The organism is Dyadobacter sp. BE31 (genome assembly GCF_031457695.1).
In the GTDB taxonomy this organism is placed as follows: Bacteria; Bacteroidota; Bacteroidia; order Cytophagales; family Spirosomataceae; genus Dyadobacter.
Genome location: NZ_JAVDXA010000006.1, coordinates 1 through 115343 on the forward strand (window position 1 = coordinate 1; position 115343 = coordinate 115343).

Here is a 115343-nt window from a genome sequence, read left to right on the forward strand (position 1 = left end):
CACCTCTTCCCATCCCGAACAGAGAAGTTAAGCCCGGATCCGCCGATGATACTTGGTTCAAACCCGGTAAAGTAGGTAGCCGCCACAATTATTAATCAAAAAGCCTCGCAGTAATGTGAGGCTTTTTTGCGTTTGGGGCCTGGATGTCCGGATCCGCCGATGATACTTGGACTGGGCGTCCCCGACTGGGCGTCCCCGACTGGGCGTCCCCGATCAAACCCGGTAATAAAGTAGGCGGGGCGCGCAGCCTAGACGCCACAATTATTAAAACAAAAGCCTCGCAGCAATGTGAGGCTTTTTTGCGTTTACACGGGTTTTGAATGTAATCCATACCCCTTTCCATAAACTCCCCGCTGCGTCGATTCCCGCACAATCAGCTCGGTAGGCAATGAGATCGCCTGTTTGGGATAGCTTTGCTTTTGAATATGCCTGATCAGTACCTCGCAACTTTTGCGCCCGATTTCATAGGCAGGCTCAGCAATTGTGGACAATGAAGGCGAAATGATCTTTGAGGTCGGATCGTTAGTAAAGCCTATTACACCTACTTCCTCTCCCACTTTAATGCCTTGTTCGCGAAGCCATAAGATCACTCCGAATCCTTTGCGATCATTAACCGAAAAGATAGCATCAGGGCGGGAAGCGCCACGGAATAATGTACTGATATCCTCTCGCCCGTTTTCATCACTGAAACCGGAGTGGATCACCCCATATGATTCGAGATTGTGTTTTTTTAAGGTGTCGAGATAGCCTTGAAGTCGTTGCTGGGTGAGGTTAAGGCCGGGAGGGCCAGCCAGGTGCGCAATTTTTGAATATCCCTGGGCAATCAGATGTTCGGTGGCCATACATGCCCCGGTGTAATCGTCCTGGACGACTACGGATGTTTTGACGGTCTCCGGTACACGATCAAAAAACACCAGCGGCATATCAGCTTCGACTAATTCTTCGAAATGGCTGAAATCGCTTGTTTCGGACGTAATGCAAGCCAATAGCCCGTCGACGCTGCTCAGCGAAAGCTCTCGAACGACTTTTGTCTCCCAGTAAGCGGAGTCGTTTGTCAGGTACAACATGACCTGATAATTATGTTCCAAGGCATATTCCTGGATGCCGGTGATGACGGTAGAGAAATAATAATTGGTAATTGCCGGAATAATCACGGCTATTTTATGTGTACCGCTTTTGACCAACCCGGTTGCATTGAAATTCGGCCGGTAATTCATTTTTGCAGCCGCATCCAGCACGAGTTTCCTTGTTTCGGCACTCACATCATAAGTGTCCCTCATCGCGCGTGAGACAGTTGCTACCGATATTCCCAGTGCTTTGGCAATGTCTTTAATCGTAGTTAATCTTCTTGTCATTGAACTGCCCGCTTCACGACTTGGAATGAAATTCTGGTTTCGATAACGTTCTCGCTACTATTTAAAGTAAATATCTGGAATGCCGCTATAAAACATTGTAAAATTGTACGATTGCAAACGTTTTTTTGGATTGTACACTGACTCAAAACAAATGAAAAAGCGGGAATTTTTGAAAATAGCCGGTTTGGGCACACTCGGGATGGCAGGAGCCAATGCGAAGGTTATCAGCGAGCCGGGTATCGTGATGCCAGCTGACAAAAAACAGCTCTTCAACATGAGCGGCTTTGCTGCGCCAAAGATTGACGTCGTGCGTATAGGGTATATCGGCATGGGTAATCGCGGGGGCGGGGCTATCAAGCGCATTGTGCACCTGGGCAGCGTGCAGGTGAAGGGTGTCGCCGATATTGTGCCAGAAAAGGCAAACAGCGCGAAGCAGTTTTTGAAAGAAGCGGGGCATAATCCGGACGCCTACTCCGGTTCGCCCGATGCCTGGAAGAAGCTTTGCGAACGGGACGATATCGACCTGATTTACATTTGCACGCCCTGGAACCTGCATACGCCCATGGCATTGTACGCGATGGAGCATGGGAAGCATGTCGCAACGGAAATCCCGGCCGCGACTACGGTCGAAGATTGCTGGAAACTTGTAGAAACTTCCGAGCGAACCAAAAAGCATTGTATGATGCTCGAAAACTGCTGCTACGATTTCTTTGAATTACTCACATTGAATATGGCCCGGCAGCGCTTTTTCGGAGAAATTGTACATGTTGAAGGGGCCTATATTCACGACATTTTTGAATCTCTGTTTCAAAAAGACAAGCGTTACGATTTGTGGCGTCTGAAAGAGAACCAGCGGAACGGTAATTTGTACCCTATGCATGGCCTGGGGCCTATTGCGCAGATTCTGGACATTAACCGCGGCGACAAAATGGACTACCTGGTGTCCATGAGCAGCAACGACTATATGCTGCAAGCCAAGGCTAATGAACTGGCGGCGAAAGACCCGGATTTTAAGAAGTACGCGGGTAAATCGTACCGCGGAAATATGAATACCACAACTATCAGAACGAACAAGGGAAAGACGATCATGCTGCAACACGACGTGTCCTCTCCCCGGCCCTATTCACGTTTGCATCTGATCAGCGGTACCAAGGGTGCTGCGCAGAAGTATCCGTTACCGGAGGATGGTACGCAAGGCCGCATTTCGCAGGGACATGAGTGGGTTAAGCCCGAAGAATTTAAGAAGTTGGAGCAGCAATACCAGCCCGAGATCGTAAAGCGCGTGGGCGAATTGGCAAAAAAAGTAGGTGGACATGGCGGAATGGACTTCCTGATGGACTGGCGGCTGATCGATTGCCTGCGCAACGGCCTTCCTTTGGATCAGGACGTATACGATGCTGCGTCATGGAGTGTAATATCGCCTCTCACTGAATGGTCGGTGGCAAACAGGTCCAATTCTATCGATGTACCTGACTTTACAAACGGTTCGTGGAAGAAAAATAAGCCCGTCGACATTGCATTGAAGGAGGGGGGTAATACGGAAGTAAAATCATAAAAGCGTATGAAAGTTATTATTTCGGAGACAAAAGAGGAGTTGGGGCAAAGTGCCGGGGCTTATGCAGCCATGATTATCAGAGACACAATAACCAGGCAAGGCTATGCAAATGTGATCCTGGCAACCGGAACCAGTCAATTTGAAACACTGAATCAGCTGATAGAGGAAAAGGACATAGAATGGTCGAAAGTCACGATGTTTCATTTGGATGAATACATCGGTTTGCCGGTGACACATCCGGCGAGTTTCCGGAAATACCTGTCTGAGCGGTTTCTATCCAAAGTGCCGTCCCTGAATGCTTCGTATCTGATCGACGGGGAAGGCGATCTTGAAAAAGAGCTGGCATATCTGGCCCAAAACATCGGTGAACATCCGATTGATGTGGCGCTGGTAGGCATCGGTGAGAATGGACATTTAGCGTTCAACGACCCGCCTGCCGATTTTGACACGGAATCGCCGTATCTGGTGGTAAATCTGGATGAGCCATGCCGTCGTCAGCAAATGGGTGAGGGCTGGTTTGAGTCACTCGAAGAAGTGCCGTTGCAGGCGATCAGCATGTCGGTACGGCAGATCATGAAATCGACGCACATCATTTGCTCAGTTCCGGATGAAAGGAAGGCAGTAGCAGTTAAAAACAGCTTGGAAAGTGAGGTGAGTAATGCATTTCCTGCGAGCATTTTACAGCTTCATCCGCATTGCGCTTTCTTCCTGGATAGAGAATCTGCGAGCTTGCTGACAGCCATCGAAACGGCGAACAACGACGTCGAAATGCGCAAATAGCGTTGCGGGTACAGGTAAATGCAGCAGTATAGTGACTTCTATTCCAAATAGTTATCCTAAACCTATGGAAGCACCTTCTATTGTCACTCAAAAGGAAGTCAGGCAATCCCACTCCCCGGGCCGGTTGGCCTCGATTGATGCATTGCGGGGATTTGATATGCTGATGATCGCCGGAGGCGGGCAGTTCATTTCCACGCTGGGCGGGAAAACGGGCATCCCGTTTATTGACGCTGTGGCCGCACAATTCGAACACCCGGCCTGGAATGGCTTTACTTTCTATGATTTTATATTTCCGCTGTTTCTTTTCCTCGCCGGATCATCACTGGCATTCAGCATTACGGGCGGGCTGGCGAAGGGTATTCCGCCGTCGGTGATACGGAACAAGGTATTCAAGCGAATGCTGATCCTGATCGCATTGGGCATCCTCGACAAGAATGCGCCGATGGACATTTTCGATCCCGCGCATATACGCTACGGGAGCGTGCTCGGACGGATAGGTCTCGCGACGTTCATTTCAGCTATATTGTATATGAAATTTGGGACGAACCAGCGCCTGTATATCGGAGTCGGCATTCTCGTTGCTTATTATCTGATTGTAATATTGGTACCGGTTCCCGGTTTTGGCGCAGGCGACCTTTCTTTTGAGGGGAACCTCGTCGGCTGGATCGACCGTAATTTTATGCCGGGAATATTGAAGCAGGGCACGTATGATGAACTGGCACTTCTTACCCAGTTTCCGGCGATATGCCTCACCATTTTCGGTACAGTAGCCGGTGACGTGCTGCTGAAAGAAAGCAATTCAGGAAGGAAGGTTCAGAAGCTTTTTACATTCGCATTGGCCGGCATTGTGATCGGACTAATCTGGAATTTCGTGTTCCCGGTTAACAAACACCTTTGGTCGAGCTCGTTTATCATGCTCACTTCCGGAATGGCCTTTGCAATGCTGGCGCTGTTTTACTGGATTATCGATGTGAAAGGATATCATCAATGGGCATTTTTCTTCCGCGTAATCGGCCTGAATTCGCTCGTCATTTACCTCGCGGTGCGGTTTGTGGATTTCAATGAGTCGTCGCGGCTGCTGTTCGCGGGTATTTATAAACACGCCCCCGAGAACTGGCATGAGGTTTACAATACGCTGGGCGGATTTGTACTGGTTTGGCTGTTCCTCTACTTTTTGTATCGTCAAAAAATATTTGTCAAAGTCTAGCTTATGAAAACCGCCGACACGGACCGCAATGCTGGTGAAATATCGAGAAGATCATTTTTAAGAAACACCGCCGGCGCGGTCGCATTGTCGATGGCGGGCGGGGCGTCGGTAACGGCGGCAGTTCCTATCCTTAACGCAGACAGTATTCATTCCTTTTCTATGGCATCAGAAAAAAGCCTGATTGGCGCTTACGGTCCCTGGGCCGCCTCATTGCTTCCTACGCAGCCCCCGCTTTCATTTCGAAATCCCAAATGGGATAAGATTGACCCCTGGCGGAAGGAGGCTTTAGAGAAGACCAGGCAACTGGTGTCGGCTCCCGTAAAACCTGCATTGCCGAAAGTGACCGTCAAGAAAAAGTATACCTACGACGGGCTGGAAGTAGAAGAACTCTCGTGGCAATTACCTTACGGGCGGCCTACCGAAGCGGTTTTACTCAAACCGGCTGGCGTTACCAAACCTTTGCCGGGCATTCTCGGGCTTCATGATCACGCTGGAATGAAGTATTTCGGGCTAAGGAAAATTGTGAAAACCTCCGACGACCAGCATCCGATATTGAAAGAACATCAGGAAACGGACTACGGCGGCAGGGCTTGGGCCAATGAGATAGCGAAACAAGGTCACGTAGTATTGGTGCACGATACTTATGCATTCGGCAGCCGCAGGGTGTATTATGAGGATACAAAAGGGCTGAACTGGGGCGCTGTGAGCACAGAAGGCAAATCGGATGCGGATCCCGAAAAATCGGAGAATATCCGGACTTATAATGCGTGGTCGTCGGAGCACGAGCATGTGATGTCCAAATCGCTGTTTTCGGCCGGTACCACCTGGCCGGGTGTTTTTTTGATGGAAGATCAGGTTGCACTCGATATTCTGGCAGCCCGGAAAGAGGTAGATGCTAACCGCCTCGGCTGCGGCGGGCTTTCCGGTGGCGGGTTGCGCACGGTATACCTGGCAGGTCTCGATCCGCGCATTAAATGTGCCGTTTGCGTCGGTTTTATGACTACCTGGAAGGATTTGATTTTGAATAAATCATTTAACCATACCTGGATGACCTACACGCCGCTGCTGCCTAAATACCTCGATTTTCCCGAGATTCTGGGTCTGAGGGTGCCGTTACCGACATTGGTTTTAAACAACAACCAGGACGAGCTCTACACGCTTCCGGAAATGAAGCAGGCGGACGCCATTCTGACCGAAGTTTTCAAAAAGGCCGGCGCGTCTGACAAATACAAAGCCAGCTTCTACGACGGTCCGCACAAATTTGACGCGGATATGCAGAAGGAGGCCTTTGAATGGTTCAGGAAGTGGCTTTGAGGTAAATTTCCGCCCAGCGAAGGTCTTCGGGAGTGGTAATCTTGATATTTTCGTAAGCCCCGTCGATAAGCTGGATATTGTAACCCCAGGCTTCCAGTACGCTTGCGCAGTCGGTGAATGATTCGTGGTAGTCGGCGGTGAATGCGGCCTTCATCCAGCTGGATTTAAACGTTTGCGGTGTCTGGATCAGCCGAAAAAGCGTACGGTCCATCGCTTTGTTTCCTTCATTCTGGCCTACAATCCGGATGGAATCTTTCAAAGGCACACTCACTACCGCCGCTCCGTGTAAAGCGGCATTTTTGAAGCTATCGGCAATGATCTCGCGGGATATCATCGGTCTTACACCGTCGTGAACGGCTACGAGGAATTCTTCTTTCTCCACAATGCAGTTCAGCCCGTTTTTGACCGAATGAAAGCGTGTTTTCCCACCTGCTACGAGTTGATGGGGGATAGCGAAACTATGTGTCCTGCACAATTCCTCCCAAAAACCAAACTGCTCCGACGGCAGCACCAGGATAATGCGCAGGTTGGGCGAATAACCGGCAAACGCCCGGATCGTGTGCATCAGCACAGGCAGGCCGTTTACGGACAGAAACTGTTTCGGGATATCACTTTTCATGCGGCTTCCACTTCCGCCGGCAACGATGATGACGTATTCTTGCATTGGATTCAGGACTAACAAAAAATGGTCATTTACGGCTCAGGACAACTAGTCGCTGATCATAAATGACCATTGGATTTCAGGGTTGTATATTAAATGATCAGCATGGCATCGCCGTATGTGAAGAATTTGTATTTCTCCTTGATAGCGATGTCGTAAGCTTTCATTACCAGATCAAAACCTCCAAAGGCGCAAGCGGCCATCAAAAGAATCGATTCAGGCAATTGGAAATTCGATAGCAATGCGTTGGCGATCTTGAAATCGTACGGGGGGAACACGAATTTGTCCGTCCAGCCTTCTACCGGCTTCAAATGGCCACTCGCCGATACCGACGATTCGATCGCCCGCAGCGAAGTGGTACCTACCGCGCAAATGCGTTTTTTACCATCAATCGCCTTGTTCACAACGTCGGCGGTACCTTGTGTAATACGGTAGTTTTCCGAGTCGGTTTTGTGTTTGGTCAAATCTTCCACATCCACGGTACGGAATGTGCCGAGACCTACGTGCAAAGTAACCGGGGCGAAGCTAACTCCTTTAATTTCAAGACGCTTCATGATGGCCTTAGTGAAGTGCATACCCGCAGTAGGAGCTGCTACGGCACCTACGTGCTCTGCGAAAATCGTCTGGAAACGCTCACGGTCGGCGCTCTCTACCTTGCGGCGTGAGATAATTTCGGGAGGAAGCGGTGTCTCACCCAGTTCGTCAACCAGCTTCATGAATGCGTCGTTGTCGCCATCGTAAAGGAAACGGATCGTACGGCCGCGTGAAGTAGTGTTGTCGATTACCTCGGCTACCAGATCACTGTCGCCGAAATACAGCTTGTTACCTACACGGATTTTACGTGCTGGATCAACCAGAACATCCCAAAGGCGCATTTCGCGGTTCAATTCGCGCAACAGGAAAACTTCGATCTTCGCGCCGGTCTTTTCCTTTTGGCCGTAAAGGCGGGCCGGGAATACCTTCGTGTCGTTAATAGCCATTACATCGCCGTCGTCAAAATAATTGATCACATCGGCGAATGTTTTATGTTCAATTTCTCCTGTTTTCCGGTGAACGACCATCAGGCGGGACTCTCCGCGGTCGGAAGGATGAAGTGCGATTAAACTCTGGGGAAGATCAAACTTAAATTCGGATAGCTTCATAGCTGGATATTCTGTGAATTTCTTTGGTCGTAGATAATGTCAGGAAAAAAGGATAAATCCCGATTTCTGGCGGATTCCGGCACTTATTACAACTGAATTATAGCAATTATTAACTAGATAAGCACTCACCTTTCAAAGAAAATTTGATAGCAGGAATACTTGCAGGCGTTTCAAATTGCCCAAAAATTTGTATAATCAGCCCTTATCTAAAATAAGAGCGCAAAAGTAGGAATTTTTTTAAAAAATTTCAAGAAATGCGGCGGTTTTAATGTGCTGCGAAGCGGCGCTCTTTCCATTTCGATGCGTTTACATTCACTTCCTCATTCTGAACAGGTTTGCTTTCCGGTGAAGCATCGCTGAGAAGCGCCGAGATCAGCGCTGCAAGGCCCGCGACTTCGTCATCAGTTTTTGTACTTAACACATCCGGGTTGAAATGCCGGCCGACAAAATTGGTATCGAAGCTGCCATTGACAAATGCCTCATGCTGCATCACAAACCGGCAGAAAGGAAGCGTAGTTTGCACGCCGCTGATCTGGTATTCATCAATGGCCCTGACCATTTTCCGGATCGCCGTTTCGCGGTTTTCGCCGTAGGTAATGAGCTTGGCGATCATCGGATCGTAGTAGATCGGGATTTCCATGCCTTGTTCGAAGCCATCATCCACACGTACGCCATTGCCGTCGGGCTTCACGTAGGTGTACAGTGTGCCAATGTCGGGCAGGAAGTGGTTGGCTGCATCCTCGGCATATACCCTTATTTCAATGGCATGGCCACGGATCTGCAAATCTTCCTGGGCAATAGCAAGCGGCTGCCCCTCCGCAATTTTGATCATCTCTTTCACCAGGTCCACGCCCGTGATCATTTCCGTCACCGGATGCTCGACTTGCAAGCGTGTATTCATTTCAAGGAAGTAGAAGTTCCGTTTCTCGTCCATGATAAACTCCACCGTTCCTGCGCCGTAGTAGTTACAGGAGCGCGCCACATCCACCGCGCAGCGCCCCATTTCCTCACGGATTTCGGGGGTAATGGAAATCGACGGTGCTTCTTCCACCACCTTCTGGTGCCGGCGCTGGATAGAGCATTCCCTTTCAAAAAGATGGATAATGTTGCCGTGGTGGTCGCCGAGAACCTGGATTTCGATGTGCTTGGGCGAGGTAATGTACTTTTCAATGAAAACAGACCCGTCTCCGAATGCTGCCTGAGCCTCGCTCACTGCCCGGTCCATTTGCTCATCGAATTCTGCTTCGCTTTCTACCACGCGCATACCTTTCCCCCCGCCGCCCGCACTGGCTTTGATGAGAATCGGATACCCAATGCTGGTGGCAATGCGTTTGGCCTCGTTGCGGTCGTCGATCGCGTCCGGCGTGCCGGGCACCATCGGAATATGATATTGGGAAGCCGCTTGCTTGGCCGCCAGCTTGCTGCCCATGACTTCTATCGATTCCGGCGAGGGACCAATGAAAATCAGTCCCGCTTCCCGCACACGTCTTGCAAACCCTGCATTTTCGGAAAGGAACCCGTAGCCGGGGTGGATCGCGTCGACTCCGAGATCTTCGCAGACTTTCAGGATTTTATCAATATTTAAATACGATTCAGAAGAAGGCGCCGCTCCTATGCATACGGCCTCGTCGGCGTAGCGCACGTGCGGGGACGTGCGGTCGGCCTCGCTGAACACCGCGACCGTCGCGATGCCCATTTCCCGCGCGGTACGCATGATTCTCAATGCAATTTCGCCCCGGTTGGCGACTAGTATTTTTCGGATTTGGGGCATAAAAATGGTGGTAAGGTTTGGGATACAGCGTGCCGATTAAAGGCACTCTTCCCATTAATTTACTAACTTACCGTAGGTTGCAATGACGAAGGTCTTTTTTAAGTTAAATGTAAATTTTTTATTTTTGCATTTATCTAACATTTAAATCATCAGTTACCCACATAAAAAAAGAGAGAGTGGATATTTTCGAGAAATTGCGCAACAACTCAGGTCCGATCGGAACGCCGGCCAAAATGCTGAACAGCCACCATTATTTTTCGTTTCCGATGCTGGAAGGAGAGCTTGGACCGCGCATGAGATTTATGGGACGGGAAGTGCTGAACTGGAGTCTCAACAATTACCTGGGCCTGGCGAACCATCCGGAAGTGCGTAAAGCGGACGCCGAAGCCGCTGCCAAATGGGGCCTCGCGTACCCGATGGGTGCAAGGATGATGTCGGGGAACTCCGTCCTGCATGAAACTTTTGAAAAGGAACTGGCGCAATTTGTCGGTAAAACAGATGCATTCCTCCTTAACTATGGTTACCAGGGCGTGATGTCCGCTATCGAATGTCTTTGCGACCACCGCGACGTGATCGTGTACGACGCCGAATCGCACGCCTGCCTGATCGATGGTATCCGCCTGCACAAAGCGAAACTGGGCGAATATTACAAGTTCAACCATAACGACATGGTGAGCCTTGAAAAGAACCTGATCCGCGCTACCAAACTCGCAGAAGAGAAAGGCGGCGGCGTGTTGGTGATTACCGAAGGCGTTTTCGGAATGTCGGGCAAAGTGGGCGACCTGAAAGCGATTGCCGAACTGAAAAAGAAATACAACTTCCGTTTGCTCGTGGACGATGCCCACGGCTTCGGTACAATGGGTGAAACAGGCGCCGGGGTAGGCGAGTTGCTGGGTGTTCAGGACGAAATAGACCTGTACTTCTCTACATTCGCGAAGTCGATGGCGGCTATCGGAGCGTTCATCGCTTCCAACGACCCGGAGATCATTATGTTCCTCAAATACAACATGCGTTCGCAAACGTATGCGAAGGCGCTTCCGATGCCTTACGTGGAAGGTTGCCGCAAACGCCTGGAGATGATCAAGCAAATGCCTGAACTCCGAGCGAAGCTTTGGGAAAATGTGAAAGCAATGCAGGATGGCTTGCGCAGCCGTGGTTTCAATATCGGCGAAACCGAGTCGCCCGTAACGCCGGTGTTCCTCCACAGCGAGGGCGGTGTGCCGGAGGTTACGCGTATGGTACGTGACTTGCGCGAGAACATGGGTGTCTTCTGTTCGATCGTGGTTTACCCGGTAGTACCGAAGGGCCAGATCATGCTCCGCATCATCCCGACGGCGTCACATACGCTCGAAGATGTAGAATATACGCTGAATGCATTCACGACGCTCGCCGAGAAACTCAAAAACCGGGTTTACCAAAGCGACGCGGTACAAGAAGTCGTGGAATAGTTATAAAACCGCTTTTTTTGCGTGCAGAGGGCTTTTTTCGAAAGAGCCCTCTTTTTTATTTACTGCTGGACAATAAAAGTTGATGAGTGTAACTACTTGTTATTGAGTGATTTGTGTAGATTTGGGTATTTAATTGTATTTTAGAAGTGTTTTTTTTTGTTTTTTGGGTTGCTTAAATGGTTTTAATTACTAAATTTCGGTCAAAACATGCGTTTTTAGCGTGTGAGAGGCATTTTTTAAAACTAAAAAACAAAGAAAACATGGCAAGATTCGATGAAGTAAAAGAACTGATTCTTTCACTGGAGGGCGATTTTGATAAGTTCTATAACAAAGGCAACCAGGCTGCCGGAACTCGTGTACGTAAAGGCATGCAAGATCTGAAAACGTTGGCTCAGGATATTCGCGCAGAAGTTCAGAACAAAAAGAACGAAGGCGAAAAATAACGAAGCACACGGAAGATTTTCAAAGCCCCGGCGATCATCGCCGGGGCTTTTCCTTTTTAGAATTTTGCTTCGTTCACCATCGTGGCAATGCCACGGACGGCGATCTTTTTGGTGGTGGCGTCGTAAATCTCGGTGGAGATTTCTGCGATATGCTTGGCCGGGTTGATGGACACGATTTTGAAAACGGCCCGATACTCCGTTTCAACATACATCGGGCGCAGAAATTCCACAGTTTGTTTTAGGTAAATGGAGCCGAAACCGGGAAATTGGGTGCCCAGTACCTTCGTGAAAACCGTAATACCCAACATTCCGTGGATGATCGGTTTCTTGAACTGCGTGGTAGCAGCATATTCGGCATCGAGATGCACGGGGTTGTTATCGCCGGTCAGGTCGGCGAATGCCTGTACTTGTTCCTGCGTGAATTTGAAAAGATGGTCGAACGTCGAGTCGACAACAGGTTCTATTTGCATAAATGGGTCATTTACTTGGAATGGAATTTCAAAAATACACCTAAAACGCAAAAAGCCGCCTGGCGGTAGGCGGCTTCCTGGTTCTGGTTGGAGGCTGGTCTATTCTTCTATGTCTTCGGCCAGCACGACTACCCCGTTATCTTCGGATAGTCCGTCAAGGCTTTTCGGAGCCCTGGCATTGTTCCTTTTATTTTTGAATTTTTTAACCTGCATTTTCAGGGTATCTATTGCCAAATCAGTTGCTTCTTCAAAGGTGGTTCCCTGCTCTCTCACAAACATCGTCCCGCCGGGCACGTAGAGCTTCACTTCAAGGAGTTTGGTATGCAACTTAGTATTATCATTCCTGTCGAGCTTAAGGAATACCTCTCCACTGGTGATCCGGTCATAGAACGTATCCAGTTTATCCAATTTTTGCTGAATGAAAGTCAGTAACTTGGGATCGGCATCAAAGTGAATTGCTTGCATCTGCAGTCTCATAAGCACACATCATTTTAAAGTAAAACATATTTCCAACCGCTTTCCAGATTTTCGGACCGGAGGTTTATTCATCTTCGGATAGTTATAAAAAACGTATGCTATCCGGGCTGATCTCCTGGTTGAATCTGCCTTAACGGTAGATTAAATAAAAGGAAATATTAAGTTAATGTCAAGTAATAACCGTGGTTTTTAAGGGACATTTATTTGTGCCGAAAAATAGGTTCTAGGGCCTCAGGCTTCCTCTAAAAGTGTCCTGAAAGAGACATATTGCCCGTTAAAAAGCTCATGGTGACGCTCCTGCAAGGCAGGTTGGAAGTGGGTCTGGTAAGCCAGAAAATCTTCCATCGTCCTGAATGTAAACTGGGTAGTGTAGGTCGATCCTTCGTTCTCGATTTCGGTCAGGAGCCGAAGCAGCTTGCACTCCAGTGGCAGTTCCGTAGCATTGATTTCCGGGAGGTACACCGATTTCATATAATGCAGCCAATCGTTTTCGGCCTGATAGCTGATATTGACTGTGATGTTATAGACGATCATTTTATAAAAATTTATGTTTGCGAGTTACATTTGCATGCATATACTTATTCACCGTAACCAGTATTATCATGAATATTCTTCTACACGCCCATTCGGGCCTCCGTTATGTGGTGTTAGGACTTTTGATTGCAGCGATTTTCACGGCGTACTCCAACTGGCAAAAGGGCAGCCAGGGCGACAGCAAGCTGTACCTCTTTACCCTTATCGCAACCCACACCCAGTTGTTGATCGGACTGGTGCTGTATTTCATGAGCTCCAAAGTTAACTTCGATCTGATCAGCGAGAAAGTATTTCGTTTTTATTCGATAGAACACGTGTTCATGATGCTGATCGCGATCGTGCTCATCACGGTAGGAAGAGTGCGCTCGAAGAAGCTCACAGGTGCCGACAAGCACCGGACAGTATTATACTTCTATGCATTGGCATTGATCATTATCCTGGTAGCTATCCCCTGGCCTTTCCGTAACCTGGGATCGGGATGGTTTTAAGAGTACTTCGGCTTTCGGCAGTCAGCTATCGGCCTTATAGTCAATAGCCGACTGCCGACTGCCGATGGCCGAAAGCCGAAGTATTACCCAAACAGCTCGCTTGACAAGTACCGGTCGCCGCGATCGCAGATAATGAAGACGATCACGCCTTCTTTCAATTCCTTCGCCAGCTCTATGGCGGCCCAGGCAGCGCCTCCGCTGCTCATTCCTGCAAAAATCGCTTCTTCGTTGGCCAGTCGGCGGGTGGTGAGTGTGGCATCGTCCTGCGACACTTCGATCACGCGGTCTACACGCTGTTTTTCAAATATTTTGGGAAGATATTCCACCGGCCATTTGCGGATGCCGGGGATACTCGAACCATCGTTGGGCTGGCAGCCGACGATCTGGATATTGCGGTTTTGTTCTTTCAAATAGCGCGAAACGCCCATAATGGTGCCGGTAGTACCCATCGATGATACGAAATGGGTGATCTGCTGGTTGGTATCGCGGTAAATTTCCGGGCCGGTAGTGCGGTAATGCGCTTTCCAGTTATCGGGATTGGCAAATTGGTTAAGCATGAAATAATCGCCTGCGGCTGCCTTTTCTTCGGCCAGATCGCGGGCGCTTTCCATGGTTTCGGTGAGGATAACTTTTGCGCCGAACGCTTCCATCGTAAGCACGCGCTCGCGGGTGGAGCTCTGCGGCATCAGTAATTCTATTTCAAGGTCGAAAAGCCGGGCGATCATGGCCAGCGCAATGCCGGTGTTGCCGCTGGTAGCTTCCACGAGCTTCATACCGGGTTTCACTTCGCCGCGTTCGAGCGCGCCTTTAATCATGCTGTAAGCTGCGCGGTCTTTCACGCTGCCGCCGGGATTGTTACCTTCCAGCTTGCCGAATATGCGTACGTTGGGATTGGGATTAACTCTTCGTAATTCAACCAGGGGTGTATTGCCTACCAGATCCAGTAATGATGACATGGTGAAAATTCGTGATGTTGTGATTCAAAAAAGGTACGTGTATCAAGAGTTACCGACCGGGCGGCCTCTCTGTGCAAGCGCAAATCAACAACATCGAACGGACCGAAAGAATGCCCGCCGGGATGAAAATGTAAAAAACTTTGTAGTTGAAAGCATATTTACCCTATGAAATTAATGGGATGTAAATATACCATATTATTTATGGCGTTTCGGCAAAAAATGCCTGAGTACCCAGCAGGAATGGTAAGATCGAACTGCTGTGTGTGCCGTCAGTAACCTTGATAAATGTCACATTGGTTGCGCCCAGTTTTTGCATGGCATTGTAGGCATTTTCGGAATTAAAGAAAAACACCAGCGGGTCTTTAGTGCCATGATAGAGCTGTGTCGGGGTTTTGGGCTTAAAATTGTAAACGTCGTTATCGGCAATGGCATCTATGAAACCCTTATCCGTCCCGTCGTTGAGTGCTTTTTTGAATGAGTCGTTCAAGGCCAGATGGAAGCTCTCTGCAATGGAGACATTTCTTCCCGATGCGGCAACTTTGGAAGCATATTTCTCCGTGAAATAATAGGAGGCAGGTTTGTTAAGCTTATAGATGTTGTCGTAGGTAAGCAAAACCCAAAGATAAAGCGAGTTATACCCTGCAATGCCGTCTGTTTTATCGTTGATAATGTGCTTCATGAATGCGGTTTTATCGTACGCGCCCGCCCCGCAGCTGGATGCACGCAGGTTAAATTCCGACGAGGCTTCTTCCTCAATCTTCCGTTGGAGGGACATCGTTGCAAACCCGCCTTCCGAATACCCTGCCACGTACAGTTTTTCGTCCCATTTAACTTCCGTTTGTCCCCGCAGGAACTCCTTTGCTGCTCTGAGCATATCCAATGATGCCGAAGCAAGGCTCGCGCGGTGCTCGTACGGGTGCGGGAGATTGTCGGAAGCCCCATAGCCAATGTAATCGGGATAGGCGATAATGTAGCCCATCGATCCGAACAGCGAGCCGAAAGAGGAGCCCTCCGATCCGTCCTTAAAAAGAGACGGAGCCTCACCGGGATCCGTGATGGTGCCGTGCTGGACGCTGATCATCGACACAGGGGCCGCTGTTACAGGGACGATCAGCGCGCCCGAAGCGGTGATATCCGTACCATCGGTGTTTTTGGTTTTATAAGTGATCTTGTAGACTTTGATATCGTTCTTTACGTATGCCGTAACCAACCCCGACAAACTGCCTGTCTTTTGGATAATCTGCGCCTTGCTGAGGGAAGTAATAGGGGTACTTTCCTTTAAATAGACATTCTCGGTGGGCGGTACCAGCTTGGTGTCTTCGTCCTTACACGAGTTGAGGATCAGCAGGCTCCAAATGAGCAGGAAACCAAGGTGTCGAAATGAAAGGGAAGGGATAGATTTTCGCATAGCTAAAAGATAAACAGGCCATTAGTATATTAGTGGTAACGCATAATGGCCTGTTTTTGATGATGAATTTTCCTTTTTCTTCCGTTAAATTTTACTCATATACCAGTTGATCATCCTTGCGGTAGCATCCGGCCGTTCTACCATGCCCATATGACCGGCCTCGGCGAAGATCAGCGGATAGCTCTTTTTCGGAAATTCAGCGAGCTCGATGACGCTTTCGAAGGGGATGAGCTTGTCTTGCATACCGATAATAAACAGTACCGGAAACGGCAGACTGGCTAGTACCGCGGTGCGGTCGGGGCGGTTGCGCATGGCTGTGATACCGGCGATAAGCGCTTCGGCAGGGAGTTTGCCGAAATGCGCGATATGTTCCTTGATACGCTCGGGGTAAAGCTCCTTGTACCGGTCCCCAAAGAGGTTTGCGGCGGTACTTTTGACGAACGACTCGGTGCCGTAGGTCCTAAGCAGGTCGATCATCTGGCCGCGCTGATGTTTTTTGGCATCATCATCGGCGTAAGCTGTGGAATGAAAAAGCCCGAAGCCTTCGAGCATATCCATGTATTTTTCGGCAAACGCCAGGGAAATATAGCCGCCCATCGAATGACCTATCAGCGTACATTTCTGAATGTTGGCGTTGGTCAGGAAGCGATGCAGTTCATCGGCATATTCCTCTACCGTCTGGCAGGAAGTGAAGAGCGAAATGTTCGGCCTTACTACCGTATAGGTGTCATTGATCGCAGCGTCGAGGCTGTCCCAAATCGTGTCATCTATGCCATGGCCATGTAGTAATACCAAAGTTTTCCGGTGTAGATTCATATAGATTTGCATTCAAGGTTGAGAACTTGTTTGCCTAAATATACTAAACCTTCACCCGTTTGCGGCCCTAATGGCTAACTTTCGCCATTTCTTCCTCGCGCAGCGCGCGGCGGAGTATCTTGCCTACATTGGTTTTGGGAAGCTCTTTGCGGAACTCGATCTGCCGGGGATTCTTGTAGCCCGTGAGGTTTTCCTTGCAATAGGCTTTCACCTTTTCCTCAGTCAGTTCGGGATCTTTTTTGACTACAAAAATTTTCACCATTTCCCCTGATTTTTCGTCCGGAATGCCCACGCAGGCTACTTCCGCAACACCGGGGCATTGGGCTACCACATCTTCTATTTCATTAGGATAAACATTGAAGCCCGAAACGAGGATCATATCCTTCTTACGGTCCACAATCTTGAAAAAGCCGTCGGGGTCCTCGATACCGATGTCTCCGGTCCTGAACCAGCGGCCGCTTTCATCTTCCAGGATCACTTTGGCGGTTTCATCGGGGCGGTTGTAATAGCCGAGCATGATTTGCGGTCCTTTTGCGCAGATTTCACCGCGCTCGCCGATGGGTAGCCATTTGTCGTCTTCGCCGAGGATACGCATTTCGGTACTTGGGAAGGGCAGGCCAATGGTACCCTGCTTGTGTTTGCCGTTCAATGGGTTCACCGAGAGCACGGGTGATGTTTCGGAAAGTCCATAACCTTCCACCAGCGGGCAGCCGGTAGCTTTTTCCCAACGCTCCGCCACGATCTTTTGCAGAGCCATACCGCCCGCGATTGTGATTTTGAGGTTTGAGAAATCAACCGATGCAAATTCCGGGTTGTTCAGCAAACCATTAAAAAGCGTGTTCAGCCCCGGGAAAATATGGAATGTATTTTTTTTAAGTTCTTTAATAAATGCGGGAATGTCTTTCGGATTTGTAATCAGCACATTCAATGCGCCCCATTTGATACCGCACAATCCGTTGATCGTCATCGCAAAGACGTGGTACAGCGGCAATGCGGCAATGAGCGTCAGCTGCCCGGTAGTTTCCGAGTTACGCATTTTGGACATCAGCCATTCATTAATGCCCTCGACGTTGGCGATCAGGTTCCTGTGCGTGAGCATGGCGCCTTTGGATACGCCGGTGGTGCCGCCGGTATATTGGATAAACGCGAGGTCGAGACCCGAAACATTCGGTTTCTGATAGGTAATCCCCGAACCGACGGACAACGCATGGGCGAGTGTTACCGTATTTTTGAGATGGTAAGCAGGCACCATTTTCTTCACGTATTTCACCACCGCATTCACGATCAGCTTTTTGGGAAAGCCCAGCATATCGCCGATTTCGGAAATGATCACGTGCTCGATATTGGTATTGGCAATGACCTTTTCCAGATTGGATGCAAAATTGGCAAGTATAACGATCGCCTTCGCACCCGAATCCTTGAACTGGTGCTGCATTTCGCGCGGCGTGTACAGCGGGTTCGTATTCACGATCGTGAGGCCTGCACGCAGCGAACCCATCATGACCACCGGGTATTGCAGCAGGTTGGGCATTTGCAATGCAATGCGGTCACCCTGTTTCAGGCCAACGCTTTGCAGGTATGCTGCAAAATTTTGTGATAGTTCATCCAGTTGCCCGAAAGTCAGCTTTTTATCCATATTCGTAAAAGCAGCCTTATCGGCATGTTCCCGGAAACTCGACTCCATCAGTTCGAGCAGGGACGAGTACGCATCCGGATTTATTTCATAGGGAATGCCCTCCGGATAGTTTTTAAGCCATGGATAGGTATCCTTCGAGATCGAGACCATAATTTCAGAGCAAAGGGTAAGAATGACTATTTGTGAATTAAGGTAATCAATTAAGCCAAAAAAATATCGAACCAATCCAATTTATTTTTGACCCTAAAAACCTGCGAATTTGTGTTAAATCGCAGACATTCCGATTACCGGCGGCTAATTTCCCAACGCCAGAGCAGCCCTTCGTCGGGGTCGTTAATATCCTCCGTTTGGGCAAAACCCAATTTTTCCAGAATGTGCCCCGAAGCATTCTCTTCCGCCAGCGTGTGCGCGATTACCTTGCGCACGGACGGGTGCTGAAATGCGTGATCCATCAGTCCTTTGGCAGTTTCCGTACCTAATCCCTTCTCCCGGTACGACGGGATGATTTCATAGCCTATCTCCACCATGCCATTCGGGTCGGGCTCGCCTTTGTAGCCGCAGGAGCCGATAAGCATGTTATCGGGGACGTGTATAATGAGGTAAACCCACCAGTCGCGCAGGGGCGGGTGGGCTTTCCAACGGTGATAAGATGGGGTGAAAGTATCGCGAAAGTCCGTCCACTTTTTAGGGACGTTTACGCCCATAACGCGGGCTAATGTGTTGTTCCCCATGCGGATAGCGTCGTAAAGTGTATCGTCGCAGGAGATAATTCTTAAATGGGGGGTCAGAATCATAATAAAGGAAATGAGCCCCCCAATTTAAGAAACTATAAATTGTTTTCGTCAAAGCGGTCGGTGATTGCCTTGCGGATGGCCTGGTGCGGGCGCATTCCGGTGCTGCGCGTACGCGGCACGGCGCGATCGGCGGAGGCATTGGATTTGGCACGTAATGCGAGGTTCGAAACCGTCAGATGGCTGTTACGCCAGGCGTCGTATTCTTCCTCGTTCATCACGTCGCGGGTTACCTGTCCGTGCGCATAACCGTCGCCGAACGATTGAATGCGGCTGTCGGTCAATGCCTGCTTACGTTCGTTTTCCAGCGCCTCTATTTCGGCCCTGATTTTCGCTTCTTCCGCTTTCAGCTCTTCCAGTTTAGGCAACAGCTCGATTTCGTTTTCCAGAACGGTTTTCTGGGTCATATGCTGCGTCACGGTCTGTTGCAACGGCTCCATTTGTTTCAGAATCCGCTTCCTTCTTCTGCGCAGACGCCATAGTTTCGGGTCCACCTGCAACCAGCGGTACCAGAACCCTTGCAGCACCGGTAGCGCCATACCCAGTGAAACGGCACCCGCGATGGCGAACAGCACGCCGCTCAGTACGAACGACAGCAATGCCCACGGACTGTTCACGAGGTCGAGGTTCAGCTGATCGGAGTTTTGTAATGCCTGCTCGATTTTCTTGGTCAATGCAGGGCTATCCACCGGCGCGCCGGTCAATGGGTCCACCGCATTCAATTGCAGGTTTTTAACCGATTTGTTAATCGCCTCTTTCAGCTTGTCGGTGCGGTAGGCCTCATAACGAAACCAGCCCAGCACGATCAGCGTCACAATTGCGAAGATAGACAGTACCAGTTTAAACCCGGCATACCGCGATTTCGCTTTCGGAGACTCGTCTTTGTGGTAAGGCTCCTCTACCAACCGGTCGTAGGCAGGTTTCAGCAATACCGAAAGCATCGCCAAACCGATCGCGAATGCCCATGCTTCGTTAGAGTTCCGGATATTCAGCGCGTAGGCTACGATTTCGTGTGAAATGATCAGGTCACCGGCGATGAAGGAAATACCGGCGGCGAGGAAGATCAAACCGGCGATCAGCGAATAGGATGGCGCTTTATCGGCGCGTTTTTCTTTCAGTTCCTCGGTCTGCGCATCGATTTCGTTGATCGAGCGCTCCATGTCCTTCATTTGCGTAGCTGCATTGTTGAGGCCCATTACCTCATTCTGCAATCTGCCGTACGCGGTCTTGTGTTCCGTCAGCGCCTGCTGGTTCCGCGACCTCGTCTCGCCGAGCTCCTGCTTCTTTTCGTTGAGCCGGTCCTGGATCCAGTCGTGGTTTACATTGCTGGACAAATAATTCTCATATACTTCACGGTCGATACCTTCCATTCCACGCGTGTAGCCGTGTTGGTAATCTCCGTTTTCATTTAGATTTTGCTCGTTCATGACCATTATTTAGGGTTGATCGAATGTGAGTTAGGATAAAAAATCGCGCCATCGGCGCATTTCCTGATCGACTTTTTGCTACTATTTGCCTTTCTGGATCAGGTTAAGCTGCCGGGTAGTCAGCTCGTTTTTCATCCGGCGCGCGAGGTAGAATTCGCTCTCAAAAAGCTTGATAAGCATGTCCCGCTTGGCAAAAAGGCGGTCGCGCTCGGTCTCGGCATGGCTCTGCTCGCGAAGCACCTGCCATTTTTTTACGCGCAGGTCGTCGATCTCCTCCTGCAATGTCTGGCATTCCGACTCCCAGTTGTAGTTATTTTCAACAAAATCCTGGCGGTCGCGACGAATATTTAACCAAACTTGAAGGTCATTACGCAGCACGGTAATGTTGCTGAGCAGCAGTTTCCCTGCAAAAAGGAAGAGGAAAAACACGAAAACGAACAGTGCAAATGCCTGCCACCAGGTTTGGTAGGTAATCACATTCGCGAACACGAACAATGCAGCTGCAAACGGCAGCCCTATTTCTTCCAGCAGTGATTTCCACGTCACTTTCGAATCGGTATCATGGAAAAGCGAAATTCGGCCGAACAGACTGAACATCCCGGCCAGGAACACGCCCAGGGCAATCCATGAGTTATCCGCAAATGCGGGTTTCAGCGACTCGCGGATCAAAAAGAAGTTGCCCACACACATGGCTGCGCATAACGTAATGCCTATGAGCGTGCGCGGGAGGTGATGCTCGCCTTCTGCACGAGCTCCAGGGGTTTTCAGCTTCTCCTGCAATTCATCAATCCGGTTTTGTTTCTGACCGATGAAAAGGTTCAGCTCCTGAATGCGCTCGTTATGCTCTTCGATATTGGCAAGATGCGAGGCCGCCAGGTTCGAGAAGTATTTTTGGATAATGTCGGTTTTCTCGTGCGGGTCCGATTCCGAAAGCCCGAAAAGCACGCCCTCGTCGCGCAATGTGTCTTCGTCTTCGAGCCAGTAGGGGATGGGGACCTCCACTCTTTGTGGCTCAGGAGTTTGTGGAACCGGTTGAGAAGCTGTCACCTGAGGCGGGGCCAGTGTCGGCACGGCTGGCTGAGGTATAAACGGTTGAGGTACGGGCTGTGCTGCCGGTTGCGGTGCCGCCTGCACAGGTGCCTGAAATGCAGGTTGCTGAGGCTGCGGCGCAGCAGCCATTACGGGTTGCCTGTTGTAGGCAACGGTTGGATTGATCGGATTTTGTTCCACTGATTGGGTAGGGGTGTCGTTCGCCTGAACAGGCTCATCATCATAAAATTCGTTTTCGTCGGACTCTCTCGGACGAAACCAGCCGGCAATTAATTCAGTCAGTTTGGCCATAGTTTTTCATGGGTTAGCCTGCGATTATCCATGAAAACAAACAAATTCACTATAATATTGTGATGACCGGCTATTAAAAAAGGTAAGCGCCTGGGGATTAGGACATTTCGAACATCTTCTGTAACGCTTGCCAGAGTTTTTTCTTAAGATTCCGGTCGGCTTCGATCACCACCAGCGGATCGACGAGCAGGAACCAGATACCTTCCAGATTCTTAGGCGTATAAGGCACGAGCAACAGGTCGAGGTGGAGCTTAATCAGCGGTACGCCGAAGGAGATAAAAAAGTTGGTCTTTTTACCGGCAAGTACCGTGCGGGCGTCCTGCCCCGGCATGAAGCTGAAATTAAGGACATCGCTCGTTTCCAGCGAATGGCCGACGGCTTTGAGAATATTGTCGAGGAACAATGCTTCAGACATGAGCATTTCCTGCTGCTTCGGCTCGTCGGTGAGGACGAGTACTTTGTGTTTCAACGCGGGGAACGCGGCGGCAGGTGCCGGAGCGGGCGCATTTACAGGCGGCGGTGTTATTACTGCCGGTGTCTGAGGCAATGTAGGGGCATTGGTCGGTACCGCCGGTATTGCCGGTTGCGATGGTGGCTGTATGGGAACAGCGGGTGTCGCTGGTAATGAGGACGCGGGAGCCTGCACATGCGCAGGTTCGGGTACTGGTGGCGCGAGGGGTGCTTCCGCCGCGGCAGTTGCAGGACGTTCGGTCAGCACACGATCTTCCAGCTGAAACAAAGTTTCATTCTGATAAAGGATCTGAAAAAATGCGACTGACGAATGCTCCATGATTACAAATGTCCGAGTTCCATTCCGGGCTGGGTCCAGATGCCGATTTTCTGTTTGTTGGCGGCTATTTCAAGTTTGGCATATTCCTGGTCGTGCGAATACTTTTTGAAATGCACGGCCAGCCCTTTTTTAACCAATTCCTTGTTCAGCACTTTACCATCCGGCAGTACCACTTCGCCCAGCAATCGACCATATTTATCGAATTCGCCTTTGTGGCGGATACTAACCACCTTACGGAAGCATTTCTCACTGGTAAACTGCTTCGCATTGTTGTAAAAAGGCATATTACGCTCCGGGCAGTTGATATGCAGAAAACGTATCCGCACATTTTTGCCCATCCTGCGTCCTGCCTTTTTCCCTGAATAAATGTATTTCAGCTCGATCGTGTCACCATCCTGGATGCCAATTACTTCGGCTTTAAGGGGGTTTGGTAAATCGCTGTTGTTATTGAACTGTTGACTCTCTTCCGAAGTGAGCGCGCACGAGGCGAGCATGGTCGGGGTGCTTGTGAGAACGAGGAACAGCAGGCTGGAAAATACAAATCGGGAAACGAGGAAACGAAAATCAGGCACGCGGAAAATTCATAAAGTTTGAGTGCCAAAGATAGCTATTGTTTCCGATCAGTTTTGTTCCAGTTTGTACCACTTAATGTCCTTCAATGGCGCTCTCCTTGCGACTGAGGCAGTTGGCGAATAATTTTTTTCCAGATAATCGAGTACCGGTTTCTCGGCGTCGCCCAGTTCCCATAGGTTGTGGTTGGCCTGCATCCAGCGAATCTTCTGCTTCCAGCCGTCGCGGGTGAAGCGGTTGGCGATGATCAGCTTGGTAGAATGGCAATTGGTACATTGCGCTTTCACCATGTACAGGTTTTCATCGGCGATCAGGCCCGTTTCCGGGTCTTTTTTAATGGTATCGGCCACTGCCGTACTCACATTATTATGTTTGGCCGGCGTTTCGGGCAGGGTTTGAAACACAATACCTGCACCGAGCATGGCTATCAAAAAGATCTTCATAAGCTATCGTATTTGCCCGGGAGCATTGTGGTACATTACCCTACTTTTACGGCGATTCTTTCGCAAGCATTGTTCAGATACCCGCCAGGGTTCCAGGCCGGAGCCAGCATCGGCTGCGCAACGCCCGTGTCATCAGTGGCTTTCACCCATATTTCGTAATATCCGTTGGTCGGGAATTTGATATGGGTATTCCAATGCTGCCACGCCAGACGGTTCACCGGGGCTTCGAGTTTACACTCTTTCCAGGTAGCCCCGAAATCAATAGAAACCTCCACTTTTTTAACGGAATGGTCTCCCGCCCACGCGTGCCCCCGCAATGCGAGCTCCTTTGCCGGGTCGATCATCGCACCGGTCTTGGGATACGTGATCAACGATTTCACCGGCATGGATTCGATTATTTTGTAATACTCATCCGTAGCCGGAATTTCAGTGCCGGGCGCTACGGGGTTACGGGGTAGTTTGTAGCTGTGGCCTTCCATTTTAGGGCCGTCGTGTACTTTGTTCCGTACCGAAATGCCGCTCAGCCACTTCCCGGAAACGGAAGCAGGCCAGCCGCCAATTACGAGCCGGAGCGGATAGCCGTGGAACTCAGGAATATCTTTTCCATTCATTTGCCATGCAATGAGCGTCTCGTCTTCCATAGCTTTCGCAATGGGCACGCCACGCGAGATGGATTCCTTTTTGGGATCGCGGCTCAGGTGAAGGTCTTTGCCGTGGTAACCTATATATACGGCATCGCTTTTAATGCCCACATCGTTCAGGATGTCTTTCAGCCGCACGCCCGTCCATTGTGCACAATGCACTGCACCCTGGCCCCATTGGTTACCCGAGGCTTGGGGCTGGTAGCCTGAGCGGCCATTTCCGCCGCATTCCAATACGAGCTGATAGGTATACTGCTTGAATTTCTTTTTGAGGTCGGCCAATGTGTAGGTCTTAGGCGCTTTCACCGACTCGCCGTCGATCGTCAGCGTCCAGTTGGCTACCTCTATTTTCTCCGGAACAAGACCGTTGTTGCGGATGAACATATTTTCAACGGGTGTAACGCGGTCGTCGAGCAAATGTACCGGCGTTTCCACGTTCCATGGTTTGTCGCCCTGCACGATCATTTCCGCACTTTTGCCTTTCAACGCATCCTTCTCATCCAGGAAAATGGGGCGGTACCCGGCGGGCATCCGGTTAGCAAAAACAATCTGGCTGCCCATTGCGGTAGCCAACGCCGTGAGGCTCCCTGTTCTGAGAAAATCTCTTCTGTTTAATTCGGAATTCATCAACTGGTTCAGGAAAACTTGTAAAACATTATTTCCAAATTTACATAAACCGGGCGGCTTAAACCATTATTTCGGGCCAAATTAGGCCGTTTACCTATAAAAAAGAGGTTACCGGCAACGGTAACCTCCTGATACATAATAGTGTGTAGTGAGGCACTTTGAGCCCTGGCTCATTGAAAAGTGCATGTATATGGCTAACAGGGAAAGTTTACGTTAATGGGTGCAGTTATTTTTTGATGAACGGCCCCGCAATCGCGAGGACAGCTTCTTTGGTCAGCGGCTCGTCGAATGCTTCGGTAATGGCGGCGTCGCTCTTGGAAGCGAGCCCTTTGAGGTTTACGCCTCCTTGCGTCATGTTGTCCTCGCCGGCGTAAATGGCAGCTACCGCGCCTTCCTTGCCTGTGATCCAGCCTTTCATGGCAGTATTACCTAGTAATGTGGCTGCGAGCCGCCTTGCTACGGCTGCGTGCCGTGCCTCGATGGAATGCACTTGCAATGCGTATTCGAGGATCTGCGGGTCGGCGATCAATGCGCCGGCCTGGCCTTTGTAGGCACGCACCCCCGTATCTTCAAGCGCGCTCGAAACGGTCACGAAAGTTTTGTAATTGGTGAATACATCGCCGAATGCACCGCCATACTGGAAATCGAAGGTCGGTTTTGCAATGGCTTTGCTTCCGAGCGCTTTCACGAGAAATGCCACGTGCTGCGTTTCGTGCTTACCGATTTGCATGAAAATTGCTTTATCGGATGCCGGAATGAGGTTCGCTGCCGCGTTGCCGGCTTTGTAGAACTCGTCTTCGAGGTATTCGAGCGTCAGCGCGTAGTTGAGCACGTCTACGGCGGCTGCCGACTGTGCGAACGCCTTGTTAACGATTGCCGCAAATGCGGTAGGGATTGCCGCTGAGGCCAGCTTGCTTCCTATTTTGTTCATAAAGTGGCGGCGCGAAGCGTATTCGAGTCTCCCGACTGCATCACCGTCAATTTGCTGAAACTGATCTATGATTTTGAAAATATCCATTGTGTCTGATCCTGTTAGTGTGAATGATTATTTACCTACGTTGGCACCTGTGATGGTATCTTTTACGTAGCCCTTAACTGCCGCGAGAATGTCGGCAGGCGCGATGGCCTTGTCCATTCCGTTGGCGTCGATGATGTCGTCACCGGCAAAATCGGCAGATTTCGGGTTGATCAGGTCGCGGATCACAGCCGCGTGACGGGCCTCCACGGAGACGATCTTTCCTGCAAGCAAAAGGTAGTTCGGGTCCTTGATCAGCTTTCCGGCGCCGTTGTAGGCGGCTACGCCGGTATCTTCGAATAGTTTGGCTGCGCCAAGAACGGCCTCTTTTTTGGAGAAGTCGATGGCAGCGAAGTTAGGGGTGAGCCCTTTGATGGCCTTGTCGCCCAATGCGGCTTTGAAGAAGTCGCGGTGAACGATCTCGTGATCGCGGATGTCGGTCAGGATCGCTTTCTCTGCATCGGTGATACCGTTGTATGGCGTCTGGATCACCTGTGTGTAAAACGCCGCTTCGAGTTGTTCCAGCGCGTATGCATAGTTGAGCACACCAATGTCGCCCGAGCCGAGGTCGACGGTGTCACCAGTGCCGGGGATCATCGGATCGTCGTCATCGTCATTACATCCCGCGGCGATCACGATTGTTCCTAATGATGTGGCTAAACCGGCCGAGCGTAAAAAGAGACGTCTGTTGAAAACCGACGTAATTTCGCCTTCTCCTTTGCCGGAGCTGTTCTTGGTTTCCGTGTGTTTGTTCATAGCAATAAAAGGTTATTGAGGCACTCTCCGTGTGTCGAAAGAGTTTTGAGAGACCTACGCGGGACGGATTGCTTTAGATCAGACGCAGTGAAAAAGGAGGAAGGGAAAAGGGAGGAAAGGCATGAATGGGAAGGGCTTAAAACACAAAAAGAGTCCCTGATGGGGACTCTTGATGCTTTCAGACTAACCGATGGTATTCTTAAATAACGTTGAGTAAATAATGCCTGAGATATAATTCAATATATGAATGTATAGCGTTAAGTCTCTAGCGGTGTGTAGTAGTTATGCTACCTCTTGCAGATAAACAATTTCTACGCAAATATAAGGGAATATGTTCCTCACAAAACAATATTGGATAAAAAAATTTGAATTTTTTTTAGTTTGGTTAATAAGATACGGGTACATGGGTAAAGTGGTTATTAAATTTCACATAACTGGTGTGAAATTCCACAACCTGAGGTACAGCTCCCGTTCCTTCCGGTTACACAGTTGCGAATTAAAATTGGTTAATATCTGATTATCAACTTTTTTTGTAGCATATTTCCATTGGCACGAATATCTCTTTCAGTTTACATTAAAAATTAAATGCCCGATTCATCATGCGAATAACCCCGATAGCCCTCGCACTCTTACTGGCAGCAGTTACCCCGGATGTTGATGCATCCGTGCAATCTCTTGCAGATGTGGTCGTTATTGCCGAGCATAGCAAGGTTGCGGTGCGGCCGGAAGACCTCCCGGAAGCTGTCAAAAGTACCTTGTCCGGCTCTTATGCCGAATGGAAAGTAACCAGTGCTTACCTGGTCACGCGGGACGATAACTCACAGTATTACGAAGTAAATATCAAACGAGCGGAAGAAACATCTACACTTAATCTGGACAAGTACGGGAAGAAGATCGACTAGCAAAAGGCCGTTCCCGGCGTCTGAAAGGCTCATAATGAAAAGCCGGAGACTTCTCCGGCTTTTTGGTGTTTGTTTTTTGTACTTTTACATAATACCCACTCGTTTAATAGTATTTATTTTTTCTTAGAAATAGTATCACCCATGGCTCATCTGCTCCTCGTTGAAGACGATTCTACATTTTCAAAGTTGCTCACCAATTTTCTCGGCAAGCATGGTCATCAGGTAAAGGTTTGTACAAACATAAAAGAGGCGAGAGAAGCGCTCGGGAAGAATAACTCCGACGGGCCGTTTGAAGTGCTGATGCTCGATTACCGTCTGCCGGATGGTAACTCCGTAGATTTTCTTAAAACGCTCAGAAGCGAAGGCAACCGCACCCCGGCATTCATCATGACCAGTTTTCATGACGTGCGGACTGCGGTTACCGCCATGCAGATCGGGGCTTTCGATTACATCACCAAACCGGTGAACCCGGAAGAATTGCTTATGGTACTCAGGGAAGCGCTGAACAAGGGAGAGGTGACGAGCGTGAAAACTGCGCCGAAAGCCAAAAGTAATTCGAAGGCAGAAAAGCAATCGCTCGACTATATCGAAGGCAGAAGCAAGGTTGCCAAACAACTTTTTGAATATGTGCGGCTGGTGGCACCCACAGACATGTCGGTGATTATCCAGGGCGAAAGCGGTACCGGTAAGGAACACGTAGCGAAGTCGATACACCGCCTCAGCAAGCGTGCCGACGGCCCGTTCGTGGCGATCGACTGCGGTTCGTTGTCGAAAGACCTGGCGGCCAGTGAGCTTTTTGGCCATAAAAAAGGTGCATTCACCGGTGCATTGCAAGATAAAATAGGGCAGTTCGAAGCGGCGGATGGCGGCACGCTATTCCTCGATGAGATCGGTAACCTGAGCTACGATGTGCAGATCAAACTGCTCCGGGCATTGCAGGAGCGTATTATCGTTCCTATCGGCAGCACTCAGCAGGTGAAAGTGGATGTGCGGCTCATCGCAGCGACTAATGAAGATCTTATTTCCAGTGCAGCCGCGGGCGATTTCCGCGAAGACCTCTACCACCGGTTAAATGAATTCAAAATCGAAGTGCCCGCATTGCGCAAGCGCGGCGAGGACCTGCCGATTTTTGTTCAGCATTTTGTAGATAAGGCCAATGAGGAGCTCGAACGCAACGTGAAGGAGCTTTCGAAAGAGGTAATGGATGTTTTCCAGAAATACGACTGGCCGGGTAATCTGCGCGAGCTGAACAATGTGATCAAACGCCTCGTGCTCTTGTCGAAAGAGGAGGTGGCTACACTAGGTGCATTGCCATCGGAAATGATTACCGCGATGGAAGACCAGCAGAAACCTGCGCCGGGTTCCGACTTGAAAGCATTGCAGGAAACGCATGAGAAGGAGATGATAGAAAAGGTGTTGCAGGAAGTGCGTTACAACAAAAGCAAAGCGGCCAAGTTACTGAACATCGACCGCAAGACTTTGTATTACAAGATCGAAAAATATCATATCGAGTAGGAGAGTGCTTTTTCCTCCACTTGCTCAATCACTGACGCAGCGTCGTTTACGACCTGCGTCATTTCTTTTTCCGACACATCCGCCGCATTCTCGCGCAATGCAATTTCCAGGTTCCGGAATCTGGCCGACAGGTCGCGGGCTCCGATCTGCCCCGTGCGGCCGGCCATGCGGTGCATGAGCTCCTGAGCGTGGTCGGGCTCGTTGGCGGCAATGTGCTGTCGGAGCGAATCGATGTCGGCTCGGGAATCTTTCACAAATTGATCCAGGATCTCGCGCAGCAGACTTTCGTCGCCAAAAGTCATTTCGGTGAGCATCGTGAAATCAAAATCCAGGTTATGGGCTGTGTGACCGTTTTCCGGCTTGACTTCTGCGGGTAAGACGGCGGGCGAATCCCTTTCTGGTGCCGACGACGATTCGAGTAGTTCCAGCAGGTCCCTCGAATGGAATGGTTTCATCAGGTAACCGTCGAAGCCCATACTCAACAGCTTCTTACGTTCTTCCGGCAATGCCTGTGCAGTGAGGACGAAGAACTTCACGTCCTTCGGAGCCGATTTGCGTAGGCGCTTCACGAGCTCGGCCCCGTTCATGCCCGACATACGCATATCCGTGAGTACGAACTTCACCTGATCATTCCACGGCCTGCTCAGCACTTCTTCGGCCGAGGAGAATGCTGCGTGCTGTATACCGTTCATTTCGAGTACCGAAGAACACCATTTGAGAATAAAGGCGTCGTCGTCTACTAGCCATACTTTGCCATTAATCTGATAGCCTCGTTCCGGCGCCTCCTCCGCCAATTCCAGTGTGTCTGCCTTTTTCATACTGGTGGTGACAAAAAAAGTCGTGCCCTCTCCCTCCTTGCTGGTGACGTGAATACTGCCCGACATCCCTTCCACCAATGCCTTCACAATGCTGAGACCGAGCCCGGTACCGCCATATCTGCGTTGAATGGAAGGGTCCGCCTGCTCGAACTGGTTAAAAATGCGTTCTGTCTGCTCCTTCGACAACCCGATACCCGTATCCGAAATCTGAAATTCGATTTTCGCAAGGTTACCGCTTTCGTGGCCTGCTACTTTGAGGACGACTTCGCCGTTCTCCGTGAACTTTATAGCATTAGTCAGCAAATTGTACAGAACCTGCCGCAATCGGAAAGGGTCTCCGTGCAGGTACAGATTGGGTTTAAGGGAGTTTTCGAGCCTTAATACCAAACCTTTGGAGATGGCGTTGGGCCTGAGAACCTGTATGACCTCATTGAGCAGCGGGTTGATGGAAAATACCCTGTCTTCGAATGTAAAGCGGTCGGAAATGATGCGGCTGTAATCGAGCACTTCATTAACGAGGTATAACAAATGCTCCGAGGCTGAATGCAGTGTTTCCAGATCCTGCTTCCGCGGTTTTTCTTCGTTTTTCAATGCTTCCGCATAGCCGATGATCGATTGCAGCGGCGTGCGGATCTCGTGGCTCATGTTAGCCAGGAACCGTTGTTTGGCCATGCTGTGGTATTCGGCTTCTTCTTTGGCTTCTTCCAGTTGCTGGCGGTAATCGTTGCTTTTGGTAATATCTGTGAAAATGAAATAGGCCATTACGGCTGTCAGGAAAAAGAAGCCCAGCATGATCCATTCGAGGTAATTCACGCTGCCTTCCACCATTCCTTTTGCCTTGGCGTTGTTTTTATGGGAATCCTGCATCACGTCCCGCTGAACATCCTGCATAACGCCCAATAGCTGCTTTACCAGGGAGTTGCCGGCCGTTGCCAGTTCCTGCTCGCGGTCAACGAAGGTTACGGCGCGTTTTTTCTGCGATTTTTCGATGGCATGGACGGCTTCGCCTACTTTTTCGATCGTACTGTCCTTTTTGGCCACGCGGATCGTGTCGACCTGCACATTCACTTCCTGCTTCTGTACCAGCTTTGTGGGTTCTTTGGCCGGTGCCTGGTTCTTTTTATTTCCCCGGAATACCCTGCTGAGGAAGCCTTTTTTTGTACTTGCTTTCTGGCTCGTGTCGGGTACTTCGGTGTAAACGGTGGTGGTGGTGGTACGTTTTTCGGTTTTGACTACTGTGCTGTCCGGTTTGACTTTTTTGGTGGTGATCAGCCCTGAAATGGATTTTACCTCATCTTCCAGTGCTTTATTGCTTACCAGTTTGGATCGCACCTTTACATAGTCGCCATAGATCTTCTCTCGCTCTTTGAGGATCTTCTTCATGGAATCGATCCGGATGATCTGCAACGGATCTTCGAGGCTAAGATAGCTGAGGCTATCGAGTGTGGCGATCAGCTCCACCGATTGGGCCAGTACTTCGTCGTTGAGCTCTTCTCCTTTCAGCTTTCGCTCGTTCTGAAGGTGGTCGAGTGTGAGAATGTCCTGGAATATCTTATTAACCAGCCGCATCTTGTCATCCGGGGTGGAAAGGGTATCCAGCGTGGTAAGCATATTGTCGAATGCCAGCTTGCTGGTTACCCAGGATGCTGCCAGGGCGAGGGAGGCAATGAAAAAGCCTACAACGACTTTTCCTTTTACCGATTTCAAGAAAGACGGGCCACGCAGAGTAAACATAGTTTTGGACACATTCAATAACAACTAACGCATTTTCAACCGTAAAACGTGCGATTTGTACTGCATTAGTCTGGTTCGTTATGTGAAGATAATGCATTAAAATGGTTCTGAATACGCTGATCTTCAACTAAAAAAGGCTGCCTCCGATGTGGAAGCAGCCTTTTTAGCTCATACGCGGGCAGAGCCCCGTGCTATTACAATTATTTCGCAAGAGAGTTGATCCACGCCGCGATTTTAGCAGCGTCTGCCTTGGAAACCTGAGGCATAGGCGCCATCGGCGTAGCGTAGTCAGGCCAGTTTTCAGGCTTAGGCGCGTAAATCAGTTCTACGATCTTCTCATTGCTGTATTTGCGTTTAGCAACATCAGCGTAAGAAGGTCCTACCACCTTTTTGTCGGGCGCGTGGCACGCGAGGCAGGTGTTTTTCGCCAGCAATGGCTTCACTTCTTCCCAGGTTGGCGCTTTGGCTGCTGCTCCGGCTTTCGCAGGAGTCGCTTTGCCTTTGCCATCCGGAGATACGTGCTCTTTCGCAGGTTCTGCCGAAACAGACGCCTGTGCTTTGCCTGAGCGGGTAGTTTTCAGGTCTGAAACCTTCAATCTTTCGCCGTCAGGGATGTTGTTCAGCGTGTAATACGCATCCGGGTGTACGAGCGACCAGCTGTTTGAGGCTGAGCGAACGCCTTCCAGCGAGATTTTGTGCACATAGTATTGCTTCATACCGTCGAGCACGATACGCACCTTCTTGTTGTCGTCGGATACTTTCACACCTGTGATTTTCACATCTTCCAGGTTGATCTGCGGGCTACCATAAACAGGGTAATGCTTGTAGAGGTAGCTAACCACTTTGTAAGAATCCAGGTCTTCCGCCGATTTGCGGTCAACTGGCATGGTGAATTCGATTTCGAAACCGTCAGGTTGTGCTTTCACGGTGTACATTTCGAAAGGCATTTTGCCGTTCCATACCAAGCGCTGCAAGCCCTGGTTCGCATCACCGGCCGACCCCCAACCGCGGTTGGTTTCACCTACGAACATCGATCCGTCCTTATCGAACGCCATACGTAACACGCCCGACTGGAATCCGCTGCGGAAACCGATGCTGGCACCCTGGTATTCACCTTTTACTTTCTCCAAAACAATACGCATGATATTGCTTTGTCCCTGATCGCCCACGAACACCTGGCCGGTAAATGGCCCGAAGTTTCCTTTGGTATCGTCGAGGATCAATTCAGCGGTAGACACACCGTGTACACCATAAGGCAACCATACAGCCGGAAGCTGTACCATGTCGTATTTCTGTTTCAATTGGTACAAGAACTGTGGTTCTTCGCCCAATGTGTTTTCAGGCTTGATCGCGCGGCCTTGCTCGTTACGGTGCTGGCGGTTGTCGCGCTCAGCGAAGAATTGCTTTTCTGTCAGTTTTACAGGCGAGTTAGGCAATCCAGCCCATTTCAGACCTGCCGGGTGACCCATGAAGCCGCCTTTTTTAACCTGGAAAATACCACCTGTACCCATCCAGTCGCCTTGATTGTCGGTGTAGAACAGCTCGCCGTTCAGCATGCTGATACCCGCAGGGGAGCGTACACCGGTTGCCCATGGTTCGTATTTGCCGTCGTTGGTAATGTGGAAAATCCAGCCACGACCTGGTACGCGGCTTTCGCCTCTCCACCATTCTTCGTCACCGAACGCTACGTTACCACTCACAAAGAAGCTGCCATCCGGCGCCAGTTTCGGACCGAACGAGTATTCGTGGTAGTGACCTGAAAGCGGCCATGCGTACACTGTTTCGTAAACATCAGCCTTACCGTCACCGTTTTTGTCAACCAGCTTGGTCAATTCGCCGCGCTGTGCGCAATACAATGCACCTTCTTTGTAAGCCAAGCCGAGGATTTCGTGCAGACCGGTCGCGAACTTGCGGAAATACGGCGCGCGGCTGGTAGGGTTATCCACGATCCAAACCTCACCACGGCGTGTTGAAATCGCCAGTGAGCCGTTTGGCATAGTCGTCAAACCACCTACTTCAAGGATAATGCCTTCAGGAATCGGTGGGGTAACAATCTTGTAAAAGTCTTCTTCTTTCGGAGACTCCTGTGCTTTGAGCGTAGACAGGGAGGCCAAAAGAGCAAATGCTATATGAGCAAGTTTTTTCATTGTTCAATCAGGAATAATAAGGTTTAAATCAGAACAGGATAGAATACTTCACTTCGCCGTTGGTTACAGGCACGATGAGTTCCTGTTCGCCTTTGGCGCCTCTGATTTCTGGTTTAAGTTTTTTGTCGGCCAGCTGGATGTAGTACGATTTGTCGTCTACGGCGTAGAGTCCTTCCGAGATTTTTTCAATGGAAGCACCGTCGGCCAGGCGTGCAACGAGGTCTTTTGCGGGGTTATTCACCTTTACAATGCGCTCGAAATACTGGTTGTTTACGACAGAAACGTAATCGGTGATCGAAGAACCGAATGCCTGGTACTGGAATGTAGGTACATCTGAGTCGTCCAATACGTAACCTTTCGGGCGGTAACCGCTGCCGGTTGTGTCCGCTTCCCATTTAGATTTGCCTGATTTACCCAGGAACATATCGTCGCCGAGCAACGTCACACTGCCGCGCGGGCGTGAGGAACCATCGCCACGGTCGTGCCACATAGGGGTAGCATCGAGGAATTCGCCACGCCAAACTTGCAGGATCGCGCCTTTGTCGAGGTCGTAAGTATAATGCAGGCTCGCAGGGCTACCCACCGACACTGCGTGAACCACGCGGGTTCTTTTCGCTTTTTCGTCCTTGCGGAAATCCATGAAAGAGCGGGTAATGGTGTTGGTAGCTGCCTGGATCAGGATAGGGTCGGTAGAACCGCCGCCCATCGCCGAGCTTTTCGAATGGAAAGCGATTTCACGGAAGCCCGGTCCGCTTACCCAAAGGCCCAGTACCGGACGCATCCAGCCATCTCTTTTGTTATTGAAAAATTCAAGTTTGTGATCGCCTGCCGTCAGGTTTACTTTGGCTACACGGAACTCGTTGTTCGATTTCCATTCGGGCTTGATCACATCTTTACCGTCGATTTTCAGGTAGGCATTACCCGAAGCTTGCAGACGGAAAGTGTATTCGCCTTCGCTGGCTGCATTCAAGCGGCCATTGTAAACGAAAGAGTAGTTGTTGTTCTCTTTCAGAATCTCCCAGTTGAGCGATTCCGATTTGCCGGTTTCAGCAGGAGTCAGTTTGGAAAGATCTTCGGTTTCCGACAAACCGCCGTAATAGGTTTTGTAAGTCAGTTCAGAAAGGGTCGCAGGTTTTTTGTCAAAGTTGTTGACCACGATGTTGCGGATCGCCAATGAACCGTGGTCGCCCTGGATGCGGATCGGGCCCATAGGCACGTCCTCAGCTGTCAGTGAACCGCGGGTAGGGCCGCTAACTTCCACGTTTTCGTGGATCGTTACGCCGTTCAGCACGATAGAAAGGAATACCGCATTCGCGATTTTTTTGCCGCTGGCGTCGAAACGGGGAGCCTGGTAAGAGATTTTGATATGCTGCCACAAACCCGGCGCTTTCGCCACGTTGAAACGCGGTGCATATCCTTCGTAGCCTTTTTCGCCTTCTGGCTTGGAGTCGTTCCAGCGCTCGTAAATACCACCGCAGTCGTTGTATTTAGCCCCTTTTTTACCCCAGCTATCGAAAAGCTGTACTTCGTAGTTGCCTTGCAGGTAGATTCCTGAGTTGGAGCCTTTGCTCATCATGAAATCCAGTTCAATGTCGAGATCGCCGTGTTTGAAGTTGGAAATCAGTTCATAGTCGCTGCCGTACTTGCCTTTTTCGTGGAGGCAGGCGAGCACACCTTTACCCGGGCTGGTAACCAGCGCGTTTTCCTTGGTGAGATCAGCCGATGCATTGCCGACAATTTTCCAGTCACTGGATTTGGTCGTAAAAGCACTGAGGTCGTTGAGAGGAATGGGCTGCTGGGCGTAGGCGGTGTGCATGGCGAAAGCCGCTACCCCAGAGGCGATTAATTGAAAAAGTGAACGGTTGGTTTTAGACATACTTGCAGTAAGCTTAGTCGGTTTTAGATTAGCAATCCAGGCTACGAATGCCTTTAGCCCTGCAAATTACGTGATAAGAATCGGGAAAATTACATTTAAATAGATGAGAATCCTTTTTGTTGTTGCTTTTTCCTTAATGTTGTGTTTTGATACTATTTCAAAGAGTTATTAGACTAAAACTGTTACCTTTCAAATGAAAAAATTGATGCTTACCGCGTTCAGCATGGCTGCTGCCTTTGCCGCACACGCGCAATTGCAGCCTGCGAAGCAAACTCCTGAGTCCAGCGAATTGTGGAATCCCGTTCCCCGTGTGGTAACGCCCGGTAAAGGTTCTTCGGCGGTTTCAGGCTTCACAGCCCCTTCCGATGCGATCGTCCTGTTCGATGGTAAGAACCTCGATCAGTGGGTTTCAGGAAAAGACGGTAAATCAGCTGCTCCCTGGACTGTCGGTGACGGCGCAATGACCGTAGCTCCTAAATCAGGCGACATTCAAACCAAACAGACATTCGGCGACTACCAGCTGCACATCGAATGGAGAACGCCCGCGAAAGTGGACGGAAACGGACAAGGCCGTGGTAACAGCGGTATTTTCATGCAGGGCGTTTACGAATTGCAGGTACTCGACAGCTATAACAACCCGACTTATTCCAACGGTCAGGCAGGTTCGATCTACAAGCAAACCATGCCATTGGTAAATGCGGCAGTAGGCCCGGGAGAATGGCAGACTTATGATGTGATCTATACTCAGCCGCATTTCAATAAAGACGGGCAGATGACACATCCACCTTACATTACCGTGATCCACAACGGTGTATTGGTTCAAAACCACACTGCGATCCAGGGAACGACCCCTTACATTGGCCAGCCGACGATCGAGCCGCACGGAAAAGGCCCTATCAAATTGCAGGACCATAACAACACGACCAGCTTCCGAAACATCTGGATCCGCGAGTTGTAAGAGATTGTAAAATAGCTGAATATCAAAAATGGGCTGCTTCAAATGAGGCAGCCCGTTTTAATTCATAATCCACTAGCTTAGTTAAAATTTGATTGCCAGGTTAGCCGAGAAATTCCTCGGCATTTGTGGCGTGAGTACGCCTTGTCCGGCGAAATAGCTTTTATCGAGCATGTTGTCGAGTTTGAGACCCAGGCGCCATGCTTTGGTATTGTAGAAAATAGTCGAGTTCAGTACGGTGTAGGATGGGATGGTGAAAATGCCGGTCACTGCCGAATTGGCCGTCAAATGCTCGCTGATGTAATTTCCCCCGAGTCCGGCGCCAAGTCCTTTCAACTTTCCGAAGGGCAGATTGTAGCTGATCCACGCATTGGCGAGGTCGGCAGGACCCGCATTGGTCGGACGACGGCCTTCCAGTGCGGCGGTCGATTTCGTTAGTTTACTGTCGTTGTGACTGTAACCCGCCACGAGGTTCAGACCGGTGATCGGGTTGGCGATAATCTCGACTTCGATACCGCGGCTGTACTGCGTGCCGTCCTGCACGGTGATGTTGTAGTTCTTGCCCTCACGCACGAGCACGTCCGTACGTGTGGTGTTGTCGACCTTGATATCGTAATAGCTGACAGTCATATTGAGCTTGCCCTGGTAGCTTTCCAGTTTAATACCTCCTTCGAGCTGATTGGCTTGCTGCGGTTTGAAAACGCCTGAAACATCCGGTAGCGGCTGGGTGACGGGCGGTACATTGAAGAAACCATTCATATAATTTCCGAAAACAGAAAGCCGGTCCTTAATGATCTGATATACCAATCCAAACTTCGGCGAAACCGCGGTTTGCTTGAACTTCGTATTGGCTACGTAAGTCCGTGTGGCGTGGTTTAAGGTGCCGTTGTTTTCGAACCGGTCGACGCGGAGGCTGATCATTGCGAGCAAGCGATCGGTTAGGTTGAGGACGTCGGAGAAATAGGCGCTGTACACATTGCCCGAGTTGTAGTTACGCGTAGGCGCGTCGGTGTTCGCGGCCAGGCGTGCCTCCACAGACGTGCGATTAATTTTCAGATAATTCGGATCGTTGCGAATGCCGCTCACATTATCGAACACAATGTAAGGCGAGTTGTTGTTATGCGCAGTGCGGTTCAGGTAATCGAGGCCCACAACGACGCGGTTGCGCAAGGTGCCGATCTTGAAATCGCCGATGAAGTTCTGCTGGATGTCGATTGCGCTGTTGGTCGTGTTTTGCAGGGAAATATTGCGTTCGAGCAAAGTATCGGCTACCGCTCCGCGGATGAACTGGTACTGGTAAAAACCGTCGGACTTCCGGGTATTGCTGGAAAACGCGGTTTGGGACGTCCAGCTGCTGGAAAGTTTGTATTTCAACTGGCCGTACACATTCATGGTAGGCGTTTTCATTGTCAGGTCGTTGCTCGTGTAGGATTTGTTCCAATCGAAACCCAGTTCTTGCGGCGTGTGGGCCACAAACTGGCGGGTACGGTTCAGGAAAACAGCCGAGGGGCTTGTCATTTCACCCTGGTAAATACCTGCATTGAAAAGCACCGTCATTTTCTCATTAACCCGGTATTCGAGCGAAGGCGCAATCACGAGACTTCTGCGGAAGCCAGCATCCTGGAAGCTGCCTTGGTATTGATAGGCTGCATTAACCCTGAGCAAAAGGTTTTTGGAAGCATTGATAGGTCCGTAGATATCCGCGGTAAGACGGTTCAGACCAAAACTTCCGGTGGTATAGCCAATCTCACCCCCGGCTATTTCAACGGGCTTTTTTGTCACAATATTCATTAATCCGCCAAACGAGGTTACCGAGCTGCCGAACAGCGTAGCCGAAGGCCCTTTAATCACCTCCACTTTTTCCACATTGATCGGATCGAACTCGCCGTTGGTTTGTACCGGCAGCCCGTCCACGACCGAAAGTTCGGTGCGAAAACCGCGCAATGCGTAGAATGTGGCGCCATCGGAATTGATACCGCGGTTGGCCTGGATTTTATACACACCGGGCGCATTCTTGACAATATTGGAGAAATCAGTAATGAGCTGTTCCGTAAAAAGAGTTTTGGATAATGCGCTGTAAACTTGCGGGTTCTCCATGTTGCTCACCGGCAGTTTGGCCACATAATCGCTTTCTTTTTTAGAGAATTTGTTGATATCCCCGCTGATGACCACTTCCTGTAAGGCTTTACTGTCTTCATTGAGGAATATCGGTTCGAATGTAACGGTCTCGTCGGCTTCGATGGTCACCGTGCGCTCGATAGGCTCGTAACCAAGTAGCTGAATCACTACCGTGTGCTCGCCCGCCGGGATACTGCGGATCAGGAAATCACCGTTGAGGTCGCTTTGCGCCCCTTTTCCTGTGCCTTTTACTGTAATGTTTACAAACTCGGCAGGTTTGCCGTCGGAAGTTTTCAGCGTCCCGCGTAATGCGCCGCGGCCTTCGCCGGCTTCGATCGTGATCACATTTTCCTGCACGTGCAGTTCTTTCAATGCCGAACCGACCACCCGGTGCAGCGCGTCTTTCACCGGCACATTGGCCAGATTGGCATTCACCTTTTTGGCAACATTCAGCTGTGTGCTGCTGTATGAAATGGAAGTTCCTGTCTGATCGCCTATTTGCGCGAGGGCATCGGCCAGGCGTACACCATGGAGTTTCAGGGTAACAGCTTTGGCAAGCACCGGTGCCTGAGCGGGGGTTTTATTTGAAATACACAAAACAATGGTGCATAGTACCACGGTCGCACAGTTTCGGAGGAGGAAATAACAGATTTTGGCGCCTGGTTGGGGCGAAGTATAATGGAGCTGCATATTTTTGTTTAAATGTTGATTGATCTGCGATTGATTGGCATTCGACCCGATGTTAAGTTTGGCGACAGCGCATCGGGTTTTTCCATTTCCGCAGGCTAGGGCGATTTATTCATGGAATGGATGGGATTACTATTCATATAAACTGATGGATTCTCCTTTGACCTCGTACCGAAAGCTTACCGCAATGCTTAAACTTCCCAGCACCGCATTCAGCGAAGGATTTTTAAATGCGCCGGTGTAGCGCTGGTTTTTCAATGCTTCGTTGCCAAACTGAATGCTGACGTTGTAGCGCCTTTCCAGCTCTCGCGTTACCTGCATGAGCGGTACGTCGTCGAACCGCAGCGCATTGTGCAGCCACGAAACTTCCGCCTCCGCGCCCGAAACTGTACGGACGGTTAGCCGCTTCCCTTCGATCAGGCCCGTCATGCCGGCTGTTACGATCTCCGATTTCGGGGAAAGTTTGTGGCTAAACCTTACTTTCCCTTCCGTTACCAGCAATGCTGTGCTGCCTTCGCCGGGATATTCCCTTACGTCGAAAACGGTTCCGAGTACGCGCGTTTGTGCAGCGGCGGTTTCCACGACAAACGGCTGTTTCGGATTCTTTTTGACGGAAAATTGCGCTTCACCGATCAGCACCACACGACGCACCGAATCGAGGAATGCGGATGGGTACCGAAGCTCACTGTCGTAACTCAGCATGACCCCCGAACCGTCGGGCAGCGTGACTTGCCGGGTTTGACCTTTTTGTGTGCGGACGGTTTGAACAGCGGCTTCCATCCGGGCCGTATGCCGGGCAGTCTCGTCGGCCCTATTCGTCGTCGTATACCATATAATGCCGCTTATCAGCACCAACAAAGCGGCGATACCGGACAAGTAGTACCGGTAATGCAGCCAAAATGGTCGTGCCGTGCGCGCCCGCAAGCGCTCCCACACACGTGCGCCCGACTCCCGCCGTGTTTCACCGGGGATTTCGGTGATGGCGTCTGCGGCGACTTCCGGGTCATCGAGCCATTGCTCCACAGCCTGTATTTCGGTAGGGGTGCATTGTCCCGCGGTGTAACGCGCTAAAAGTTCAGGTGTAATGTTCATGGTACCGCCATAGGTTAGCGGGACGGGAAGTCCCTACCCATATTGTTGCGTGGGGCGAAGGTATCCCTGGCGGGCAGTCGAAAATTTTTAATGCTGGTATTCGGAAAGGTGCTTTCCCAGGAAGCGCAATGCGCGGGTGAGGTGGTATTCCACCGTTTTTTCGGACAGGACGAGCGATGCAGCAATGGCTTTGTTCGACATTCCTTTCTGCCGGCTCATCACAAAAACATCCTGGCAAGGGTGGGGCAGGTCGGCCACCAGCTCGCTCACGCGCTCGGAAAGCAGGTGATAGTCGACCTGCCGCTGCGTAGTTTCTTCAAAATCTGCTTTTTGCGGAATGACCTGGTCAAAGATCTGACGGCGGTTGGCTGAGTCGCGGTGATGTGCCAGGAGTTTGAGCTTTGCTGCCCGTACGAGGTAATTGGCCACGGGGCCTTCCACGCGGAGTTCGGCACGCCGCTCCCAGAGCGACTGGAATATTTCATGCATCAGGTCCTCGGCCTGTTCGAGGTCACGGGTGCCCTGGTAGCACACCGCAAACACCTTTTCCCAATGCGAATGGTAAAGTTCTTCAAACGACTTGTCTGTCTGAATCAGCAAAGGGGCGATTACAGGGAGCATAGGGTACCGGGGATGTCCGCTGCAAAGCTACGATACTATTTATATTAAGTCCAAATAATATAAAAGTTTAAAGTTCAGAGTTTAAAGGCAAATCTGGACTCTAAACTCAAAACTCTAAACCCTGAATTCAAATCTTGTCCGGTACAATAATTTTAACCCTTAAATGATGGGTAACATCGGTTAAGCCTTTTCTGTTTTCATTTATATTCGCTTTCAATGTCACTCCAAAACCGTTGCCATGCAGGAAATAGAGCCATATTATAATTGGGAGAAGCATTATGTGGCCAGCCACGACGAGCGTTCGCCATTTTACGGTCGCACTTATAACCTGGATTATTACGAAAATGCGATCTACGGCTACTATATCCATCCGTTGTGGGATGATATCGGGTCGGAGACGCTGTATGTGAAAATCCTGTTTGCGGATTACAATAAGCGTTTTGTAATCATCGAGATGTTCGGGGAGTGGAACGATGCGCTGCACAACGATATCATGTTCTTCAAAAGGCAGGTCATTGACCCTCTGGAGAACCAGGGCATTAACCAGTTCATACTACTGGGCGAAAATGTGCTCGATTTTCATGGCGGTAACGACGACGACTATTATGCAGAATGGTTCGACGACGTGGAGGACGGCTGGATCGCCGCGATCAATTTCCGGGAGCATGTGGAGGAGCAATGGAAGAAGTACCGGCTCGATTATTATATCAATTTCGGTGGTACGCTGCACCTCAACAATTGGCGCACATTGCAGCCGGAGCCGTTTTATGAGCTGGTTAAAAATTTGATGGTTAGAAGGTTAACCTAGCATAAAGCTGCGTGCATTGCTTGCAACCTTGGTAACTCCTTTGTAGCTTACGCACTCATCGTATCAACTGTTCTTACCTTAAAACCTCATTTCCCATGGCCGAGAATACCGAACCTACACCAGAAGATGCAAAAGAATCGCTGGAAAATAAAGTTGACGAACTCCAAACCACTGCCGCTGATGCCAAGGATGCCATTGTGGAGGAAGCACAGGAAGTGAAGAACGAGGCAACCGAAGCGGTGAAAGAAGAAGTGGCTGCCGTAGAGGCGAAGGCTGAGGAGAAAGTGGAGGAAGCCGCCGATGGCATTAAGACCGAAGTTTACGAGACGATCGACGACCTGAAAGCGCAGGCCGAGACCAAAGCAGCTGCCGCCGAAGAAGCAGTGGAGGAGGTTAAAGAAGAAGCTGCGGCTAAGGCAGAGGCTGTGAAAGAGGAAGTTGCGGATAAAGCCGAAGAGGTACAATCCGGTTTCGCAGCGAAGCTCGCCGGCCTGACGGAGGCAGCAGCCGAGAAATTCGAGGACCTGAAAGAGGCCGCGACCGATAAGTTTGAAGATATCAAGGAAGTGGCTGCGGAGAAGTTTGAGGACATTAAAGTAGCCGCAGCAGACAAGTATGAAGATATTAAGGAAGACGCCACCGAAGCATTTGAAGATGCGAAGGAGGCAGCTTCGGAAAAGCTGGCCGAAGCGCAGGCCAAGGCCGCTGAACTGAAAGCGAAGGCTACGGAGGAACTGGCGGAATTGAAGGAGGACGCCTCGGAGAAAGTCGGCGAGACGAAGACCAAGGCGAAGGGATTCTGGGCGCGGCTCTTCGGCAAATAAGCTTTTGAAAACACAACCGGACCCGGCCCTTTTCCAATAGGCCGGGTTTTTTATGCAATTCTTTTATTCTACCAAAATTGCTTCTAATGTCACAACAAACTTTCGCTCTTCCCTACCGCCACCCGTTTGCGGCGGATAATCAGTACAAAAAATCAGTGGCCTATTTTTCGATGGAATTCGCTGTCGATCAGGCATTAAAAATTTACTCAGGGGGCCTGGGCTTCCTCGCGGGCTCGCATATGCGCAGCGTATATGCGCTCAAACAGAACCTGATCGGCATTGGAATGCTGTGGAAATATGGCTACTACGATCAGGGGCGCCGGAAAGACGGCAGTATGGAGCCGGAGTTCCGGGAGAAAATGTATTCCTACCTGGTCGATACCCAGATCCGGTTTCAGATACCCATGATGGGCAAAAACGTCTGGGTAGCTGCCTATTACCTCGATCCTGAGACATTTGGCTCGGCACCGTTATTCCTGCTCACAACCGACACCGACGGTAACGACGATTCGACGCGGGCGATCAGCTACTCGTTGTACGATTCCGACGTTACCTATAAAGTAGCGCAATGCATGGTGCTGGGGATCGGGGGAGCGCGGCTGCTGGAAGCCTTGCAATACGAACCGGAAGTTTACCATTTGAACGAGGCACACGCGGTTTCAGCCCTTTTTCATTTGTATAAAAAATATAAAAAACCTGCTGAGGTACAGAAGCGGGTCGTCTTTACGACGCATACGCCGGAGGAAGCCGGCAATGAAAAGCATGACATTCACTTTTTGGATCAGTTGGGCTTTTTCTCCGGCCTCGATCTCGAAACGGTACGGAAAATCAGCGGCATAGGGGATGATGTCTTCAACCATTCATTGGCCGCATTGCGCCTGAGCCGTAAAGCGAACGGTGTTTCGAAGCTGCATGGGGAAGTCTCGCGGAAAATGTGGAAGTCACATTCTAAAATTGCGCCGATCGGCCACATTACCAATGCACAGAACAATGCTTACTGGGTTGACCCGGTATTGGAAAAAGCGAGGCTTGGAAAGGATATCGATGCAATTGTTGCGCGTAAAAAGGAGTTGAAGAGGACATTGTTCAAGACTGTCGCCGACCAAAGCGGAAAGCTGTTCGACCCGGATGTGCTCACGATCGTGTGGGCACGGCGGTTTGCGGCCTACAAGCGGCCGGATATGCTGGTTTGGGATCTCGAAAGGTTCAAAAAGATCATGGAGAATGCCAAGCAGCCAGTGCAAGTGATATGGGCCGGGAAGCCGTATCCGAAAGATGAAGGAGCGATCGCGACCTTCAACCACCTCTTCTATTTAAGCCATTTGTTTCCCAATATGGCCGTGCTGACCGGCTATGAGCTGGCATTGTCCAAACTACTCAAAGATGGTGCCGATATCTGGCTCAACACACCTGTCGTGACACGCGAGGCCTCCGGTACCAGCGGTATGACGGCCGCAATGAACGCCGCATTGAACCTATCCACATTCGATGGATGGATTTGTGAGTTCGCGAAGGACGGGCATAATGCATTTCTCTTGCCGGTTGCCCAGGGAGAGGATATTAACAAGCAGGACTGTGATAATCTGATGAAATCCCTGGAAAGTACGGTAATCCCCACTTACTATAATGCGCCCAAGAAGTGGCAAAAGATGATTTTGAATAGTATGAACGACGTTTCCGAGCCGTTCAATTCCGACAGAATGGCTAGGGAATATTATGAGTTACTATATAAATAAACTTTAACCCGCAGGAAAGCGGCGGCCAGCAGTTAATCTTGATGAATTTATCCGTTGAAAATTGACTGTTGGTCGCCGTGCAGCCTTGGCGGCAAATCGTTATATTTGAAATAGCATTATTGAAAGACTTCCAAAGACATCGTTAAGTTATGGACACGCCTGTTACATTCATTATGGGAGATATCATGAGCGAGGACGAATTCTTTCGTTTTTGCCAGATGAACGATACGCTCAGTTTTGAACGTGACAGCGAAGGCAACATTATCTTTATGTCACCTGCGGGAAGTTTTTCAGATAATTTTAATTTCGAAATTTCTCTCGTCTTTGGCTCGTGGCTGCGGGAGAATAAAATTCCAGGAAAGGCGTTCGGCCCTTCGGCGGGTTTCACGCTTCCAAACCGCGCCGTCCGGTCGCCGGATGTTGCCTGGGTAAGCCGTGAAAAATGGGATGCTTTATCGAGAGATGAGCAAGAACGGTTCGCTCCTTTGTGTCCCGATTTTGTGATCGAAGTGCGTTCGAAATCGGATAGTCTTATTTACCTGCAAAACAAAATGCAGGAATATCTGGCCAATGGCTGCCGCCTCGCCTGGTTGATCGATCGGTATGGTAAGAAGGTGTATGTTTACGAAGCTGAGCGTGCCATTGTCGAATATTCAAGCCTCGATATTCAGCTTTCCGGCGAGCCGCTTTTCCCTGGATTTGTATTGAATCTGGCTGAAATAGAAAAATGAAAATGCCACGAAGGCACGAAGAAACACGAAGCGTATTCGTGTTTCTTCGTGCCTTCGTGGCATTCAAAATCTAAATCTGCCCGGCTAAAATCTCAATCCCTTCCCGAAATGAATGCGGCTCATACCCCAGCACATTCCGCGACTTAGTAAGATTAAAGCCGGTCCGCGGCGGCCTGCGCGCAGGCTGCGTGAATGCAGACGCGTCGGTAGGGGAAATTAAAGAAGCGTCCAAACCAAAGTAATCCGCAGCAGCTAGCGCCATTTGGTAGGGGGTCAGGAAATCCTTTCCGGAAATGTGGTAAATGCCTTTCGCCTCCTGGTCCGCGATCAGGAAGCAGCCCATTGCCAGGTCTTCGGCCAGCGTAGGCGTGCGGAATTGGTCGGTTACGACTTTAATAGCCTTGCCTTCCTCCAATGATTTTTTTACCCAGAGTATAATGTTGCTCCGGCTCATGTCGTGCGCGATCCCGTACACGAGCACAGTACGCGCAATGGCCCATTCAATGTCCGAAGACTTGACGGCCTTTTCAGCCGCATACTTGCTCCATCCGTAAAAACTGATCGGGTTCGGGATGTCTTCTTCCCGGTAAGGGCCCGAAGTTCCGTCGAAAATGAAGTCGGTAGAGACGTGTTCGAGGAAAATCTGGTACTTCGCACACGCAGCTACCAGCGTCTCGGTTGCGGTGACGTTCAGTTTCCAGCAGGCATCTTTTTCTGCCTCGCATTGGTCCACGTTTGTCATTGCAGCAGTGTGGATCAGTACATCGGGACGCTCGGCATCGAGCACCTGATCAACCGCTTCCGGGTCGGTAATGTCCATTTCAACATAGCGGTATCCCTTGCTGAACGGCAGCCGGTTTTCACCCCGGGCCGTGGCAACTGTTTCAATGTGTGCTTTTGAAACCAGCAGTTCCACCAGTTTTTGACCCAGCAATCCGTTGGAGCCGGTGATCAGGATTTTTTTCTTTTCCAATTCAAGCTTCGTATTTCCAGCCGTATTTGCGGGTAATCTTCTTCTTTTTCATTTTCTTGACGGACACTTTCATCGAAATATCCTTCTCAGGGCGGTCGCGCTCGTCTTTGTCTACGGAGGCGATCTTGTCAATGACATCCATGCCATCGATCAGCTGTCCGAAAACGGTATATGCGCCGTCCAGGTGAGGCGTTCCGCCGATGGTTTCGTATACTTTCTTCTGAGCGTCCGTCAGCTTACGCGCCGCGCGAGCCGATTGTTTTTCAAGATCAGCCTTGCTCCATTTGCGGCCTTCCACAATGTAAAACTGGCATCCGCTGGACTCTTTTTCGGGGTTATTATCGCGGGCAGCAGCCAGAGCACCCTTTTGATGGAACAGTTTTCCATTGAATTCCGCAGGTACCTTGTAACCGTTGTCGCCGCGGCCCAGCATTTCGTCGGGTTTTGCATTACGGGAATTGGGATCACCGCCCTGGATCATGAAATCATCGATGACGCGGTGGAAAAGCAGCCCGTTATAGAATTTGTCCTTCGCTAGTTTGATGAAGTTCGCTTTATGCTTCGGCGTTTCGTCGAAAAGAATGAAGCGCATCGTGCCCTTGTCGGTTGCGATGGTGACTACTTCGTCTTTTTTGGAAGGTTTTTGCGCAAAAACATTCAGTGCAATAAGGCACAATGCGCCCAGGAGAATCGATCTTTTGTTTTTCATAGGTGTTATTTGGCGGCCAGAACGTTTTTATCGGCAGGGAAGAATTGAAATTTCAAGCCATAATCTTTTCCTTCCGAAACATCCTCCATTTCCATCCGGATTGTCTTGTTGTTCCAGGTAACCTTTTTGGTTTCTTCTTTCGGGGAAGAATATGCTTCACTAAAATACTGTTTGCTGGCATTCCATAGCTGTTTGGTCGCTTCCGGACTGTTCAGGTAAACATCGATCGTGATCTTGTTCACCTTCTTTTCGGGTGTCAGAAAGTACTGCACGTCGATGGTTTCCAGCTGAGCGGTTTCCGAGGTATAGCCCAGGTGGTCGGGTGTTTCTTCAAACATCTCGAAAGTTTCGGTGGCCTTCACTTTGGCTACTGCGTCACCGAATGCAATGCCTCGCAGCACTACACCGGCCGGATTTTGCTCCGCTGGTCCGAGGATCGTTTTCAGCAGTGCCGACTGGTCGCTGTTCAGGTCAGCGGGCGCAGCTTCGTGCAAGGTTACCGAGTCTGCCGCCGCCTCGGTTTTTTCGTTTGTTTTAGTGTCGCAAGCCGAAGCGAGTAATGCTATCACGAGCAATGCGATTCCGTTTTTCAGCGTATTCATAATTGTAGAGGTTGTGTCATGCGGTTAAATAAAGTTGAGAAATTATCGTGCCTTGTAACTAGTTCGACTGTCGGTCAATCGCAATTTATAGATATTTAACACTTCCGGAAATCCGATTAAAACTCTCTTGCAAGGTTAAAAAAGAACCGGCGTTCGCCCAAACCGTTCAGGGTAACATTGAAGCGCGCGACGATATTATAGAACGTTACCACGTCTACGCCTGCACCGGCGCCATACAGCGTAGAGTTGCCCAATTTGGTATTACTGAACTCAGGATAGCTGTTTTTGACATAGCCTGCATCGGCAAAAGTATTGATATAAGCGGCTAGCGGAATGGTGTTGAACTGCCTCACGGGGATGAACGAAAAATGCTTTTGTATTGAGAAGAGCCTGTATTTCAGTTCATTCTTGATCAATGCATAATCCTGCCCGTCGATCACGTAAAGCTCGTACCCGCGCACGAGGTCATTGCGGTAGCCCAGTCCCACAGTTTGGGTGTAGGGCTGGCGCTTCGGAAACGAAATCCGTCCCCGAACATTGGTGTTGAAAAACCACTTCTTGCCAAGCGGAATGAATTTGCGGTAAGAGCCATAGAGGTACATCGTATTGACGTCGTCGGAAGGCAGAAGCCCGGTTTTGGAAATTTGTAACCCGGCTGTCTGGCCTTGTAATGCATACTGTGCATTGTCGCGCTTGTCGTAGCTATATGTGTAGGTCAGCTGGAAATAACGTTGCCGTTTATCCCCATTCAACAGGTAATTGGGGTTGAGCCTGGCAATCGTATCGGAAATCGTCAGGTAGCTCCACCGGAGGTCGACGGAGTGGAAAGTATAGTATTTGTTACGCCGGGTCAGGCTCACATAAGTGTAAAACCGTTCCCGGTTAATTTCTTCGCTGCTGAGGTATTGCAGCTTGTCGCGCCAGGTCCTGAATGCGGTGTTTTTGTTGATGGAATACGAAGTCCCGATGGTAATCCCCGTCTTTTGCGCCTTATCGATGTAAGGCAACGTATAGGCTAGTTCGAACTTGGGGATAAAGCCAAATTCAGCCAGGAAACGGAGCTTGTCGGCCCGGCCCGTCACATTACCGTAGCTGAGGTATACGCCGTAAGTTGTTCGGGAGAGGTCCCGCTTGCGTTCGTACCACCACTCATTGAAATTCCGGTCGGCGAGCTGGAAAACCGGGAGGATGATGAAATACCAGCGCTCCTTCACTACAATGCGGATATCCGTATGAACAGAGTCGGGATTGGGCTTTGTGAGCAGGTCCACGGTGACGAACAGGTTGGTATTAATCACCTTCCTGCGGTCAATTTCGAGCTTTTCCCGGAGTGCTTCGGTCGTCAGCGAATCGTCTCGTCGGATCGCCATTTCACGCATGATGATGGCGGTGCGGGTACGATGGTTCCCTTCCACCGTAATGTCGCCCACGATTACATTGCCGGCACTGTCGGCAACGACCGTCTGGCCGGAGGCAAAATGGGAAAAAAGCAGTATAAAAAGCAGAAAGTAAATCTCCTGACAGCACTTCTTAGGGTTCATTCTTCACGGTTCCGAGTTTCGGTATAGAAACGATACTTTCTGTTAATATGATAAAATTTTAACAAAAATAGGGGTTCGCGAAGAATGGTAATAATCAGTTGACGGAAATCGGGCTTTCGGTGGGTTTCTGTTTTTTACCGGCTTTTGTGTTTTTCCCTCTAAACCACCAGATAATAAACCCCGTCACTGGCAAACTTGCCCCGATCAGGCTCGCGAAAAATGCGAGGATGCGGGTCGGCAGGCCGTAAATCTGGCCCACGTGAATGTCGAAATTCATGGCATAGAGCTTTTCTCCGGCAGACATCTCTTCAAATTTCTTCGATTCTTCGGAAGGTAGTTCGGCTAGGGTGTTGCGGTCGAAAAAGCGGGTGAAAGTTTTGTAAATAGTCCCGTCCTGGGGGTTAATGGTGATTTCGTAAGGATCGCTGGCTTCTTTGGGGAAATTGATGTTCAGCCGGCCGAGTCCACCGGAGTGGTCGCTGCGAATGCGTTGCCAGAGGATGTCCGCGGGCAGGTCGTACAACGGACGGGTAAAAGTCGTGTCGGAGTGCGGGTAATCGTCGGAATGGCCATGGGGGGCGGTGGTTTTGCCGGTGAGGAGCCATTGGTAACCTTTATCGAACCACTCGAAACTGTATACAATGCCGGAGATCGTCAGTGCCAATGCGACGATGAACGCGTAGAAGCCGAGTACATTGTGGAGGTCGAGGTTGACGCGCTTCCAGTTTCCGTTCCATTTGATTTTAAAACTCTTATCGCGCGTGGACTTCGTCCATTTTTTAGGATACCACCAGATTAACCCCGTAATGAGGGTAATGACAAATATAATGCAGGAAGCGCCTACGACCGGGCTGCCGATTGTTTGGGGCAGGAAAAAGAACCGGTGCCCGCTCCGCACAAATATGAAGAATGATTCGGCCGCGGACGGACCGGTTTTGTGATAGAGCACCCGCCCATCATAAGGATTAAGATAAACGGAATAGAACTTGCCCTTTTCAGGCGTGTAATTCGTGAATGCGGATTTTTCGGAAGTTCCGTAGGTAATGCTGGTAAACTCTACAGGTTTGCCTTCCTGCCGATGCGCGAATGCGGAGGCCTTGGCGATCAATACCGAAGGTGGGAGGAACGGCTGGTTTTGTGCCTTCACGCGCTGGTAGGGCTCGGTGAAATACCAGACTTCATATCGGAATACCCATAATGCGGCCGTGAGGCATACTACAAATACGACAATGCCGGATGCAAGGCCCAGCCAGAGATGCAGCCATTCATTAATACGCCTGAACAGTGAGCGTTTGGGTTTTTCGATGGATTTACGGTTACTCATGGTGTTAGGATTGAGTCCGGGGCGCAGAACGCGCCCCGGATGGATCAGAATTTGATGGTTACCGAGCCGGACAGCTGGCGGAGCGGTTGCGGCAATCCCCAGTTGGAGAAGGTTGCCTGGTTGCCGAGATTGTTGCCTTTCAGCGTCACACGCCATTTGGGCTGGTCGTAAAACAGGGAAGCATTCACCAGGGTGTAGCCTGGAATTGTGATGAGATTCGCGGCTTCAAAAAAGCAGTCGGACACATAATTGCCGCCAACGCCGAGGCCGAAATTGCGCAAGGTCTTGCCGGTGAATTTGTAGCTCACCCACAGGTTGGCATAGTCGGTCGGGACTTGCGCCACGTAGTTGCCTTCGAAAGCAGCGGCTTTCACCACTTTATTATCGTTTTTGGCATAACCCGCCACGATATTCAGGCCTGCTACCGGGTTTGCTACGATTTCTACTTCATAACCTTTGCTTTTCTGCTGACCGTCCTGGATCGTAAAGCTGTTTTCGACGCGTGTAGCATTGTTGATCGCAATATCATAGTAGCTGATAGTCCCGGTCAGTTTGCGGTTAAATGCTTCCGCTTTCAAACCAAACTCCCATTGATTGGCGTTCAAAGGCTTGAACGTAGAGGTAGAGCCGTCGGGCTGCACTACCGGGGCTACATTTTGGAAGCCATTCATGTAGTTACCAAAAACCGAAAGCTGTTCCGGCGCAAGCTGGTATACGAAGCCGAATTTCGGGGAAACGGCGGTTTGTTTGTAATCGTTGGCCCCTTTGACCCCGTTGGTGATCGTAGCGTTGTTCACGAACCGATCCACGCGGAGGCTTAGCATTACGATCAGGCGCTCGGTGAGATTAATCACGTCCGAAGCGTAGGCGCTGTATGTGCTCAGGCGTGTCTGGTTATTGGAATTCGTCTTGGTTGCCATCAGGTCGTTTACCTTTTCGAGGTTAATACCCGGGATAGGCTTGTTGGTATTCACAACGTCATACGTTCCGACGTCGGTGTAGCGCAGCTGGCTCGTGAATGTGTACACATCCACGCCCACGAGCAGGCGGTTGCGTATGCGCCCGATGTTGAAATTGCCGGTGAAGTTTTGCTGCGCATTGATGGAGGTAAAAATCCGCGGCCCGTAGTTGGAAATGTTTCGGTTGAAAGTTGTGTCGCTCGTCCAGTTCGGGTAAATCTGATTGCTGTGTTCGATACGGTTATTACCGATGGCGATATTCGTCTGGGAAGTCCATTTGGAATTCATGGTGTACCGCGCGCCGAGTGCGTAGTTGAGTGCGGTAAGGTCTGCGTCGATGTTTTCGCCGCCCAGCGAAGTTTTGCTGCTGACCGGAATGTCCTTGAAATTCTTGTACGAAGTTTTGTTCAGGTTTTGGTAATAGGCTACGGTCGAGCGGTTTGTTGTATTCAGTTCGGCGTCGAAAGAGAGCGTAAGGCGGTCGTCTACTTTATAAAGCAGGCTTGGGGTGGCGGTGTAGCGGCGGTTATGTCCGAAAGTTTGCCAGGTGCCTTCCGAATGCGCGGCGGCATTGACGCGGAGCAACAAGCTCTTGTCCGCATTGAGCGGCGTGTTCACATCCGCAGTGAAGCGGCTGAGTTCATAACTTCCGGCTGTATACGAAACTTCTCCTTTGAATGTCTCGAAAGGCTTTTTGGTAACCTGATTGATCAACCCGCCGAAACTCACCAGGCTTGATCCGAACAATGTTCCCGAGGGGCCTTTGATCACTTCAACCCGTTCCAGATTGATCGGGTCCGATTGGTAAATCTGTACTGCCATGCCGTTCCGGATGGTGGTAGTAGCCGAAAAACCCCGGATCGTAGCACCGGTACCACCGGCCGGATTGTTGACAGGCGCCACGCCCGCTACATTTCGTAATGCATCTTTGAAATCGGTCACAACCTGTTCGCTGATCAGGTCTTTATTGACGGTGCTGTAAACCTGCGGGTTTTCCAGGTTTTTGAGTGGAAGTCGTGCCACGTAATCCGATTCCTTGTCGGCAAACCGGTTCACATTGCCTTTCACCTGCACTTCTTCCAGTTGATTTAAACTCTCTTTGAGGCTTACCACGGGTGCCGTAACCGTTTCGTCGGCCTCGATGTCGATGGGTATTTCAACAGCGGCATAGCCCACGAGCTGCACGACGAGCGTATGACTGCCTTCGGCGACATTCCGGATTATGTAGTCGCCCTGTTCGCTGGTGAGCGCGCCTTTGGAGGAACCTTTAATGGACACATTGACAAAACCGGCGGGCTGGCCGTCGGAGGTTTGCACAAGTCCCCGCACATGGCCGCGTCCCTTATCGGGAGTGAGTGCGAGCGCGCATTGAAGTGAAATCAGTAAAGCCACAGCGAGGTGGATCACACGCAATAGGGCATTTGCTGGGTGCAAGTATCGATTTTTCATATTATTTGTAAATAATCTAAATAAAAATACAAACATAATGCGCTTTTCGATTTTCGCCAACAAAAGCAGGAAAATTTGCAGGCAGCAGGCGTCGCAAAAAAGAAGCGGCGTGGGAAAAAAATCCGGGCTGCGGTAGTAGTCTGTTATGAAGCTTTGCGAGTATCCTTGTCACATACCAAAACTAACTAACACCATGTCATTCTCCCGGGCTGAAATTTTGATTAACAAGCTTATCAGCAATAAGATATCCGAGGAGGAACTGGCGGAGTTACTCGCGGGGATTTCCGATGACGAAGGAGGCAAAACTTACTCCGACGCCCTCGAAATTTATTTCAACCGTTTGTTGAAGGAAAACCGGCCGAACGGTGAGGCCGGGCCGAAGGAATAACAGCAGATTACAGAATTTACAACTACTCACTCTCCTCTATCAATAGTTTGTTCAGAAATAAAAAAGTCAGATCCTTTTAGAATAGCCCAAACGACACCATCCCTAGTAATGTGAGCAGGATTTCAAGAAGTTTCTTCCGTGAGCAACCCTCGCGGAAGGTGATCCGCTACTCACCTGATACCATGTTATTAATACCGCTGACACGGATTATATAAGTCTGTCGTGTTTTCTAATTTTTTAACATAAAGCTCTATTTCTCAGTATCATGAACAGTGCCCATCACCTTAAACACAAAAACTATGGATCCAAATTTTACTGCTAGCATGCGAAGGTTGCTCCTGTGCATCTTCGTGGCCGTTTTGCTCGTCAGCCCGACATTCGCTGCGAGAAATCTCGATAAGACGATCAAAGGAAAAGTTACTTCGAAAATAGATGGCGCGGCGCTGCCCGGCGTCAGCATTGTGGTGAAGGGGAGCCAGCTTGGTACTTCCAGCGACGCAAGCGGTAATTACTCGATCAATGTCAATGAGGCGTCCAAGCCGGTGCTCGTATTTTCCTACATCGGGCATGAAACCCAGGAAGTGGTGGTCGGAAACCAGTCGGTGATCGACGTGGTGCTGGCGGAAGGTGTCGAAACGCTCAACGAAACCGTGGTAACGGCCTTGGGGCTTTCACGCGAAAAACGTTCGCTGGGTTATTCGGTAGCCGAAGTCAATGGCAAGGATATCAGCCGGGTAGCACAGGAAAACGTGCTGAACTCGCTGGCGGGCAGGGTTCCGGGGGTTACCATCAGCTCCACAGGCGGTACAGGTTCGTCGGTGAGTATGATCATCCGCGGCGCTACGTCACTCAGCAGCGATAACCAGCCGCTTTTCGTTGTCGACGGCGTACCCATTGCCAATACTTTGAACAACGTAAGCCAGGTAGGTAACGACAACCGCGTTGACTACGGCAACGCCATTTCAAGCCTTAACCCCGACGATATCGAGAACGTATCGATCCTGAAAGGCCCGAACGCAGCCGCACTCTATGGTTCGCGTGCAGGCCGCGGGGTGGTGTTGATTACGACCAAAAACGGAAGCAAATCGAAGAAAATGACGGTTTCTGTCAACTCTAATACCGTTTTTGACAAGCCTTACAAATACCTGAACATGCACCACAAGTTTGCAACGGGTATTCTACCTTTCACGCCCGACAACAACCCGTACCCAGGCGGCGTGCTGATGATCGACGAGGGCTCTGCCGGTGGGGTAGGTCCGGAGCTCGATAAAGGCTACAAGGCAATTCAATGGAACAGCCCGAAAGATGCCAACGGCAACCCGATTCCGACAGAACTCGTTTCGCACCCGGATAATGTGAAGAACTTCGTGCGCACCGGTATTACCACTACCAACGGCGTCGCGATCTCAAACAGTAATGACTTGGTGTCTTACCGGTTGTCGTACTCGAATATGACCAACCGCGGTATTATCCCTAATTCGGACCTGTTCCGTAATTCATTGAATATCAATTCGGCAGTCAAGCTCACCAAAAAGCTGACACTCAGTACGAACGTCGATATCAGCCGCAACAACTCCAACAACCGCCCGGCGACTAACCGTGGTACCAATCCGCTGCAATGGGCATATGCGGTTTCTCCGCACATCGATATCCGCGACCTGCGCAACTACTGGGTGCCAGGGCAGGAAGGCTTGCAGCAGCTGTCGCAAGGCCCGGGTGATTATAACAACCCGTGGTTCCTGGCTTACGAGGTCAACAACAGCTTCGTCCGGGACCGTGTTTTCGGGAACGTCAAGGCCGACTGGCAGATCACACCGCATTTGAGCCTGATGGGCCGCTACGCCCTCGATACCTACCGCGAGCAACGTGAGACGAAAATCGGGAATAGCTACACCAACGACAGCCGCGGAGGTTACGGGGTGATCAACCTTTCGAGGTTCGAGCGCAATGCCGACTTCCTCCTGAGCTACAAGCGCGATATCAACAATTTCAGCTTCTCGGTGTCGGGTGGTGGTAATACGCGTTACCAGAAAAACATGGACCTGAGCACGGCAAGCGGCAACGGAACGGGGCTGGTTATCCCGGGACTTTACACCTTGTCGAACATTGCGCCGCAAAACCTCAGATATTCGAGCTATCTGTCGGAAAGAGCTGTTTTCAGTGCCTACGGGTTGGCTAACATTGGTTTCAAAGACATGGTCTACCTCGATCTGACCGCACGTAACGACTGGTCGAGTACTTTGCCGAAAGCGAACCGTTCGTACTTCTATCCGTCGGCTTCATTGAGCGTGCTGCTGAACGAGATGTTCCGGATGCCTAATCAGATCAGCTTGTTCAAAGCAAGAGGAAGCTGGGCGCAGGTGGGTAACGATACCCAGCCTTACAATTTGCTGGCTACACTGGGTAACTCGGGTGCCTGGGACGGCATTACGCGCCTTTCGAAATCGGGCCAAATACTGCTTCCGGATCTGAAACCGGAGATCGCGACCTCCTATGAATACGGCCTTGACCTGAACCTTTACCATAACCGCGTCCGCCTGACCGCCACTTACTACCAGGTGGAGAACCGCAACCAGATTATCCCGACCAAGCTTCCGGGATCCAGCGGTTACAGTTCCAAAAACATCAATGCGGGTTTGCTTGTGAGCAAAGGACTTGAATTTACACTGGGAGGCACGCCGATCGACAAAAATGGCTGGCGCTGGGATATCAATGCCAACTGGTCGAGAAACCGCACAACGATTAAGTCGCTATCGGATGGGCTTGAATTCTATACGCTCTGGACCGATGCCAAAGGTGGCGCATGGACATACGTAGGCGAGCAGATCGGGGATATTTACGATGCCGAGCTCGTCACTGTAAAAGATAAAAGCTCGCCTTATTATGGCTATCCTATTCTGGATGAAAACGGCTCCTGGCAGTCTATTTCCGCTTCTAAAACCAGAAACAAGATCGGTAACTTCAATCCGGACTTCTTGTTAGGTTTGCAAACATCCCTGTCCTACAAAGGCTTCACGCTGAATATGTCGTTCGACTGGCGTCAGGGCGGTAATTTCGTATCGCAAACTTACCGTTACGGCGAATCCGACTTGAAATCGCAACGCTTCCTGGATAACCTGATCAACCCGAACGGTATGACCGGTGACCAGCTGCGGAACTATCTCGTGGACAACAATAAGGTGGCGGTTACCGGAAACAAATTCAACATCGTCGGTGGTCCTACCAAAGAATATGGCGGCTTCCCGTTTGAATACGGAGGCAATACCTACGACTACGCGGTGTTCAACCCGGGTGTGATTGCACAATACAACGAAGCCGGCGAAATCACAGGCTACACCGAAAACCTGGGTGGAGCGGGTACGAAATACATTCCTTACGGCGACAACTATCCCTGGGATTTCACCCGTGCCGCTACATTCGACGCTTCGTTTGTGAAGCTGCGCGAGGTGTCGCTCGGATATGATTTGCCCAGCAAGTTTGTAAAACGCATCGGCCTGCAAAATGCCAACATCGCCGTATACAGCCGCAACATCATCCTTTGGACCAAAGCCAAAATCGGTATTGACCCCGAGCAGGCATTCCAGCAAGAGTCGGGTACACAGGCCGGTACCCAGTTCAAGCAGGGTATCGAGCGTTACAACGTCACTCCATGGGTGATCCCTGTTGGTTTCAGGCTTGGTTTAACTTTCTGATATAGAGTCATATAGTCTATTTAATATAAATAAACTCATGAAAAAACTTCATAACAAATTCGTCATCATACCGCTGCTACTGGCATGCATGGTCTTTTCCTGTAAGGACCTGACGGAGCTCAATGAAAACCCGAATGGGGTAGCTCCGGAAACGGTGAATCCCAACCTGGTATTGCCGACGGTTTTGACCGAGGCTGCGAAACTGTACGTCAACCTGGGCTACCAGGACATCGCGGGCGTAGTGCAGCACACGCAGAAAGACGCATGGTCGAGCGGACATAACGACTACGACTGGGGCGGCGACCAGAGCTGGAATGCGTATTACGACGTACTCCGCAACAATGATCTGGTATACCAAAGAGCGGTGGCAGCGAATTACGAGTTTCACCAGGGGGTTACTTTGGTCATGAAATCGTTCATGTTCGGTCTGATTACCGATCTCTGGGGCGATGCACCTTACACCAATGCGCTGAAAGGCGAAGCCGGTTCAACGGCCGACATCCTGCCGTCATTCGATAGCCAGGACAAGATATACGCCGGAATTATCGCCGATCTGGAAAAAGCGAACGGGCTGCTTTCCAAATCGAAAGCCGACTATGAAGGTATCGTCGATAATGTAGACGTTTACTACGGCGGGGACCCCGCCAAATGGCGCAAGATGGCGAATTCGCTTTTGCTTCGTTATTACATGCGGATTTCGGCCAAGCAGCCTGACATTGCCAAGGCAGGTATCGAGAAAATCGTGGCTAATGCAGCAAATTATCCTATCATTACTTCCAATGCCGATGATGCTACAATGGGCTTCCCCGGCAACAGTGAAGCGGATTCATGGCCTGCCAACACCGTGATCGACGCCAGCGGAAGCAACTACCGCCGCATTAAAATGTGCGCGACATTGGTCGAGAGATTGCAGACGCTGAAAGACCCGCGACTGGGAATCTGGGCCAACAAAGTGGAGATTCCATTGGTAGTAGATCCGACCCAACCCGCCGGAACCGATAAAATCGTGGATGGGAAGCGCATCCTTTCGCCGGACAAAGTGAAGAATACACAAGTAGATACGGATCCGGAATATGTAGGTTTGCCGCCAAGCTTTTCGGCGTTGCCGTCTGCTTATAACCTCAACCCGACACCAGGGCAGACATCGTACAACCCGCACGTTTCCTTCCTGAATAACATTTACAAAGCGGCAAAAGGCCCGCTGCTACGTGCACGGCTCATCTCCGCTGCGGAAGTGAACTTCATCCTCGCCGAAGCCGCATTGAAGGGCTGGGCTGCCGGTGTGGCGAAAGACCGCTACGAAGCCGGCGTGAAAGCCTCGATGACCACCTGGACAGTAGCCGACAAATACGCGACTTACATTGCGACGCCGGGCGTGGCTTTCGACAATACTGTGAAGCAAGTGCTCGAACAGAAATGGATCGCCAGCTGGACAGCCGCCACCGAAGCGTGGTTCGATTTCCGCCGGACCGGTCTGCCTGCTCTGAAAGCCGGCCCTGCGGCCAAGCGTGAGGTGTTGCCTGTACGATTCTATTATATGCAGGATGAGTTGCGTATCAACAAATCGAATGCGGAAGCTGCCGTAAGCAAGCTTGAAGTGACCAACTATTCGCAGGCAGACAACGGCAACAGCGCCTGGTCTAAGCAATGGCTTTTGCAAGGAACCGGCAAGCCGTGGTAGTCATATTTGTTTTAAGGTGAGTATTTAAAACCGGGACTGTCGGGATCATCCCTCAGTTCCGGTTTAGTTTTAAATCGGTAAACCCCTTGTAAAATGAAAGCCAGGGTCATTCTCATTTGCTTTTTATGCCTGTGCCTGAGCAAGGTCACAGTCGGGCAGCATTTCAGGGCTGCGGCAGCTGTGCGGGTGATTACGCCCGATCCGCTTTTACCGGTTTCCGGTGGGATTGGTACTCCAAAAAAAGCCACGCAAAAGAACGGCGAGCTGTATGCGAGGGCATTTGTCATGGAAAAAGGGGCGGTCAGGATTGCTATTGTGAATGTGGATAACCTGGGCTGGCCGGCTGCATTGGGCAACAGATCACGGAAGCTGATCAAAGGCATTGCGCCCGAGAATGTGCTCATAGGCGCTACACACACGCATAGCGGGCCCGACGCTTATGGTTTTCCCAATGAGAAAGGGGAATCATTTGCGGATATGGCCTACCTCGACCGTTGTGTTCAACAAATCGCCGACGCTGTGAATGAGGCCGTTGGAAAACTGGAAGATGCCTCGTTGAAAATAGCCGTAGCCGATGCGAAAGGCAAGATTGCCTATAACTACTATGCCGACCAGCTTTATGATCCCCGTTGCGGCGTGATCCAGGCTGTGGCCAGCGCAGGGGCCAACAAAGGGAAGCCTATTGCCACGCTCGTGAACTACGCAATACACCCGGAAGTGATCGGGTCGGGGAGGGGAATTTTGAGCCCGGACCTTTGCGGGCCGCTGTACGACCGCATTGAATCGCAGGGCGGAGGCACCGCCATTTTTATAAACGGCGCGCAGGGCGGCATGGTTACCGCCGACAACCGCCTCGAAAACGGCAAAGAAGCCAATGATTGGAATGAATGCAAAAGGATAGGCGAGCTGCTGGCCGATGAGGCGATGCGGATCGTGAAGGACGCAGCCGTGCAGGAAAACCCGGACGTGTACTGCGTTTCCCGCAGGATTGAGTTCCCGGTGGATTCGGAGATTATGCGTTTTATCCTGCAAAAATCACCTATTAAAAATGAAATGGCCGGAGACAACCGTATTGTGACGCAGCTCAACCTGCTGAATATCGGCACGGCTCAGGTGCTGACAGTTCCGGGTGAAGCATTGCCGAATATTGGCTATTATGTCAAAAGGCATATGAATACCAAACAGCCTTTCCTTTTCGGACTGACGAACGACGCCTTCGGCTATATGCTTACGAAGGTTGATTTCAACAGTTTTAAGCGATATGAATATGTGAGCCGGACAAGCCTCGGCGAAATGACCGGGGAGATTTATATGGAACAGGCATTGAAATTAGTAAAAGACAGTCCGGCGCCTGCGCAGGCCGCCGCAGGCAAGTGAAATCGATTTTTCAACCCAAATACGAGTGATCATGTTTTTGAAAATAGCCGTTAAGTCCGTATTGCTGACCCTCGTAGCGATCGTTTTTGCGAACGCCCAAAAGGTGACCCCGGAAAACGCATTGGAGAGCTACCTCAACAATGGCGACAAAACCTTCAAATGGGAGTTGAAAGAGACATTCAAACGCGACGATCTGACATTTTACCAGATCCTGCTGACTTCTCAGAAATGGCGGGAATTCACCTGGACGCACCAGCTGACGCTGATTGTACCCAAAGAAAACCGGCACGACGACGCGCTGCTTTTTATCACGGGCGGTTCCAATACAAACGAACAGCCCAATTGGAACAGCAAAAAGGATGAAAAAATGTACGGGTCGCTCGGTGCCGTTGCTACAACCAACCAGGCCATTGTGGCATTGCTTAAACAGACGCCCAACCAGCCGTTTTTCGGTGATCTTACCGAGGATGCGTTGATTTCCTACACCTTACACAACTTCAAAAAAGACAAGGATTATACCTGGCCGCTGCTTTTCCCAATGGTAAAAAGCGCGGTAAAGGCGATGGATGCGGTGCAGCAGTTTGCGCAAAAGGAGTTGAAACATACGGTGAACAGCTTCGTGGTAACGGGTGCATCCAAGCGGGGCTGGACCACCTGGCTCACAGGCGCGAGCGACAAGCGCGTGGAGGCGATCGCGCCGATGGTGATCGATGTGCTGAATATGCCTGTAAGTCTCGATTATCAGATCAAATCATGGGGCGATTACAGCGTTCAGATCGAGGATTATGTGAAACTGGGTATTCCGCAGTCGACCGGCTCGCCGGATGGGCAGGCCATTACGGCCATGATCGACCCCTATTCATACCGCGCCAAACTGACCATGCCGAAGATGATTTTCATGGGGACAAATGACGAGTATTGGGTGGTGGACAATATCAAAAACTACCTCGACAAGATCCCCGGTAAAAACATGCTGCATTATGTGCCCAACGCAGGCCACGACCTTGGCGACGGCAAGCAGGCGATGGAAGCATTGAGCGCATTCTTCGGCGCAACGATTAACAAACGGCCGTATACCGAATGCAAATGGAGCCAGTCGGTCGCCAACCGGAAGGTAAATCTGGACATTAAAACCACGCCGGATGCATTGGTGGATGTGATCCTGTGGTCGGCCAATTCGCCGGACCAGGATTTGCGGAATGATACCTGGACTGCCCGAAGTTTGAAAATCAGCCAGAAATCCAATGTAAAGGTAACCGCCGAGTTGCCGGCCAGCGGATTCCGGGCATTTTATGTGGATTTGAAATATAAAACGCCGCAAGGCAATGTCTACACCGAGAGTACAAGGGTGTTTTTAACGGATAATAAGTCGGTTCTGTAAATCCCTGAAATAGATGTATCTATACTAATGGGAAATTTGAAATAGCCATGATCAAAAACAAAAAATTGCGCTGGTGGGCATTGCTATGCCCGGTTTGGATGTCTCTCGCACTAAGCGCCGAACAACCCGAAAGAACGGTGAAAGAGGTAATAGACCGCGCAGTAACGCGGTTGTACGAAACCCTCACACCTGCGCAGTTGGACACGATTTCGGATAGCTATATTCTGAGCGTGCTCGGCGACCGTGACAAGGAAACACTGGCAACACGTTTCTGGACTTTCGAAGTGAATGTGCCGGTAAGGGTGTCGCTGATGCGGCATACCGGTCAGGCCGTGCTGCCTTTTTGGCTTCAAAAGAGCGGCTTTAAGAAAACGCAAATGCTCGTCAAAAACGAGGAGTATACTTACGAAGTCTGGCAGAAGGATTTCGATAAAGGGCAGGTAGGGCTTGGTATTAATGGTTTTGATAAAGACCGGCCGGTGTATTTCATCAGCGTGGCGCCATTGGAAAAGGCAGAGAAGCTCACGGTTTCGAACGTTGTGCCTGCACAATATGCATTGAGTACTCTCCAAAAAGGGGCATTTACCTACCACGATTGGGATAGCCTCGTATTGACCGAAGTTCCGGACGAGCTGGAAGGTCAGACGCTCTTCACAACCGTGCGGGGGCGCGCACGCGAGGCGCATCTCGTGAATGCATTCCGGAGAACCGCCACACCTTCTTCGGAAAAACCCGACCAGGTGGTGATGACATGGAGCGGCGACCCCGCCACTACCGCGAACATCCAGTGGCGCACCAGCCCGAAAGTGCTGAGAAGTAAAGTGAAATACTGGAAGCCGGGGACATCCGACACGCTTTTTAAGGATGCTACTGCATTTAATATGGAAGACAGGCTGTTGCAGAACGACCGGTTTGTAAACCGGTTTACCGCGCACCTCAAAGGCCTGAGCCCCGGCTCGTTGTACCATTATTCGATCGGTACAGGGCAAGCGCGATGGTCGGCGGCATCGTCATTCCAGACAGCCTCTGATCGTGTAAAAGACTTCTCGTTCATCTGGTTTGGTGACACTCATTATTCGCCTATCTGGGGCGATATGGCGCAAAAGTCGATCAAACGGCATCCTGAAACGGCATTCTTTTCCATCGCGGGCGACCTGGTAACCACCGGCCTGCACCGCGATGATTGGGACCAGCTCTGGGCGCATGCCGGATCGACGTTCACGACGCGGCCATTGATGCCGGTGCCCGGTAATCACGACAGCCAGGATGGCCTGGGCGCGTGGATGTACAAGGAGATGTTCAGTCTGCCGGAAAATGGGCCTGCCGGTCAGCCTTCCGAAATGACTTACGCTTTCCACTATCAGGACGCATTGTTCCTGATGATCGACGCGACGCTTTCCGTGCCACAGCAGACCGCCTGGGTCGAAAACCAGCTCAGGAACTCGAAAGCCAAATGGAAGTTTGCGATGTTCCATTTCCCGCCGTACAATTTTGAAGAGCCTTACGACGAGATCAAGCGGGAATGGTGTACGCTTTTTGACAAATACCACGTGGATATGGTCATGAGCGGGCACATGCATTACTACTTGCGTACGAAGCCGATGTTCAACGACAAAGAGGTGTCCAGCCCGGCGAAGGGTACCATTTACCTGATGTCTATCAGCATTCCCGGCAAGCAGGAACGCTGGCCGAAGGAGGATTATGCCGTGGTGAGGTACAAAGACGGCCCGCTTTACCAGCACGTGTCGATCAAGGGCAACACGCTGTATTACAAATGTTACAATCCCGAAGGCGAGTTAAAAGACGAGCTGACTATTACCAAGTAGTATTCAACAATTTCAATTATAATGACCCGCATTACATTACCCGCTATTCTGTTATTATCCGTTGTTTTTAAAACCCACGCGCAAGTCGGACCGATCAGGAAAGAGTTTTTGAACCCGACCTCTAAAAATGTACTGGTAGCATCGCACCGTGCCGTGCACCATGAACTGCCGGAAAATTCGTTGCCCGCGATCAAGGAGGCGATCAGATTGGGCGTTGATATCATAGAAATTGATGTAAAAGTGAGTAAGGACGGTATTCCAATGCTCATGCACGACGGCAAAGTGGATCGTACCACAACCGGTAAGGGCAATCTCGAAACGCAAACCTTTGAAGCGCTGCGGAAGCTACGCCTCGTTTCCAACGGCAAAATCACGGAAGAAACGATCCCGACATTGGAAGAAGCCCTGCAAATCGCAAAAGGTCGCATCCTGGTCGATCTGGACCTGAAAACCGACCAAATCGAAAAGGTCATTGAAGTAGTGAAAAAAGTGGGCGGAGAGGATTTTGTATTCTTCTTCGACAGCGACTATGAAATTCTTTCCAAAGTAGACGCTGCTTCCAAAAAGTTCATGCTCATGCCGCGGGCCCATTCGCTGGCGATGGCAGATTCGGCATTAACGCGCTTTAAGCCGGAAGTGATCCACATTGATGAGGATTTCTATACGCCTGAGGTTACGAAGCTGATCAGGAGCAAAGGTGCAAGGGTTTGGATCAATGCATTGGGCAAGCCAGATGCGGAAATCAGGAAGGGTAATGCCCGCGAAACGCTCAAAGAGCTCACCAGGGAAGGTGCCAACATTATTCAGACTGACGAGCCGGAGAAGGTGATTCGAGCATTGAAAGAATTAGGATTGCACCGCTAATTGACAAAAGAAAGAGCCACTCTGAAATCTTCGGAATGGCTCTTTCTCTTTCTGCATTTGGAGCTATTCAAACCGCCGGTTAGCCCCATTCAATTCACCGTGGGTGCTGATGGCAACGGCGGTAAGGATGGCGAAAATGGCGACGATGAATATAAAGTTGACGGCCCAGCGGCTGATATTCAGCCCGCGATCCGAGAACGATGCCTGTGTTTTTTTGACGAGAATGGCCAATACGGCCACATTGAGGATGTAAAGGTATTGCTCGATGCGGTACAGGCTCATGAACGCACAGGTAATGAGGATGCTGTAAATTGTGTAGAGACCGAGGTTAAGGAAGAAGAACCGTTGGATATCCTCGTATTGGAGTTCCCGAAACGGTGTTTTTACTTGAATGTAATATTTGAATAAAGTATAACCTGCGAAAGCAAGTACCAGCAGCAACGCCACCCATTGCACGTAGGTGGTAACACCGGCCGCATCTGCCAGCGGATCGAAACTCTGGATTGTTTCTACCAGCCTCTCGGTTTTAAATGATTGATCCCAAACGAAGAACGGAATGACGAGCGCCAGGATGATAATGGGCGCAAGTAGCCGCGAGCGGGACGCCTGCGTGTCGGTGGTTTCCCATTCGGAAGTGAATGTGCCGTATGCCATTCCTGCTCCGCCGAAAAAGCCGATCGAGTATTCCATTACATTCCAGAAATTGAAATGAATGCCGGAAACATTGCCCATTACTTGCAAAAAGTTGCCGAATGCGAACCCGAAACCACCGCCTAATCCGGCGAAAACGGCCAGCCTAATGGTAGAACGCTGCTTGTGACGGATCATATACCAGAACAGCGCGACGGTCATACCGAAACAGGCAGCCCAGGCTTCCGACCGCGGAGGGGTCATGAGCCAGCCGAGTTGTTCGATCAGCAGGTAGTAAAACAGGATGGCGCCCACGGTCATTTCGGTGATTAGTTGCGGCCATTGTACCGGCTTTTCGCGTGAGGAGGCCAATGTAAGTCCGAACAGCCCGCCGCCAATCAGTCCGAACAGCCCGCCGATAATGCCGAGCATCAGAAATCCATAATAGACATTCCCGAATTCGAGCCCGCGTGCGTAGCCGACTACTATCCCGTAGCTGATAATGCCCCCGATGCCCCAGCCTGCCGCCGAAGCCAATGCGAGCTGAAACGCTTTGGCATACCAGTCTTTACGTTTGGCGATGAGAACGATACTCAACCCGCCAATGCCACCGGCCCACGCGGCGCCTTGCTCGTGGCCAAACTGGCCGCGTATGGCCCAGGCGGTGCCCAATGAAATTCCCGCAACAAGCAGGGCATAAAGTAATTGTCTGTTATTCATGAACGGAATGCGACTAAGGGTTTGTGGGATAAATACTGGATTTTGGCCTAAAAAGGCTATAAACTACTCCCGGGGCAGGAGGAAATAGCCCGATTCGCTTTTGGGATAGTATTCCCGTTAAAAACGGGCACGACATTTCCGGAACACGAAACCCATGAGCAGCAAAAGAGCACAACTCGCGATCAACGGTGGTCCCAAAACCATCGACAAGACATTTCCCTGGCCTATTTATGACGAAAATGAGGTGAATGCAGTCGCCGCGATCGTTGCGAGTGGTAAATGGGGTAACCCCGACTGCGGGGACGAGGTGGAGCGTTTCGAACGGGCGTTTGCGGATTATTGCGGGAGCAAATATGCGATTACGTGCGTCAATGGTTCGGTTTCGCTCCGGCTGGCGCTGATGGCGTGCGGCGTGAAACCCGGCGACGAGGTGATTGTGCCGCCTTACACTTTTATTACCACGGCTTCGTCGGTGATTGAATGTAACTGCGTGCCTGTTTTCGTGGATATCGACCCCGAGACTTACAATATCAGCCCCAAGGCCATTGAGGCGGCGATAACGCCGCGCACGAAAGTGATTATTCCGGTGCATTTCGGCGGGCTGGCTTGCGATATGGATGCCATCATGGAGATTGCGCAGCGGCATAACCTCAAAGTGATCGAAGACGCCGCGCATGGGCATGGGGCCGAATACCGAGGTAAAAAGCTGGGTTCTATCGGGCACGTGGGTAGTTTCAGTTTCCAATCGTCCAAAAACCTGACGTCCGGGGAGGGCGGCATTGTCATCACCGACGACGATGAATTGTACGCAATGATGCATTCCCTGCGTAACGTAGGCCGGATCGAGGGCGGGCAGTGGTATGAGCATTACAATCCGGGCTGCAACTACCGCATTACCCAAATGCAGGCCGTACTGCTCTCGGAACAGCTCAAACGCCTGGAAGAACAGACCCGGCGCAGGAATGCCAATGGCTTGTATTTGAATGTTTTGTTGGAAAAAATTGAGGGGGTTTCGCCTCTAAAACGCAACGACACCATTACGCTGCACGGCTATCATATTTACATATTCAAATACGACGCGACGAAATTCGGTGGGCTGCCTAAGAGCGAATTTGCAGCCATGCTGGCGGCCGAAGGCGTGCCGAGTTTCAAGGGTTACCCGCATCCGCTGTACAAGCAGCCGCTTTTTCAGAATAAAACCTTCTTGTGCTATGCCATTCCGGACAGCGCGGATTACAGCCATACCTTTTGCCCGGTTGCAGAGCAGGCTTGCGATACCGACGCGGTATGGATTCTCCAACATGCCATGTTGGGAGAGAAGGCGGATATGGAAGCGTTTGCCGGCGCAATTTTGAAAATTCAGGAGGCCGTCGGGTAACCCGAATGCCTCCTGTGCGAGCGCTTAGAGCTCCTTCCGCATCATTATATCGGTCTGAATATCGTCTCCGAGCGTGAAAAGGTGTTTATCGAATTCCACAAAACCATTCCGTTTGTAAAAACCTATCGCGTTTTCATTCGCTTCCCACACGCCCAGCCACACATACGCGTACCTGCGCTCGCGGGCGATGTCGATGGCTTTGTTATAAAATAGCTGCCCGACTTTCTGGCCCTGCCATGCCCGAAGCACATATATCCGCTCGATTTCCAGTGCGGTATCATCTTTCAATTCGCTTTGCGCCGGACCGTGGTTTACTTTGAGATAACCGATCAGATCGTCGCCATCGTAGGCCAGATGGAACTCCGAATCCGCATTGCTCAGCTCGGAGGCGACCTTCTCTATACTGAATCCCGTTTTCAGGTAATGCGCCATGTTTTCCTCTGTGTTGACGGACGCGAACGATTCATAAAAGGTGTCTATTCCAATTTGTCTGACGGTTTCCAGATCGTTGATGGTCGCTTGAATAAGTTGTATCGGCATATTACTTGTTGGGTAATGCTTTTAATCTGACGCCCTCGCTATGGGCTGTGAACTCCGGCGCGTACATGCATTGGATCGTCGTGATGCCGTTGCTGAAATCGCCCTCGTGTGTTATAAAAAGCGGATATTCGAACACATAAGTTCCTTTTCGCAAGGCATTGAAGAAGAAATTCGTACTCGCATCGCGTGTGCTTTCATAATACCCGAGGCCTCCCTGCCAGCGGTAGCCGCTCAGCACATTCACCGGTTCGAGCCCCGACGCCCGCATATCCTTCATATGCACGTATTCCATATCCCGGTCGACGCGCAATTCGATGCGGACTTTGATCTTATCGCCCACCTTCACCGCGTCGCCTTCACGCACGGGTGTAAGCACCGGGCCGGAATCGGTGTTGGTCTCGACGAAAAGCTGTTTGGAGAGTTTCAGCGGTGTTTCCGCGAATGTGATTTTATCGAGATCTTCAAAATATTGCCAGTAGACGGCGCCCCAGCTGGGCAGAGAGGCGGCGCTCGAACTGCCATTGACCACCACCTCGATATTGCCCATCTGCGGGGTGATGCCGGTGTCGACCGTTTGTTTCATGTAACCGGTACCAAGCTCTGTCTTTTGGTCTTTTGAACTAACCTCAGTATTCCCGATGCGGACCGTAGCCGTCGGGGATTCAGCCAGCCAATCGCTTCCATTCAAAAGCAATGCATAACAAGCCTCTGCTGTGGCTTTGGTACTTTCCCAGCTGCTTGTCTGCTTGTTTTTGAGGAGCCAGGTTTTAAGCTCCCCAACGGCCTGCTGGTCATTCCCGATTTCTTGAAATGCTTCAATAAGCAACGCCTGGCGCTCGATAGGCGCCTCGTGCCACCACCAGCCACGCTGATTGCTTTTCCAATACATGCCCAGTTCGTCATTTCTAACAGCCGTTTGCCGCAGCGATTCCAGGATCTGGCTGGCCGTCTTTTCGTCTTTCGTCCGATGGCATACCAATGCGGTCATACCTTGCAGCAGCTTGGGTTGCGAAACCCAGGTAAGCCTTGCCCGTTCGCTGTAATATTGGTATGCCTTCTGCGTCGCGGCCGGAATAGGCTTTGTGAAGAAGCTTCGCGCATAGAGGTATTGTATTTCAACCGGGCCGGGTACATATTGTTTCAGGTTCGATTTTGACTTGACGAGTTTGTCATAATCCTCCTCGATACGCTTGTCGAGATAAGGCAGGGCCTTTTCGATAATGGCATTGATGTTTGCCAATTGTGCAGAAGGTAATGCATTGATTTTCTGCAAATGGCCGATACCGGTAACAATATACTGCGTCATATAGCGATCGTCCGGCCCGCCTTTGAACCACACAAAACCACCGTTCGGGCTCTGCATTTCCTGCAATTTTTGCATGGCCCCATTCAGCTCGTTCTCCATTTTCGCCAGGTCGAACAGCAATGCGATATTCCGTTTTTGCTCCTCCTCGGTTTTAGCAGCCAATACCCAGGGTGTTTCCTGGATTAGCACGGATTTAAGTTCCTGGTTTTTAGTTAGATTGCTTTGCAGCGCGTCAGTACCCTTCCAGGATTTGAATACCTCTGCAATCCGCGGTGAAGCATTTACAATATGCGAGGCCAGCGAATTGGCATAGTAGCGGTTCCACGTTTGCTCGGCGCATTCGTAGGGATATTCCATTAAATAGGGAAGAGATTGCACCGCATACCAGGCTGGATTGCTGCTGTACTCGACTGTCACCGATTGGTGCGCCAGTGTTTTGGACTTGGACGATGCCAGCAGTTTTTCAAAAGTAAAATGCTTCGTGCCGTTGCCCTTCATCGATAGCGGCATACTCTCCGTCACTAACATTCGGTTGGGAAGGACGGGCAATATGTTTTCTTCGCCATCCGATAGGTTTCCCGCTTTCGCCACTGCCCGCCAGGTGACCATTTTGGTGAAACCTCTCGGTATTTCCAATGTAAAGAATGTGGTGCTGCTCTGCCCGGCGGCAACTGAAAACGAGCTCGATGAGCTGTTGTTGTGGAACAGCTGATCCAGCGACTCATTCGTTTCAGAATCAAACAACAAAAGCGAAACTTCACCATTTACCATTGCGCTGCCCAGGTTTGCCACTTTCACCGGGAAACTGATCCGGTCGCCTTCGCGGAGGAAGCGCGGGGCATTCGGCTGCACCATGAGGTCTTTCTGCGTAACGATCTCTTTGCTGCTGTAACCTATCGCCAGCTCCTGTGTATGGGCGAGCGCCTGGAACTTCCACCTCGTAAGCGCTTCCGGCATGGTGAAAGAGAAGGAAATGTTGCCTTCGCTGTCCGTTTTTAGATCGGGGAAGAAGAAGGCGGTTTCGTTGAAATTGGTGCGGACGGCCGGGGCCGGCTGTTTTTCGGCGGCTGCTTGTTGCTCGCTCTTATTTGTACCATATCCAACTTTCACGACTTCATTCAAATGTGGATCACCTTCTACCGCGAAATCAGTCATTTCTTCTGCGGCCATTGGAGCGGCTTGCGCCATTACCGCGCCGCCTGCCGGAGCGGATTTTTTGTATTCGACGGCGCCCCTTATGGTCATTCGGTTCCTTGAAAGTCTTCTGCTGTAAGGATTAAAAACCAGTTCATCGTACCGCTTTTCAAACGACTTGTAATTTTCGTTGTAGCCGTAAAGAACCTCGGCATTCGTATCGTCGAAATTCCCGCTGTCGGTCCAGCTGCCAAGGCCCATGTGTACGGGCCAGATGTACGGTTTCCGCCATTGGTGTGGGTAAAACTGGTCGAGCGAGGCGTCGTACATGCTTCCGAGCATTTCGGCGGCAACGTGTTCTTTTTTATAACCGCTGATTTTGACTTTCCACGTTTCCTTGCTGCCTGGCAGCGTCTTGTCGCGGAATGTCACATATTCGATTTTCAGGTCCTTGTTTGTCCACGGCACTGCGATGCTCTCAGTATGGGTGTGAATACGATTGTGTTTTACAAATATATAGTCTACCTGAAAGCCACCGCGGTCAGCTTCTGATGGTGTGTAATCAAACTTTTTCAATTCCTCGCTGAATGTCAGGTACGAAAACCCGGCCGGGCCTGATTTGCGGTTGGTTGTGCTGATTACGAATGCCTTGCTCGCCGAAGTGCCCAACATATAAAACCCTTTTTCACCCGGCTCGGCGGCAGTGGCGGGTGTCGCCGTCAGATATTGCGGATATGCGGGCTTCTTCGCGCCCGGATCTTTGAGTTCTGTGAATTTTACCTCGGTCAGTTTTTCTCCGGCGGCATTCGTACTGTGGATCTCGATTTGGTAAAAGCCGGCCGTAAGATTGAATTCCGAAACCGGCACCGTGCTGTCCGGCGCCAATTGTACGGTTTTAGTCACGGGAGAGCCTGCTTTTTCCCAGTTTTCCATCTCTGTTTCGCGATCGTACTCATCGTGCGGGAAGCTGGCGATAAACTCGCTTTTGGACATGACAAACAGGTCTGGTCGTTCCCAATAACGGTTTCGTATGAGCCGGTTTTCAGGCATGATTCGAGTGATCCGGATGGTGGCTTCGGCCGGGGTAAACACACCTGCCAGGTTTTCGGTGCGGATAGCCAACGTTTTGAACTCGCCGGTTTCCATTTCCGAAGGGATCTGAGCCTTCAATACGTACGATTTGTAGCCGACCGAAACCGCCGTTTCCGCACTCCGTGTTTCGCCATTGTTATCGGTCACGTCGGCGTGGATGGTGTATTCAAATACGGGGTCGGCCTTTGGATCAACTTTACGGTCCGGAATGGCTTCAAAATCGACGTGAAACTGCCCGGATGCGTCGGTAACTGCTTCACCATGTGCGATTACCATCGGCTCTTCCGACACCCACCAGCGTTTTCGCGCCCATGCATACGGGAAGCGCGGTGCGCGTACGACCCGGTACTTCACCATCGCGGCGTCAATGGAATTTCCGGCGTAGGCCATGGCCTTGCCAGTTACTTTAATGGTGTCATTTACCTTGTAGGTAGCTTTCAGCGTATCGAATTCGACTGCAAAACGAGGCCGCTTGTATTCTTCGACATGGAAATCAACGCGGAAATTGTCCCGTACCTGAATGTAGAAATTACCCGGCAGCCCATTGCCGGGAATGACAAACGAACCCGAAAAGCTTCCAAAGGCATTCACGCGGTGCTTCGCCTCCGCAACGTGTTCGGCATTGGCATTATAGAGTACTGCCGTAAACTCCTCCTGCTGGCTGTTAAGCACACCGTCGCCTTTTGCGACAATGCCCTTGTAATACACCGTTTGGCCCGGGCGGTAAAGGCTCCGGTCGGTGAACAGGTAAACACGCTCCTTGTCTTGATCGCTTGCCGGCATGGCATCTTCATTGTAATAATACCGGTTCGTATTTTCCTGCACGAACAGCCGGTCGTTTTCATACGTGATATCGAGCATATGCTGCTCGCCGTAGTTCACTTGCCGGATATGCTCCCGTTTGAAATGTGCATCCTTGTCCGCGGTAAGCAGAGCGCCCTTATTTTTGATAAAACTCCTTGTATTGTAATCATAGCGCTTTTGCCATAACTGCACTTTGGCGCCAGGCAATGGTTCACCGGACTCGCGGTTCAGGACAAAGAAATCATCCCCTTTCTGAATAAAACTGATGTCAGAAACGTAGCATATGGCGGCGCCCGTTAATGCGTTGGTCCGGCTGAAGTCTGGCGCGGTGCTGGCCAGGATAACATACTCGCCGGATGGCAAGCCGTCGGCTTTCACTTCCACGGAATGCTCCTGGTAGTCCTGTTTGTCCGGAAGCGGCTGCTCCCAGGATTTTTCGGGTTTGGCCACGGCTAATGTCGTCCATTTTGTGTTCTGCTGATCATCTTCGAGTTTTTTTCGCAGGAACTCATTGAGTTTGATCACCCGGAAATACAGTTTGTTGAAATTCCTGTATTTGACAAGCACCCGGAATGGCTTGCCAATACTGTTGACCATTTCTACCGACAATGCAAGGTTTGGGCGGGTAATCGTTTTGGAAAGATTGAATGCATTCACACCGCCTTCCGTATCGGGATTGTCGCGCATTATCTGCCGGCAGATTTCCAATGCCTTTACCCGCTCGAATTGCCCGGCCGAATCCTTACCCGGCTTGTATCGATCCGCTTTTTCATTGAGCCAGGCTGCTTTGAGATACCAGGCTTGTGCGGCGGCCGGAGTCGTTTGGTACTGATCTTCCACATGGTTGACGGCCATATAATAAAGCTCTGCCTTATCAGGATGTACAGACTTTTGGTTCACGTATTGCAGCCTCGCCAGATCAACATCGATCAACGCACCGGGGTCTTTGTCTTCGAGATGAAATGCGATCAGTTTCTGGTAAAGTAGCAATGCGTGGTATTCCAGCGAAGCGGAGTCCTTAGTTTCAAATTTCCTGTGTATAAAATCGGCCGCGGGGTCGAATGCGGACGCCGTATTGATTTCAAATGCATATGCAGGTTTTTTGATGTTTCGTTCGTCGGAAGAGAAGTACTCCAATGCCCGGAATGCGAGTAAATCAAACAGCGTCGGGCGTAGCTGGCGCATATTGCCTTTGGTAATGATTGCGTCGTAAACGTCCAGCCTTGTTTTCTTTAAAAGAGCTTCTTCCCTTATGGATTCGAGAAACAATGCGCCTATTCTTTCGTGAAAATCCTCGGTGCCCCAGGTTGCAATGTCTTTTTTATCGAAAGCCACGGTGGCGGTGCGATTGTACAATTGCCAGCGGAAAGTCTGATAATATGTGTAATATTCCGATGCGACGAGACTTGTTAGAATCGAGCGGGTGGGACCGGTACTTGCCGCCATTTCCCGTTCCAGTTCTTTGATCGACGCGATGGTGTTGTTGTCGCGGTTTTCGGTCTGCAACTGGGTCATAAACACAGCCGCTTTAATGACCTGTGCATCCTGCTTTTCCTGCTTCGCGAGGCCATAGATCTTCTTCACCTGTTCGAGTGCATCCTTATCAAGCCCCTTGTCGATCAGCTCATCGACCTTTTTCCATTCCGCATTGTAATTCTTAACCGGGCTTTGTCCGTAGGTGTGCATAGTTAATGATATGATAATGGTGATGATCAGATAGTAACCGAAGGTGTACGCTATTTTCATCGTGTGAATGATTTGGTTTGTGATGAATACGATAAATATACTAAAACGCCGCGGCGCCAAAAGCGGCATTGAGCAGCCGGAAAGCGTCATTCAGCAAACAACCCGGGAAAGCGTTGCCGTGCAGAAGTATAAAACATCTACATTGCCTCTTTTTGCAATATGAAGTATCTTTAAATAGTGCTTTTGCAAAATATAACTAATTACTACTCTTCTTGAACGAATTTTATTTTTAAGTAAACTCTATGCGTACGATCATGTTGGTGGCGGGGATCATCGTCGCACTGGTTTTGGGAAAACTGTTTATTTTTTCTAAACCCGGTGAAGGCGAAGGCTCCGATGCGAAAAAAGGTAGTGAGGGGAAAAATGCGAAGTCCTCCGGCGGTGCTGTGCCGGTGAATGTGTTTATTGTGGGTAGGGAATCTATTGAAAACCAGATTTTTGCCTCAGGTACGGTGCTGCCTAACGAGGAAGTGAACCTGATGGCGGAGATATCGGGGCGGCTGGTTAAGCTCGACATCAAGGAAGGCTCGCATGTTACCAAAGGACAGCTGATCGCGAAAATCAATGACCGGGAGCTGCAAGCGCAGTTGCAGAAAGTTGCTTATAACCAGGATTTGAGCAAAAAAATAGAAGCCCGGCAGAAGAAGTTGCTGAACGTGGAGGCGATTAACCTCGAAGAATATGACGTTACCTCCAACAATATCCGGGTTCTGGAGGCTGAAAAGGAAGTTATAGAAGCACAGCTGGAAAAAACGGAAATCCGGGCGCCATTCAGTGGCCGAATAGGATTGAAATTCATCAGCGAAGGTGCATACCTGGCACCGGGTACGCCCATCGTAACCATCGTTCAGAGTAATCCGGTTAAAATCGATTTCACGGTTCCCGAAAAATACAGCCCGAGCATCCGGGTAGGAAGTTCGGTCAAATTCAACCTCGACGGCGATCCTTCGACTTACACTGCCAGAATTTTGGCCATCGACCCGAAAGTGGATGAAAACCTTCGCACGCTGCGTGTGCGTGCGCTCGCCAACAACCCAGAGGGCCGGTTTGTACCCGGCATGTTCGTGAAAGTATTGGCCGACCTCGATGCCAACCGCTCTGCCATGATGATTCCGACGGAAGCCATTGTGCCGGTTTTGAAGGGTAAGAAAGTGTTTGTTGTGAAAGACGGCAAAGCGCAGGAGGCGATGGTGACGACAGGCTTGCGGACCGACAAAAAGATCCAGATCATAGATGGCTTGCAGCCCGGTGATTCGCTGATTACCTCGGGTATCATCGCCATCAAACCCAACACCGCCGTGAAGGTCAACCTATGAGCATATCAACCCTTTCCATCAAAAGGCCGGTTCTCGCGATCGTGATGAACCTGCTCATCATTTTGTTCGGGTTCCTGGGGTATAAGTTCCTGGGGATGCGGGAATTTCCGTCGATCGACCCGCCGGTGGTTTCCATCCGCACGAGCTACACGGGCGCGAACGCCGATATTATAGAATCGCAGATCACCGAACCGCTCGAAAAACAGCTCAACAGTATCGAGGGCATCAAATCCATCAGCTCTACCAGCAGCCAGGGTACGAGCCAGATCACGGTCGAATTCGACATTGGTGTGGATATGGAGCGCGCCGCGAACGATGTGCGCGATAAAGTAGGTTCTGCCTCGCGGACCTTACCGCTCGATATTGACGGTCCTCCGGTGGTAGCCAAAGCAGATGCCAACTCCGAGCCCATTATCGTATTGACTTTCACGAGCAACACACGCTCGCACCTCGAAGTAAGCGACTATGCCGAAAACGTGATCGCTCAGCGTCTTCAGACTATCGAGGGCGTGAGCGAAATCCGCATTTTCGGGCAGAAGAAATATGCGATGCGGATCTGGATGGACCCGGTCAAAATGGCCGCATTGGGCATTACCACCCAGGATGTGAAAACCGCGCTCGACAAAGAGAATGTAGAATTGCCGAGCGGGAAACTCGCGGGTGACAACACCGAGCTGACTGTAAAAACGATCGGCCGCTTCCGTACCGAGGACGATTTCAATGAAATGATTATTAAAAACTCGGCCACGCAGACGATCCACCTGAAAGATATCGGCTCTGCGATGCTGGGCCCCGAAAACGAGGAGACGATTCTCCGCCTGGATAATGTGCCGATGATCGGCCTGGCAATTTCCCCGATGCCGGGTGCCAACTACCTTAATATCGCCAAGGAGGTGAACAAGCGTATGGAGGCGATTAAAAAGGAACTTCCCAAAGATTACAAGCTCGACACGCTGATCGACAATACCATTTTCGTGGAGCGTTCGATTGAAGAAGTAGGGGAAACGTTGCTGATCGCGATCGTATTGGTGGTGATTATCATTTATCTCTTCTTCCGCGATTGGCTCATTGCGTTCCGTCCGCTCATTGATATACCCGTTTCGCTCATTGGTACATTCTTCATTATGTACATTATGGGCTTCTCCGTGAACGTGCTCACGCTGCTTGCGATCGTGCTCGCGACCGGGCTTGTGGTCGATGACGGTATCGTGGTCACGGAGAACATTTTCAAGAAGATTGAGCAGGGAATGAGCCCGATCGAGGCGGCCATTAAGGGCTCGAATGAAATCATATTCGCCGTTTTATCCACATCCATTACGCTGGCGTCCGTGTTTTTGCCGGTGATTTTTATGGAAGGTTTTGTAGGAAAACTGTTCCGGGAGTTCGGTATCGTCATTTCCGCCGCTGTATTGATCTCCGCATTCGTTTCGCTCACGCTCACGCCGATGCTGAATGCGTACCTCGTGCGCAAGACACATAAGAAGAGCTGGTTCTACGAAAAAACGGAGCCGTTTTTTGAAAAGATTACCAATGACTACGGCAATGCATTGGGCAAATTCCTGAAAATGCGCTGGGTAGCCATTCCGCTGGTGGGTATTACATTGGGGATGATCTGGTTTTTTGGTAAAGATCTGCAATCGGAACTGGCGCCGCTCGACGACCGTAACTGGTTCCGGATCAATATGACAGCACCGGAAGGCTCTTCATTTGAATTTACGGACCGTTACGTACAAAATGTGAGCGATATGCTCATGGACTCGATGCCTGGTCGGAAAGGTTTGATGATGATTACTTCGCCCGGAAACTCGGGCCTTGGCGCAGCAAATACGGGTAGTGGTCGCATTGCATTGGTGGATAGAAAGCTGCGGAAAGAATCGCAGCAGGAGATTGCCGATTATATCAACAAGAAACTCAAATCCATGCCCGACGCCAAGTCGTTTGTCGTGCAGCAGCAGACAATCTCGGTGGATTCACGGGGCGGTTTGCCGATTCAGTACGTGATTCAGGCGCCGGATTTTGAAAAATTGCGGGAGTATCTTCCTAAATTCATGGAAGAGGTTTCCGAAGACCCGACCTTCGCGATCACGGATGTGAACCTGAAATTCAGTAAACCTGAAATCCAGATCACGATCGACCGCGAGAAGGCAAAGTCGCTGGGGGTATCGGTACAAGACGTAGCGCAGACGATGCAATTGGCATTTGCCGGGCAGCGTTTCGGCTATTTCACCATGAACGGCCGCCAGTACCAGGTAATAGGCCAGTACGACCGCGCCAACCGCGACGAGCCGCTGGATTTGAAGAGCATGTTTGTCAAGACCAATACGGGTAATCTCGTACAGCTGGACAATATCGTCAAAGCCGAAGAAGAGAGCAGCCCACCGCAGCTATTTCATTATAACCGCTACATGAGCGCCACCGTGCAGGCAGCGCTCGCGCCGGGCAAAACCATTGGCGACGGTATCGCAGCGATGGACCGCATCCGCGATAAATTGAACGACGAGACGATCCAGACCGCATTGAGTGGCTCTTCACGCGACTATGCCGAGAGTTCATCGAATACGATGTTCTCGTTTTTCCTCGCACTGGTGTTGATCTACTTCATTCTCGCCGCGCAGTTTGAAAGTTTTGTGGATCCGTTCATTATCATGTTCACGGTACCGCTGGCTATCGGCGGGGCGGTATTCTCGCTTTGGTTCTTCGATCAGACGCTCAATATCTTCAGTCAGATCGGGATGATCATGCTCATTGGCCTCGTGACGAAAAATGGTATCCTTATCGTCGAATTTGCCAACCAGCTTCGTGAGCAGGGGCGCAGCATTCAGGAAGCGGCATTGGAATCGGCTACAATGCGTTTCAGGCCCATCCTGATGACCAGTTTGGCGACAGTCCTCGGCGCATTACCCATCGCGATGGCGCTCGGGTCTGCGGGTCGCAGCCGGATGTCCATGGGGATTGTGATCATGGGAGGGCTGTTATTCTCGCTCGTACTGACATTGTACGTCATTCCGGCCATTTACACATTCTTCTCGCGGCCTAAGAACTTCGAGAAAATGAAGATGATCGAGCGCGTGGCAAGGGATAGCGAGTTGGAGGAGCCGGCGCACTTCTGAGGAGTTTAAGAAATTCAGACATAAATGGGAATGCGACTACCGCGTTCCCATATTTTTTAGCATCCTCACATGCGAGCCCAGGGCATTGCCGAAATTGGTTTTTGCATTGTAAACCAACCCAAATTCCAAAGCTGTTGCCTTTACAATGGGTGATAGTGCGTGGTAATGGATGTGGGATATGGAAGGGAAAAGGTGGTGCTCTATCTGATAATCGAGGCCGCCGATAAACCAGGAAAGTATGCGGTTTTTACCTGCAAAATTGGAGGTGGTCTGCAACTGATGAACGGCCCAGGCATTTTCGATACACCCGGCTTTGTCCGGTTCGGGCTGTTCTGCACCTTCTACCACGTGGGCCATTTGAAAAATAGTACTCAATATCATTCCCGCTGTGCCGTGCATGAGGAAGAATCCGGCCAGCCATTCCCAGAACGTCAGTGAGGTGAAACACAACGGGACAATGCAGATAAAAAACAGATAAGCCAGTTTGGTTGCGATAAGGCGGATCAATTCCTTTCTTGGAAAAGGCTTGGTCATTCCCGACTTAGCCATTCTGTTGAATATTCCTATTTCCTTAAAATCCTTCCATAGGAACGAGACGGTCATCAGGCTGTACAAAAGGAATGCATAAATATGCTGAAACCGGTGAATGTATTTTTGTTTCTCCTGAAAAGACAGACGCAGGAGGAACTTACCGGTAATGTCTTCGTCCACGTCGTGGATGTTGGTATAGGTATGATGCAGCCTGTTATGCTGCACTTCCCAGTTGTAGGCATTTCCGCCCAGCAGATAAATGGATGTACCGAATATTTTGTTTAAAATACTCGACTTCGCCAGCGAACCATGGATGGCGTCGTGCATAACGGACATTCCCACGCCGGCCACCCCGAAACCCATTACTATGGCCAGCCCGGCCATGCTCAGGTTGGAGAATTGATCAGAAAGAATCAGGGCGTAGGGAACGATATAAAGGCTAAGCATGAACAGCGCCTTGTAAATAATCTGGTTGCCGCCGGATTTACAAAGGTCATTTGAGGAAAAGTAATGATCCACCCGATGCCTCAAAGTAGTGAAGAACGTACTTTTCTCGGCATTGGTGAATTTGATTTTTTTGGAGTGCATAAAAGGATGGGGAAATGAATATTGATGGGGCGGCCCATTAGGAACGGGATCACACCGGTATTATTGGATGGCAGAGAATGTTAATTTCCCCGCCTCCCGATTTAATCCGGAAAATGTGATCCGGTAAAATTTAATTTGGTAAATGGCTAAAAAAGGAAAGGGCCGGCGTGTGGTGCCGGCCCTTTCCCTTGAAATATGTCATTGCTTAAAGAGCGAATTTCGCTTTGATCGCATCTACGAAATCAAGTTTCTCCCATGTGAAGAGTTCAACTTCAACTTCTTTCTCTTCGCCGTTGGCGCCTTTGAAGGATTTCTTAACGATTTCGTTCTTGCGTCCCATGTGGCCGTATGCCGCCGTTTCGGAATAGATCGGGTTGCGCAGTTTCAGACGTTGCTCAACAGCGTAAGGACGCATATCGAAGATCTCGCCGATTTTCGCAGCAATAGCACCGTCATTGTCAGCCACTTTCGCAGTTCCGTAAGTGTTGACGTACAAACCGCAAGGCTCAGCCACACCGATCGCGTAAGAAACCTGAACGAGTACTTCGTCGCAAAGACCCGAAGCCACCATGTTTTTAGCGATGTGGCGCGTTGCGTAAGCCGCAGAACGGTCCACTTTGGAAGGATCTTTTCCGGAGAATGCACCACCACCGTGCGCGCCTTTACCACCGTAAGTATCTACGATGATTTTGCGGCCTGTAAGACCGGTGTCACCGTGAGGACCACCGATTACGAATTTGCCGGTTGGGTTGATGTGGTGCGTAATGTCGCCCGTGAAAAGCTTTTGCAGCTCAGGCGTCAATTTAGCCGTTACGCGAGGGATTACAATATTGATAATGTCGCTTTTGATTTTCGCAAGCATTGCTTCTTCGGAGTCGAAGTCGTCGTGCTGGGTCGAAACTACGATGGTATCGATGCGTTGTGGAACATTGTCGTCGCTATATTCGATCGTTACCTGCGATTTCGCGTCAGGGCGGAGGTAAGGGATCAATGAAGGCTCGTTGTTGCGGATGTACGACATCTCTTGCAGGATCTTATGCGCAAGGTCAAGAGCAAGCGGCATATAGTTCGCTGTCTCGCGGGTCGCATATCCGAACATCATACCCTGGTCACCTGCTCCTTGTGCATTCGCTTTCGATTCGAAATCTTCGGCTACCGCTGCGCGGTCTACACCCTGGTTGATATCCGCGCTCTGGTCGTGGATCGCCGAGAGGATACCGCAGGAGTTGGCTTCAAACATGTATTCACTCTTCGTGTAACCAATCTTTTTGATCACTTCGCGGGTGATTTTCTGAACGTCCAGATAGGTGTTGGTTTTTACCTCGCCGGCCAAAACTACCTGTCCGGTCGTCACCAGTGTTTCGCAGGCCACCTTACTGTTGGTATCCCATGCTAAAAAATTGTCAATCAGTGCATCTGATATTTGATCGGCTACCTTGTCAGGATGTCCTTCAGATACGGACTCCGAGGTGAATAAGTATGGCATTGGAAACGAAATAAAAGTTAAAGAAAAGTTTAAATGTGTGATAAAATTACCTCATAAGAAGCTCTTCTATTTTCCTAGTCGATGGCAAAAATAAGTAATCATTTAGATATTGACTTTGTGAATCGTATTGTTTAAGAATAATTTCCTCGATTTTGTCAAAATTCAATCCCTTTTCCGTATTGATCCTGTAAATGGTGTAGTTCAGGCTTTTAACCAGTTCTACCAGCTTGCTGGCCCGCTCCTGCAATACTTGTAGGTTTGTTTCGGCCCTGTGGCAGTCGAGTACTTCGCAGGTGATCACGGGGTTGTATTTTGCGAGCGTCTTCTTCAAGCCGGTCAGTACTTCCAGCTCGGCGCCTTCCACGTCGATTTTAATAAAGGATATGTCGCTGATATTGTTTAGATCGAGATCGTCGAACGGAAATACCGGTACGTAGCTGACATCCTCCGGGCGGTAGTGGCCGGGCCGGAGGTCGCCCATCATGGTGGCTGAAGAGTCGGCCCCGGTTTTACAGTAGAATTTAAGAATTTCGGCAGAGGAAGAAAGACCTATGGGGAGCAAATGAACATCCCGCAGATCATTCATTTTAATGAGCTTATTGAGATAGAAAGCGCAATGCGGGCTGGGTTCGAAACCGTAATAGGGATTGTCGCGGTAACTACGAAAGGCTATCAGTGATTGTCCGACATTCACCCCCACATCAATAAAACTGCTTCCCGCGGGCATTTTTAAGGATTTAACAAGCTGGAAAAACCAGTCATCGTCTTCAATTGCAAAATTGGATAACCCGATGTTGTGAATTACCGGAACTTTAAAGCGTTTGTTGTTGAAAGTGACGGACCGCGTGAAATTTACATGGCGGCTCACGTCCTTGATCGTCTGCCTGACGAGTTTTGCGAAAGAATTCATTGATTGTGAGTGGTATAGTATAACATATAAACCTACGTATTTCTACTACTGAATCAAATACCTCTTTGCAAACGGTGACAAAGAATAATTGTATGGCAAATGAAAAAGCCGGAATATTTTACTACACCGGCTTGTTCACGCTATGCTGGACGGGCCTCCGATATCAGATCGGCACATTCACATGGCGTTCCGCGTGGTAGCTGGAACGTACCAGTGGTCCCGATTCAACGTATTTCAAGCCACGCTTCAATCCTTCTTCTCTGTAATTGTCAAACATTTCAGGCGTAATCCATTCGATTACCTCGTGGTGCATTTTGGTGGGCTGAAGATATTGCCCCAATGTGAGGATGTCGAGGCCATTTTCGGCCAGGTCGTCCATGGCCTTGTATACTTCGTCCTGCGTTTCACCGAGGCCGAGCATAATACCCGATTTGGTGCGCTGACCGAATTCCTTCGTACGCTTGATCTGTTCCAGGCTGCGGGTGTATTTAGCCTGCGGGCGTACCGCACGGTATAAACGTTCCACGGTCTCCATGTTGTGGGAAACCACTTCCTGGCCTGCCTCAATCATGTGGATCAGTGCATCCCAGTTGCTTTTTACATCGGGGATCAACGTTTCGATGGTCGTTTCCGGGGTGTTTTCCTTTACCTGACGAACCGTCTGATACCAGATTTCCGCACCTTTGTCTTTCAGCTCATCGCGGTTCACGGATGTGATCACCGCATGTTTCACCTGCATCAGCTTGATCGCCTCCGCTACGCGCCGTGGTTCGTCGGTGTCGTATTCGTTAGGCCGGCCGGTTGCTACCGCACAAAAACTGCAACTTCTGGTACACACATTTCCGAGGATCATGAAGGTTGCCGTTCCGGCGCCCCAGCATTCTCCCATATTCGGGCAACTGCCGCTTTCGCAAATGGTATGGAGTTTATAGTTATCGACCAGCTGTCTTACTTTCCTGAATTCAGGGCCTGCGGGGAGTTTAACCCGGAGCCAATCGGGGCGTTTTCTGCGTTCCGATGGTATTACTGGCAATTCAATCATATTAATCTGTAATGGTAATTATCTTTTCTTACTTCCAAAATAAAGGGTCAGGTATCCGGATGTAAAAAAGGCCTTATTCTGCGCATCCGCCATGATGGTAATTTTTCTTGAAAAAGCTTCCGCTATAAACCCAACCTCTACGCCCGTCACATTATCACGGAAAGCGCTCAGTTCGAAGCTCATGGCAGTTTTGATATGCAGCCCCGGTACTACTTTCGATTTCCCGAAACCGGAGAAAAAGCTGCCGGCTCCAATGATGTCTCCCGCCCGGTTCGGATCGAACGGCTGGGTGGTTACGCGGCCGTCGGAGCCCTGGTACTGAACCATATAGGGTTTCTCAAACCCCAGTGAAGGACCCGCTGCAACGATACCGCTGATCGAAATGCCTTCATCGTCCTGCCGGCTGAACAGCGCAATTTCGCGGCCATATTCCGGACGGAGCACGAACAGGTAGTTTTGTTTACCGTAAACCAGCCGTGCGCCGGTTACAAAATCTTGTGTGGATAGTTCTTTCGGATGCTTCACATTCACAAGTTCCAGCGCCAGGTAGCGATAGGCATTCTTCCCGAACATTTTGGAACCCAATGCCGACGACTGGCGAAAAACAGCACCTCCGAGAATCCCGGAGTTGGTATTGGTGGTAATACCCACAGAGGTAAATGATTTATAGGTCTCCTCGGCGTCCTCATTTTTCACAGACCTGCGCTGAGCGTATATTTCTGTCGATAGTGCAAACAGAATAGCTACTGAAAGTAAAAGTTTTACACGCATCATATTATTAGTATAAATTCTCTGTGACTGTGTATGTGTCGTATGAACAGTGAAAGTACAAAATAATAGCGTATGCTTCTGTATATCGACACCACTTTAACGGTTTTTTGTACATTTATGTTCTTTAAACGAAAAAAGAAACAAAAAAGCCCGGCAGCGGCCCCTGGCGCGTCTGAATGCCGGTGTTTTGTTGCTTTTCTAATGTCCTTTTAATCAGACTCCTTTGGTGAAAATTATTTATCAGGTCGCCATTCAGGTTTTCGCATTTCTATTCCGGTTCGTTGCACCTTTCAATCATAAATTAAAGCTCGGCGTGGAGGGGCGAAAAGGCCTTCTCGAACGTCTGCGAGCGTCGTTTCAGGCACAGGCGGCAGGGCGGCCCGTAGCGTGGTTTCATGCGGCGTCGCTCGGAGAATTCGAACAGGGGAGGCCGGTAATGGAAGCGTATCGGAATGCATATCCCGGCCATTTTATATTGCTTACATTTTTTTCGCCCTCGGGTTATGAAATCCGGAAGGATTATGCCGGTGCCGATTTCATTTGCTATCTGCCGATAGACACGCCCGGTAATGCACGTGAGTTTGTAGAACTTGTCAATCCGCGTGTTGCGTTTTTTATCAAATACGAATTTTGGTTCAACTACTTGCGGGAGCTGCGGAAAAACGGAAGTTATATCCTTTCGTTTTCTTCGATATTTCGTCCGGGGCAGATCTTTTTCAAATTCTACGGAGGCTTTTTCCGTGAAAAGCTAAGGTACTTCGATCACTTCTTTGTTCAGAATCAGGCGTCGGTTTCGCTCCTGGCCGGTATCGGTATTACCGCCGCCAGCATCGCGGGCGATACGCGCTTTGACCGCGTGCGTGCGATCGCGTCCAATGCGCGTGAGCTGCCCGAAATCGGGCGTTTCAAAGGGGAGGGCCTATGCCTGATCGCCGGCTCCGTGTGGGATGCGGATATGCAGGTGCTCATTCCTGCGTTAAATGCATTAACAGGCAAATTGAAGGCGATCATCGCTCCACATGAGATCAAGGCCGACGAAATCGCGGGCTGGCGCTCCAAGTTGAACGGTCGTTCCATTTTGTATTCCGAAGTAGCCGCCGGGCAGGATGCGGCCGGTTTCGACTATCTCATTATCAACAATATCGGAATGCTTTCCTCGCTTTACCGCTATGGTAATATGGCCTATATCGGCGGCTCGTTCGGCGTGGGGCTGCATAATATCCTGGAAGCCGCGACATTCGGATTGCCCATTGTTTTCGGTAACAAAAGTTATCACCGGTTCCAGGAAGCGGTGGATCTGATCGAAAAAGGCGGAGCATTTGCTATGGCAGATACAAATGCTTTGTTACAGATGATGGAATGGTGGTTGGATAACCCTGAATCGGCCGATATGGCAGGTGAAATTTGCAGCGAATACGTGAAATCGGGAACAGGTGCTACCGACCTGATCATGCAGAAAGTGAGAGAAGCATTGGGCTGATGGCACATATCAATGCACCATCAGCTGCTTAGTATCAGGAAAATTCTTTTGCAATAAGATTGTCGAACAGGTAAGCTTGTGTTCCGAGCAAGCGCGCTTTTGCACCCAGCTTGGAAATGTGGATCGAAAGCGGGTTTTTGAAATCAGACAGACAGTATTTGTTGATCGCCTGCTCGATCGGGTTGGAAATGAATGGCCCGGCTTCTGCCAGCAACCCTCCTACGATAATCACTTCGGGGTTGAACAAATGAACGGCCGTAGCCAGTCCCTTACCCAGCTCAGTGCCCACAGTGCTCAGCAAGTCGATCGAAAACTCGTCGCCGGCATGTACCGCTTCGATGATATGTGAAGTCTCCAGCAGATCGAGGTTGCCATGCACGATCTGTTTCAGGATCGTTGCCCGGCCGCTGTTGATGCCGTCCTTCGCCTGGCGGATCAATGCAATGGCCGAAGTGATGGTATCCAGGCAGCCCACTTTTCCGCAATGGCAAAGCATTCCGTCCGGTTTCACCTGAATATGCCCCAGCTCGCCGGCAAAGCCTGACGCCCCGTTGAAAACTTCTCCGTTGATGATAATGCCGAGACCAACCCCCCAGTCGATATTGATCGTGAGTACCTGCGATTTATCGACGGCATAGCCAAAGCGGTGCTCGCCGATTGTAGTAGCCTTCGTATCGTTGAAAAGGCATACAGGAAGGTCGAAATGCTCTTTGAGGTACGTTACCAGCGGTACACCCGGAGGTGTGAGGTTGAGGTAAGTTAAGTTGATACCCTGCGAAGAATTGATCAAGCCGGGCATCGAAACACCGATACCCCACAGTTTGCTGCGCGTGATGTTATTGGATTTCAGGAAGTCATCCGTAGATGTAAAAAGCTCTTCCAGAAAATTCGACGAATCGTCGAGGCGTATATCAACTTTTCTTTTGAGGATCAGTTGGTTATGTAAATCAAATATGCAAAGCTGGGTGTCATGGCGGTTGATGTCCATGATCAGCGTAAGGTACTTCTTCGCATTCAGGCCGTAGAGTACCGGCGGGCGGCCAGCCCTGGCGGGGCCTGTACCTGTTTCGGTAATCCAGCCTTCCCGCATCAAATCGTTCACAATCCCGGTTGCAGACGGTATACTCGCATGGAACAACTTGGCCATTTTGTTAATGGAAGTGTCGCCGGACTGATATAGATGCAGCAAAAGGCTGCTTCTAATGCGATTTTTACGAATATCAATGACCGAACTCGGTTCTTCTGCCACTAAGTCCATTATGCGGAGCGAAAAATTATAGGATGATGTTTTTAATTTTCTTTAACTATTGGGTGTACTAATGTATGAAATAATCAGAAAAAACGGGTGTGATTTTAAAAAATATTATTATTTGTTGTAAAATATTTAGCGAATCGGGCGATAAGCCAAACGTTTTCTAATAATATGCCAGTTACAAAACGGGGATTTTTCAGCTTGAAGGGGATAATTGTATGCAATGCAAATAAAAATCATGGAGGGCGAAAAACTACTTGTTTTATGGCTTGTTTTGACTTCCCGGCTAATTTTTAGTGACTTCTGGTAAAGTCCTTTTAAATTCGCTGATTCCAAAAGAAAGACAAATGAGTTTAATAAGGGGTTTGGTGCTTCGTTCGACCGGTTCGTGGTACGAGGTCAGGGACAGCAGGGACGGGCACATCTGGCAGTGTCGTTTGAAAGGTAAATTCAAAGCATTGGGTTTGAAAGTGACCAACCCTATTGCGGTGGGCGACTATGTGAATTTCGAGGTAGAGAATGAGAGTGAAAACTTTGGTATTATTCATGAGATTGTTCCGCGCGAGAACTATGTGATTCGCCGCTCGGTCCATAAAACGGCCCACGCGCATCTTATCGCAGCGAATGTGGACCAGGCAATACTCATCTGTACACTCGTATTCCCGCGTACCTCGCTTGGATTTATCGACCGTTTCCTCGTTGCAATCGAGTCGTTCCGCATTCCCGGGGTGCTGGTTTTCAATAAACAGGACCTGCTGAATGACGAAATGAAGGATTTCCAAGCCGAACTGATGGAATTGTACACCGGTCTCGGTTACCGCTGCCTGACTACTACGGCATTGGCCGAACTCGGTCTGGAAGAATTCAGAAGTCTCCTTCATGGAAAAGTCTCATTACTTTCAGGGCATTCGGGCGTAGGGAAATCGACCCTTGTGAATGCGATTGCGCCTGATCTGGATATCAAAACACAGGAAGTTTCCACATTCGCGAATAAGGGCGTGCATACGACCACTTTCGCCGAAATGTTTGAACTCGAAAAGGATACATTCATCATCGACTCGCCGGGTATCAAGGAACTCGGGCTGGCCGACATGGAAAAAGAGGAAATTAGTCACTACTTCCCCGAAATGCGCGATTTGCTTAATCAATGCCGCTTCAACAATTGCCAGCATATCAACGAGCCTGGCTGCGCGGTGAAAGATGCGGTCTCGGAAGGCAAAATCGCGCTGAGCCGTTTTGAAAGTTACCTGAGTATCATGGCGGGTGACGATAACCGGAAATAGAGCTTGGCGTTCATGAGTTTAGAGTTGAATAATGTGGTCGGCTTATGAAAAATGTGGAGCATATCGGCATTGCTGTCAGTAATCTTTCAGCGGCAGAGGCATTGTACTCTGCATTGCTTAATACCGTTCCTTACAAGCGCGAAGCCGTCGAGTCGGAGCAAGTCACAACTTCATTTTTTAAGGTAAATCAAACGAAAATAGAGCTGCTGGAAGCTTCCGGGCCCGACAGTGCCATTGCCCGTTTCATCGAAAAAAAAGGAGAAGGCGTTCATCACATCGCATTCGAGGTGGATGATATCGTCGCGGAAATGGAACGCCTTCGCAACGCCGGGTTCGCGTTACTGAACGACACCCCGAAACGCGGTGCAGATAATAAGCTCGTTTGTTTCGTGCATCCCAAAAGCGCGAATGGTGTGCTGATCGAACTCTGCCAGGAAATCAAATGATATTTGGGCCGGGCTAGAACGGTAGCCCGACGGCGATATTCAATATCAGGTTTTCCTTTCGCCACGCCCTGCTCCCGAAATTGATTTCATTGAATACCCACGGGTTTTTATACTCCACCACGCCTTCATCACTCACATTCTTGACCTCGTTCACGTACCACGGCTTGCGGAACGGCGTTGCCAGGTCGAGACGGAAAATAAGGTAGGAGAAGTCCAGGCGCAGACCAATACCACCGCCCACGGCAACTTGTTTCAGGAATTTATTGCTGATCAATGCGGTACCGGGGTAGGAGGCGCGGGTACTGTCGCCGAACGACCAGATATTCCCTGCATCCACAAAAACGGCCCCGTTGATAATATCGGTGAATTTCATCCGCACTTCCGAATTAAACTCCATCCGGATATCCGCGAAAGACTGGTAGCCCAGCAAACGAATAGACAGAGTATCGGGAGCAACGGAGCCCGGTCCCAGCGACCGCGCGCGAAACGCCCTGATCCCCGTACTACCCCCGGCAAAGTATTGTTTAAACTGCGGTATAGGCATCGTTTTCGAGTTTCCATACGGCTTGGCGGCACCCAGCAGAATACGGTTAGCCCATTTAATGGACGGGGTGATCGTGCGGTAATATCTTACGTCACCATCCACCTTCACATATTGCAGGATAGGCACTTTCAGAAATTCTTTGGGATACCCTTCATCATTTTTCTTTGCCAAAAGGCTCAAGATGTTTCCGCCCCACTCGATACCACCTGACATGGCTACCTGATTTTTGCTGAATGGCCGCGGGGTTGGTCGATAGGACACCGAATAGTTGGAACCCAGTATAAAGAATTTGGTATCGACAAGCCGGAAAAGCCGGTCAACATCGGACGGGTTTGTGTTAGGGTCCGTCGCGACTTCCCCTAGCAGTTCCGTATTGATATTTCTAGGTTCCACAAAGTTGATGGAAATCGGCGCGAATGTGTGCTCTACTTCCGAATTACGACGCCATAAATAGGACCAGTCGCCCCGGATGGAACGCGTAGTGTAAAAGTTACGCTGTATCCGGTTTTCGTAGGTTATCGAAAGAATGGTTTTGGGCAAAGATTGACTTTTCTCAGGCCTTATTCTTACGAACGGAATGATAAAGCGGGGAAACGACAGATCGGCCGAGGCGCCGTAACGGATATACTCGTTCCCAATGTTATTGGAAGTGGTACGACTGCCGCCCAACTGCACGTCAAATCCGAAATACGCCTTGATCGCGAGCATTTCGGCTCCTCTGAAAAAGTTGCGGTTACGCCAGGTAACATCGAGTTGCGAGCCTCCCAGGTTGTTGGATTTGGTACTGGCCGACAGCGTGGTCTGCAACGACTTTTTCTTCATCGGGGAAAGGTCGTAATGCACATCCAGTAATGCAGAATCGGAGCGTGGAACGAGGTCGAAACGGTTTTTGACGAACCGGAAGTTTTGCAGGTTGATCAGCCTTTGCAGCGACACGTCGTGCATGGTGTTGGTGTACAAATTCCCCCTTCTGAAACCGATGGCGTCGTAGAATATCCTGCGTTTGTAATGATTCCCGGGGTCGGTGATGGTAATGCCCCGGCGCAACGGCCCGCGTGCGGCAAGGCCGGTCGTGTCGGTTTGCTTGTTTTCCTCAGTGCCGGTATTGACGTAAATACGGTTGATGAAATACTGTTTCAAGGAAGTTTGGGCAGTTTCCTTCTTAACTTCAAGAAACAAATTAACCTGTTGCGGCCCCAGCGTCGAATCGGCGCGGCCAATGGTGGAGTCGACTTTGACGATCAGGTAATCGGGATTAAAATAGTAATACCCCTTGCTTTTCAGTTCCTGGTCGATGCGCGTACGCTCGGTTGTGATCACTTCCAGGCGTATCGGATCGCCTTTTTCCAGCAGGGTTTTTTGTTTGGCTAAAATCAGATCACGGTTGAAGAGCGAACTGTCGGGCACGACGTAGTTGACCTCGTTGATCACATAACGCGGCATCACGTAGGCACTGTACTCGGTAATTGCCGTACGTTTTTTCTTGTTTTTGTTTTCGATTATCCTGCCCTTGACATTAGAACGGTAGTACCCTTCATTGTCCAGGAATGCAACCAGATTGGCCGCGTTGATATCCACAATGCGCTGTGTTGCATACCTCGGAGGTTCTCCGAGCTTCTTGCGGAACCAGCTCCGCAGCCCGCCTTCATCTTTCGGTTCACCGATCCAATAGTAAAACCAGACTTTCCACGGAAAGCCGAAAATCGTTTTGTTCGCCGGCGGCTTGATCAGCTCTTCCAGCTGATCGGATACACCCGATACGTTCGGCTTGTAAATGCTGTCGGGTTGCACTTTGACCGAATTGCCCACATAAATGCTCTGGCCCTCGGGTACATATCTATTGACCGAGCAGCCGCCCAGGAAAATACAGACTGCCAGTATATATCCTATGTTACTTCTCATTGCGCTGCTTTTGGAAAATTTCGCGGATAAGGTCGTAGTCCGCGGTAACGATAAAACTTACGCCGGTTTCGATGATGAAACCTTCCAGGATGGATTGATACTGGTTTTTGCGATAACCCCTGAACATATAACGGCCGTCCTTGCTGATCGAGTAGTCGAGGGCGATGTTATCGAAGACTTCTGTTGAATTACCTGCATTGCCTTTGCTTTCAAGCTCGAAGTTCTTGCCTACGGAAATTTTCAGACGGTTATTCAGGAATGCCTTGCTGAGGCCCACATTCAGGTCGGTGCGTGCGCCGTTGGTCTGATCGGCGGTGGAGTTCACACCAATGTTGAGGTCGACACCCTTTACAAGGTCGGATGCCAGGTTATTGAGCTGGTCGCTGAGCAGCTGACTTACACTTTGCCGTGCCACAGCCTCCGCACTTGAACCGATATTGAAGCCCGCAGTGGACTGGTCGGTGATGAACTTGTTGGTGATCAGCAATGCGAACGCCTGCTTGTTAGACTCGGACGGGTTGTTCTGCATGTCCTTCCAGAATGTCTGGCCGGTAATGTCTTGTTCAATCGTTTTGTCGATGGATTTTTCTGGTATTACAATCTGGAATGCGATATTGGGCGTTGTGAGATTTCCCGTGATCACAATCTGCACCTCCACCGGTATCTTACTCGCCCCCTGGAATTTGGCGGCAATGGAGCCCGGATCGACCATTACCGGATAAGAAGCGGTGATATTCAGATCGGCTTTCATCGGATCGCCTGTCCAGAGAAGCGTACTTCCCTTTTTAATTTCGAACTGCCGTTTGAGGATTTGCAGCGTCAGGTCGTAAGAGCCTTCCGTGAGGTCATAAGAGCCGAGGAGGAAAAGCTGCCCGTTGGGCGCTACACCCGTGTTCAGTTGTGCATTTCCTTTGAGGCGGATGTTGTCTCCATTCAGCTCGTCGATCACCACTTTGAACTCCGATTTGTCGTCGACATCGATATCGAGGGAAATCTGCGAAGCAAAATCCACCATTACATTTTGCGCCGCTTCCACAGAGTCCTTTTTCACGGCTTCGGTACCCGCGCTCATGTCCACAAATTCGATCACGCCCTTGGTAGCATCACCCGCTTCGGTAGCGTCGCTGGGCATTACCACCGTGATATTACTCCCCGGATCTACCTTCACATTCCCATCGATCACCGAATTCGAGCCCTGCCCCTTGACGGTCAGGTTGGCATCGATATTAGCTTTCCCGAAAAACAGCTCATTCTCTTTCTGGGTCGAATTGAGGACATTGAAATTCTTGGCAGAAACGCTGAGGTCATATCCGACGTCGGGCAGCTTGGCAATGCTTACGTTCCCGTTGATTTTCATCGCCTGGTTCAGCGAATCGGTGATTGTGAAGTTCTTGAAATTGATATTTTGGCCTGCGAACTGGATCTTCTGCCCGGCAAGTGAATACCGTGCTCCCAGCTGGGTCGCATTAAATGCCACATTGTCGAAATTGACGGCTCCGTCGAGTTTGGGGCTGTCGGTCGCACCGGTAATGGCGATATTTCCCGTCAAATTGCCTTCCGCCCGTTTCAGCTCGCCAAAACTGAATGCTTCGATTGTTTTGGCACTGAGTTTTTTCAAGTCCATCTTGAAATCCATCGGACTTTCGGATTTCAGGTTATAGCTGCCCCGGATATTCACGTCGTTCTGGTCGTTCACGAGCGACATCGCTACGCGGATCAGGTTTTCGGTCTCATTGGTCGATTTCAGCGCCAGGTCGCCGACCGGTATTTTCGTTACTGCCAGGTTATTGATCGTCAGTTCACCCGTGTACACCGGTGAGGTCATGTAATTGCTCAGCAGCACCTTCCCATTCAACGTACCGGTCGCGAGCGTGGAATCGAGCGTAGCGATCTCGATCAGCGGGCCGATGGAGATGTTGGTCATGGTGATGTCGAGCGGACTATTCGGCGCTTCGGAAGTGGAATTGATTTTCAAAGACTGCCCTTTGTTGCTGATAGCCAGGTTTCTCACCTGCACGCTGTCGGAGGCATATTGCACGTAGCCCGCGGTATCGGTCTCCCATTTGTCGTAATTCAGGAGCAGGTCGTCGCGCAGGTTAAGCCGATATTGATTGTTATTGATGGCCAAATCACCCTTCACCGCGTGCCGCTCGGTATTGACCGAATCGCGAACGACAAAATCAAACTTGACGTCATTATTGACTATCTGACTTACCAGCGAAGCGTTCTGCATCCTGAAACCGCCGGTATTCACCTGCCCTACATTCGCATTTAAAGCTGCATGGGCTTCCGTGGTGCTGAAATCCACTGAGGCCCTTTCCACAATCGTGCTGTCGTAGTTGACCATCGGGACGCTCAGCCGGGCTACCAGCGAAGAATCTTTCTGGTTATCCATTTGCGCATGCAACTGGATCGTCTTCATTTCCTTTATTTCCGGCACGAAAACCTGGATCGCCGGGTGATTATTCAGCGTGGCATCCAGGGCGAAGTTTACCGGTTTGGTCACTTCTTTATAAGTAAGGTCGGGCGATTTGAAATGCTTGCCTACTTCGGTCAGGATCGCGTCGCCGATTTCTGTGTAGGAATACTGGCCGGTCATTTTGGCCTTCAGAATAGGCGATTCGATGTAAGCCTGCTTACCGCCGCTGGAATCGGTGAGTTGCACGTGGATATTGGAAATGCCGATCGGCCTGCGATGGTGTACCAGCACGAGACTGTCGAGATTCACGGTACCAAGCGGGTTTTCAGGATTGGTCGATGGCATGTCTACCTTAATGCTTCCCTTCATCTGCAATGAATCCGTATAGAGATTCAGAGCCGTGAGATCCAGGTTAGCCACTTCGAGGTCCGCTTTTACCGACGGATATTCTTTGGATAAGTCAGCCTGCGCATTCAGGTCGAGATCGATATTGCGGTCGTTCATGCTGGCCGAAATGTTGGCCAGACCGTGGTCGACATCGCCTTTCAATTTCAGGTTTTGGTATACATAACCTTTAATATCCGCGCTTTCAATGTTACCGTCCAACTTTGCCTTCATCGTTTTCGGCGCATATCCTACACCGTCTACATCGGCACGGAGCGTGAGTTTACCCATTTCGGTTGGCGGTTGCTTGGTGAGCTTGCCGAGGTCAAACTCGCTGAGTGTGAGTGTGCCGTTGTACTGTGCCCGCAGGCTGTCGGTGATGTTTTTCAGGTTTCCTGAAAAAGTCCCTGTGCCAAACGAGGTATTTACGGTAGTTGCCAGGGTGAGGTTCTCCATTGAGCCGCTTACTTTCCCGGAAACCTTGACGGCGTCGGGTAGCTCTATGGAAGCGGGAACTGCGCTGTCGGGCAGCATTTTGAGCAGATCGGCCTTGGTCGAGGATATTTCGTTGATATTCAAATCCATGACGAGCTTTTCCGCATCGGGGAGGCCTCTCAGGCGGCCGTCCGCGCTCAGTACCGTGCCGTCGAGCATGGTAAATCTCGCTTTGGAGATGAGCATGTCGTCCACCGATCCGGTGATCTGGCCCGTACCTTTTACGACGCCGTTGGGCTCCTTGTCGAATGGCGGCGTTTTGGCCAGGTCCGGCACCAGCAGCAGAATGTCCGCAAAGGCAATGCGGCTGTCGGTGAGGCGTAGTTTAAGTTTTACTTTGCCAATGTCGCTGGTCAGTTGGTCAAGGTTTTTGTAACGCAGGCTCAGCTCGTCGCGCAAGAGGGTATTGGGTGTTTTAAGATAAAGATTGCGGAGGTAGGTTTCCTGGTCGCCGTAAGCAAAGTCGGTACGGAATGCATCGAGGTGAAAGCCGCTTTTTTCCTTAAATGAGGCAGATTTCAATGCACCTGCAATATTTTCCGGCGAGAAAAGGAAATCCCGCAAATCTACATTCAGGTCTTTGATGTTTAGGTGTGCGTAGTCGAGGCCTTTGGGCACGGCCGGGGAATTGAAATCGTCGTAGCGGATATCATTGTCCGCCAGTTTGATTTCCCCCACTTTTACATACCAGCCCGGCGTATCGGTTGCCGGTGTACCGGTGGAAGTAGAGTCTTTTTTCGCTCCTGCTGTTTTAGGTTTTTTGGCAAACTCTGCAAAAAGCGACATGTTTTGCAGTGAAACATTCTTGACGTCCACACGCTGGCTACCCATATACACGCTGTTCACATGTCCCGCCAGTTTTCCGACGGTCATCCCGTTTTTCAATCCCGATGTTTCATCGTCAAACTCCCATTTGAACTGCTGAATATCGATATCGCCCGCTTTGATATCCAGTGAATCGGCCGGGTCGGGCTTTGGCTCTGGTCCGGCAGCAGCCACTTTTAAGGCAGGGTACATTCTCAGCTTCACTTTGCTGTTATGCAATGCCGTGTTGGTGAGGTGGTACTGTGAAAGGGTAGGGTTGAATTTGTCAAACTTGACAACGGCTGAGTCGATGTTCCCGGAGGCATCGGTGCCAATTACTGCATCGCGGTAGGAGAACCGGACCTTTTTCAATGAAATCTGATTGAGGCGCATTTTGAGCGGTTTCGACGGCGTCGTGTCGACTTCCGTGTCGGTACCTGCAAATGCATCCACAATAAACTGGAAATTGAATGTGGTATCGGGTAAAACGCGGTTAATGTTCGCATTCACGTCTTCCAGTTCCACCTTGTTAATACCAATGTCGCCGTTGATGAGGCTGTACATATCAAGGTCTACGTACAGGCGCTTGCCCGCAACGAGCGTGTCGCCGTGCAAGTCTTCAAAATACACGCCTTCGAGTAATACCCAGTCGGGGATGTCGAAGCGGATTTTCTCGATATTGACCTTGGTTTTGAGTTTTTTACGCAAAAAGGAATTCGCCTGGGATGTTAAAAAATTCTGGCCGAACGGAGTCTGGATTCCCCAGATCAACACGCCAACCAGAATCAAAACTGTCAGGATTATTATGGCCAGTACTTTGAGTGCTTTCTTCATCCCAGGCTGATTTCCGCCCTACTGCGGCGTTGAGAATCTTGGTTTTTATTAAACCTGGCTGTCAGACACGGACGTCCGGCAGCCAGGCATTGGGTTAGAACAATACCCTTGTTTATCTTTTGAATAGTTCAACGTTTACATTTTCGTTTACAGTCAGCGCCGACTTGATCGTCACCGGCTTCTTGTCGGAGCTATTCAGTTCCACCAGTTTCGAAGGATACAAAATACCATACGCAGATTTGGTATAATCTGATAAATCGGTGGTGGTTTCCACGCCGGCCTGGTTCATTTTCTGGCGTACGAGCAAACCCGACTTCGCATCGAAATAGAGGTTGTATTTTACTCCTTTACCCTGCAATTCGACATTGTTTACCTGAACGCCGTTGAGCGCTTCAGTACCCACGGTCGTGGCGATCAGCCCGCGATTCTTGTAATTGATGAACGGCACGAGGTTGTCGTACAACTCCATGCGCATGTTTTGCTGCTCCGCCTGGCTGAGGTCTTTCACATCCACTTTCTGCCCGATCGGCACTTTGATCCACCCCTGGTCGCCCTTCACGGTGTACACGAAGCTGCGTTTCATGATGGTTTTATTTTTGTAGATCGACTGCTCGGGGATAGAAGCGGTGATCACCGCATTGTACGGAGTAGCTGCGGCAGCAGAATAGCTTCTGGTGAGGTTGTAGGATTTTACGCCGTCCCATAATTCCTTGCCGCCCGTTGCTTTATAAAACTGTGCAAATATGGAGTCAGCGGGCAATTTCTGTGCATAAGAACCAGCCGTTACCAATAGCAATGCGGCCAGCATTTTGATCTTTTTCATCTGTGTAAAATTTTGTTTAAAGTTTTTTGACCTTTCCGGAATCCGGTTGTCCGCAACTCGGTTGCCGGAACCCTTTTTTTAGATCATGTTGCGTGTTCGGGGTTTAAATAAGTAAAATTAATCGACTCCTGCGCGAGCTATTTGCAAAAACCGTTCCAACAGGCCGAATCCACGCAAAAATGATCGTAGCAGCGCTTCCTGAGCCTATCGGGAACTGCTTGTAAATGAAAAGGAAGGACCGAAACGATCCTTCCTTTTCACATATATTAACAATTATTGCCGTTCGGATCAGGCATCGTCGCCGCTTGCGGAAATTTTGCCGAATCTGTATTGGAATGTCACATTTACCAGGCGATTGGTCTGGTGCCAGTTCGACGCCTGCGAGTAAGTAGCAGTGTTCAGCTGGCTTCGGTAATTCCGCGAAAGGAAAATGTCCTGTACATTAAATGAAATGGTCGCTTTCTTTTCCAGCAAATCCTTGCGGATACCCATATTGGCGATGAAAACGCCGTCGCGCGTGCCTTGCGCGATCGCCCGCGGGCCCTCGTAGTTTACGTAGGCGGATGCGCGGAAGTCGGCCGGGAGCGAAATGAATGCATTGAGGTTCCCTGAGTAGCTCCAAGTCCGGTTGTCGATCTGGGCGACAGCCGATACCACCTCGCTACGGAAAACGCGGCCGCTGCCATTGATTTTCAGCACATCGCCAAAGAGCTTCTGGGAGAAGTCGGTTTCAAAGCCATAAGAGAACTCGCGACCGACGTTGTCGTATCTGGTGAGCGAAACACCCGCCTCGTCGATCGTACGGATTTGCGTGATCGCATTGTTGGAGTAATCCATGAAAAGAGAAGGCCCCCAGCCGCCGTTGGCCTCGTAGTTGGAATAACCCATTTCGGCCTTGTGTGTAAACTCGGGGCGGAGGTTAGGGTTACCCGTTTTTACGTTGCGGGGATCGGAAACGTCGGTATAGGGGTTCAGCCAATCGGCTTCGGGCCGCTGCACGCGACGGCTGTAATTCAGTTTCATTTGCGAAGACTCGCCCAGCTTGCGTGTCACCGCGAAGGACGGCACGAGCGTGAGAAAATGCACACTGAAATCCTGGTTGCGGCTGATCTGGTTGATATCCTGGTTGTAGTCGGTCACGCGTAAACCGGCGCGTACACCCCAAAGATCGGTTTTCTGCGAGAATGTCATGAACCCGGTGTAGGTGGCATCCTTGTAGCCGAACACGTTGCTGATATTGTTGTCAAAAGTGTAGGTATTCGTCTCGCGGTCGAGGTTATAGAACGCATTCACATTGTCGTTTGAACTGCTGCGCGAGCGTACACCGGCTTCCAGGGTCGCTTTCGGCGTGATAGGCCAGGTATAGTCGGCATTCAGGAAAAGCGAGTGCCTATTGTTGTTGCGGAGGTTTTGCTGGTTGCGCAACAGGCTGTCTACAGTGCTTTCCTGCGAGAAATAGGATTCCCCGTCGGAGCCGCCGAGCGAGTAGCTCGAATTGAAATTGAGCTGATGGTCTTTTTCAGCGAATTTCAGGCGATAATCGAGGTTGAAGTTGAGGTTATCGCCATTGCCTTTGCTGTTGTTCAAACGGCGGAAGCTCTCCGATACTACGCCCGACGCGAGTGTTGTCTCGTTGAGGATATTGCTATTGTTGCGGCTGTTGTCACGGGAGTAGTTCACCCCGGCCTCAATGGAGTTCTTGTCATTGAAATCGTAATTGACGCCCACACGGCCGAATGCATTCTTGCCTTTGTTGCCGCCGGTGCCGTCCTGCTGTAAATGCGAGGTCGACTCGGTGACGAAGTTATCGCGACTCAACGTCCTTTCCCATGTCATGGCACGGGTTTGCCCGCTCAGCGACGCATTCAGACCAAACTTGCCTACTTTATAACTCAGGTTACCGGACGCCGCATTGTTGTTTTTATTCCCGATGCTTAACCGGGCGCCACCGTTCATCCCGCGGATTTTCGTCTTTTTCGTAATGATATCGATCACACCCGATGCACCCTCGCCTTCATATTTAGCGGAAGGGGTCGTCATGACGTCGATCCGCTCGATCAGGTTTGCAGGGAAAGATTGCAGGATCGTCGGAAGGTCGCTGCCATAGAGGTTGGACGGTTTTCCGTCGATGAGCACCACCACATTGCCCTTTCCGCGCACTTGCGGGTTGCCGTTTTCATCGAGCGAAACGGCTGGTACTTTTTCCAGCAGGTCGCTTACGTTATTACTTGTGGCAAGCATATCCTTGCCGATATTGACTATTTTCTTGTCGATGTCGTCGACGATCATGGTTTTTTCGCCTTTCACCACCACCTCTGCGAGCTTTTGCGCCTCGGGCTGCACCGTAATGCTTCCCAGATCGAGCAGGCTGGCCTCGGCCGCCAGCTTGACGTTAGGACGGTAAAGTGTTTGATAACCCATATTGGTTACCCGCAGAAGGTAATTGCCCGGAGCAACTTCGGCGATAACAAACGTTCCGTTTTCATCCGCCACGGCGCCGTTAACGAGCGACGAATCTTTGGGCATCAGCAGGGCAACGGTAGCAAATGCGACCCCGGCATTGTTAGGGCCTTCAACGATTTTGCCCACGAGCTTGCCTCCGAGCGCGCGCTGTGATTTTGTATCATTCACAGGAAGCGGGCGGGTTCCGGGCGATGCGAGAAGTAAATGTGTTGGTAAAATTAGGGCAATGCTGTTCAGCAACAGACTTCTTTTCACGGGTATAGGATTTAGATTTTATTAGGAGCTAAGCAGGATAAACAGGCTGGTTGTGCGTTGCGAAATGTAACTAAACCAGGCTGTAAAGCTTTAATGAGTACAAAGTTACATGTATTTATGGTAACGTACCCTTTTTTGAGATAATTACATAAAATTATAAAAAAATTAAGATTCGCAGTATTTTAAAATAGGAATACGATAACTTGCAGTATTTTTAAATAATTTTAATAAATACCGGATTCCTAATTCATGAAACGTTTCCTTTTTGGACTAATCTGTTGCGTGCTCGTACACTCAGCAATGGCGCAGATTAACGTGATCCCCAAACCAACCCAGGTCCTGACTGCCAAAGGCGCATGGACGCTCAAAGCCAAAACGAAGATCGGCGCACCTGCCGATGCCAAATGGTCGCACGTGGCAGAAATGCTGGCTGCGCAACTAGGCAAAGCCACCGGACAAGCTGTTTCTACCACAAAAGGCAAAGGTGATGTCACGCTTGCAGTATCATCGGATGCCAGCCTCGGCGAAGAAGGCTACCGTTTGCTTTCGACGCCCAAGGGGGTAACCATCCAGGCGCAAACTGCCAAAGGCGCATTCTATGGAGTGCAAACCCTGCTGCAACTCTTGCCGGCTGAAGTATTCAGCGAAACACCAGTTGCCGGAGTGAAATGGGTAGTCCCTTATGTTACAATCAAAGACGTGCCGCGCTACGCTTACCGCGGGCTGATGCTCGATGTTTGCCGCCATTTCATGCCGATCGAGTTTGTTAAAAAGTACATCGACCTGATCGCATTGCACAAGCAGAACCAGTTTCACTGGCACCTCACCGACGACCAGGGCTGGCGCATCGAGATCAAGAAATATCCTGAACTGAAAACCATCAGCTCGAAACGGAAGGAGACCATGAAGGGCCATTACGGCGATCAGAAGTACGATGGCAAGCCTTATGAGGGTTTCTACACGCAGGATGAAATCAAAGAAGTGATTAAATACGCAGAGGACCGTTTCGTGAACGTGATCCCGGAAATCGAAATGCCGGGCCACGCGCTGGCAGCATTGGCAGCCTATCCGCAACTGGGTAACAACCCTGATAAAATTTATGAAGTGGGCACCAGATGGGGCGTTTACGACGACGTTTTCATGCCGCGTGAGGAGACCTTCAAGTTCCTGGAAGACGTGCTGACCGAGGTGATCGACCTTTTCCCAAGCAAATATATCCACATCGGCGGCGACGAATGCCCGAAAGTACAATGGAAGGAAAGCCGTTTTGCCCAAGGCATCATTCAAAAGGAAGGTTTGAAAGATGAACACGGTCTGCAAAGCTACGTGATCAAGCGGATTGACAAGTTTATTACTGCGAAAGGTCGCCGGATGATCGGCTGGGATGAAATTCTGGAAGGTGGCTTGTCTCCTAATGCAACCGTCATGAGCTGGCGCGGCATTGAAGGCGGTATCGCCGCCGCGAAAGAGCGCCACGACGTGATCATGACGCCCGGCAACTTTTGCTATCTAGACCATTACCAGGCGGAAGCGAAAACACAGCCTATCGCGATCGGCGGTTTCACCGACCTCGCTGAGTCCTATTCCTATGAGCCAACCCCCGCTGAACTTACAGCCGACGAAGCGAAGCACATTCTAGGTGTACAAGGCAACGTGTGGACCGAATACATGAAGACTCCTGCATACGTACAGTATATGGTATGGCCTCGTGCCACTGCCTTGGCTGAGGTAGGCTGGACTTCCAAAGAAGGTAAGAACTTCGAAGATTTCAGTAAACGCATGGAAATCCACAAAAAACGCCTCGACTTCCTGGGCGTCAACTACTTCGGCGCGCCTATCAATGGCAAGTTCGAGTATGTGTGGCCGGAGAAGAAGTAGTTCTGTTACTTAGCACATTTGAGAAAGCATCCTGTTCTGGCGGGGTGCTTTTTTTGGTTATATTTGTTTTGCATCAAAACAACAGAAGCCAAATGGAACCTCGGACCACAGTAAAAGAGAAAGCGAAGCAAACTCAGCAGGAGAAAAAGAACATTGAGAAAAAGCTAACCGCGGAGGATATTGCGGAGAGTATCAAGAGAGGATTTGCAGAAGTGAAATTGATTCAGGAAGGAAAGATCAAACCTAAGACATTAAAAGAGTTTCTGAATGAACTTTAAAAGAGTTTCTGAATGAACTTTGAGATCATTACCACACTACATTTTAGAAAAGAATTTAAACGACTTTTGAAAAAATATCCTTCGTTGCAGGAAGACGTAGATAAATTGGGCGACATGCTGCAAGAAAATCCGTGGATGGGGACGGAGGTTTTCAAAAACTGCTACAAAATCCGTTTCGCGATTAAAAGCAAAGGCGCAGGCAAAAGTGGAGGCGGCAGGCTGATAACGCATGTCAAAATTGTAGACAAATGTGTTTTCCTGATGAGTATCTACGACAAATCTGAAATCGCCGCCATAACTGACGTCCGTTTGAAAAGGCTGCTGCAAGACCTGGACAAAACTCTGTAAACTAGGGTATGAAACCAATGAAGGGAGTCATCGCCATTTATAAGGACTTGAATGATCCGTATGTCGATTCAATGCTGACGGGTAAGAAAGAAACGCCGCAAGAGCGTTTCAACAAGTTTTTCGAGATGCGTAAGAAATTCGAGCTTTTCATCGGTTTCGATCACGATATCCGTGACAGAACCATCAAAATCCGAAAGGCTGAATGGTTTTAGGAAATGGTAAATTCATCTCATTCATAAAGCGGGCACAGTAAAATAAAATTCCCCCACCCCCCTCCCCCTTCCTGCGAAACATTCTATTTTTGCAGGATGTATAAGATTCTGATCTCCCCTATACTCTTCCTGTTTGACGCTGAGCGCATTCACCATTTTGTGTGCGAAGCGCTGCATTTCGCCTTTAAAATCCCTTTCGTGCCGCAGATTATGCGTGCGATGTACACCTACGAGCATCCTGACCTGGTTCAGGAAGTGGCTGGTTTGCGGTTTCGTAACCCGGTAGGGCTCGCCGCGGGGTTCGATAAGAACGCTGAAATGGTGGACCAGCTGGAAGCGTTGGGATTCGGGTATATCGAGATCGGGACGGTGACACCGCGCCCTCAGCCGGGAAATGACAAGCCGCGTCTGTTCCGTCTCAAAAAGGATAAGGCGCTGATCAACCGTATGGGTTTCAATAACAAGGGCGTGCAGGTGGCCGCGGCGAAACTGGCGAAACGGAAATCCAAAATCCTGGTAGGAGGGAATATCGGCAAAAACAAAGATACCCCTAACGAGCAGGCGCTGAGCGATTACCTGATCTGCTTCCGGGAGCTATTCGATGTGGTGGATTATTTTGTAGTGAATGTAAGCTCGCCGAATACGCCGGGATTACGCGATTTACAAGAAAAAGGGCCGCTAACCGAAATCCTGAAAGAACTTCAAACAAAAAACAGGGAGAAGGCTAATCCAAAACCCATCTTTTTGAAAATAGCGCCGGACTTGACGACAAGCCAGCTGGACGATATTATCGATATTGTAAAGGAGACCGGCATCGCCGGCGTGATCGCCACCAACACGACGATCAGCCGCGAAGGACTTGTAACCGATCAGGCCGAAGTGGCGCAAATCGGGGCGGGCGGATTGAGCGGCGCGCCGCTGACACATCGCTCGACGGAAGTAATTCGTTACCTTTGTGAACAATCGAATCATGCATTTCCCGTTATCGGAGTCGGCGGTATCGCTACTCCCGGAAACGCTTTGGAGAAAATTAACGCAGGCGCCGGCCTGATTCAGCTTTATACCGGCTTTATTTACGAAGGACCCGGTGTGGTCAGCAGGATCTGCAAAGCATTGGTCAGGAAGTAAAATCAGAAAACACAGCACTTCACGCATTCCCGGAATTGAAATAAATGTCAGTCAACAAGCCAAGAGGTAACACACAGCGCCAGAAACCGGAGGAGGCCGCCGCTCCCCGCTTTCGTGTATCCCTCGATTGGGAACACATTTTCACCAGCCCGAAGAATACGTTGGCCTGGGGCACATTCTTTATCGTACTGGGACTGATCCTGGAAACATCTTTTTTCTCCTACATCGTCACCGGTCTTTCCGACCAAAGTGTACTGGACGGTCTGGGGCATCAGTCTATCCGCGATGCCGGACGGCAGACCCGCAACTTCCTGGGTGTGCTTGGGGCGGTCGTTTCGCACATTTTCGTCTATCGCTGGTTTGGGTTAGGCGCATTACTGCTGCCGGTCGTCCCTTTTGTGGCAGGCTGGAAAATGGCGTTCGGGAGAGAAATATTGCCATTGAGCAGGGCTACCAAAGAAGTGATCTTTTTTACGCTTTGGGTAAGCGTGCTGATGGGTTACATCATTCTCATGAGCAATACCGAGAATACCCTCAGCTTCCTCTCCGGAGGCTTTGGCTACCTGGTAAATGTTTCCCTTTTCGATTGGCTGAAATGGGGAAGCGTGCTGCCTATTCTCTTCTCATTGTTCGTGTTCGCGGTGTTCTTTTATGATGTGCGCGACAGGTATGAGTCGTGGCAGGCAAAGCATGCCAAGCCCGAAGCTGCGGCCGAAGAGTCGCAGGATGAGACGCCTGCTCCCGCAGTACCGGAGGAGGCCGCTGTTCCCGAAAGCACATTTGTGTCGGTGGTAAATGACACTTATGATGACGAGGTGCTGGCACCGGAAGAACAGCCGGACTCTGATCTGGACACCGAAGAAGAAGCTCCGCGGGTAGTGCCGCATCCGGCGGTAGTATTGCCGGTAACGCCTCAGGCGCCGGCTGTACCGGCGGCGTCAACTAGCATTGACTTGCCGGTTATGCCGATGGAAGTATCGGCCGTGCCATCCGAGCCGTTGCTCGAACTGGAAGTGGAGGATACCACCCAGGTAAAAGAAACTGGGGTGGAGGAATTTGAGGACGAAGATGTGAATGCGTCGATACTGCGCGAATTCGGGCAGTATGATCCGATGCTCGACCTGCCGTCGTACCATTTTCCGACGATCGATCTGCTGAATGAGGTATTCGAAAACCAGCACGAAAAAGTAAGCCAGGAAGAGCTGGAAAGTAATAAAACCAAGATTGTCGACACGCTTGGCAGCTACGGTATCAATATTTCAAAAATCAAGGCGACGATCGGGCCGACGGTGACGCTGTACGAGATCATCCCGGAAGCGGGTGTGCGGATCTCGAAGATCAAGAATCTCGAAGGTGACATCGCATTGAGCCTTGCAGCATTGGGTATCCGTATCATTGCCCCGATGCCGGGTCGTGGTACGATCGGTATCGAGGTGCCGAACAAGAACCGGGAGACGGTATTTGCGCGATCGGTACTTGCCAACGACCGATTCCAGAAATCGACCTACGATTTGCCCATTGTTTTGGGTAAAACCATTTCAAACGATATCCACATTGCCGATCTGGCGAAAATGCCCCACTTGCTGATGGCGGGTGCGACCGGGCAAGGAAAGTCGGTGGGGCTGAACGTCATTCTGGCCTCATTGATTTACAAAAAGCACCCGGCGGAGCTCAAATTCGTGCTCGTGGACCCGAAAAAGGTGGAATTGACCCTTTTCAACAAATTGGAAAGGCACTTCCTGGCCAAGCTCCCGAATGCGGAAGAGGCGATTATTACCGATACCAAAAAGGTAATTTTTACCTTGAATTCCCTGTGTATCGAAATGGATTCCCGCTACGACCTGCTCAAAGAGGCCGCGGTACGGAATTTGAAGGAATATAATGCAAAGTTTGCGGCGAGAAGGCTGAACCCCGAAAAAGGGCACCGTTTCCTGCCTTATATCGTGCTTGTGATCGACGAGTTGGCCGATTTGATGATGACGGCCGGTAAGGAGGTCGAAACGCCGATCGCACGTCTGGCGCAGCTGGCACGTGCGGTGGGTATTCACCTGGTGGTGGCCACACAGCGGCCTTCGGTGAAGGTTATCACGGGTTTGATCAAGGCGAACTTCCCGGCGCGTCTGTCGTTCCGCGTAACGTCGAGCATCGACTCGCGTACGATCCTGGATATGGGCGGCGCCGAGCAGCTCGTTGGGCAGGGAGATATGTTGCTCGCGATCAACTCGGAAGTGATCCGTTTGCAATGTCCTTTCATCGACACCCGCGAGATCGAGGATATTTGTGAGTATATCGGCGGGCAGCGTGGTTACGACGAGGCGTATGCGTTGCCTGAATACGAAGGAGAGGATGCAGCAGAAGGTAAGGCAGAACTTAACCCGGATGATTTCGACAGTTTGCTGCCGGATGCCGCACGACTGATCGTGACACATCAGCAGGGAAGTACCTCGCTGATCCAGCGCAAAATGAAGCTCGGCTACAACCGCGCGGGCCGTATTATGGATCAATTGGAAGTGCTGGGTGTGGTTGGGCCGTTCACAGGGAGCAAAGCACGCGACGTGATGTTCCATGACCTTAATATGCTCGAAGAACACCTCCGCGTAATGGGCGTAAATTAGTCCCTGCGCTGTTAAACCATTGGGATCTTGTAAAGTCTAAAATTGAAATATTTCACTTAAAACCCCGTTTTTATAAACTTAGTAGGTATTAAATCATTGAATATGAGAAATTTGAAGAAGAGTGCTTGTTTGCTTGCGGTGTTAGCGATTTTCCTTTTAAACCCATTCGCTTCACAGGCGCAGGGCGACAAAAAGTCATCGGATATCTTGAACGCAATGAGCAGCAAGTACCAGAAGATCAAATCCTTTAAAGCACTTTTTACTTACATTACCAAGGGTGAAAAGCCGCTGAAAGGAGAAGCGACTGTGAAGGGCTCGAAATTTCGGTTGAAAATGGCAGGTCAGGAGATCTTTAATGACGGTAAATTGATGGCCACGTACATCAAGGAAACCAACGAAGTGAATTTGCAGGATTTCGACCCCGCCGCCGGCGGCGACCTCGACCCGACGAAAATTTATACAGCCTACAAAAAAGGTTTCAAATCTGCTTTTGTAAAGGAAAAACAGGAAGCGGGTAAGGCACTCGAAGTAGTTGAATTGACCTCGACCAACAAAAACAGCCAGGTCAACAAGGTGCAGATCGAAGTGAATAAGGCTGATAAATCGATCAGCAGCTGGAAGATTTTCCAGAAGAACGGCCAGGAGGTAACTTATAAAGTGGATCAGTTCGTGGCAGACGTGAATGTAGCCGACAACTTTTTCGCTTTCAATGCCAAACAATACCCGGGCGTGGAAGTAGTGGATCTGCGATAATTTCCAACGACATACGCAAATAGCAATGGGTGAGCCTTTCGGTCTCACCCATTTTTTCTTATAAGCGTTATAATGTCCTCGAAAATCAATGTCAAAGTTTGTGACAAGGATTGTAAACAAATGGTTGCATCTGACCAAAACTAATCTTGTTTCAGCCCGGACGCGCCAGTAGGGCGCGCACATGTTGCTCTGTTTCGGAGAAATGAGCGGTTGCCTCCACTTCTTTTTGCAGAAAGCGCTGGATGCGGTTGCTTTCGTATGCCCTGAAAACAGCCGGGTGCACGTAATACTTTTTACAAACGGCGCGGGTATTGCCCAAATGGGCTGCTACTGCGTCGAGGCAGGTGTTTTCGATACGCGTCAGCTGTCGCTGGGAAACAGCTTTTTCCTGGTGGCTGAGGTATTCGAACGCCGTGACAGTCCCCATCCAGGTCCGGAAGTCCTTCGCTGAAAAGTTGGCGCCCGTATGCCGACGAATGTAATCGTTTACCTGCTGGGCATTCAGGGAGCACCTTCCGCCGGTTTCCGTGATGTATTGAAAAAGCCGTTTTCCGGGCATTTCCTTGCATTGCAGTACCAGCCGTGCCAGTTGCTTATCGCGCAGGGTGATGTCCTGCTTGATACCTTTTTTGCCTTTGAATGTAAACCGGATACGGCTACCGGTGACGGTGGCGGAGCGCGCATCGAGCGTGGTAATGCCCGACGACCCGTGCAGAACCTTGTAGCGTTGGTTTCCTACCCGCATACAGGTTTTGTCCATGAGCTTGATCACCAATGCAATGGCTTTCGAAAGGTCGAAATCCCGTTTTCGGAGATCGTGTTCCACCTGCTCACGTAATGCGGGCAAAGCTTCCGAGAACATGAGTAATTTGTAATACTTGGCCTGGTTCCGCACAAGGTTCCAGAACGGATGGTACCGATACTGTTTCCGGCCGGCCGCGTCGATGCCTGTTGCCTGTAAATGGGCATCAGCATCGGCACTGATCCAGACGTCGGTCCATGCGGGAGGAAGTACCAGCGACTTAATCCGTTTGATCGTCTGGGGATCCTTGCAGCGCTGGCCCTGATCGTCGGTATAGTAGAATCTGGGCGCTTTTCCCTTGCGGGTGTAGCCCGGAGCGTCCGTGGATTGGATGTAGTGAAGTCCGGCTGCTTCGGCCGTCAATGCAGGATTCTTTCTTAGTTTTTTGAATTGCCGGGCTGTTAGTACCGGCTCGTCGGAGGTTATTTCAAGAGCTGCGGCTGCTGACATGTGGTTTACTGTTAGTTGTTCCGAAATTCATAATAATTTAATACCAAGCCAAAGCGTACGCCCAAAAGGTGCTTTCAGCCGCATCAGGATCTATCAAATCCCATAAAAAATCCCCAGCCCTGGCCGGTAAGCGGCTAAGCTGAGGAACAATATACTCACGGGTTACGGCCGCTATGCGACGGGGAAATAAAGGGTGAACACCGACCCTTCCCCAAACACCGACTTGGCGCCGATAAATCCTTTATGGTTCTCCATGATCTTCTTGCAGATCGCCAGGCCAATGCCCGTTCCCGGGTACTTATGGGCAGGATGCAGGCGCTGGAAAATATCGAATATCCTGCTTTCATATTCGGCCTCGAAGCCGATTCCATTGTCGTGAAAGGCGATGGCATGGTAGCGGCCCACAGCAGTTTTTTCGGAAGGAATGCCTGCCGCGTCTACAATGCTTGCAGTTATTCTGATATCGGGGCGTTCGCCGGCTTTAACGAATTTCAGGGCATTACTTAGCAGGTTAATGAAAAGCTGATGCACCTGGAAGGGGATGATTTCCAGTGACGGCAGCTTATCCGCATGAAGCGTGGCGCCTTTTTCGTCGATATTGTCCTGTAATTCAGAAATTACATTCCGCAGCACTTCATTCAGGTCGGTCAGCGTGAACACTTTTTCCATGCTGCCGGCTTTCGAGTAGGTGAGGATGTCCTCGATGAGCATTTGCATCTTTTCGGCGGCGAAACGCATTCGTTCGACAGAATCCTTCACCTGAACCGACAGGTCCGGGTCTTCACGATCGAGGACTTTGGAGGCGAAAATCTGAATTTTCCGCAGCGGCTCCTTCAAATCGTGGGTTGAAATCCAGTTCAGGTTTGAAAGCTCTTTATTCGCCAAACGTAATTCTTCATTGAGGCTCCTGTTTTGATCCTCCTGTGCCCTGATCAACCGGTAATTAATGTGCTTCTGCAATGCGTACGAAAAGCTCGAAGCCGCATTGATCTCCGATTTCCGCCAGGGCGAACTCTTGTCTTTCACAATCTCCATCCAGAGCTCAAACGACTTGCGCGGGGAAAGGCGGACGCCGTCTTCACTTTGCAACACAGCCTTGTCGGGATTGCCTGCCCAGTTAATCGTCTCGATTTTCTCTTGCCTCAACCATAATATCCCGTCATTTTCGCCAGATACCATCGAATGGTAGATCACACCGGCAGCATATTTGGAAATGTCTTTTGCGGCTGGATAAACGTCTGCGAGATTATCGGTATCGAAAGTCTGGTTGGGGTATGCATTGGACAAAAATGCAAACAGCTCAATCAACGCGGCATCCGAAGGTACCAGGCCATTGGTGTACAATATTCCCTCATGGTAAATGGCGGCGCCTGTGGCGTTGGCGAGTTTCAGCAGCCACGGTGACTGATGGCTGGCTGCCATGAAATTTTCAGTCTCATGCAGGAGGGTGAGCGCTTCCGTGAGAGCTTTATCGACCTCTTCACTGATGTTGTACTCTTCGGCGACCTCACGCACCGCTATTTGGGATGTCAGGAAATGCCCCTGTAACAATGCGGAGAGTCGCGTATAGTGCGGCAATATCTTAGGTGCATAATGATGGCAGGCAATAAGCCCCCACAGCTTTTGATTTTGTAGCAGCGAAATCGTGAGTGTAGCACCCACACCCATGTTTTTCAGATATTCAATATGCATCGGTGACACGCTTCGCAGGATCGACAGGCTCAGGTCGAGCGACTGATTGCTTTTATCCGCCGAATCGTCGATTGTCAGCAGCGGCACAGGCGTGTAATTAATGTCCGCGATCATCCGGAGCGGATTGCGGATGTACAGCTCGCGCGCCTGTGCGGGTATGTCCGTATGCGGGTATTTTTGGTTAGCAAAAGAAACCAGGTCCTCGCGCCGGCTTTCTGCGATTACCTCCCCATTGTACTGCTCGTCGAACCGATATATCATCACCCGATCGTAACCGGTAATGCTTCGGGTTTCGTCGGCAATTTCCTGGCAGAGATCGAGTAACCCGCTGGACTTCTCCATGATCGAGACGAAATTGCGGGTCTGCGTGTATAAGTTCGGCAATTGCAAGGTCCCGTCCGGGAATGGTTCGAGTTCCAGTATCACATTATGGCCGCTGCCGTGAACGGTGGTATTGAACGAAACCCCGTTTAATGTGAATACAAACGGCTTCGCGGAATCGATGGCTTCCGCGCTTGCGTACAAGGCGAAGTGCGAAGCTTCTTCCTTCGGGAAAATATCGGAAATGTGTTTGCCCAGTATCTTATCCGGGCCGATACCGATGAAATCCGCGCAGTTGGCACTGCAAAACTCGATTCTGGAAGCCCCTTTTTGTATCCCCAGCAAAAAACCGTGGGGCTGTATGCTGCCGGGTATGTGTATGGGCTCACTTTCGCAATTTGTCAGATTGACAATGTCGCGGTTCACAATGTCCTTGATATTCATTCCTGCTGACCAGTTACGACCGGCCGGTTTCCCCGAGCCAGTTGTCAATGATGGTAAAAGTTTTTTTTGCGCTGTCGATCACACCGTCCCGCTCCTCATTTTCGTCGACAAATTGGGTAAGGGAGGAGATGAAACTTTTCCACAAGTTTCCTGTTTGCGCGCCATATCCCCAGAAATAGGAAGCGCCATTTTCGGGCACGAGGCCTAGCACTTCGTGGATATGCCGGTACAAGATTTTTCCGCCCAGCGTAGAGCCTTCCAACACGTACATAATGCCCAGCGCCTCGGCAGCGGTCGAAAACTCGAAACGGTATACCGGCAACGCATCGATCTCGGCTTCCGAAAGGCCGGTGGCCAGGAGGTCGTCGATGATCAGCCGCGATTTATAACGGTCGGGCAAATCGGTGATAACGTGGGAAATAGCGGGGAACACCTGATCCTCGCAGGCAATGGTCAGCCCGAAAAGGGCGGCCAGGTACGTCTGATAGTCCTTTTCGGAAACGGAGGGGGAGAGTATCGCTTTGGAAAGCGGATTATCTTCCAGTTTCTGGTGGCTTTCTGCCGTTTCTTGTCTTAGTCGTTTGAAAAATAACTCTTGCTCTGTGTCTAAAGCAGCTGCTTCACTCATACTGAATGCAAATTGAAACTTGTAAGACTAATTGGTTATCAAAAATTGTTCCACTCCCTCGGGTATCGTCGCACCCGCTCTGTCGAGCAGGCATTTTTTTAGGATTTCTATCAGGCTATTAAAGCTGTTTGGTTTCTGAATATACAGATTGGCCCCGTTGCGGTAGGCCAATTCCCACAGATGCTGCGAGACCGAAGTCGAAAGGATCACGATTGGCACCTGCTCGTACCTCGCAGTACTCCGGATTTCTTCCAGGCATTCGAGCCCGTTTTTGACGGGCATATTCATATCAAGAAATATAATGTCGGGCCTGTTGTCCGTGTCTTTCAATATTTGGAGAAGTTCCACCCCATTTTCAGCGATAAAAAGTTCTGTTTCCAGGGGAATTTGTTTCAACGCCTCCTGAAAAAGAAAGGTATCGTCATGGTCGTCGTCGGCCAGCATGATCCGCAAAGGGGCAAAAGGGCTCATTAAATAGGGATAGAGGTAGTTTTGGAAAAAGACAGAACAACCCGAAGGACGCTGTTTTTGTCGACGGATAAATACAAAAATATCCGTTTTTCAGTCGCGATGGCATAGTTTTTTAAATTTTAGGGCTCAAATCATCAAAAAATGGAAACCTATTATGAAAAAGATCGCATGGAGTATCCTTATGGCAGCGACTGTGGTGGCGTTTACGAATTGTAACAACACCAAGACAGAGGATAGCAAGGAAGTTGCAGAAGAGCAGAATGAAGCGAAACTGGATACGACGGCATTGGAAGATGATTCCGAGTTTGCCGTGGCTGCCGCCGATGGCGGATTAATGGAAGTTCAACTCGGAGAGCTGGCACAAAAAAACGCCGCCAGTACCGATGTTAAAAAGTTCGGGGAGATGATGATGAAAGATCATTCAAAAGCAGGAGAAGAATTGAAAACGCTCGCCGCCCAGAAAAACTTCACACTCCCGGCGATGCTGAGCGACGATAAACAGAAAAAGTACGATGACCTCGCCCAGAAAAAGGGTAAAGACTTCGACAAAGCCTATATCTCTTTCATGGTGGACGACCACAAAGAGGACATCAGCGAGTTTGAGGAAGCCGCGAAAGATGCCAAAGACCCTGACGTCAAGGCCTGGGCCGAAGGCAAGCTTCCGACTTTGAAACACCATCTGGAAATGGCCGAAGCCATTGACAAAAAAAACAAGTAACCTGAACCGAGTCATCGGGAAGCCCGGAGCGAAGTATCTGCTCTGGGCTTTTTTGCTTTTAAAAACACAGGATAGTGAAAACAAATCATCAATTTGTAATTTTAAACCCGGCGGAAAACCGGCTTTGCAAAGTAATTCCGGGCAAACGCTTGCGAATTGATTTCGCATAAGTTTATTTTGTCTACCTATTATATAGAGTAATTCATGTTTGCTATTCTTAACCACCCTGGGAAGTTGACTTTAAAGGCCTTTTTCGGCCTGATTGCGCTGGTTTTGTCTATTTCGACGAGCCACGCCCAGACAGCCAAGCGCCCGAACATTATTTTTATTTTCTCCGACGACCACGCTTATCAGGGAATCGGGGCTTATGGGAACAAGATCGTTAAAACCCCCAATATCGACCGCATTGCCCGCGAAGGTGCATTGCTGACCAACAATCTGGTGACCAACTCGATATGCGGCCCGAGCCGTGCGACATTGCTCACGGGCAAGTACAGCCACCTGAATGGCTACAAACGCAATGACCGGACGAAGTTCGATACCAGCCAGACGTTGCTGTCCGAAACGCTCCGTAACAATGGTTACCAAACGGCCTGGATTGGTAAAATGCATTTGAACAGCCTGCCCGCGGGTTTCGATTACTGGAATGTGCTGCCTGACCAGGGGCATTACTATAACCCGGAGTTCATCGGCCAGCCTAATGACACGACCAAATACACCGGCTATGTTTCGGACCTTATTACCCAATTTGCTACCGGATGGCTCGAAAAGCGTGATGATAGCAAGCCATTCTTCCTGATTGTAGGCCATAAAGCCACACACCGCGAATGGATGCCCGATTTGCAGGACCTGGGGGCATACGATAATGTGACTTTCCCGATACCGTCGACATTTTATGACGACTACAAAGGCAGAAAGGCTGCTGCGGACCAGGATATGACCATCGACAAAACGATGCGCATGAAGTTCGATTTGAAAGTGGGGGTGGATTATGAAAAGGATTTCCTCTACAACCGGCTTAATGCCGAGCAGAAGAAGGTTTTTAAGGCCTATTATGACAAAGTATCCAAAGAAGTAACGGATAAAAATCTGACAGGAAAAGCATTGGTGGAGTGGAAGTTCCAGCGTTATCTCCGCGATTACTTCTCGACTGCCAATTCCCTGGACCGCAACATCGGCAAGCTGCTCGACTATCTGGACAAAAGCGGTTTGTCCAAAAACACCGTCGTGATTTATGCTTCCGACCAGGGCTTTTACCTTGGCGAGCACGGCTGGTTCGACAAACGGTTTATTTATGAAGAATCATTGAAAACACCGTTTGTGATCCGTTATCCGGGCGTGATCAAGCCGGGGACCAAGGTGAATGACCTCGTGGTGAATATCGACTGGGCTCCGACCGTATTGAATATCGCGGGTGTAAAAACGCCGGCTGATATGCAGGGCAAATCGTTCCTGCCATTGCTGAAAGCCAATAACGCCGCTCAGGTTCCTTGGAGAAAAGAAGCTTATTACCACTATTACGAGTTCCCCCAGCCGCACCATGTGTATCCGCATTTCGGGTTGAGAACCAACCGCTATAAACTGGTCTATTTTTATCAGGGAGCCGACTCGTGGGAATTGTATGATTTGCAGAAAGACCCGAAAGAGGTTTCCAATATTTACGGAACAAAAGGAACAGAAAAGCTGACAGCCGACCTTAAAATCAAGCTGAAAGCATTGATGAACGAATACAAGGACGACGAGGCATTGAAAATCCTCGCGACAGCGAAACCCTGATCAGCGTGGCGGATACCCGAAATTCTGAATATGATGCAATAGTGGTCGGTTCCGGTCCTAACGGGCTCGCGGCTGCTATTACCTTACAGGAATCGGGGCTTTCGGTATTGCTCATCGAAGGGAAGGAGACAATCGGCGGTGGCATGCGCACAGCGGAACTGACGCTGCCGGGTTACCGCCACGATATTTGTTCGGCTGTACATCCGATGGCGCTCATGTCGCCGTTCTTTGAAAGATTGCCGCTGGCCGACTTCGGGTTGCGATTCGTTCAGCCCACGCACGATGCGGCGCACCCGCTGGATGGCGGTCGCGTGGCGGTCCTCGACCGGTCGGTAGAAGCGACGGCCCGGCAGCTGGGTGCAGATGGTGACACCTATCGCAAATGGATGGGCAGCCTGCTCGAATCCGTGCCGAAGCTGTTGCCTGACTTGCTCGGGCCGCTGGGATGGCCCGGAGAGCCTTTCCGGCTGGCGGGTTTCGGGTTGCAGGCATTGCCACCCGCTACCTGGACGGCCGGTAAATTCAAAACAGCGGAGGCGCGCGCATTATGGGCCGGAATGGCCGCGCATTCGATCCAGCCGCTGGGCAATATCGCAACGTCGGCCTTTGGCATTATGCTCATGGCGGCGGCGCATATGAAAGGATGGGTGATTCCCGTGGGCGGTAGTCAGAGCATTGCGGATGCATTGGCGGCTTACTACCAAGCGCTCGGAGGGAAGATCCAGACGGGCTGGATGGTCGGATCGGTGAATGAACTCCCTTCCGCCAAAGCGATTTTAATGGATGTAACCCCTAAGCAGTTGGTGCGCATTGCAGGCGAAAGGTTGAGTTCTTTGTATAGAAGGCGCCTCGAAGCTTATCGCCACGGTCCAGGGATTTTCAAGGTCGATTGGGCCCTGGACGAGCCGATACCGTTCCAGCGTGAGGAATGCCGGGGAGCAGGTACAGTGCATTTAGGAAATACATTGGAAGAAATAGTGCGGTACGAACGCAATGTGGGAAATGGAAAGCGCGGCGAGAAGCCTTTTGCATTGGTAGCGCAGCAGAGCCTGTTCGACAGTACCCGCGCACCCGAGGGCAAGCACACGGCCTGGGCTTATTGCCACGTGCCGAATGGCGACGACCGCGATATGACCGACGCCCTGGAAAGCCAGATCGAGCGGTATGCACCGGGTTTCAAGGATGTGATCAAGGCCAGGCACATTACCAATGCCAGCGCATTTGAACAATATAACCCGAATTACATCGGAGGGGATATCAACGGTGGTGTCCAGGATGTGTGGCAGCTGTATTCGCGGCCGGTGCTAAGCATTTCACCCTATCGCACCTCGGCAGAGGGCATTTATATCTGTTCGTCGTCCACACCTCCGGGCGGTGGCGTACATGGGATGTGCGGGTACCACGCGGCGCGGCAGGCGTTGAAGGATGTTTTTAAAGTTGAGTTAAAAAAAGCGTAATCGAGTTTTCAGGAATATGGAGTTTTCAATAAAAGGATTTTGCGGGCTAATGGGCGTTGTGGCTGTGACACTATCGAGCTGCGGAAACAAACAAACCGCCGAAGAAAAGCGCAAAGCCGACAGCCTGGCGGCATGCATTGCCGACGGAATGCCTTCACGCGCATCCGCGATCAGGAATGCGAGCCTGGTAACGGAAGGAGCCGGCGACAGCACCGGAATGGTTTGGATCCCCGGAGGCAAGTTCCTTATGGGCGCCGACGAGTTCCCGGACTCCCGTCCGATGCACGAAGTGACTGTGAACGGCTATTATATAGATGCCCACGAAGTAACGAATGCCGAATTCGCCGCATTCGTCAAAGCGACCAATTATAAAACCGTTGCCGAACGTCCATTGAACCCAGCCGATTATCCCGGTGTCCCGGCAGATAAGTTGGTGCCAGGCTCGGCGGTATTCACGCCTACGCCTACACGCGTAAGCCTGGATAACCCGCTGCAATGGTGGAACTACGTGCCGGGTGCCAACTGGGCGCATCCCGAAGGACCTTCGAGCTCCATTACAGGCCGTGAAAACTACCCGGTAGTACACGTATCATACGAAGATGCAGCCGCATATGCCAAGTGGGCCGGGAAAAGGCTGCCTACCGAGGCAGAATGGGAGTTTGCAGCGCAAGGCGGCAAAGGAAACCATACCT

87 protein-coding genes and 1 rRNA gene (1 of these 88 running past the window's edge) are annotated in these 115343 nt (G+C 50.3%); 39 read left to right on the top strand and 49 right to left on the bottom strand.

The annotated features are described in order from the left end of the window. Positions 1–88 (top strand): 5S ribosomal RNA (rrf, locus tag J2Y43_RS25670); the annotation flags it as partial. Positions 89–305: 217 nt separating this feature from the next. Here the strand turns inward: rrf and J2Y43_RS25675 are convergent. Beyond that, positions 306–1355: a LacI family DNA-binding transcriptional regulator gene (locus J2Y43_RS25675; RefSeq protein ID WP_309990280.1), complete on the bottom strand. Its 1050-nt coding sequence runs from the start codon at positions 1353–1355 to the stop codon at positions 306–308. 151 nt (positions 1356–1506) lie between these two features. Between J2Y43_RS25675 and J2Y43_RS25680 the strand changes: the two genes are divergently transcribed. The 4 genes from J2Y43_RS25680 to J2Y43_RS25695 all read left to right on the top strand — a co-directional run bounded on the left by J2Y43_RS25680 (position 1507) and on the right by J2Y43_RS25695 (position 6211). Continuing rightward, positions 1507–2910, top strand: coding sequence for a Gfo/Idh/MocA family oxidoreductase (locus J2Y43_RS25680; protein WP_309990276.1), 1404 nt, complete (start codon positions 1507–1509; stop codon positions 2908–2910). Between the two features lie 6 nt (positions 2911–2916). Continuing rightward, the gene (locus tag J2Y43_RS25685; RefSeq protein ID WP_309990273.1) at positions 2917–3690 is read left to right on the top strand and encodes a glucosamine-6-phosphate deaminase; all 774 of its coding nucleotides are present in this window, start codon (positions 2917–2919) and stop codon (positions 3688–3690) included. Positions 3691–3754: 64 nt separating this feature from the next. Next, positions 3755–4897, top strand: coding sequence for a DUF5009 domain-containing protein (locus tag J2Y43_RS25690; protein WP_309990270.1), 1143 nt, complete (start codon positions 3755–3757; stop codon positions 4895–4897). A gap of 3 nt (positions 4898–4900) precedes the next feature. Beyond that, positions 4901–6211, top strand: coding sequence for a hypothetical protein (locus J2Y43_RS25695; protein ID WP_309990267.1), 1311 nt, complete (start codon positions 4901–4903; stop codon positions 6209–6211). Here the strand turns inward: J2Y43_RS25695 and J2Y43_RS25700 are convergent. The 3 genes from J2Y43_RS25700 to accC all read right to left on the bottom strand — a co-directional run bounded on the left by J2Y43_RS25700 (position 6195) and on the right by accC (position 9785). Further along, on the bottom strand, positions 6195–6875 hold the full coding sequence (locus tag J2Y43_RS25700; protein WP_309990264.1) for a 2-C-methyl-D-erythritol 4-phosphate cytidylyltransferase: 681 nt from the start codon (positions 6873–6875) through the stop codon (positions 6195–6197). The two genes, J2Y43_RS25695 and J2Y43_RS25700, sit on opposite strands and share 17 nt — an antisense overlap. Before the next feature lie 89 nt (positions 6876–6964). Further along, positions 6965–8014: a tRNA preQ1(34) S-adenosylmethionine ribosyltransferase-isomerase QueA gene (gene queA, locus J2Y43_RS25705; protein WP_223399810.1), complete on the bottom strand. Its 1050-nt coding sequence runs from the start codon at positions 8012–8014 to the stop codon at positions 6965–6967. A 265-nt stretch (positions 8015–8279) separates the two neighbouring features. Continuing rightward, positions 8280–9785, bottom strand: a complete 1506-nt coding sequence (gene accC / locus J2Y43_RS25710) for an acetyl-CoA carboxylase biotin carboxylase subunit (protein ID WP_309990259.1) — start codon at positions 9783–9785, stop codon at positions 8280–8282. 176 nt (positions 9786–9961) lie between these two features. Here accC and J2Y43_RS25715 point away from each other — a divergent pair, with 176 nt between their 5' ends. Beyond that, complete coding sequence (locus J2Y43_RS25715) at positions 9962–11233, top strand: aminotransferase class I/II-fold pyridoxal phosphate-dependent enzyme (protein WP_309990256.1); 1272 nt, start codon at positions 9962–9964, stop codon at positions 11231–11233. Positions 11234–11493: 260 nt separating this feature from the next. Next, positions 11494–11676, top strand: coding sequence for a hypothetical protein (locus J2Y43_RS25720; RefSeq protein ID WP_015812714.1), 183 nt, complete (start codon positions 11494–11496; stop codon positions 11674–11676). A 56-nt stretch (positions 11677–11732) separates the two neighbouring features. On the opposite strand, the gene J2Y43_RS25725 is transcribed toward J2Y43_RS25720, so the two are convergent. The 3 genes from J2Y43_RS25725 to J2Y43_RS25735 form a co-directional block, all read right to left on the bottom strand. Next, positions 11733–12146, bottom strand: coding sequence for a MaoC family dehydratase (locus J2Y43_RS25725; RefSeq protein WP_309990245.1), 414 nt, complete (start codon positions 12144–12146; stop codon positions 11733–11735). Positions 12147–12245: 99 nt separating this feature from the next. Next, positions 12246–12623, bottom strand: coding sequence for a ribosome hibernation-promoting factor, HPF/YfiA family (gene hpf, locus J2Y43_RS25730; RefSeq protein ID WP_090374549.1), 378 nt, complete (start codon positions 12621–12623; stop codon positions 12246–12248). A 231-nt stretch (positions 12624–12854) separates the two neighbouring features. Further along, the gene (locus tag J2Y43_RS25735) at positions 12855–13157 is read right to left on the bottom strand and encodes a DUF4286 family protein (protein WP_309990242.1); all 303 of its coding nucleotides are present in this window, start codon (positions 13155–13157) and stop codon (positions 12855–12857) included. A gap of 68 nt (positions 13158–13225) precedes the next feature. On the opposite strand from J2Y43_RS25735, the gene J2Y43_RS25740 reads away from it, so the two are divergent. Then, positions 13226–13645, top strand: coding sequence for a cytochrome B (locus J2Y43_RS25740; protein ID WP_309990240.1), 420 nt, complete (start codon positions 13226–13228; stop codon positions 13643–13645). An 83-nt stretch (positions 13646–13728) separates the two neighbouring features. Here the strand turns inward: J2Y43_RS25740 and cysM are convergent, their stop codons facing one another. The 13 genes from cysM to J2Y43_RS25805 all read right to left on the bottom strand — a co-directional run bounded on the left by cysM (position 13729) and on the right by J2Y43_RS25805 (position 26862). Further along, complete coding sequence (cysM, locus tag J2Y43_RS25745) at positions 13729–14601, bottom strand: cysteine synthase CysM (protein ID WP_309990238.1); 873 nt, start codon at positions 14599–14601, stop codon at positions 13729–13731. A gap of 199 nt (positions 14602–14800) precedes the next feature. Continuing rightward, positions 14801–16009, bottom strand: a complete 1209-nt coding sequence (locus tag J2Y43_RS25750; protein WP_309990233.1) for a lipase family protein — start codon at positions 16007–16009, stop codon at positions 14801–14803. Positions 16010–16093: 84 nt separating this feature from the next. Continuing rightward, the gene (locus J2Y43_RS25755; protein WP_223399827.1) at positions 16094–16825 is read right to left on the bottom strand and encodes an alpha/beta fold hydrolase; all 732 of its coding nucleotides are present in this window, start codon (positions 16823–16825) and stop codon (positions 16094–16096) included. Between the two features lie 67 nt (positions 16826–16892). After that, entirely contained in the window at positions 16893–18611 is a 1719-nt protein-coding gene (locus J2Y43_RS25760) for an AMP-binding protein (protein ID WP_309990227.1), read from the bottom strand. Between the two features lie 134 nt (positions 18612–18745). Beyond that, positions 18746–19255 (bottom strand): GNAT family N-acetyltransferase, encoded by a 510-nt coding sequence (locus J2Y43_RS25765; RefSeq protein ID WP_106597479.1) that lies wholly within the window; start codon positions 19253–19255, stop codon positions 18746–18748. 32 nt (positions 19256–19287) lie between these two features. Beyond that, the gene (locus J2Y43_RS25770) at positions 19288–20679 is read right to left on the bottom strand and encodes a hypothetical protein (protein ID WP_309990220.1); all 1392 of its coding nucleotides are present in this window, start codon (positions 20677–20679) and stop codon (positions 19288–19290) included. Between the two features lie 81 nt (positions 20680–20760). Further along, positions 20761–22020, bottom strand: coding sequence for a hypothetical protein (locus J2Y43_RS25775; RefSeq protein ID WP_309990218.1), 1260 nt, complete (start codon positions 22018–22020; stop codon positions 20761–20763). A 97-nt stretch (positions 22021–22117) separates the two neighbouring features. Then, positions 22118–22810: a hypothetical protein gene (locus J2Y43_RS25780; RefSeq protein ID WP_309990216.1), complete on the bottom strand. Its 693-nt coding sequence runs from the start codon at positions 22808–22810 to the stop codon at positions 22118–22120. A 2-nt stretch (positions 22811–22812) separates the two neighbouring features. Then, a complete protein-coding gene (locus J2Y43_RS25785) occupies positions 22813–23382 on the bottom strand; it encodes a thermonuclease family protein (RefSeq protein ID WP_309990213.1) in 570 nt (189 codons plus the stop codon). A 48-nt stretch (positions 23383–23430) separates the two neighbouring features. Next, a complete protein-coding gene (locus tag J2Y43_RS25790; RefSeq protein WP_309990210.1) occupies positions 23431–23823 on the bottom strand; it encodes a hypothetical protein in 393 nt (130 codons plus the stop codon). Between the two features lie 35 nt (positions 23824–23858). Then, on the bottom strand, positions 23859–25091 hold the full coding sequence (locus J2Y43_RS25795) for a sulfite oxidase (RefSeq protein ID WP_309990207.1): 1233 nt from the start codon (positions 25089–25091) through the stop codon (positions 23859–23861). Positions 25092–25317: 226 nt separating this feature from the next. Continuing rightward, entirely contained in the window at positions 25318–26109 is a 792-nt protein-coding gene (locus J2Y43_RS25800) for a ferritin-like domain-containing protein (protein WP_223399837.1), read from the bottom strand. A gap of 27 nt (positions 26110–26136) precedes the next feature. After that, positions 26137–26862, bottom strand: a complete 726-nt coding sequence (locus J2Y43_RS25805) for a ferritin-like domain-containing protein (protein ID WP_309990202.1) — start codon at positions 26860–26862, stop codon at positions 26137–26139. Positions 26863–27461: 599 nt separating this feature from the next. On the opposite strand from J2Y43_RS25805, the gene J2Y43_RS25810 reads away from it, so the two are divergent. Both J2Y43_RS25810 and J2Y43_RS25815 read left to right on the top strand, forming a co-directional pair. Then, positions 27462–27764: a hypothetical protein gene (locus J2Y43_RS25810; protein ID WP_309990200.1), complete on the top strand. Its 303-nt coding sequence runs from the start codon at positions 27462–27464 to the stop codon at positions 27762–27764. A gap of 141 nt (positions 27765–27905) precedes the next feature. Beyond that, positions 27906–29279, top strand: coding sequence for a sigma-54 dependent transcriptional regulator (locus J2Y43_RS25815; RefSeq protein ID WP_309990197.1), 1374 nt, complete (start codon positions 27906–27908; stop codon positions 29277–29279). Here J2Y43_RS25815 and J2Y43_RS25820 read toward each other — a convergent pair. The 3 genes from J2Y43_RS25820 to J2Y43_RS25830 form a co-directional block, all read right to left on the bottom strand. Then, complete coding sequence (locus tag J2Y43_RS25820) at positions 29267–31831, bottom strand: ATP-binding protein (protein ID WP_309990193.1); 2565 nt, start codon at positions 31829–31831, stop codon at positions 29267–29269. The two genes, J2Y43_RS25815 and J2Y43_RS25820, sit on opposite strands and share 13 nt — an antisense overlap. Positions 31832–32031: 200 nt before the next feature. Further along, on the bottom strand, positions 32032–33978 hold the full coding sequence (locus J2Y43_RS25825; protein WP_309990190.1) for a c-type cytochrome: 1947 nt from the start codon (positions 33976–33978) through the stop codon (positions 32032–32034). 28 nt (positions 33979–34006) lie between these two features. After that, entirely contained in the window at positions 34007–35854 is a 1848-nt protein-coding gene (locus J2Y43_RS25830; protein ID WP_309990187.1) for a family 16 glycoside hydrolase, read from the bottom strand. Between the two features lie 193 nt (positions 35855–36047). Here J2Y43_RS25830 and J2Y43_RS25835 point away from each other — a divergent pair, with 193 nt between their 5' ends. Next, positions 36048–36812, top strand: a complete 765-nt coding sequence (locus J2Y43_RS25835; protein ID WP_309990183.1) for a DUF1080 domain-containing protein — start codon at positions 36048–36050, stop codon at positions 36810–36812. Between the two features lie 81 nt (positions 36813–36893). On the opposite strand, the gene J2Y43_RS25840 is transcribed toward J2Y43_RS25835, so the two are convergent. From J2Y43_RS25840 to J2Y43_RS25850, 3 genes are all read right to left on the bottom strand, one after another. Then, complete coding sequence (locus J2Y43_RS25840; protein WP_309990179.1) at positions 36894–39617, bottom strand: TonB-dependent receptor; 2724 nt, start codon at positions 39615–39617, stop codon at positions 36894–36896. Between the two features lie 129 nt (positions 39618–39746). After that, positions 39747–40706 carry a FecR domain-containing protein gene (locus J2Y43_RS25845; RefSeq protein ID WP_309990176.1) on the bottom strand — a complete coding sequence of 320 codons (960 nt, stop codon included), beginning with the start codon at positions 40704–40706 and terminating at the stop codon, positions 39747–39749. Positions 40707–40793: 87 nt separating this feature from the next. After that, positions 40794–41327, bottom strand: coding sequence for a sigma-70 family RNA polymerase sigma factor (locus J2Y43_RS25850; RefSeq protein WP_309990173.1), 534 nt, complete (start codon positions 41325–41327; stop codon positions 40794–40796). Between the two features lie 238 nt (positions 41328–41565). On the opposite strand from J2Y43_RS25850, the gene J2Y43_RS25855 reads away from it, so the two are divergent. From J2Y43_RS25855 to J2Y43_RS25870, 4 genes are all read left to right on the top strand, one after another. Further along, positions 41566–42135, top strand: a complete 570-nt coding sequence (locus J2Y43_RS25855) for a hypothetical protein (protein WP_223399852.1) — start codon at positions 41566–41568, stop codon at positions 42133–42135. 95 nt (positions 42136–42230) lie between these two features. Beyond that, entirely contained in the window at positions 42231–42959 is a 729-nt protein-coding gene (locus J2Y43_RS25860) for a hypothetical protein (RefSeq protein WP_309990168.1), read from the top strand. 86 nt (positions 42960–43045) lie between these two features. Continuing rightward, positions 43046–44695, top strand: a complete 1650-nt coding sequence (gene glgP / locus J2Y43_RS25865; RefSeq protein WP_309990164.1) for an alpha-glucan family phosphorylase — start codon at positions 43046–43048, stop codon at positions 44693–44695. Between the two features lie 149 nt (positions 44696–44844). Next, positions 44845–45426 (top strand): Uma2 family endonuclease, encoded by a 582-nt coding sequence (locus tag J2Y43_RS25870; protein ID WP_309990162.1) that lies wholly within the window; start codon positions 44845–44847, stop codon positions 45424–45426. Positions 45427–45496: 70 nt separating this feature from the next. Here the strand turns inward: J2Y43_RS25870 and rfbD are convergent, their stop codons facing one another. The 6 genes from rfbD to J2Y43_RS25900 form a co-directional block, all read right to left on the bottom strand. Continuing rightward, a complete protein-coding gene (rfbD, locus tag J2Y43_RS25875; RefSeq protein ID WP_309990158.1) occupies positions 45497–46399 on the bottom strand; it encodes a dTDP-4-dehydrorhamnose reductase in 903 nt (300 codons plus the stop codon). Position 46400: 1 nt separating this feature from the next. Further along, positions 46401–47108, bottom strand: a complete 708-nt coding sequence (locus J2Y43_RS25880; protein ID WP_309990155.1) for a peptidylprolyl isomerase — start codon at positions 47106–47108, stop codon at positions 46401–46403. Between the two features lie 5 nt (positions 47109–47113). Continuing rightward, positions 47114–47710 carry a hypothetical protein gene (locus J2Y43_RS25885; RefSeq protein WP_309990154.1) on the bottom strand — a complete coding sequence of 199 codons (597 nt, stop codon included), beginning with the start codon at positions 47708–47710 and terminating at the stop codon, positions 47114–47116. A gap of 116 nt (positions 47711–47826) precedes the next feature. Then, positions 47827–49251, bottom strand: a complete 1425-nt coding sequence (locus J2Y43_RS25890) for a BamA/TamA family outer membrane protein (protein WP_309990152.1) — start codon at positions 49249–49251, stop codon at positions 47827–47829. Positions 49252–49345: 94 nt separating this feature from the next. Continuing rightward, positions 49346–50575, bottom strand: coding sequence for a PepSY-associated TM helix domain-containing protein (locus J2Y43_RS25895; protein WP_309990148.1), 1230 nt, complete (start codon positions 50573–50575; stop codon positions 49346–49348). Between the two features lie 44 nt (positions 50576–50619). Beyond that, a complete protein-coding gene (locus tag J2Y43_RS25900) occupies positions 50620–52983 on the bottom strand; it encodes a TonB-dependent receptor (protein WP_309990146.1) in 2364 nt (787 codons plus the stop codon). Positions 52984–53176: 193 nt separating this feature from the next. On the opposite strand from J2Y43_RS25900, the gene J2Y43_RS25905 reads away from it, so the two are divergent. From J2Y43_RS25905 to J2Y43_RS25935, 7 genes are all read left to right on the top strand, one after another. Next, a complete protein-coding gene (locus J2Y43_RS25905; RefSeq protein WP_223399874.1) occupies positions 53177–53371 on the top strand; it encodes a hypothetical protein in 195 nt (64 codons plus the stop codon). Between the two features lie 323 nt (positions 53372–53694). Next, complete coding sequence (locus tag J2Y43_RS25910; protein ID WP_309990143.1) at positions 53695–57063, top strand: SusC/RagA family TonB-linked outer membrane protein; 3369 nt, start codon at positions 53695–53697, stop codon at positions 57061–57063. A 37-nt stretch (positions 57064–57100) separates the two neighbouring features. Then, on the top strand, positions 57101–58744 hold the full coding sequence (locus J2Y43_RS25915; RefSeq protein WP_309990140.1) for a SusD/RagB family nutrient-binding outer membrane lipoprotein: 1644 nt from the start codon (positions 57101–57103) through the stop codon (positions 58742–58744). 93 nt (positions 58745–58837) lie between these two features. Next, a complete protein-coding gene (locus J2Y43_RS25920) occupies positions 58838–60121 on the top strand; it encodes a hypothetical protein (RefSeq protein ID WP_309990138.1) in 1284 nt (427 codons plus the stop codon). Between the two features lie 31 nt (positions 60122–60152). After that, entirely contained in the window at positions 60153–61502 is a 1350-nt protein-coding gene (locus J2Y43_RS25925; RefSeq protein ID WP_309990135.1) for a PhoPQ-activated protein PqaA family protein, read from the top strand. 47 nt (positions 61503–61549) lie between these two features. Then, on the top strand, positions 61550–63328 hold the full coding sequence (locus J2Y43_RS25930; protein ID WP_309990132.1) for a metallophosphoesterase family protein: 1779 nt from the start codon (positions 61550–61552) through the stop codon (positions 63326–63328). 21 nt (positions 63329–63349) lie between these two features. Beyond that, a complete protein-coding gene (locus tag J2Y43_RS25935) occupies positions 63350–64192 on the top strand; it encodes a glycerophosphodiester phosphodiesterase family protein (RefSeq protein WP_309990130.1) in 843 nt (280 codons plus the stop codon). A gap of 63 nt (positions 64193–64255) precedes the next feature. Here the strand turns inward: J2Y43_RS25935 and J2Y43_RS25940 are convergent, their stop codons facing one another. Continuing rightward, the gene (locus J2Y43_RS25940; protein WP_309990127.1) at positions 64256–65542 is read right to left on the bottom strand and encodes a hypothetical protein; all 1287 of its coding nucleotides are present in this window, start codon (positions 65540–65542) and stop codon (positions 64256–64258) included. A gap of 154 nt (positions 65543–65696) precedes the next feature. Between J2Y43_RS25940 and J2Y43_RS25945 the strand changes: the two genes are divergently transcribed. After that, positions 65697–66920, top strand: coding sequence for a DegT/DnrJ/EryC1/StrS family aminotransferase (locus J2Y43_RS25945; RefSeq protein WP_309990124.1), 1224 nt, complete (start codon positions 65697–65699; stop codon positions 66918–66920). A gap of 24 nt (positions 66921–66944) precedes the next feature. On the opposite strand, the gene J2Y43_RS25950 is transcribed toward J2Y43_RS25945, so the two are convergent. Together J2Y43_RS25950 and J2Y43_RS25955 are read right to left on the bottom strand one after the other, a co-directional pair. Continuing rightward, positions 66945–67460 (bottom strand): GNAT family N-acetyltransferase, encoded by a 516-nt coding sequence (locus J2Y43_RS25950; RefSeq protein ID WP_309990121.1) that lies wholly within the window; start codon positions 67458–67460, stop codon positions 66945–66947. Between the two features lies 1 nt (position 67461). After that, a complete protein-coding gene (locus J2Y43_RS25955) occupies positions 67462–73542 on the bottom strand; it encodes an alpha-2-macroglobulin family protein (protein ID WP_309990118.1) in 6081 nt (2026 codons plus the stop codon). Between the two features lie 242 nt (positions 73543–73784). Here J2Y43_RS25955 and J2Y43_RS25960 point away from each other — a divergent pair, with 242 nt between their 5' ends. Together J2Y43_RS25960 and J2Y43_RS25965 are read left to right on the top strand one after the other, a co-directional pair. Continuing rightward, entirely contained in the window at positions 73785–74858 is a 1074-nt protein-coding gene (locus J2Y43_RS25960; RefSeq protein WP_309990116.1) for an efflux RND transporter periplasmic adaptor subunit, read from the top strand. Next, positions 74855–77968 carry an efflux RND transporter permease subunit gene (locus tag J2Y43_RS25965; protein ID WP_309990113.1) on the top strand — a complete coding sequence of 1038 codons (3114 nt, stop codon included), beginning with the start codon at positions 74855–74857 and terminating at the stop codon, positions 77966–77968. The genes J2Y43_RS25960 and J2Y43_RS25965 overlap by 4 nt, the downstream gene beginning before the upstream one ends. 36 nt (positions 77969–78004) lie before the next feature. Here J2Y43_RS25965 and J2Y43_RS25970 read toward each other — a convergent pair whose 3' ends face one another. The 5 genes from J2Y43_RS25970 to J2Y43_RS25990 form a co-directional block, all read right to left on the bottom strand. After that, a complete protein-coding gene (locus J2Y43_RS25970) occupies positions 78005–79087 on the bottom strand; it encodes an acyl-CoA desaturase (protein ID WP_309990110.1) in 1083 nt (360 codons plus the stop codon). A 205-nt stretch (positions 79088–79292) separates the two neighbouring features. Then, positions 79293–80573 carry a methionine adenosyltransferase gene (gene metK / locus J2Y43_RS25975; RefSeq protein WP_309990107.1) on the bottom strand — a complete coding sequence of 427 codons (1281 nt, stop codon included), beginning with the start codon at positions 80571–80573 and terminating at the stop codon, positions 79293–79295. A gap of 46 nt (positions 80574–80619) precedes the next feature. Beyond that, positions 80620–81483, bottom strand: a complete 864-nt coding sequence (locus J2Y43_RS25980) for an FkbM family methyltransferase (RefSeq protein WP_309990104.1) — start codon at positions 81481–81483, stop codon at positions 80620–80622. 163 nt (positions 81484–81646) lie between these two features. Then, on the bottom strand, positions 81647–82525 hold the full coding sequence (lipA, locus tag J2Y43_RS25985) for a lipoyl synthase (protein ID WP_223399906.1): 879 nt from the start codon (positions 82523–82525) through the stop codon (positions 81647–81649). 18 nt (positions 82526–82543) lie between these two features. Next, positions 82544–83299 carry a hypothetical protein gene (locus J2Y43_RS25990; protein ID WP_309990101.1) on the bottom strand — a complete coding sequence of 252 codons (756 nt, stop codon included), beginning with the start codon at positions 83297–83299 and terminating at the stop codon, positions 82544–82546. Between the two features lie 220 nt (positions 83300–83519). On the opposite strand from J2Y43_RS25990, the gene J2Y43_RS25995 reads away from it, so the two are divergent. Further along, complete coding sequence (locus tag J2Y43_RS25995) at positions 83520–84776, top strand: 3-deoxy-D-manno-octulosonic acid transferase (RefSeq protein WP_409014502.1); 1257 nt, start codon at positions 83520–83522, stop codon at positions 84774–84776. 34 nt (positions 84777–84810) lie between these two features. Here J2Y43_RS25995 and J2Y43_RS26000 read toward each other — a convergent pair whose 3' ends face one another. Beyond that, positions 84811–86034 (bottom strand): ROK family transcriptional regulator, encoded by a 1224-nt coding sequence (locus tag J2Y43_RS26000; RefSeq protein ID WP_309990096.1) that lies wholly within the window; start codon positions 86032–86034, stop codon positions 84811–84813. A gap of 341 nt (positions 86035–86375) precedes the next feature. On the opposite strand from J2Y43_RS26000, the gene rsgA reads away from it, so the two are divergent. Both rsgA and mce read left to right on the top strand, forming a co-directional pair. Further along, positions 86376–87311: a ribosome small subunit-dependent GTPase A gene (gene rsgA / locus J2Y43_RS26005; protein ID WP_309990093.1), complete on the top strand. Its 936-nt coding sequence runs from the start codon at positions 86376–86378 to the stop codon at positions 87309–87311. A 44-nt stretch (positions 87312–87355) separates the two neighbouring features. Further along, entirely contained in the window at positions 87356–87757 is a 402-nt protein-coding gene (gene mce, locus J2Y43_RS26010) for a methylmalonyl-CoA epimerase (protein WP_309990090.1), read from the top strand. 13 nt (positions 87758–87770) lie between these two features. On the opposite strand, the gene J2Y43_RS26015 is transcribed toward mce, so the two are convergent. The 4 genes from J2Y43_RS26015 to J2Y43_RS26030 form a co-directional block, all read right to left on the bottom strand. After that, entirely contained in the window at positions 87771–90203 is a 2433-nt protein-coding gene (locus tag J2Y43_RS26015) for a BamA/TamA family outer membrane protein (protein WP_309990088.1), read from the bottom strand. Beyond that, positions 90193–95139, bottom strand: a complete 4947-nt coding sequence (locus J2Y43_RS26020; RefSeq protein ID WP_309990084.1) for a translocation/assembly module TamB domain-containing protein — start codon at positions 95137–95139, stop codon at positions 90193–90195. The genes J2Y43_RS26015 and J2Y43_RS26020 overlap by 11 nt, the downstream gene beginning before the upstream one ends. 112 nt (positions 95140–95251) lie before the next feature. After that, on the bottom strand, positions 95252–95962 hold the full coding sequence (locus tag J2Y43_RS26025; protein ID WP_309990082.1) for a hypothetical protein: 711 nt from the start codon (positions 95960–95962) through the stop codon (positions 95252–95254). A gap of 288 nt (positions 95963–96250) precedes the next feature. Further along, positions 96251–98680: a TonB-dependent receptor domain-containing protein gene (locus J2Y43_RS26030; protein ID WP_309990080.1), complete on the bottom strand. Its 2430-nt coding sequence runs from the start codon at positions 98678–98680 to the stop codon at positions 96251–96253. A gap of 249 nt (positions 98681–98929) precedes the next feature. Here J2Y43_RS26030 and J2Y43_RS26035 point away from each other — a divergent pair, with 249 nt between their 5' ends. From J2Y43_RS26035 to J2Y43_RS26065, 7 genes are all read left to right on the top strand, one after another. After that, positions 98930–100558 carry a beta-N-acetylhexosaminidase gene (locus tag J2Y43_RS26035; RefSeq protein WP_309990077.1) on the top strand — a complete coding sequence of 543 codons (1629 nt, stop codon included), beginning with the start codon at positions 98930–98932 and terminating at the stop codon, positions 100556–100558. Positions 100559–100650: 92 nt separating this feature from the next. Continuing rightward, positions 100651–100836, top strand: coding sequence for a hypothetical protein (locus tag J2Y43_RS26040; RefSeq protein ID WP_309990073.1), 186 nt, complete (start codon positions 100651–100653; stop codon positions 100834–100836). A gap of 12 nt (positions 100837–100848) precedes the next feature. Further along, on the top strand, positions 100849–101184 hold the full coding sequence (locus tag J2Y43_RS26045; protein ID WP_309990070.1) for a hypothetical protein: 336 nt from the start codon (positions 100849–100851) through the stop codon (positions 101182–101184). Positions 101185–101192: 8 nt separating this feature from the next. Then, on the top strand, positions 101193–101396 hold the full coding sequence (locus tag J2Y43_RS26050) for a hypothetical protein (RefSeq protein WP_309990066.1): 204 nt from the start codon (positions 101193–101195) through the stop codon (positions 101394–101396). Positions 101397–101492: 96 nt separating this feature from the next. Next, entirely contained in the window at positions 101493–102524 is a 1032-nt protein-coding gene (locus J2Y43_RS26055; RefSeq protein ID WP_309990063.1) for a quinone-dependent dihydroorotate dehydrogenase, read from the top strand. A 44-nt stretch (positions 102525–102568) separates the two neighbouring features. Further along, the gene (locus J2Y43_RS26060) at positions 102569–105139 is read left to right on the top strand and encodes a DNA translocase FtsK (RefSeq protein WP_309990060.1); all 2571 of its coding nucleotides are present in this window, start codon (positions 102569–102571) and stop codon (positions 105137–105139) included. 102 nt (positions 105140–105241) lie between these two features. Then, entirely contained in the window at positions 105242–105892 is a 651-nt protein-coding gene (locus J2Y43_RS26065; protein WP_309990057.1) for an outer membrane lipoprotein carrier protein LolA, read from the top strand. A 151-nt stretch (positions 105893–106043) separates the two neighbouring features. Here J2Y43_RS26065 and J2Y43_RS26070 read toward each other — a convergent pair whose 3' ends face one another. The 4 genes from J2Y43_RS26070 to J2Y43_RS26085 all read right to left on the bottom strand — a co-directional run bounded on the left by J2Y43_RS26070 (position 106044) and on the right by J2Y43_RS26085 (position 110700). Next, positions 106044–107144, bottom strand: a complete 1101-nt coding sequence (locus J2Y43_RS26070; protein WP_309990054.1) for a DNA topoisomerase IB — start codon at positions 107142–107144, stop codon at positions 106044–106046. Between the two features lie 171 nt (positions 107145–107315). Beyond that, entirely contained in the window at positions 107316–109601 is a 2286-nt protein-coding gene (locus tag J2Y43_RS26075; protein ID WP_309990050.1) for an ATP-binding protein, read from the bottom strand. A gap of 13 nt (positions 109602–109614) precedes the next feature. After that, positions 109615–110229: a biliverdin-producing heme oxygenase gene (locus tag J2Y43_RS26080; protein ID WP_309990047.1), complete on the bottom strand. Its 615-nt coding sequence runs from the start codon at positions 110227–110229 to the stop codon at positions 109615–109617. Positions 110230–110256: 27 nt separating this feature from the next. Next, positions 110257–110700, bottom strand: coding sequence for a response regulator (locus J2Y43_RS26085; RefSeq protein ID WP_309990044.1), 444 nt, complete (start codon positions 110698–110700; stop codon positions 110257–110259). A 154-nt stretch (positions 110701–110854) separates the two neighbouring features. On the opposite strand from J2Y43_RS26085, the gene J2Y43_RS26090 reads away from it, so the two are divergent. The 4 genes from J2Y43_RS26090 to J2Y43_RS26105 form a co-directional block, all read left to right on the top strand. Next, positions 110855–111418, top strand: coding sequence for a DUF4142 domain-containing protein (locus J2Y43_RS26090; protein ID WP_309990040.1), 564 nt, complete (start codon positions 110855–110857; stop codon positions 111416–111418). Between the two features lie 204 nt (positions 111419–111622). Then, entirely contained in the window at positions 111623–113194 is a 1572-nt protein-coding gene (locus J2Y43_RS26095; RefSeq protein WP_309990038.1) for a sulfatase, read from the top strand. Between the two features lie 5 nt (positions 113195–113199). Further along, on the top strand, positions 113200–114651 hold the full coding sequence (locus tag J2Y43_RS26100) for an NAD(P)/FAD-dependent oxidoreductase (protein WP_309990036.1): 1452 nt from the start codon (positions 113200–113202) through the stop codon (positions 114649–114651). Between the two features lie 16 nt (positions 114652–114667). Then, positions 114668–115343, top strand: partial view of a formylglycine-generating enzyme family protein gene (locus J2Y43_RS26105; RefSeq protein WP_309990034.1) — the 5' portion only. It continues 410 nt past the right edge of the window; 676 of the gene's 1086 nt are visible here — the first part of the coding sequence; the start codon lies at positions 114668–114670; its stop codon lies off the right edge, out of view.

Coding starts and splice junctions, on each gene's coding strand:
- J2Y43_RS25675 (WP_309990280.1), bottom strand. CDS start 1,355: ATGACAAGAAGATTAACTACGATTAAAGACATTGCCAAAGCACTGGGA.
- J2Y43_RS25680 (WP_309990276.1), top strand. CDS start 1,507: ATGAAAAAGCGGGAATTTTTGAAAATAGCCGGTTTGGGCACACTCGGG.
- J2Y43_RS25685 (WP_309990273.1), top strand. CDS start 2,917: ATGAAAGTTATTATTTCGGAGACAAAAGAGGAGTTGGGGCAAAGTGCC.
- J2Y43_RS25690 (WP_309990270.1), top strand. CDS start 3,755: ATGGAAGCACCTTCTATTGTCACTCAAAAGGAAGTCAGGCAATCCCAC.
- J2Y43_RS25695 (WP_309990267.1), top strand. CDS start 4,901: ATGAAAACCGCCGACACGGACCGCAATGCTGGTGAAATATCGAGAAGA.
- J2Y43_RS25700 (WP_309990264.1), bottom strand. CDS start 6,875: ATGCAAGAATACGTCATCATCGTTGCCGGCGGAAGTGGAAGCCGCATG.
- queA (WP_223399810.1), bottom strand. CDS start 8,014: ATGAAGCTATCCGAATTTAAGTTTGATCTTCCCCAGAGTTTAATCGCA.
- accC (WP_309990259.1), bottom strand. CDS start 9,785: ATGCCCCAAATCCGAAAAATACTAGTCGCCAACCGGGGCGAAATTGCA.
- J2Y43_RS25720 (WP_015812714.1), top strand. CDS start 11,494: ATGGCAAGATTCGATGAAGTAAAAGAACTGATTCTTTCACTGGAGGGC.
- J2Y43_RS25725 (WP_309990245.1), bottom strand. CDS start 12,146: ATGCAAATAGAACCTGTTGTCGACTCGACGTTCGACCATCTTTTCAAA.
- hpf (WP_090374549.1), bottom strand. CDS start 12,623: ATGAGACTGCAGATGCAAGCAATTCACTTTGATGCCGATCCCAAGTTA.
- J2Y43_RS25735 (WP_309990242.1), bottom strand. CDS start 13,157: ATGATCGTCTATAACATCACAGTCAATATCAGCTATCAGGCCGAAAAC.
- J2Y43_RS25740 (WP_309990240.1), top strand. CDS start 13,226: ATGAATATTCTTCTACACGCCCATTCGGGCCTCCGTTATGTGGTGTTA.
- cysM (WP_309990238.1), bottom strand. CDS start 14,601: ATGTCATCATTACTGGATCTGGTAGGCAATACACCCCTGGTTGAATTA.
- J2Y43_RS25750 (WP_309990233.1), bottom strand. CDS start 16,009: ATGCGAAAATCTATCCCTTCCCTTTCATTTCGACACCTTGGTTTCCTG.
- J2Y43_RS25755 (WP_223399827.1), bottom strand. CDS start 16,825: ATGAATCTACACCGGAAAACTTTGGTATTACTACATGGCCATGGCATA.
- J2Y43_RS25760 (WP_309990227.1), bottom strand. CDS start 18,611: ATGGTCTCGATCTCGAAGGATACCTATCCATGGCTTAAAAACTATCCG.
- J2Y43_RS25765 (WP_106597479.1), bottom strand. CDS start 19,255: ATGATTCTGACCCCCCATTTAAGAATTATCTCCTGCGACGATACACTT.
- J2Y43_RS25770 (WP_309990220.1), bottom strand. CDS start 20,679: ATGAACGAGCAAAATCTAAATGAAAACGGAGATTACCAACACGGCTAC.
- J2Y43_RS25775 (WP_309990218.1), bottom strand. CDS start 22,020: ATGGCCAAACTGACTGAATTAATTGCCGGCTGGTTTCGTCCGAGAGAG.
- J2Y43_RS25780 (WP_309990216.1), bottom strand. CDS start 22,810: ATGGAGCATTCGTCAGTCGCATTTTTTCAGATCCTTTATCAGAATGAA.
- J2Y43_RS25790 (WP_309990210.1), bottom strand. CDS start 23,823: ATGAAGATCTTTTTGATAGCCATGCTCGGTGCAGGTATTGTGTTTCAA.
- J2Y43_RS25795 (WP_309990207.1), bottom strand. CDS start 25,091: ATGAATTCCGAATTAAACAGAAGAGATTTTCTCAGAACAGGGAGCCTC.
- J2Y43_RS25800 (WP_223399837.1), bottom strand. CDS start 26,109: ATGGATATTTTCAAAATCATAGATCAGTTTCAGCAAATTGACGGTGAT.
- J2Y43_RS25805 (WP_309990202.1), bottom strand. CDS start 26,862: ATGAACAAACACACGGAAACCAAGAACAGCTCCGGCAAAGGAGAAGGC.
- J2Y43_RS25810 (WP_309990200.1), top strand. CDS start 27,462: ATGCGAATAACCCCGATAGCCCTCGCACTCTTACTGGCAGCAGTTACC.
- J2Y43_RS25815 (WP_309990197.1), top strand. CDS start 27,906: ATGGCTCATCTGCTCCTCGTTGAAGACGATTCTACATTTTCAAAGTTG.
- J2Y43_RS25820 (WP_309990193.1), bottom strand. CDS start 31,831: ATGTTTACTCTGCGTGGCCCGTCTTTCTTGAAATCGGTAAAAGGAAAA.
- J2Y43_RS25825 (WP_309990190.1), bottom strand. CDS start 33,978: ATGAAAAAACTTGCTCATATAGCATTTGCTCTTTTGGCCTCCCTGTCT.
- J2Y43_RS25830 (WP_309990187.1), bottom strand. CDS start 35,854: ATGTCTAAAACCAACCGTTCACTTTTTCAATTAATCGCCTCTGGGGTA.
- J2Y43_RS25835 (WP_309990183.1), top strand. CDS start 36,048: ATGAAAAAATTGATGCTTACCGCGTTCAGCATGGCTGCTGCCTTTGCC.
- J2Y43_RS25840 (WP_309990179.1), bottom strand. CDS start 39,617: ATGCAGCTCCATTATACTTCGCCCCAACCAGGCGCCAAAATCTGTTAT.
- J2Y43_RS25845 (WP_309990176.1), bottom strand. CDS start 40,706: ATGAACATTACACCTGAACTTTTAGCGCGTTACACCGCGGGACAATGC.
- J2Y43_RS25850 (WP_309990173.1), bottom strand. CDS start 41,327: ATGCTCCCTGTAATCGCCCCTTTGCTGATTCAGACAGACAAGTCGTTT.
- J2Y43_RS25855 (WP_223399852.1), top strand. CDS start 41,566: ATGCAGGAAATAGAGCCATATTATAATTGGGAGAAGCATTATGTGGCC.
- J2Y43_RS25860 (WP_309990168.1), top strand. CDS start 42,231: ATGGCCGAGAATACCGAACCTACACCAGAAGATGCAAAAGAATCGCTG.
- glgP (WP_309990164.1), top strand. CDS start 43,046: ATGTCACAACAAACTTTCGCTCTTCCCTACCGCCACCCGTTTGCGGCG.
- J2Y43_RS25870 (WP_309990162.1), top strand. CDS start 44,845: ATGGACACGCCTGTTACATTCATTATGGGAGATATCATGAGCGAGGAC.
- J2Y43_RS25880 (WP_309990155.1), bottom strand. CDS start 47,108: ATGAAAAACAAAAGATCGATTCTCCTGGGCGCATTGTGCCTTATTGCA.
- J2Y43_RS25885 (WP_309990154.1), bottom strand. CDS start 47,710: ATGAATACGCTGAAAAACGGAATCGCATTGCTCGTGATAGCATTACTC.
- J2Y43_RS25890 (WP_309990152.1), bottom strand. CDS start 49,251: ATGAACCCTAAGAAGTGCTGTCAGGAGATTTACTTTCTGCTTTTTATA.
- J2Y43_RS25895 (WP_309990148.1), bottom strand. CDS start 50,575: ATGAGTAACCGTAAATCCATCGAAAAACCCAAACGCTCACTGTTCAGG.
- J2Y43_RS25900 (WP_309990146.1), bottom strand. CDS start 52,983: ATGAAAAATCGATACTTGCACCCAGCAAATGCCCTATTGCGTGTGATC.
- J2Y43_RS25905 (WP_223399874.1), top strand. CDS start 53,177: ATGTCATTCTCCCGGGCTGAAATTTTGATTAACAAGCTTATCAGCAAT.
- J2Y43_RS25910 (WP_309990143.1), top strand. CDS start 53,695: ATGCGAAGGTTGCTCCTGTGCATCTTCGTGGCCGTTTTGCTCGTCAGC.
- J2Y43_RS25915 (WP_309990140.1), top strand. CDS start 57,101: ATGAAAAAACTTCATAACAAATTCGTCATCATACCGCTGCTACTGGCA.
- J2Y43_RS25920 (WP_309990138.1), top strand. CDS start 58,838: ATGAAAGCCAGGGTCATTCTCATTTGCTTTTTATGCCTGTGCCTGAGC.
- J2Y43_RS25925 (WP_309990135.1), top strand. CDS start 60,153: ATGTTTTTGAAAATAGCCGTTAAGTCCGTATTGCTGACCCTCGTAGCG.
- J2Y43_RS25930 (WP_309990132.1), top strand. CDS start 61,550: ATGATCAAAAACAAAAAATTGCGCTGGTGGGCATTGCTATGCCCGGTT.
- J2Y43_RS25935 (WP_309990130.1), top strand. CDS start 63,350: ATGACCCGCATTACATTACCCGCTATTCTGTTATTATCCGTTGTTTTT.
- J2Y43_RS25940 (WP_309990127.1), bottom strand. CDS start 65,542: ATGAATAACAGACAATTACTTTATGCCCTGCTTGTTGCGGGAATTTCA.
- J2Y43_RS25945 (WP_309990124.1), top strand. CDS start 65,697: ATGAGCAGCAAAAGAGCACAACTCGCGATCAACGGTGGTCCCAAAACC.
- J2Y43_RS25950 (WP_309990121.1), bottom strand. CDS start 67,460: ATGCCGATACAACTTATTCAAGCGACCATCAACGATCTGGAAACCGTC.
- J2Y43_RS25955 (WP_309990118.1), bottom strand. CDS start 73,542: ATGAAAATAGCGTACACCTTCGGTTACTATCTGATCATCACCATTATC.
- J2Y43_RS25960 (WP_309990116.1), top strand. CDS start 73,785: ATGCGTACGATCATGTTGGTGGCGGGGATCATCGTCGCACTGGTTTTG.
- J2Y43_RS25965 (WP_309990113.1), top strand. CDS start 74,855: ATGAGCATATCAACCCTTTCCATCAAAAGGCCGGTTCTCGCGATCGTG.
- J2Y43_RS25970 (WP_309990110.1), bottom strand. CDS start 79,087: ATGCACTCCAAAAAAATCAAATTCACCAATGCCGAGAAAAGTACGTTC.
- metK (WP_309990107.1), bottom strand. CDS start 80,573: ATGCCATACTTATTCACCTCGGAGTCCGTATCTGAAGGACATCCTGAC.
- J2Y43_RS25980 (WP_309990104.1), bottom strand. CDS start 81,483: ATGAATTCTTTCGCAAAACTCGTCAGGCAGACGATCAAGGACGTGAGC.
- lipA (WP_223399906.1), bottom strand. CDS start 82,525: ATGATTGAATTGCCAGTAATACCATCGGAACGCAGAAAACGCCCCGAT.
- J2Y43_RS25990 (WP_309990101.1), bottom strand. CDS start 83,299: ATGATGCGTGTAAAACTTTTACTTTCAGTAGCTATTCTGTTTGCACTA.
- J2Y43_RS26000 (WP_309990096.1), bottom strand. CDS start 86,034: ATGGACTTAGTGGCAGAAGAACCGAGTTCGGTCATTGATATTCGTAAA.
- rsgA (WP_309990093.1), top strand. CDS start 86,376: ATGAGTTTAATAAGGGGTTTGGTGCTTCGTTCGACCGGTTCGTGGTAC.
- mce (WP_309990090.1), top strand. CDS start 87,356: ATGAAAAATGTGGAGCATATCGGCATTGCTGTCAGTAATCTTTCAGCG.
- J2Y43_RS26015 (WP_309990088.1), bottom strand. CDS start 90,203: ATGAGAAGTAACATAGGATATATACTGGCAGTCTGTATTTTCCTGGGC.
- J2Y43_RS26020 (WP_309990084.1), bottom strand. CDS start 95,139: ATGAAGAAAGCACTCAAAGTACTGGCCATAATAATCCTGACAGTTTTG.
- J2Y43_RS26025 (WP_309990082.1), bottom strand. CDS start 95,962: ATGAAAAAGATCAAAATGCTGGCCGCATTGCTATTGGTAACGGCTGGT.
- J2Y43_RS26035 (WP_309990077.1), top strand. CDS start 98,930: ATGAAACGTTTCCTTTTTGGACTAATCTGTTGCGTGCTCGTACACTCA.
- J2Y43_RS26040 (WP_309990073.1), top strand. CDS start 100,651: ATGGAACCTCGGACCACAGTAAAAGAGAAAGCGAAGCAAACTCAGCAG.
- J2Y43_RS26045 (WP_309990070.1), top strand. CDS start 100,849: ATGAACTTTGAGATCATTACCACACTACATTTTAGAAAAGAATTTAAA.
- J2Y43_RS26050 (WP_309990066.1), top strand. CDS start 101,193: ATGAAACCAATGAAGGGAGTCATCGCCATTTATAAGGACTTGAATGAT.
- J2Y43_RS26055 (WP_309990063.1), top strand. CDS start 101,493: ATGTATAAGATTCTGATCTCCCCTATACTCTTCCTGTTTGACGCTGAG.
- J2Y43_RS26060 (WP_309990060.1), top strand. CDS start 102,569: ATGTCAGTCAACAAGCCAAGAGGTAACACACAGCGCCAGAAACCGGAG.
- J2Y43_RS26065 (WP_309990057.1), top strand. CDS start 105,242: ATGAGAAATTTGAAGAAGAGTGCTTGTTTGCTTGCGGTGTTAGCGATT.
- J2Y43_RS26070 (WP_309990054.1), bottom strand. CDS start 107,144: ATGTCAGCAGCCGCAGCTCTTGAAATAACCTCCGACGAGCCGGTACTA.
- J2Y43_RS26075 (WP_309990050.1), bottom strand. CDS start 109,601: ATGAATATCAAGGACATTGTGAACCGCGACATTGTCAATCTGACAAAT.
- J2Y43_RS26080 (WP_309990047.1), bottom strand. CDS start 110,229: ATGAGTGAAGCAGCTGCTTTAGACACAGAGCAAGAGTTATTTTTCAAA.
- J2Y43_RS26085 (WP_309990044.1), bottom strand. CDS start 110,700: ATGAGCCCTTTTGCCCCTTTGCGGATCATGCTGGCCGACGACGACCAT.
- J2Y43_RS26090 (WP_309990040.1), top strand. CDS start 110,855: ATGAAAAAGATCGCATGGAGTATCCTTATGGCAGCGACTGTGGTGGCG.
- J2Y43_RS26095 (WP_309990038.1), top strand. CDS start 111,623: ATGTTTGCTATTCTTAACCACCCTGGGAAGTTGACTTTAAAGGCCTTT.